The organism is Marinomonas pollencensis (assembly GCF_003387375.1).
In the GTDB taxonomy this organism is placed as follows: domain Bacteria; phylum Pseudomonadota; class Gammaproteobacteria; order Pseudomonadales; family Marinomonadaceae; genus Marinomonas; species Marinomonas pollencensis.
Genome location: NZ_QUNG01000007.1, coordinates 1 through 115343 on the forward strand (window position 1 = coordinate 1; position 115343 = coordinate 115343).

Annotated in this window: 106 protein-coding genes, 1 other RNA gene and 1 pseudogene (1 of these 108 running past the window's edge); 66 read left to right on the top strand and 42 right to left on the bottom strand. The window is 44.4% G+C overall.

What is annotated here, in order from left to right; translation table 11 throughout:
- Window positions 1-583: 583 nt before the first annotated feature.
- On the top strand, window positions 584-1048 hold the full coding sequence (locus tag DFP81_RS10985; protein WP_115897837.1) for a hypothetical protein: 465 nt from the start codon (window positions 584-586) through the stop codon (window positions 1046-1048).
- A 295-nt stretch (window positions 1049-1343) separates the two neighbouring features.
- Window positions 1344-2657, top strand: a complete 1314-nt coding sequence (locus tag DFP81_RS10990; protein ID WP_115897838.1) for an MFS transporter — start codon at window positions 1344-1346, stop codon at window positions 2655-2657.
- Window positions 2658-2754: 97 nt separating this feature from the next.
- Here the strand turns inward: DFP81_RS10990 and purK are convergent, their stop codons facing one another.
- The 5 genes from purK to gap form a co-directional block, all read right to left on the bottom strand.
- Window positions 2755-3819, bottom strand: a complete 1065-nt coding sequence (purK, locus tag DFP81_RS10995) for a 5-(carboxyamino)imidazole ribonucleotide synthase (RefSeq protein WP_115897839.1) — start codon at window positions 3817-3819, stop codon at window positions 2755-2757.
- Window positions 3820-4311, bottom strand: coding sequence for a 5-(carboxyamino)imidazole ribonucleotide mutase (purE, locus tag DFP81_RS11000; protein WP_115897840.1), 492 nt, complete (start codon window positions 4309-4311; stop codon window positions 3820-3822).
- Between the two features lie 203 nt (window positions 4312-4514).
- Window positions 4515-4985, bottom strand: a complete 471-nt coding sequence (locus tag DFP81_RS11005) for a methylglyoxal synthase (RefSeq protein WP_115897841.1) — start codon at window positions 4983-4985, stop codon at window positions 4515-4517.
- Window positions 4986-4991: 6 nt separating this feature from the next.
- Window positions 4992-6440 (bottom strand): pyruvate kinase, encoded by a 1449-nt coding sequence (pyk, locus tag DFP81_RS11010; protein ID WP_115897842.1) that lies wholly within the window; start codon window positions 6438-6440, stop codon window positions 4992-4994.
- An 82-nt stretch (window positions 6441-6522) separates the two neighbouring features.
- The gene (gap, locus tag DFP81_RS11015; RefSeq protein WP_115897843.1) at window positions 6523-7536 is read right to left on the bottom strand and encodes a type I glyceraldehyde-3-phosphate dehydrogenase; all 1014 of its coding nucleotides are present in this window, start codon (window positions 7534-7536) and stop codon (window positions 6523-6525) included.
- Between the two features lie 384 nt (window positions 7537-7920).
- Here gap and edd point away from each other — a divergent pair, with 384 nt between their 5' ends.
- On the top strand, window positions 7921-9735 hold the full coding sequence (gene edd / locus DFP81_RS11020; protein WP_115897844.1) for a phosphogluconate dehydratase: 1815 nt from the start codon (window positions 7921-7923) through the stop codon (window positions 9733-9735).
- Between the two features lie 300 nt (window positions 9736-10035).
- Here the strand turns inward: edd and DFP81_RS18130 are convergent.
- The 3 genes and pseudogenes from DFP81_RS18130 to hexR all read right to left on the bottom strand — a co-directional run.
- Window positions 10036-10192, bottom strand: a pseudogene (locus DFP81_RS18130) (IS3 family transposase); the annotation flags it as partial.
- A gap of 105 nt (window positions 10193-10297) precedes the next feature.
- Window positions 10298-11797 (bottom strand): sodium/proline symporter PutP, encoded by a 1500-nt coding sequence (gene putP / locus DFP81_RS11025; protein WP_115897845.1) that lies wholly within the window; start codon window positions 11795-11797, stop codon window positions 10298-10300.
- 400 nt (window positions 11798-12197) lie between these two features.
- Window positions 12198-13064 carry a transcriptional regulator HexR gene (gene hexR / locus DFP81_RS11030; protein WP_115897846.1) on the bottom strand — a complete coding sequence of 289 codons (867 nt, stop codon included), beginning with the start codon at window positions 13062-13064 and terminating at the stop codon, window positions 12198-12200.
- Window positions 13065-13153: 89 nt separating this feature from the next.
- Between hexR and DFP81_RS11035 the strand changes: the two genes are divergently transcribed.
- Entirely contained in the window at window positions 13154-14041 is an 888-nt protein-coding gene (locus tag DFP81_RS11035) for a phosphotransferase (protein WP_115897847.1), read from the top strand.
- Window positions 14042-14055: 14 nt separating this feature from the next.
- A complete protein-coding gene (ung, locus tag DFP81_RS11040) occupies window positions 14056-14727 on the top strand; it encodes a uracil-DNA glycosylase (protein WP_115897848.1) in 672 nt (223 codons plus the stop codon).
- 47 nt (window positions 14728-14774) lie between these two features.
- On the opposite strand, the gene ygfZ is transcribed toward ung, so the two are convergent.
- From ygfZ to DFP81_RS11055, 3 genes are all read right to left on the bottom strand, one after another.
- Complete coding sequence (gene ygfZ, locus DFP81_RS11045; protein WP_115897849.1) at window positions 14775-15695, bottom strand: CAF17-like 4Fe-4S cluster assembly/insertion protein YgfZ; 921 nt, start codon at window positions 15693-15695, stop codon at window positions 14775-14777.
- A 141-nt stretch (window positions 15696-15836) separates the two neighbouring features.
- Complete coding sequence (locus tag DFP81_RS11050) at window positions 15837-16844, bottom strand: response regulator (RefSeq protein WP_115897850.1); 1008 nt, start codon at window positions 16842-16844, stop codon at window positions 15837-15839.
- Window positions 16841-20221, bottom strand: coding sequence for a PAS domain S-box protein (locus tag DFP81_RS11055; protein WP_115897851.1), 3381 nt, complete (start codon window positions 20219-20221; stop codon window positions 16841-16843). Before DFP81_RS11055 ends, DFP81_RS11050 begins: the two co-directional genes overlap by 4 nt.
- Before the next feature lie 389 nt (window positions 20222-20610).
- On the opposite strand from DFP81_RS11055, the gene xylB reads away from it, so the two are divergent.
- Window positions 20611-22110 carry a xylulokinase gene (gene xylB, locus DFP81_RS11060; protein WP_115897852.1) on the top strand — a complete coding sequence of 500 codons (1500 nt, stop codon included), beginning with the start codon at window positions 20611-20613 and terminating at the stop codon, window positions 22108-22110.
- A 69-nt stretch (window positions 22111-22179) separates the two neighbouring features.
- On the opposite strand, the gene DFP81_RS11065 is transcribed toward xylB, so the two are convergent.
- From DFP81_RS11065 to DFP81_RS11090, 6 genes are all read right to left on the bottom strand, one after another.
- Window positions 22180-23082: a helix-turn-helix domain-containing protein gene (locus DFP81_RS11065; RefSeq protein ID WP_115897853.1), complete on the bottom strand. Its 903-nt coding sequence runs from the start codon at window positions 23080-23082 to the stop codon at window positions 22180-22182.
- 182 nt (window positions 23083-23264) lie between these two features.
- Window positions 23265-24695 carry a mannitol dehydrogenase family protein gene (locus DFP81_RS11070; RefSeq protein ID WP_115897854.1) on the bottom strand — a complete coding sequence of 477 codons (1431 nt, stop codon included), beginning with the start codon at window positions 24693-24695 and terminating at the stop codon, window positions 23265-23267.
- A complete protein-coding gene (locus DFP81_RS11075) occupies window positions 24688-25791 on the bottom strand; it encodes an ABC transporter ATP-binding protein (protein ID WP_115897855.1) in 1104 nt (367 codons plus the stop codon). Before DFP81_RS11075 ends, DFP81_RS11070 begins: the two co-directional genes overlap by 8 nt.
- A gap of 18 nt (window positions 25792-25809) precedes the next feature.
- On the bottom strand, window positions 25810-26640 hold the full coding sequence (locus DFP81_RS11080) for a carbohydrate ABC transporter permease (protein ID WP_115897856.1): 831 nt from the start codon (window positions 26638-26640) through the stop codon (window positions 25810-25812).
- Between the two features lie 10 nt (window positions 26641-26650).
- Window positions 26651-27511: a carbohydrate ABC transporter permease gene (locus DFP81_RS11085; RefSeq protein ID WP_115897857.1), complete on the bottom strand. Its 861-nt coding sequence runs from the start codon at window positions 27509-27511 to the stop codon at window positions 26651-26653.
- A gap of 97 nt (window positions 27512-27608) precedes the next feature.
- Window positions 27609-28925, bottom strand: a complete 1317-nt coding sequence (locus DFP81_RS11090; RefSeq protein ID WP_115897858.1) for an ABC transporter substrate-binding protein — start codon at window positions 28923-28925, stop codon at window positions 27609-27611.
- A gap of 316 nt (window positions 28926-29241) precedes the next feature.
- Here DFP81_RS11090 and DFP81_RS11095 point away from each other — a divergent pair, with 316 nt between their 5' ends.
- Complete coding sequence (locus DFP81_RS11095) at window positions 29242-29517, top strand: FAD assembly factor SdhE (RefSeq protein WP_115897859.1); 276 nt, start codon at window positions 29242-29244, stop codon at window positions 29515-29517.
- Window positions 29518-29632: 115 nt separating this feature from the next.
- Window positions 29633-29929, top strand: coding sequence for a hypothetical protein (locus DFP81_RS11100; RefSeq protein WP_147299448.1), 297 nt, complete (start codon window positions 29633-29635; stop codon window positions 29927-29929).
- 3 nt (window positions 29930-29932) lie between these two features.
- Here DFP81_RS11100 and nadB read toward each other — a convergent pair whose 3' ends face one another.
- The gene (gene nadB / locus DFP81_RS11105) at window positions 29933-31528 is read right to left on the bottom strand and encodes an L-aspartate oxidase (protein ID WP_115897861.1); all 1596 of its coding nucleotides are present in this window, start codon (window positions 31526-31528) and stop codon (window positions 29933-29935) included.
- A 215-nt stretch (window positions 31529-31743) separates the two neighbouring features.
- On the opposite strand from nadB, the gene rpoE reads away from it, so the two are divergent.
- From rpoE to DFP81_RS11130, 5 genes are read left to right on the top strand one after another with little or no spacing between them, the layout of a single operon-like run.
- Window positions 31744-32337 carry an RNA polymerase sigma factor RpoE gene (gene rpoE, locus DFP81_RS11110; RefSeq protein ID WP_115897862.1) on the top strand — a complete coding sequence of 198 codons (594 nt, stop codon included), beginning with the start codon at window positions 31744-31746 and terminating at the stop codon, window positions 32335-32337.
- Window positions 32334-32969 (top strand): sigma-E factor negative regulatory protein, encoded by a 636-nt coding sequence (locus DFP81_RS11115; RefSeq protein WP_115897863.1) that lies wholly within the window; start codon window positions 32334-32336, stop codon window positions 32967-32969. Before rpoE ends, DFP81_RS11115 begins: the two co-directional genes overlap by 4 nt.
- 4 nt (window positions 32970-32973) lie before the next feature.
- On the top strand, window positions 32974-33942 hold the full coding sequence (locus DFP81_RS11120) for a MucB/RseB C-terminal domain-containing protein (protein WP_115897864.1): 969 nt from the start codon (window positions 32974-32976) through the stop codon (window positions 33940-33942).
- Window positions 33939-34406, top strand: a complete 468-nt coding sequence (locus tag DFP81_RS11125; protein ID WP_115897865.1) for a SoxR reducing system RseC family protein — start codon at window positions 33939-33941, stop codon at window positions 34404-34406. The genes DFP81_RS11120 and DFP81_RS11125 overlap by 4 nt, the downstream gene beginning before the upstream one ends.
- Window positions 34407-34463: 57 nt before the next feature.
- Window positions 34464-35882 carry a DegQ family serine endoprotease gene (locus tag DFP81_RS11130; RefSeq protein WP_115897866.1) on the top strand — a complete coding sequence of 473 codons (1419 nt, stop codon included), beginning with the start codon at window positions 34464-34466 and terminating at the stop codon, window positions 35880-35882.
- 102 nt (window positions 35883-35984) lie between these two features.
- On the opposite strand, the gene argA is transcribed toward DFP81_RS11130, so the two are convergent.
- Together argA and argE are read right to left on the bottom strand one after the other, a co-directional pair.
- Window positions 35985-37295 carry an amino-acid N-acetyltransferase gene (gene argA, locus DFP81_RS11135; RefSeq protein ID WP_115897867.1) on the bottom strand — a complete coding sequence of 437 codons (1311 nt, stop codon included), beginning with the start codon at window positions 37293-37295 and terminating at the stop codon, window positions 35985-35987.
- Window positions 37288-38481, bottom strand: coding sequence for an acetylornithine deacetylase (gene argE / locus DFP81_RS11140; RefSeq protein WP_115897868.1), 1194 nt, complete (start codon window positions 38479-38481; stop codon window positions 37288-37290). Before argE ends, argA begins: the two co-directional genes overlap by 8 nt.
- Before the next feature lie 130 nt (window positions 38482-38611).
- Here argE and DFP81_RS11145 point away from each other — a divergent pair, with 130 nt between their 5' ends.
- The 3 genes from DFP81_RS11145 to DFP81_RS11155 all read left to right on the top strand — a co-directional run bounded on the left by DFP81_RS11145 (window position 38612) and on the right by DFP81_RS11155 (window position 42956).
- Window positions 38612-39571 (top strand): CYTH domain-containing protein, encoded by a 960-nt coding sequence (locus DFP81_RS11145; protein WP_115897869.1) that lies wholly within the window; start codon window positions 38612-38614, stop codon window positions 39569-39571.
- Window positions 39572-39631: 60 nt separating this feature from the next.
- The gene (gene glnE / locus DFP81_RS11150; RefSeq protein WP_115897870.1) at window positions 39632-42547 is read left to right on the top strand and encodes a bifunctional [glutamate--ammonia ligase]-adenylyl-L-tyrosine phosphorylase/[glutamate--ammonia-ligase] adenylyltransferase; all 2916 of its coding nucleotides are present in this window, start codon (window positions 39632-39634) and stop codon (window positions 42545-42547) included.
- Between the two features lie 196 nt (window positions 42548-42743).
- A complete protein-coding gene (locus DFP81_RS11155) occupies window positions 42744-42956 on the top strand; it encodes a hypothetical protein (RefSeq protein WP_115897871.1) in 213 nt (70 codons plus the stop codon).
- Between the two features lie 106 nt (window positions 42957-43062).
- Here DFP81_RS11155 and sbmA read toward each other — a convergent pair whose 3' ends face one another.
- The 3 genes from sbmA to DFP81_RS11170 form a co-directional block, all read right to left on the bottom strand.
- Entirely contained in the window at window positions 43063-44352 is a 1290-nt protein-coding gene (sbmA, locus tag DFP81_RS11160) for a peptide antibiotic transporter SbmA (RefSeq protein WP_115897872.1), read from the bottom strand.
- A gap of 310 nt (window positions 44353-44662) precedes the next feature.
- Complete coding sequence (locus DFP81_RS11165; protein ID WP_115897873.1) at window positions 44663-45886, bottom strand: aspartate aminotransferase family protein; 1224 nt, start codon at window positions 45884-45886, stop codon at window positions 44663-44665.
- Between the two features lie 51 nt (window positions 45887-45937).
- The gene (locus DFP81_RS11170) at window positions 45938-50761 is read right to left on the bottom strand and encodes an NAD-glutamate dehydrogenase (protein ID WP_115897874.1); all 4824 of its coding nucleotides are present in this window, start codon (window positions 50759-50761) and stop codon (window positions 45938-45940) included.
- Between the two features lie 293 nt (window positions 50762-51054).
- On the opposite strand from DFP81_RS11170, the gene DFP81_RS11175 reads away from it, so the two are divergent.
- From DFP81_RS11175 to DFP81_RS11195, 5 genes are all read left to right on the top strand, one after another.
- On the top strand, window positions 51055-52074 hold the full coding sequence (locus DFP81_RS11175) for a GlxA family transcriptional regulator (RefSeq protein ID WP_115897875.1): 1020 nt from the start codon (window positions 51055-51057) through the stop codon (window positions 52072-52074).
- A gap of 135 nt (window positions 52075-52209) precedes the next feature.
- Window positions 52210-52977 (top strand): ABC transporter ATP-binding protein, encoded by a 768-nt coding sequence (locus DFP81_RS11180; RefSeq protein WP_115897876.1) that lies wholly within the window; start codon window positions 52210-52212, stop codon window positions 52975-52977.
- Window positions 52978-53043: 66 nt separating this feature from the next.
- Complete coding sequence (locus tag DFP81_RS11185) at window positions 53044-53799, top strand: transporter substrate-binding domain-containing protein (RefSeq protein ID WP_115897877.1); 756 nt, start codon at window positions 53044-53046, stop codon at window positions 53797-53799.
- 79 nt (window positions 53800-53878) lie between these two features.
- Complete coding sequence (locus tag DFP81_RS11190) at window positions 53879-54568, top strand: ABC transporter permease (RefSeq protein WP_115897878.1); 690 nt, start codon at window positions 53879-53881, stop codon at window positions 54566-54568.
- A 3-nt stretch (window positions 54569-54571) separates the two neighbouring features.
- Window positions 54572-55282 carry an ABC transporter permease gene (locus DFP81_RS11195; RefSeq protein ID WP_115897879.1) on the top strand — a complete coding sequence of 237 codons (711 nt, stop codon included), beginning with the start codon at window positions 54572-54574 and terminating at the stop codon, window positions 55280-55282.
- Window positions 55283-55418: 136 nt separating this feature from the next.
- Here DFP81_RS11195 and DFP81_RS11200 read toward each other — a convergent pair whose 3' ends face one another.
- Entirely contained in the window at window positions 55419-55757 is a 339-nt protein-coding gene (locus DFP81_RS11200) for a P-II family nitrogen regulator (protein WP_115897880.1), read from the bottom strand.
- Between the two features lie 128 nt (window positions 55758-55885).
- Between DFP81_RS11200 and DFP81_RS11205 the strand changes: the two genes are divergently transcribed.
- The gene (locus DFP81_RS11205) at window positions 55886-56263 is read left to right on the top strand and encodes a hypothetical protein (RefSeq protein ID WP_115897881.1); all 378 of its coding nucleotides are present in this window, start codon (window positions 55886-55888) and stop codon (window positions 56261-56263) included.
- A gap of 81 nt (window positions 56264-56344) precedes the next feature.
- Here DFP81_RS11205 and hemE read toward each other — a convergent pair whose 3' ends face one another.
- The 3 genes from hemE to DFP81_RS11220 all read right to left on the bottom strand — a co-directional run bounded on the left by hemE (window position 56345) and on the right by DFP81_RS11220 (window position 58899).
- Window positions 56345-57448, bottom strand: a complete 1104-nt coding sequence (gene hemE, locus DFP81_RS11210; RefSeq protein WP_115897882.1) for a uroporphyrinogen decarboxylase — start codon at window positions 57446-57448, stop codon at window positions 56345-56347.
- 148 nt (window positions 57449-57596) lie between these two features.
- A complete protein-coding gene (locus DFP81_RS11215) occupies window positions 57597-58409 on the bottom strand; it encodes a DUF2927 domain-containing protein (RefSeq protein WP_115897883.1) in 813 nt (270 codons plus the stop codon).
- Entirely contained in the window at window positions 58366-58899 is a 534-nt protein-coding gene (locus tag DFP81_RS11220; protein WP_115897884.1) for an NUDIX hydrolase, read from the bottom strand. Before DFP81_RS11220 ends, DFP81_RS11215 begins: the two co-directional genes overlap by 44 nt.
- Before the next feature lie 288 nt (window positions 58900-59187).
- On the opposite strand from DFP81_RS11220, the gene astE reads away from it, so the two are divergent.
- From astE to traF, 7 genes are all read left to right on the top strand, one after another.
- Window positions 59188-60210: a succinylglutamate desuccinylase gene (gene astE, locus DFP81_RS11225; RefSeq protein WP_115897885.1), complete on the top strand. Its 1023-nt coding sequence runs from the start codon at window positions 59188-59190 to the stop codon at window positions 60208-60210.
- Window positions 60211-60347: 137 nt separating this feature from the next.
- A complete protein-coding gene (gene znuA, locus DFP81_RS11230) occupies window positions 60348-61445 on the top strand; it encodes a zinc ABC transporter substrate-binding protein ZnuA (protein ID WP_115897886.1) in 1098 nt (365 codons plus the stop codon).
- A gap of 116 nt (window positions 61446-61561) precedes the next feature.
- Window positions 61562-62572 (top strand): KpsF/GutQ family sugar-phosphate isomerase, encoded by a 1011-nt coding sequence (locus DFP81_RS11235; RefSeq protein ID WP_220342935.1) that lies wholly within the window; start codon window positions 61562-61564, stop codon window positions 62570-62572.
- A 69-nt stretch (window positions 62573-62641) separates the two neighbouring features.
- Window positions 62642-63499: a 3-deoxy-8-phosphooctulonate synthase gene (gene kdsA, locus DFP81_RS11240; RefSeq protein WP_115897887.1), complete on the top strand. Its 858-nt coding sequence runs from the start codon at window positions 62642-62644 to the stop codon at window positions 63497-63499.
- A 3-nt stretch (window positions 63500-63502) separates the two neighbouring features.
- The gene (locus DFP81_RS11245; protein WP_115897888.1) at window positions 63503-64087 is read left to right on the top strand and encodes a KdsC family phosphatase; all 585 of its coding nucleotides are present in this window, start codon (window positions 63503-63505) and stop codon (window positions 64085-64087) included.
- The gene (kdsB, locus tag DFP81_RS11250) at window positions 64084-64860 is read left to right on the top strand and encodes a 3-deoxy-manno-octulosonate cytidylyltransferase (RefSeq protein WP_115897889.1); all 777 of its coding nucleotides are present in this window, start codon (window positions 64084-64086) and stop codon (window positions 64858-64860) included. Before DFP81_RS11245 ends, kdsB begins: the two co-directional genes overlap by 4 nt.
- Window positions 64861-65077: 217 nt before the next feature.
- The gene (traF, locus tag DFP81_RS11255) at window positions 65078-66382 is read left to right on the top strand and encodes a conjugal transfer protein TraF (RefSeq protein WP_115897890.1); all 1305 of its coding nucleotides are present in this window, start codon (window positions 65078-65080) and stop codon (window positions 66380-66382) included.
- 86 nt (window positions 66383-66468) lie between these two features.
- Here traF and DFP81_RS11260 read toward each other — a convergent pair whose 3' ends face one another.
- From DFP81_RS11260 to DFP81_RS11270, 3 genes are all read right to left on the bottom strand, one after another.
- Window positions 66469-67056: a 5-formyltetrahydrofolate cyclo-ligase gene (locus tag DFP81_RS11260; RefSeq protein WP_115897891.1), complete on the bottom strand. Its 588-nt coding sequence runs from the start codon at window positions 67054-67056 to the stop codon at window positions 66469-66471.
- 5 nt (window positions 67057-67061) lie between these two features.
- A non-coding RNA gene (gene ssrS / locus DFP81_RS11265) (6S RNA) lies at window positions 67062-67239 on the bottom strand.
- A gap of 135 nt (window positions 67240-67374) precedes the next feature.
- Window positions 67375-67668 carry a cell division protein ZapA gene (locus DFP81_RS11270; RefSeq protein WP_115897892.1) on the bottom strand — a complete coding sequence of 98 codons (294 nt, stop codon included), beginning with the start codon at window positions 67666-67668 and terminating at the stop codon, window positions 67375-67377.
- A 145-nt stretch (window positions 67669-67813) separates the two neighbouring features.
- Between DFP81_RS11270 and prfB the strand changes: the two genes are divergently transcribed.
- From prfB to DFP81_RS11290, 4 genes are all read left to right on the top strand, one after another.
- Window positions 67814-68909, top strand: a protein-coding gene (prfB, locus tag DFP81_RS11275; protein WP_115897893.1) for a peptide chain release factor 2 whose coding sequence is annotated in 2 segments (ribosomal slippage) — window positions 67814-67885 and window positions 67887-68909 — 1095 coding nt in all. Because the reading frame shifts where the segments join, the coding sequence is not laid out codon by codon here.
- A gap of 37 nt (window positions 68910-68946) precedes the next feature.
- A complete protein-coding gene (gene lysS, locus DFP81_RS11280; RefSeq protein WP_115897894.1) occupies window positions 68947-70452 on the top strand; it encodes a lysine--tRNA ligase in 1506 nt (501 codons plus the stop codon).
- 140 nt (window positions 70453-70592) lie between these two features.
- Window positions 70593-71660 (top strand): histidinol-phosphate transaminase, encoded by a 1068-nt coding sequence (gene hisC, locus DFP81_RS11285; protein ID WP_115897895.1) that lies wholly within the window; start codon window positions 70593-70595, stop codon window positions 71658-71660.
- A gap of 248 nt (window positions 71661-71908) precedes the next feature.
- Window positions 71909-72874 (top strand): transposase, encoded by a 966-nt coding sequence (locus tag DFP81_RS11290; RefSeq protein ID WP_115897896.1) that lies wholly within the window; start codon window positions 71909-71911, stop codon window positions 72872-72874.
- A 340-nt stretch (window positions 72875-73214) separates the two neighbouring features.
- Here DFP81_RS11290 and DFP81_RS11295 read toward each other — a convergent pair whose 3' ends face one another.
- Complete coding sequence (locus DFP81_RS11295; protein WP_115897897.1) at window positions 73215-74102, bottom strand: spermidine synthase; 888 nt, start codon at window positions 74100-74102, stop codon at window positions 73215-73217.
- Complete coding sequence (locus DFP81_RS11300; protein WP_115897898.1) at window positions 74095-74718, bottom strand: fused MFS/spermidine synthase; 624 nt, start codon at window positions 74716-74718, stop codon at window positions 74095-74097. The genes DFP81_RS11295 and DFP81_RS11300 overlap by 8 nt, the downstream gene beginning before the upstream one ends.
- A 187-nt stretch (window positions 74719-74905) precedes the next feature.
- Here DFP81_RS11300 and DFP81_RS11305 point away from each other — a divergent pair, with 187 nt between their 5' ends.
- The gene (locus DFP81_RS11305) at window positions 74906-75154 is read left to right on the top strand and encodes a Rho-binding antiterminator (RefSeq protein WP_115897899.1); all 249 of its coding nucleotides are present in this window, start codon (window positions 74906-74908) and stop codon (window positions 75152-75154) included.
- Window positions 75155-75262: 108 nt separating this feature from the next.
- A complete protein-coding gene (locus DFP81_RS11310; protein ID WP_115897900.1) occupies window positions 75263-75580 on the top strand; it encodes an antibiotic biosynthesis monooxygenase family protein in 318 nt (105 codons plus the stop codon).
- Here DFP81_RS11310 and DFP81_RS11315 read toward each other — a convergent pair.
- On the bottom strand, window positions 75577-76767 hold the full coding sequence (locus tag DFP81_RS11315) for a putative manganese transporter (RefSeq protein WP_115897901.1): 1191 nt from the start codon (window positions 76765-76767) through the stop codon (window positions 75577-75579). The genes DFP81_RS11310 and DFP81_RS11315 overlap by 4 nt on opposite strands.
- A 236-nt stretch (window positions 76768-77003) precedes the next feature.
- Here DFP81_RS11315 and DFP81_RS11320 point away from each other — a divergent pair, with 236 nt between their 5' ends.
- Complete coding sequence (locus DFP81_RS11320; protein ID WP_115897902.1) at window positions 77004-78524, top strand: sensor domain-containing diguanylate cyclase; 1521 nt, start codon at window positions 77004-77006, stop codon at window positions 78522-78524.
- A gap of 82 nt (window positions 78525-78606) precedes the next feature.
- Here the strand turns inward: DFP81_RS11320 and DFP81_RS11325 are convergent, their stop codons facing one another.
- The gene (locus tag DFP81_RS11325; protein WP_115897903.1) at window positions 78607-78921 is read right to left on the bottom strand and encodes an ArsR/SmtB family transcription factor; all 315 of its coding nucleotides are present in this window, start codon (window positions 78919-78921) and stop codon (window positions 78607-78609) included.
- A gap of 108 nt (window positions 78922-79029) precedes the next feature.
- On the opposite strand from DFP81_RS11325, the gene DFP81_RS11330 reads away from it, so the two are divergent.
- The 4 genes from DFP81_RS11330 (at window position 79030) to DFP81_RS11345 (ending at window position 81444) form a co-directional block, all read left to right on the top strand.
- On the top strand, window positions 79030-79950 hold the full coding sequence (locus DFP81_RS11330) for a permease (RefSeq protein WP_115897904.1): 921 nt from the start codon (window positions 79030-79032) through the stop codon (window positions 79948-79950).
- A gap of 120 nt (window positions 79951-80070) precedes the next feature.
- Entirely contained in the window at window positions 80071-80361 is a 291-nt protein-coding gene (locus DFP81_RS11335; RefSeq protein ID WP_115897905.1) for a hypothetical protein, read from the top strand.
- 172 nt (window positions 80362-80533) lie between these two features.
- On the top strand, window positions 80534-80980 hold the full coding sequence (locus DFP81_RS11340; protein ID WP_220342937.1) for a methyltransferase family protein: 447 nt from the start codon (window positions 80534-80536) through the stop codon (window positions 80978-80980).
- Between the two features lie 179 nt (window positions 80981-81159).
- On the top strand, window positions 81160-81444 hold the full coding sequence (locus DFP81_RS11345; protein ID WP_115897907.1) for a DUF3861 domain-containing protein: 285 nt from the start codon (window positions 81160-81162) through the stop codon (window positions 81442-81444).
- 87 nt (window positions 81445-81531) lie between these two features.
- Here the strand turns inward: DFP81_RS11345 and DFP81_RS11350 are convergent, their stop codons facing one another.
- On the bottom strand, window positions 81532-81966 hold the full coding sequence (locus DFP81_RS11350) for a MarR family winged helix-turn-helix transcriptional regulator (protein ID WP_115897908.1): 435 nt from the start codon (window positions 81964-81966) through the stop codon (window positions 81532-81534).
- Between the two features lie 188 nt (window positions 81967-82154).
- Between DFP81_RS11350 and DFP81_RS11355 the strand changes: the two genes are divergently transcribed.
- The 3 genes from DFP81_RS11355 (at window position 82155) to DFP81_RS11365 (ending at window position 83564) form a co-directional block, all read left to right on the top strand.
- The gene (locus DFP81_RS11355; RefSeq protein ID WP_115897909.1) at window positions 82155-82625 is read left to right on the top strand and encodes a DUF4405 domain-containing protein; all 471 of its coding nucleotides are present in this window, start codon (window positions 82155-82157) and stop codon (window positions 82623-82625) included.
- Window positions 82622-82915, top strand: a complete 294-nt coding sequence (locus tag DFP81_RS11360) for a hypothetical protein (protein WP_115897910.1) — start codon at window positions 82622-82624, stop codon at window positions 82913-82915. Before DFP81_RS11355 ends, DFP81_RS11360 begins: the two co-directional genes overlap by 4 nt.
- A gap of 196 nt (window positions 82916-83111) precedes the next feature.
- Complete coding sequence (locus DFP81_RS11365) at window positions 83112-83564, top strand: DUF302 domain-containing protein (protein WP_115897911.1); 453 nt, start codon at window positions 83112-83114, stop codon at window positions 83562-83564.
- A gap of 150 nt (window positions 83565-83714) precedes the next feature.
- Here DFP81_RS11365 and DFP81_RS11370 read toward each other — a convergent pair whose 3' ends face one another.
- Window positions 83715-85547, bottom strand: a complete 1833-nt coding sequence (locus tag DFP81_RS11370) for an ABC transporter transmembrane domain-containing protein (RefSeq protein WP_245959143.1) — start codon at window positions 85545-85547, stop codon at window positions 83715-83717.
- Window positions 85548-85749: 202 nt separating this feature from the next.
- Between DFP81_RS11370 and DFP81_RS11375 the strand changes: the two genes are divergently transcribed.
- A complete protein-coding gene (locus DFP81_RS11375) occupies window positions 85750-86079 on the top strand; it encodes a YnfA family protein (protein WP_115897912.1) in 330 nt (109 codons plus the stop codon).
- 45 nt (window positions 86080-86124) lie between these two features.
- Here DFP81_RS11375 and DFP81_RS11380 read toward each other — a convergent pair whose 3' ends face one another.
- Window positions 86125-86391 carry a hypothetical protein gene (locus tag DFP81_RS11380; protein ID WP_115897913.1) on the bottom strand — a complete coding sequence of 89 codons (267 nt, stop codon included), beginning with the start codon at window positions 86389-86391 and terminating at the stop codon, window positions 86125-86127.
- A 318-nt stretch (window positions 86392-86709) separates the two neighbouring features.
- Here DFP81_RS11380 and DFP81_RS11385 point away from each other — a divergent pair, with 318 nt between their 5' ends.
- From DFP81_RS11385 to DFP81_RS11400, 4 genes are all read left to right on the top strand, one after another.
- A complete protein-coding gene (locus DFP81_RS11385) occupies window positions 86710-87702 on the top strand; it encodes an NADP-dependent oxidoreductase (protein ID WP_115897914.1) in 993 nt (330 codons plus the stop codon).
- A gap of 363 nt (window positions 87703-88065) precedes the next feature.
- A complete protein-coding gene (locus tag DFP81_RS11390) occupies window positions 88066-89397 on the top strand; it encodes an MFS transporter (protein WP_115897915.1) in 1332 nt (443 codons plus the stop codon).
- 152 nt (window positions 89398-89549) lie between these two features.
- Window positions 89550-90788 carry an N-acetylmuramoyl-L-alanine amidase gene (locus DFP81_RS11395; RefSeq protein WP_115897916.1) on the top strand — a complete coding sequence of 413 codons (1239 nt, stop codon included), beginning with the start codon at window positions 89550-89552 and terminating at the stop codon, window positions 90786-90788.
- A 145-nt stretch (window positions 90789-90933) separates the two neighbouring features.
- On the top strand, window positions 90934-91686 hold the full coding sequence (locus DFP81_RS11400; RefSeq protein ID WP_115897917.1) for a metalloregulator ArsR/SmtB family transcription factor: 753 nt from the start codon (window positions 90934-90936) through the stop codon (window positions 91684-91686).
- Between the two features lie 164 nt (window positions 91687-91850).
- On the opposite strand, the gene dxs is transcribed toward DFP81_RS11400, so the two are convergent.
- From dxs to xseB, 3 genes are read right to left on the bottom strand one after another with little or no spacing between them, the layout of a single operon-like run.
- Window positions 91851-93734 carry a 1-deoxy-D-xylulose-5-phosphate synthase gene (gene dxs, locus DFP81_RS11405; RefSeq protein ID WP_115897918.1) on the bottom strand — a complete coding sequence of 628 codons (1884 nt, stop codon included), beginning with the start codon at window positions 93732-93734 and terminating at the stop codon, window positions 91851-91853.
- Between the two features lie 53 nt (window positions 93735-93787).
- On the bottom strand, window positions 93788-94669 hold the full coding sequence (locus tag DFP81_RS11410) for a polyprenyl synthetase family protein (protein ID WP_115897919.1): 882 nt from the start codon (window positions 94667-94669) through the stop codon (window positions 93788-93790).
- On the bottom strand, window positions 94666-94908 hold the full coding sequence (xseB, locus tag DFP81_RS11415) for an exodeoxyribonuclease VII small subunit (protein WP_115897920.1): 243 nt from the start codon (window positions 94906-94908) through the stop codon (window positions 94666-94668). The genes DFP81_RS11410 and xseB overlap by 4 nt, the downstream gene beginning before the upstream one ends.
- 171 nt (window positions 94909-95079) lie before the next feature.
- On the opposite strand from xseB, the gene pomA reads away from it, so the two are divergent.
- Together pomA and DFP81_RS11425 are read left to right on the top strand one after the other, a co-directional pair.
- Entirely contained in the window at window positions 95080-95835 is a 756-nt protein-coding gene (gene pomA, locus DFP81_RS11420) for a flagellar motor protein PomA (protein ID WP_115897921.1), read from the top strand.
- Window positions 95836-95862: 27 nt separating this feature from the next.
- Window positions 95863-96858 carry a flagellar motor protein MotB gene (locus tag DFP81_RS11425; RefSeq protein WP_115897922.1) on the top strand — a complete coding sequence of 332 codons (996 nt, stop codon included), beginning with the start codon at window positions 95863-95865 and terminating at the stop codon, window positions 96856-96858.
- 71 nt (window positions 96859-96929) lie between these two features.
- Here the strand turns inward: DFP81_RS11425 and bioA are convergent, their stop codons facing one another.
- On the bottom strand, window positions 96930-98231 hold the full coding sequence (bioA, locus tag DFP81_RS11430; protein ID WP_115897923.1) for an adenosylmethionine--8-amino-7-oxononanoate transaminase: 1302 nt from the start codon (window positions 98229-98231) through the stop codon (window positions 96930-96932).
- 72 nt (window positions 98232-98303) lie between these two features.
- Window positions 98304-99056 (bottom strand): ComF family protein, encoded by a 753-nt coding sequence (locus tag DFP81_RS11435; protein WP_115897924.1) that lies wholly within the window; start codon window positions 99054-99056, stop codon window positions 98304-98306.
- 38 nt (window positions 99057-99094) lie between these two features.
- On the opposite strand from DFP81_RS11435, the gene bioB reads away from it, so the two are divergent.
- The 16 genes from bioB to DFP81_RS11515 all read left to right on the top strand — a co-directional run.
- Window positions 99095-100150, top strand: coding sequence for a biotin synthase BioB (bioB, locus tag DFP81_RS11440; protein ID WP_115897925.1), 1056 nt, complete (start codon window positions 99095-99097; stop codon window positions 100148-100150).
- On the top strand, window positions 100143-101318 hold the full coding sequence (gene bioF, locus DFP81_RS11445; RefSeq protein WP_115897926.1) for an 8-amino-7-oxononanoate synthase: 1176 nt from the start codon (window positions 100143-100145) through the stop codon (window positions 101316-101318). The genes bioB and bioF overlap by 8 nt, the downstream gene beginning before the upstream one ends.
- Window positions 101319-101326: 8 nt before the next feature.
- The gene (locus DFP81_RS11450) at window positions 101327-102124 is read left to right on the top strand and encodes an alpha/beta fold hydrolase (RefSeq protein ID WP_115897927.1); all 798 of its coding nucleotides are present in this window, start codon (window positions 101327-101329) and stop codon (window positions 102122-102124) included.
- Window positions 102111-102917: a malonyl-ACP O-methyltransferase BioC gene (bioC, locus tag DFP81_RS11455; RefSeq protein ID WP_115897928.1), complete on the top strand. Its 807-nt coding sequence runs from the start codon at window positions 102111-102113 to the stop codon at window positions 102915-102917. Before DFP81_RS11450 ends, bioC begins: the two co-directional genes overlap by 14 nt.
- Window positions 102918-102943: 26 nt before the next feature.
- The gene (gene bioD, locus DFP81_RS11460) at window positions 102944-103621 is read left to right on the top strand and encodes a dethiobiotin synthase (RefSeq protein ID WP_115897929.1); all 678 of its coding nucleotides are present in this window, start codon (window positions 102944-102946) and stop codon (window positions 103619-103621) included.
- Between the two features lie 144 nt (window positions 103622-103765).
- Window positions 103766-104248 (top strand): helix-turn-helix domain-containing protein, encoded by a 483-nt coding sequence (locus DFP81_RS11465; RefSeq protein ID WP_181903084.1) that lies wholly within the window; start codon window positions 103766-103768, stop codon window positions 104246-104248.
- A complete protein-coding gene (locus tag DFP81_RS11470) occupies window positions 104248-105402 on the top strand; it encodes a sensor histidine kinase (RefSeq protein WP_115897931.1) in 1155 nt (384 codons plus the stop codon). Before DFP81_RS11465 ends, DFP81_RS11470 begins: the two co-directional genes overlap by 1 nt.
- A 1-nt stretch (window position 105403) precedes the next feature.
- Window positions 105404-106750, top strand: coding sequence for a sigma-54-dependent transcriptional regulator (locus tag DFP81_RS11475; RefSeq protein WP_115897932.1), 1347 nt, complete (start codon window positions 105404-105406; stop codon window positions 106748-106750).
- 67 nt (window positions 106751-106817) lie between these two features.
- The gene (gene fliE / locus DFP81_RS11480; protein ID WP_115897933.1) at window positions 106818-107174 is read left to right on the top strand and encodes a flagellar hook-basal body complex protein FliE; all 357 of its coding nucleotides are present in this window, start codon (window positions 106818-106820) and stop codon (window positions 107172-107174) included.
- A gap of 27 nt (window positions 107175-107201) precedes the next feature.
- A complete protein-coding gene (fliF, locus tag DFP81_RS11485) occupies window positions 107202-108881 on the top strand; it encodes a flagellar basal-body MS-ring/collar protein FliF (protein WP_115897934.1) in 1680 nt (559 codons plus the stop codon).
- Window positions 108882-109892, top strand: a complete 1011-nt coding sequence (gene fliG / locus DFP81_RS11490) for a flagellar motor switch protein FliG (RefSeq protein WP_115897935.1) — start codon at window positions 108882-108884, stop codon at window positions 109890-109892.
- A 7-nt stretch (window positions 109893-109899) separates the two neighbouring features.
- Window positions 109900-110703, top strand: coding sequence for a FliH/SctL family protein (locus tag DFP81_RS11495; RefSeq protein WP_115897936.1), 804 nt, complete (start codon window positions 109900-109902; stop codon window positions 110701-110703).
- A 10-nt stretch (window positions 110704-110713) separates the two neighbouring features.
- The gene (fliI, locus tag DFP81_RS11500) at window positions 110714-112045 is read left to right on the top strand and encodes a flagellar protein export ATPase FliI (protein ID WP_115897937.1); all 1332 of its coding nucleotides are present in this window, start codon (window positions 110714-110716) and stop codon (window positions 112043-112045) included.
- A gap of 54 nt (window positions 112046-112099) precedes the next feature.
- The gene (gene fliJ / locus DFP81_RS11505; RefSeq protein ID WP_115897938.1) at window positions 112100-112534 is read left to right on the top strand and encodes a flagellar export protein FliJ; all 435 of its coding nucleotides are present in this window, start codon (window positions 112100-112102) and stop codon (window positions 112532-112534) included.
- Window positions 112535-112613: 79 nt separating this feature from the next.
- A complete protein-coding gene (locus DFP81_RS11510; protein ID WP_115897939.1) occupies window positions 112614-114488 on the top strand; it encodes a hypothetical protein in 1875 nt (624 codons plus the stop codon).
- A protein-coding gene (locus DFP81_RS11515) for a hypothetical protein (RefSeq protein ID WP_115897940.1) crosses the window boundary here: on the top strand, window positions 114481-115343 show its 5' end (the start). It continues 1048 nt past the right edge of the window; 863 of the gene's 1911 nt are visible here — the first part of the coding sequence; its start codon is at window positions 114481-114483; its stop codon lies off the right edge, out of view. Before DFP81_RS11510 ends, DFP81_RS11515 begins: the two co-directional genes overlap by 8 nt.

A 115343-nucleotide genomic window follows, 5' to 3' on the forward strand; every position in this document is an offset into this window, starting at 1 on the left:
ACGCTCACCAACGAAAGCGGTACAGCAAGCATAATCAGCGGCTCGGTTGAATCCAATAGCAATCTGAATGTCATCTATCGGCCTTAAGCTGAGGTATTCTCATGTGTAAAAACTACTTTTAGAGGAGCCAGAACCACAGACGGCTCACATTACGCTTTAAAACGCCCATATTTCGTTTTAATTTCCTGCTTAGTATCCTGAGAATGTCTGACTTTTATAGAAAAAGTTTTTAATTCTGTGCATTTATACTAGTTTAATGCCTGTCTTAATTATTCTGTTTAATTATTGAGATGCCTGTCTGAATTATTTTTGATTACTGGGGGAATCGTTAAAGCTTTAAGCAAGTATATTGATTGCAGTCTAAGCAGCTTAGTCTTCGTTGAGGCCGGTGAGTTGTGGTTACTGTATTTGTCGTTTACCGCGGGTTAAAAAGTTTATGTTTTATTTCATTTGAAAGTTATTTTGTAACATAACATTCTTAAATGACTTAGTTTTTAATACTAAGTTGATATGGCTTTGGTAAGCTTAATGTTAACGTGATAAGCCGATTAAACGATGTCCTTAATGAAGGGGTATGTGCTTTATGTTTACTAAAGAAATGGCGTATACGGCGCTGCAAACTTGGTGTGACAATGTAGTAAAAGTTGGAAAAGTGTACGCTGAAGGGGGTGATGCTCAAGCAGTTTCTTTACAGGTGCTGTCGGATAATTATGATTACGATAATGGCCATGTATTGTTTAAGCCTACGCAAACATTTGGTGAACAGACTTTTCGTCCAACAAAAGAGGGTGCTCTGTCTTATTTTGTCGGGGGCAATAGCGAGTTTCCTAATGATAAAGGCTTTAAGCTCAAGCCTTGGGTTAAGGTCTGGTACAGTAAGGAAGATTTGATTCTGCATAATGACTTAGCCATTGTGCAATGTAATGTACACTTTATAGGCAGTGATGATAGTCATATTTTTGTGAATAAAAGCTTTGTTTTTAGAGAGTGTGATGATGGTAAAGTTCGGATTATTCTTCATCAATCTTCATTACCCTATCAGCCTTAAATGTTTTTGTTTCAGTTGCTGTTAAAAATTAATCCGTTAAAGCGGCTCATAGCTAATTAGGTTTGTCGTTTACCGTTTTGCATTGATCTATGCTTCTCGTGCTAAGTTTTACTTCTCATGGATGAGAGTTCGTATTATCCCCCCGTTGAGCTGAAAATTAATATCGTTTTCTACCTCTAGATAAGGATACCTTATTTCTATTATATGCATGACGCCGCAATATTTTATCAGGGGTGGTAAAATTTCTTTGACGGGTTTCAAATGAATTGAACGAATTTCTTACTGTGGAGTGTGTATGTCGGATAAAGGTCTTCTTGGGTCTGTCTATGAAAAAATTGCCAATGAAGAAGATGCTCGAGCCTGTGAGCGAATTGATGAGTCGGCTTGTAAAGAAGTTCCAGGTAATTTTATTAAGCTGATTATCGCTCAGTTTTTTACCAATTTAGGTGACGCCATCATTAATCCAAAAGTCACTCTGCCGTGGATTCTTCAAAGCGTTGGTGCTCCAGCGTATTTAGTCGGCTGGTTGGTTCCGATTCGTGAATCTGGATCTTTGTTGCCGCAGTTGGCGATCGCGAGTGTAATTCGTAAGTTACCCATTCGAAAATGGGTATGGGTTGTTGGCAGTGTGATTCAATCGTTGAGCATCGTCGCTGTGGGGCTTGTGGCTCTGACATTTACAGGTACGTTGGCGGGTTGGTTAATCATGCTGTGCTTGGTCGTTTTCAGTTTGGCGCGAGGCTTGAGTTCTGTTGCATCAAAAGATGTATTGGGAAAAACTGTGCCGAAACGTCAACGTGGGCAGGTGACTGGTTGGTCTGCAAGCGTAGCAGGTTTGGTTACGGTGGGTATCGCCGTGGTAATGATGCTCAGTGTTTTCACTGAATTTGAAGCCAGTCCTGTGATATACGGCTCCTGTTTAGTAGCCGCGGCCATGGTATGGTTAATCGGTGCAGTAGTCTATTCGCGAGTGGTTGAATTTTCGGGTGAAGTTGATGGCGGTCGTAATGGCTTGATGGAGGCCCTAAAGCAGTTAAGCTTGTTGAAAACAGACCGAGCGTTTCGTTTGTTTGTGATTACGCGATCTTTGTTTCTTTGTACTGCTTTGAGTGCGCCGTTTTATGTGGTGTTGGCGCAGCAAAAATTAGGCAACGATGTCTGGGTATTGGCGATGTTTTTGTTTGCTAGTGGGCTTGCTTCACTTGTCTCTGCTCCTTTTTGGGGACGATTTTCGGATCGCTCGAGTAAAAAAGTAATGATGCTGGCTTGTTTATTAAGTTCAGTGGTTGGCTTTGTTTTGTTTGCAGTTTCCTATTTTCAACCGACCCTATTTCATCATGTTTTATTATTACCTGTTTTGTACTTCTTACTCACCATTGCCCATCAGGGCGTACGTGTAGGGCGCAAAACGTATTTGGTGGATTTAGCTGATGGCAACAAACGTACGAGTTATGTGGCAGTGAGTAATACTGTGATTGGTGTCATGCTGTTACTAATGAGTTTGATAGGCACGCTGACGCAAGTGATTTCCATAGAAGGTTTGATTGTCACATTTTCTGTGATGGCCATTGTTGGCGTACTGATGGCGATGCGTTTACCAGAAGCTTGATGGGTTTAGCTGAAACGCTAGGCATAAAAAAACCGCAGAGCCATCTTTAAGGTATGGCTAACTGCGTTTTTTTGAAGAAAATATCTTTTCGTAGCACTTAACCTGGTAAGTTTTCTTTTAACCAGCTAATTGCTTGAGGATAAGGTTCTGGCAAAGCAAGGGAGTCTAGTGCATTAACCAGTACAGTAGGGTTTCCACTGCAGAAGTTTAGGTGACCAACTTTGCGTCCTGGTCTGACTTCTTTTTTGTACCAATATAATTCTAAGCTTTTAATGTTCAGCCACTGGTAGTCTAGATTCACACCAATAAGATTGACCATCATGCTTTGATTTTTTATCTCTGCTTCGACAAGAGGCAAGCCAGATACCGCGCGGACATGGTTTTCGAATTGGCAGACATTGCTTCCTGCTTGTGTCCAATGGCCACTGTTATGCACACGAGGCGCCAGTTCGTTGATAAGCAGTTCATCCCCTACGCGGAAGCATTCCATAGCCATCACACCGACGTAATCTAAGGCGTCCATCAGTTTGCCGAGCATCGTTTCTGCGGTACTTTGATACTGATCAAGGCGCTTCAATGGTGAAATAGAAGCATACAGAATGCCATTGATATGAAGGTTAAGTGTCAATGGGTAAAAGTACTTCTTACCGTCTTTACCGCGAACCCCGACCAAGGATACTTCTTCATCAAAATTAATCGCTTGTTCAGCAATAGCTTGGCCTTTCCAATCTTCTGGGATCTCAGACTTCTCCGCTTGCTTAAGCCAATATTGGCCTTTGCCATCATAGCCGCCACGACGGCGTTTCATGAGTACACGCTCACCTAAGGTTTGATAGGCGTAATCAGCAGTTGAATCCTGTTCAACTGGAAACCAAGGCGCTGTTGCAAGGTCAAGGCGGTCTAGCCATTGTTTTTGCGTCAGGCGGTCTGCCAATTGCGGAAAGGTTGCCAAGTTAACAAAGTTGTTGTGCGTTGCAAGTTGCTCTGTGGCGACAGTGGTGGGCCACTCTTCTCGCTCAGCAGTGACAATATCATCCGCCTGCAATGGAAGTTCGTCATTTGACTCAATGTCGACAGGACGAACGTCTAGCCCCAGCGGAGTGCCCGCTTGTTTTAACATGGCGCCAAGCTGACCGGCACCTAATACCCATAAAGTTGACATTTAGGCCTCACGAGGATCTGGGTTAGCAAGAACAGTTTCAGTTTGTTGAGTACGAAACGCATCAATCTTTTTTGCCAGCTCTGGGTCCGAGTTCGCCAGAATTTGACAAGCCAATAGACCCGCATTAAAGGCTCCTGCTGTGCCTATGGCTAAGGTGCCAACCGCAACGCCTTTAGGCATTTGAGCGATCGACAATAAACTGTCCATGCCGTTTAAAGCTTTGCTCTGTACTGGCACACCCAGCACTGGTAGGCGAGTGTGCGCAGCAACCATGCCTGGTAAGTGAGCTGCACCGCCAGCGCCACCAATAATGACTTGAAAGCCTTTTTCAGCAGCTTGTTCAGCAAACTCAGTTAGCTTGACTGGTGTGCGGTGGGCAGAAACCACTTCAACGTGATAGTTCACGCCAAGTATGTCCATGATTTCAGCGGCACTTTCCATAGTAGCCCAGTCACTTTTAGATCCCATAATAAGGGCAACTTTTGCTTGCAAAACAATTCTCCTGATAGTGATTTTCAACGTGGTGTGCTGAGGGGCAGAGCGACGTTGATAGATTAAATAGAGTCGCTTGTTATTAGGTGGCCTAACACATAAATAAAGCGATATTAATTGGCCGATAATATAGCCGATTTTGAGGGAAACAGCGAGTAGAAGCAGGCGATAACAAGCGAACAGTGAGGTAAAAAAAGAGCGACTTAAAGTCGCTCTTTTAGGTATTGATCATAATCGGGTATTCTGCGCTCAAATTCGCTGTCGAACAGCGGAGAAGAAATCAAGAAATTGGCCGATGATACGCTGCAGGCGATCGGGATATTCCAGACCGCAGCAACGCGCAGTAACGCTTTTATATCTGGGTCATGTGGCATCGGCTCAAAGGGGTCCCAGAAAAAGATCAGGACATCAACTTTACCTTCTGCAATCATGCCGCCCAGTTGCTGATCACCACCAAGTGGGCCGCTGATAAGGGGTTGCACTGGTACTTTTAATTGCTTTTGCATTAAATTCCCAGTGGTCCCAGTGGCCATTAAGTTGTGCTTAATCAGCTTTTCTTTGTGCTTTTCCGCCCACTCAATCAGCTCTGGCTTCATGTTATCATGGGCCACCAAAGCAACGTTTTTACGTACTGGCGTGGTGATGGTTTTTTTCAGCAAGACTTTGCTCGTCACAGTAGATTATTCCTCTGTTTCGCCCACTTTCACAATTTTCATCATGTTAGTAGTGCCGTGGCTGACTAGGTGGTCACCTTTTGTCACGATAACCAAGTCGCCATCACTGATTAATCCCAATGATTTAACGTGATCAACAAGACCTTTTACTATGGTTTCAATGTTGAACTCTTTTGAAGAGAATGCCACTGGGGTAACACCGCGGTATAGGTTGACTTTATTTAGTGTCGCTTGATTTGGCGATAGCGCATAAATAGGCAAGCCAGAACTAATGCGAGACATTAGCAATGGAGTAGTGCCAGACTCAGTTAAACTGATGATCGCTTTTACGCCTTCAAGGTGATTGGCTGCGTACATGGCAGACATAGCAATCGTTTCATCAATGTTAGTAAAAGTAACGTCGATACGGTGCTTAGAACGATTGATAGCGGGCTGTTTTTCTGCGCCCAAACAAACGCGATTCATGGTTTGAATCACTTCTTCTGGGTATGCGCCAGCAGCCGTTTCCGCAGACAACATGACGGCATCGGTCCCATCGAGTACTGCGTTTGCAACATCGAATACTTCTGCGCGGGTTGGCATAGCACTAGTAATCATGGTTTCCATCATTTGTGTCGCCGTGATAACAGGGCGGTTCAATTGACGGCAGCGTTTGATCATGTGTTTTTGTACGCCGATAAGCTCGGCATCACCGATTTCTACACCAAGGTCACCACGAGCGACCATTACTGCGTCTGAAGCAAGAATAATGGAGTCTAGCGTTTCGTTATCAGCAACGGCTTCAGCGCGTTCTACTTTAGAAACGATGCCAGCTTTAAGACCCGCTGCTTCAGCCAGAGCGCGTGCTTCGTGAAGATCAGCGGCGCTACGTGGGAAAGAAACAGCAAGATAATCTGCTTTTAATGCCGCGGCTGTTTTGATGTCTTCTTTATCTTTTTCCGTCAACGCTGCAGCAGATAAGCCGCCACCTTGGCGGTTGATCCCTTTGTTATTAGAAAGTGCACCACCAACGATGACTTTGGTAATAACTTCTAAGCCTTTTACTTCAAGGACTTCAAGAACTACGCGACCATCGTCTAGTAATAAAATATTACCTGGCTGAGAGTCTTTTGCTAGCTGTGGGTAGTCAATTCCTACACGAGTTTCATCGCCACTGTTCTTATCAAAGCCCACATCTAAAATGAAGGTTGCACCGTCTGCTAATTCTATTTTCGTATCTTTAAAGCGAGCGATACGAATTTTAGGCCCCTGTAAGTCACCAAGAATAGCCACATGACGGCCATTTTTCTCCGCCATTGCACGAACCACATTCGCACGATCAATATGATCTTCTGGTTGGCCGTGGGAAAAATTAAGACGGAAAACATTGGCACCAGCTAGGATCAATTTCTCGATCATTTCTGGAGAGCTGGAAGCAGGACCAAGTGTTGCAACAATTTTTGTTCTACGAGTCATGATAGAGTACCAAACATTAAAAAGCGTGTGATGGAGTATAAGATAGGACAAAGGCCGCGTCAGCAGCCTTTGTTAATAATGATTATTTAGCGCTCATTAATGCGATAGTATTGTCTAACATGCGATTAGAAAAGCCCCATTCGTTGTCATACCATGCCATGACTTTTACCAACTTACCTTGAACGCGGGTTTGTGTCGCATCAAAGTTAGAAGTGTAATCGTTATGGTTAAAGTCGCTAGACACTAAAGGCTCATGGTTTACATGCAGCACTTGCGCTAAAACAGGGTCTGCTTTTACCGCATCTTCAATAATTTGGTTTACTTCTTCTACTGTGGTTTCGCGTGGCGCCAAAAAGGTTAAGTCCACCAGAGAAACGTTGATAGTAGGAACGCGAACCGCCATGCCGTCAAATTTACCCACTAGCTCAGGAACCACTAGGCCAACCGCTGCTGCTGCACCGGTTTTACTCGGAATCATGTTCATTGCCGCTGCGCGAGCACGGTATAGATCATCATGATATACGTCTGATAGGCGTTGATCATTTGTGTAAGCGTGGATGGTTGTCATTAAGCCGCTTTCAATACCCAATTTATCACTAAGTGGTTTCGCAATTGGTGCTAAGCAGTTAGTAGTACAAGAAGCATTAGAGATAACCGTCATGTCAGCCGTTAAAACGTCTTGGTTTACGCCGTAAACAACGGTCGCGTCTACTTCTTTACCTGGTGCAGAAATGATAACTTTTTTTGCACCAGCAGAGATGTGTGCGCTGGCTTTTTCTTTTGTTGTGAAGAAACCAGTACATTCGTAGACAACGTCTACACCTAACTCTGCCCAAGGAAGGTCCGCAGGGTTACGTTCAGAGAAAGTGCGGATTTTGTCCGAATTGACATACAAAGCATCGTTGTCAAAAGTGACTTCGCCATTGAAACGGCCATGAACTGTGTCATATTTAGTTAGGTGAGCATTGGTTTTTGAATCACCAAGATCATTAATAGCAACCACCTGAATTTGGTCGCGTTTGCCCGATTCGTATAGGGCTCTAAGAGTGTTGCGTCCAATACGTCCGTATCCGTTGATTGCTACTTTAATAGTCATACTCACCTCTAAATATCGTGAAACCCCATCTTGCTCTTGCTCATCTATAGGAGGAAGGCAAATGGATAAATGTATTCTTTGACGTAAAAATACTACATAACGTAATTTTCAAGCAAGGATAGCGGTTGAAATAGCTGTTTTTGATTAAAAAGTATGCGTTCGTAGTATGTTTTTAACATCATACAATAAAATATGTTACTGCTGGATGATATTTTAAAGGAAAAAAGAGGTTTTTGGCGACTATTTTGTAAATTAATTACATTATTTTATCTTTGATCGTATTTTTATGGTTTTTCTGGATGATTTTTTTTAAAAATGTAGTAATATTACAAAAAATGATTTCACGTCAGTCGGGCAGTGACTGCGACAGAAACGGAGCAAAGTATGAATCCTATCGTTACGAAAGTAACTGAAGCCATCATTGAGCGTAGCCAGTCTTTACGAGCTCAATACTTATCCGATATGAAAAAAGCACAAGAGCAAGGGCCACATCGTGGGAGCTTATCTTGCGGCAACTTAGCTCATGGATTTGCAGCCTGTCAGCCGACTGACAAGCAGAAGCTGACATTAATGGAAGAAGCGAACATTGGTATCATCTCTTCCTATAACGATATGCTTTCTGCCCATCAACCATATGAAAATTACCCTGACCAAATTCGTCAAGCCGTGGCTGAAATGGGTAGTGTTGCGCAATTTGCCGGTGGTGTACCAGCCATGTGTGATGGAGTAACTCAGGGTCAAGATGGCATGGAGTTGAGTCTCTTTAGTCGCGACAATATAGCCCAAGGGGCTGCGATTGCCTTGTCCCATAATATGTTTGATGCCGCTTTGTATTTAGGTATCTGTGACAAGATTGTTCCTGGCTTGTTGATTGCTGCATTGCGTTTTGGTCATTTGCCTGCCTTGTTTGTGCCAGCAGGGCCAATGCATTCTGGTATTTCTAATGCAGAAAAATCAGCAGTGCGTCAGCGTTATGCACAAGGCCAAGCAAACCGTGAAGAATTGCTAGAAGCGGAATCTGCGTCTTATCACAGTGCTGGTACTTGTACTTTTTACGGTACCGCGAACTCGAATCAATTGCTGGTTGAAATGATGGGACTGCAATTGCCTGGATCATCATTTGTGAACCCCAATGATGAGTTGCGTGGTGCGCTAACAAAACATACCGCACAATTGGCAACCAAGATTACTTCCTTGGGGCGTGATTTCCGTCCTTTGTATGAAATCGTTGATGAACGCAGCATTGTTAATGCCATCGTTGGTTTATTAGCCACAGGTGGTTCTACTAACCATACGATGCATATTGTCGCGTTTGCTCGTGCGGCGGGCATTATTATTACTTGGGATGACTTTGCGGCTTTGTCTAAAGTCGTTCCATTGCTTACACGCATTTATCCAAATGGCCAAGCGGATATTAACCACTTCCATGCGGCTGGTGGCATGGCTTATTTGGTTAAGCAGTTATTAAAAGGTGGGTTATTGCATGAAGATGTAATGACGATTGTAGGAAAAGGGCTAACACATTATACCAAAGAGCCTTTCTTGGACGGTGATAAAGTCGTCTGGCGCGATGGTACAGAGAGCAGTTTGGACCTTGATGTGGTTCGTCCAATTGAAAACCCCTTCAGTAAAGAAGGTGGCTTATCTCTACTAAAAGGTAATTTAGGCCGTGCTGTCATCAAAGTCTCTGCGGTAGCTGAAGAAAACCGCATAGTCGAAGCGCCTGCAGTGATATTTCATAGCCAAAATGATTTGGCCGATGCGATTTCTAAGGGTGAATTAGAGCGGGATTGCATTGCTGTGGTTCGCTTTCAAGGGCCAAAAGCGATAGGCATGCCTGAGTTGCATAAGCTCACACCTTATTTGGTTAATCTACAAGACAAAGGCTACAAAGTGGCGCTTGTAACAGATGGCCGTATGTCTGGCGCATCTGGCAAGGTGCCTGCCGCGATTCACTTAACACCTGAAGCTGTTGCTGGTGGCTTGATTGCTAAAATCCAAGAGGGTGATTTGATTCGTCTTGATGCCGTAGAAGGGACGATCTCAGTGCTCGTTTCTGATGAGGAGTTGGCATCCCGTAGTGCCGCTCAACAAGATTTAACTGCTTCTTACCAAGGTATGGGGCGAGAGCTATTTAGCGCTCAGCGGGCTCTAGTGAGCGGTGCTGAACAAGGTGCTTGTAGCTTGTTTAATGACTAATTAATAGTTTCCTCTGACTACTAACGTTTGTTAGTAATGGTGTTTAGGGCTTGCTTTGCAAGCCCTTTTTTTGTTTGCCACCCCGTCAGGTTGAAAGAAATCTGTCTCACCATGATTGGGGGAAGAGAGTCCGAATCAGACCAAGAGTAGGCGCTCTTAAGGTAGTGCGTTGCTGACCAACGCCAAGGCTTGAAGGGCGATAGAAGGTTTGTAGTAGGTTAGCAGTACACAATGCAAATCAAGCTGTTTTGGTAGCTTAGGTTTGGTAGACTAATCCATGTTGTCGTGTTTTCGACGTCAAGTCAGCACTCTTGATCGGCCATGAATTCCATAGGTTTTTCTCAGCTTGCTTATAAGGCATGTTGCTTTTTTCTACGGCCATCATTATCTGCAATTTAAAGCCCATTGTGTGATCACCTTGAGTGTGCAACTGCTTGGTATTACTTGATGTCTCCATAATAGGTCTTCTAGGTGTAAGCCTATTTCAGGACGGAATAGAAGGCATAAAAAAGCCCAGCTCAAAATATGAGCTGGGCTTTATTATGAATCAGAAGTGTCGTACTTAGTCTAGAGTGTCCAATGCTTCTGTGTATTCATCGAACTTATCAGTCACTGCTTTCTCTGGAGCTCCGCTAATCAGGCTAAAGATAACGATAGCAATAGTTGAGAAGATGAAGCCAGGTACAATTTCGTATAGATCGAAAATGCCACCGTGAAGCTGTTTCCAAACAACGATAGTTACGCCACCCACAATGATACCAGCAAGGGCGCCATTGCGGTTCATGTTACGCCAGAACAGGCTCAACAGGATGGCTGGGCCAAATGCTGCGCCGAAACCAGCCCATGCGTAAGATACTAAGCCAAGTACCGAGCTGTTCGGGTTTAGGGCAAGAATCAAAGCAACAATAGAGATGGCAACAACAGCAAAGCGTCCAACGTTAACGATTTCTTTTTGTGATGCATTCTTATTGATCAGCTGCTTGTAGAAGTCTTCAGCCAAAGCGGAAGAAGAAACCAATAATTGGGAATCCGCTGTACTCATGATCGCCGCTAGGATAGCAGCAAGTAGGATACCAGCAACCACTGGGTGGAAGACCGCGTTAACCATGATCATAAAGATTTTTTCTGGGTCTGCTAGGTTGCCGCCTAAGTGGTTATCAACGTAAACGATACCAGACAAGCCAATAGCAAGTGCACCAGCCATACATAAGATTGTCCAAATCACCGCGATACGACGAGCAGACGTGATGTCTTTGTTAGAGCGAGAGGCTTTAAAGCGCGCTAGAATATGAGGTTGACCGAAGTAACCTAGGCCCCAAGCGACTAGTGAGATAATGCCGATTGCAGACAGAGGCTCACCTTTAACGTTAGTCCAGATGTCTAATAGCTCTGGGTTTTTAGCTGCCAGTGTCGTAGACAATTCTGACCAGCTGCCATCAAGAGCAACGACAGGAACGATCATTAAAGCGGCAGCCATCATTAAACCTTGTACTAGGTCGGTCCATGCAACCGCTAGGAAACCACCGAATAAAGTGTAAGAAACCACACATACAGTACCGATGACAACGGCGTAGGTGTAATCAAGGTGGAAAACCGTTTCAAACAATTTACCGCCGGCTACTAGACCTGAACTTGTGTAAAACAAGAAAAATAGCAGGATGAAAGCCGCAGAAATGGTTTGAATAAGTTTGGATTTATCTTGAAAGCGCGTTGCTAGGAAGTGAGGAATCGTTAGCGAGTTATCTGCTTTAATACTGTATGTACGCAAACGTTTTGCACACAATAACCAGTTTAACCAGGTGCCGACTAACAAACCGCCGCCAAGCCAAATAGATTCCATACCAGAGGCAAATGCGTAACCAGGTAGACCAAGCAATAACCAGCCACTCATATCAGATGCGCCAGCGGAAATAGCAGTAGGCCAAGGTCCTAGTGATCGACCTCCAAGAAAATAGTCTTCTGCGTTGGATGTAAGTTTGTAGGCATAAAGCCCAATACCAAGCATGACAATAAGATAAGCTAAAAACGTAAAGCTTATCGCATAACCAGTGTTCTCAATCATTGTAGTTCCCTAGTCGTCGATAGAATCATCTTAATGCATGGCACTGACATCGAGTGCTTCAATACTGTTGAAAAGTATTTGTTTGATGGCAGGCCTAAATAGTATCTAGCAGGAAAAAACTGCATCTATTTGCACTGAATAATTATAATTTTTAATAGTTAAAGTCGCTGAAATATGACTAAAAAGCGAATGATCAATTATATTATATTTTGACCATTTTTAGCACAGTTCATGACTAGGTTGTGCATTCTAGGTAGGTATAGACGGATTATCTTTCAAAAAACTCTGGTAAAGTTACAAAATAATCCGGACCTGATGCGAAAAAGAAGAAATGTGAGTCAAAAAAGTGTCAAAAAGACAAAAGGCACCTAAGGTGCCTTTTGTGAGCGAATCAGTAAGTTTACTTTTTCTCTACTTTAGGAAGACGCGTATCTTGTACACTTAATTTTAGTTTACGAAGATGTGCGTTAAATTCTGGACCACGCTTTAAAAGCACGCCAGTGGCTAAAGCATCAATCAAGGTTAGGTAGACAATACGCGAGCTCATTGGCGTATAAATGTCGGTATCTTCTGTTTCTTCAATTGGCAGTACAATTGAGCAATGCTCAGTTAATGGAGAGTCAGGGTTAGTAATGCCAATTACGGTAGCGCCTGCTTCACGAGCGACGCGAGCAGTTTCTATGAGCGGTAATGTTCGTCCGGTATAAGAAATAATCACTACTGCATCGCCCGGATGTGTTCCGGCTGCAGCCATGCGTTGCACTAAAATATCTGTATAAGCGACAACCGGCATGTTTAAGCGAAAGAACTTATGGTGGGCGTCTTTCGCAACAGGACCTGATGCGCCTAAACCATAAAACTCAATACGGCGGGCTTGGGCAAGCACATCAACCGCTCGGCTGATTAGAGATTCAGGTAACATTTCTTGAGCGCGGGTTAGATTGTTCTTCGCTGCTTCAAAAATCTTACTGGTTACCGCTCCTGGAGCATCATCTGGTTCTACGTTTAAATTAACGTAAGGCGTACCGGTGGCTAAGCTTTGAGCTAAGGACACTTTAAAATCAGGGAAGCCACTTCCAATTAAGCTGCGGCAGAAACGGTTTACAGTGGGTTCACTGACTTCTGCGCGTGCTGCTAATTTAGCAATACTGGAATGGATGGTGGTTTTTGGGTCGGCAAGAATGGCCTCAGCTACTTTTCGCTCTGATTTGCTCAAAGTGCTTAGTCGTTCTTGTATCTTACGAATAATGTCTTCGTGTTTATTCATTGATCTGCTTCAAAATTGGCTATTGACTCGGATAGTTATGTTGCTCATTCTGACAGCGACTTACAACTCTGGCAATAAAATGATTAAAAATGGTTAATTTATCCGGTTATTTAGACAAAATTGTGGTGGCTTTACCCCAAAATAGCACAATTACCGCTATTCCTTTGGAAGAAGGTTTTTCAAATCATGTCTATCGATTGGACTGGGAGGGAAAAGCCCAATGGGTATTGCGTATTCCCGGTCTGGATGAATCTGCTTTTTGTATTGATCGCCAATCCGAGTTGCAAGTAATGAATATGGCCGCGCAAGCAGGCTTGTCTCCTAAACTAGTATGGCAGGATAAGATGGGCGCATTTGCCTGTCGTTTTGTTACTCCGCCTTCTTTTCCATGGACGGTTAGCCATTGCGATAAAAATATTATACGCATCAAAGAATTACTATTGAAAACGCATCAGCTGCCTGCGGTTGAACGAGTATTTTGTATTTATAAATTGATCGAACATTATTTAACCGGCATTGCCGATCGGTTGCTGGCGAAGCCTGAATTAAACCAAGAATACGATTACTTACATTCTCAGTTTGACGTCTTGCAAAGAGTGATTCCGAATCATGCCTTGGTGTTATGTCATAATGATCTAAACCCAAAAAACATACTAATGGACGATGAAGCCGCATGGCTTATCGATTGGGAATATGCCGGCATGGGAGATCCTTTATTTGATCTTGCTGTTGTGGCTCGGTCGCACAATTTAACCGCATCTCAGCGTCAGAGGCTTCTTGCTGCTTATCATCCTGAATTAGATTTGGCGGACAGTGAGTGGCGAATCCTGCAGTACGGTTTAGCCTATGCGCTGCGTGAAATGACTTGGCTGTTATTGAAGCATTTAACAACCCCTGAAGACCCCCAAGGACTGGCTCGCTACCAAGAATTTAAAGCGGCGCCTTGGTTGAATCCATTTTTCTCCCAGAACCCATAATATAGAGTAAGAAGATGAAGCTACCGATGAGTTGGCAGACCAGATTAGCCAATGAATTTGATAAAGACTATATGCAGTCTTTGATGCAATTTCTAGTGCGTGAGAGGGCGCAAAAATGCATTTATCCTGAGGCAAATGATTGCTTTAATGCGTTGCTTGAAACGCCTTTTGAACAAGTGAAAGTAGTGATATTAGGGCAAGACCCTTACCACGGAGCAGGTCAAGCCCATGGTTTATCATTTTCGGTGAAACCTGGGGTGAAAGTGCCGCCTTCATTAGTCAATATCTATAAGGAATTAGAGAGTGATTTAGGCATACTACCTGCCGCCCATGGTTTTTTGAATCAATGGGCAAAACAAGGGGTGTTATTGCTCAACAGTGTGTTAACAGTAGAAGTGGGAAAAGCTGGCTCCCATCAAAAAAAGGGCTGGGAAACTTTTACGGATAAAATCATTGAATTGATAAACCAAGAGCAAGAAGGTGTGGTGTTTTTACTATGGGGGGCATATGCCCAGAAAAAAGGCCGTTACATTGACCGCCAAAAACATTGTGTTTTAGAAAGCGTGCATCCATCTCCTCTGTCTGCTTATCGTGGTTTTTTGGGCTGTCGTCATTTTTCAAAAGCGAATGAGTACTTGCAAGCTAAAGGTAAAACGCCCATAAACTGGGCATTAGCACCAGTTTAACAGAGGAGTCGGTTTAAAAAGGAGCTGGTGAGCTCCTTTTTCATGTCCTACTTCAATGTATCTAACTGATAAGGTAGAGGCAGTAAGGTCACGGCTTGGTCTCCTAAAAAGAAGTGATCCACATCTGTAGGTTCTATATTGATGATGATTTGGGCAATATTCAGGCCATTAAAACACGCTTTTTTAAAGAGGCTGCCAATGTTTTTTCCATCACTGTCCAATAGTGTAGGAGCTACCTCACTATTGCCTTCCCAGCTGAAAAGCGCCAGCTGTTTTTTTGATTTGCCACGGTATTGCATGCGGGCAACGATTTCTTGTCCCGTGTAGCAACCTTTTGTAAAACTGATGCCTCCTGTGCGCTGCATATTGAGCCATTGCGGTAACACTTCTTCGCTGTGCTCAGCATTGATCAATGGTCGTGCTGTGAGCAAAGATAATAGTTCTGCCTGAGCTGGCGCCTTTGCCGTTTCGCTCTGAGCTTGGCTATTAGGCAGTAAGCGAATGCTTGCTTTGGAAGGAAACTCGCTAATCGTAAGCTGAATAGAACCTTGCTCCGTTTCAGTTGGCAGTTGTTCTATTAAAGCGTCTGGAACCTCAGTGCTCGTCGCAGCGCTAAATTCTGTCTGAACGGTATAGTCATCCGATGCTAAGTTGAGCTCTGCTTTAAAAAAAACGGCGTACTTTTTTAACTGGTTTAGCGTTGTTTCAAGTAACGCCTCGTTCATAATGAGTAAGATATCTTCTTCTACTTGAACGGCATAAAAGTTGCTGATGATGCGTCCTTTAATGCTACAGATTGCACCGTATAGAGCGTGATCAGCAGACAGTTTTGTCATGTCGCAAGAAGTTTGGCCTTGCAGTAGTTTTTTGGCATCGCTGCCTTGAATTCGCAGTATGCCCAGGTCAGGGGAATGAGAAACGACGTCTTGATCCAATAACGACGCTGCTAAATTCGATAAAATATTCATCAGTAAAGCCTATAGCCGAAAATAACACGGCATGATTGACAGTATGTTTGAAGGTGGGAAGCCATTACGATAAAGCATGACTGTGTCTTCCCTATACAAGGTTAAGTGGCGTTTATTTTAAGTTTTTCAATTGCCGGCCAGCTAATTGGCAGGCATTGCTTCAGAAAACTGCTCTTTTATCTGCAGAATCTTAGGCATTTCTTGGATCAACAGCATAACCAGATAAGGATCAAAATGCTTACCGCTCTGACCTTGAATAAAGTCGATCGCTTCTTCTACTGACCAAGCTCTCTTGTAAGGTCGTTCTGAGGTAAGCGCATCAAATACATCGACGAGGGCCACGATACGACCTTCAATTGGAATGTCTTCGCCAGATAAACCATATGGGTAGCCGCTGCCATCCCATTTTTCATGGTGGCTAATAGCGACTGAGCGGGCTAAGGCAATGAGGTGTGATTTCGGGTTGGATAATATTTCTGCACCGATATGAGTGTGGTTTTTCATGATTTCATATTCTTCTTCGGTCAGTTTTCCTGGCTTAAGAAGAATGCTATCAGCGATGCCTATTTTACCTAGGTCATGCATTGGTGCTGCCATCATTAATTCATCAGCAACAAACTCATTGTAACCACAAGCCATGGCGATAATCTTAGCAAAGTGACTAACTCGCTGAACATGCATGCCGGTTTCGTTATCTTTGTATTCAGCTGCCCGTCCTAGGCGTTGGATTAAATCAATGTGCGTGGCTTTAAGAACGTTTGCTTGAATTAAAGATAAGTGTGTTTTTACTCGAGCGAACACAATGGTGGGGGTGATGGGCTTGGTAATATAATCCACGGCGCCAATTTCAAAGCCTTTTGCCTCATCCACAGTATCGCGTAACGCAGTAACAAAGATCACAGGGATATGCTCTGTAGCCGGGTTTTTCTTGAGCCTTTCACACACCTCGAAGCCTGTCATTTCTGGCATCATGACATCCAGCAAGATGAGGTCTACTTTTTCTTTTTCGACAATTTTTAGCGCATCTTCACCGGAACGGGCGAACGAAAGGCGGTATTTGTCCTCTAGTACCTTTTTTAACACTCTAAGGTTGGTTGGCTCATCATCAACCAATAAAATTCTAGGAGAGTTAATGGCGCCAAGTATCATAGAGTTTCCTCTTCTGTATGAGATTGTTTGAGCCGTTCGAGCTCGATTATCCCTTGTTCAAAATCAAAATTAAACAAGTATTCAATGGCTTGGGTTACCTCTAGCTTTAATAGCGAAGGCGCACTGTTTATTAATTGTGTCATTTTATTGTCATCCAGCTCGCCACTTTTAGCGAGTGTGATGATCTCATTCATTAAGTTACGCATATTATTTAAACTAGCGGTTGGGCCCAGAGGGGTAGAGTCACTATGCGTTTCTATTTCTTGATCGGCTTCGTGATGGCTAAAGCGTGCTAGCTCTTCTAAAAAGCGAGTAAAAGAGAGTTCTAACTTGATGATATTATCATTGCAATCCTGCTGTGCTTGAGTGCGCGCGGCATTTTCTAGGCTGCTTGCTTGCTGAGATAAATTGACCAGAGCTAGGTTCGCTGCAACGCCTTTAAGAGCATGGGCTGACTTGCTTAGTTCTTGGTAGTTATCGGCCTCTAATAAACTCATAAAATGGTCGCTAATAGCCGTATTTTTGATCGAAAAATCATTGAGTTCTTTGAGATAGAGCTGACGCTCGCCCCACAAGTCTAATCCTTTCTCGAAGTGGATTTCTTTGCGTTTGAGTGGGGTAAGCTGGCTTTCATTGGCTTCTGATTGCAATGGTAGGTCGGTCATATCTAAGACACGAGCCATTTCATTGTTTAATGCCAAGCGATCGATGGGTTTGGTTGCAAAGCCATTCATACCTGCTTTTTTGGCATCCCGGCGGTCTTCCATTAAAACACTGGCGGTCAAAGCAATGACTGGCGTGTTTGGTATGTTGTGACTGGTTTCATAGGTTCGTATCACTTGTGTGGCAGTGACCCCGTCCATTTTAGGCATTTGCAAATCCATTAGCACCAAGTTTGGCCGTAGCGACTTATAAGCCTCTACCGCTTCTAAACCGTCCCGTGCGCTAAACACCGTATGTCCTTGACGAGAAAGCAGGTGCGACAAGAGTGTAATATTTTGCGGTATATCGTCTACCACCAAGATGTCTTGAGGGGGGATACACAGTAGCGCATTATTATCAGAAGCTTTAGGGGCTTCTACCTCATTTAGGGGGATGTCGAAATAGAAGGTGCTACCTACATTGACAGTACTTTTAGCATGAATAGTGCCGCCCATTAGTGCCACCAACTGTTTAGAAATACTAGTGCCTAACCCCGTTCCCCCAAAGCGGCGGCTCATTGAAGCATCCGCCTGAGTAAATGGGTCGAAAATCTTCTCCAGTCTGTCTGCTTCAATACCTATGCCTGTATCGGTTATTTCAAAGCGAATAAAGGGCGAAGTCACTGGGTAAACATTGAGTTCCACCTGGCCAGATTCTGTGAACTTAATGGCGTTACCTATTAAGTTGATCAGCACTTGACGGATGCGCTCGCCAGCACCCAAATAGGCAATAGACAAAGAGTCCGCCATATTAAACTGTAAGGAAATGCCTTTGTTTTTGGCTTGTAGCCATAGAGTAGAAATGGATGAGTCGACCAGCTCAGAAAGGATAAATGGCTGTAGGTCTAACTCTAATTTATTTTTTTCAAGCTTTGCGCTGTCTAAAATATCATTAAGTAAGTAGAGCAAAGAGCGAGCTGATTGATTAATGGTATCTAGGTGCTTTTGTTGTTCGGGGGCATTGCCCATTTCAAGTAATAGCTCTGAGAAACCAATAATGGAATTCATTGGGGTGCGTATTTCATGGCTCATGTTAGCCAGGAAGGCCGCTTTACTTTCGGCGGCAACTTCCGCTTCTTCTTTTGAGCGTCGCAGCTCTTTTTCCATTTTAACACGCTCGGTAATATCGAGCATGACGCCATCGATCCATTCAGGAATATCGTCTTCATTAAAGACGATGCTGCCATTTTCTAACACCCAGATAGTGTCACCGTTTTTATGTTTCAGACGGTATTCAAGAGAGTAAGACGTACGTTGGTTCATGGCGTTGGAAATAGCTTGGTTGACCCGCTCTATTTCATCCGGGTGAATGCATTGCTCCACCAATATATTACCTTGGTAGAAATCGTCGGCGTGCCATCCGATAAGTTTTTCTACAGCATCGCTGATAAAAATAGGAGGGATGTCGTGTGCAAATAAGGTCCGAAAAGACACCCCAGGGATGTTTTTAATCAGCGAGCGATATTGCTCTTCGCTTTTCTTAATCTTTTCTTCCATTTCTTTGCGGGCAGATATGTCTGTCACAAAACCAACGAACATAGGTTTTTGCCCAGCAACTTCAACCCGACCAATAGCTAAGCGAATAGGAACAATGTGCCCATTACAGTGAAGCGCTCTAATTTCATTATCAGACCCATCTTTTTGTTTTGCGGCGTTTTTAAGGTAGCTGATCAGCGCTTTACGACTATGAAGGTTATTTGATTTGGGCAGCAAAATAGAGATACGTCTACCAATAACCTCATCTTCACTCCAGCCAAAAATACGTTCGGCAGACTTGTTAAAAGCAACGATAGTGCCCTTAGCGTCGATGGAAATAATCCCATCTATAGCAGTGTCCAGTGTGGTTTGTAGGCGAAGCTCATTTTCTGCTTTTTCTTGAAATAGCTGACGGTAACGAATTTGAGAGGTGATGTTCGTTGCTAATATAGAAACCAAGATGGTGATGATGCCAATGATCAGAGAAAGCCCGTCGTGTGAGCTTTGCGACGAGCTTACCATATGGTTGGGGGTTGTTATAACAAAGCGAGCGCCTTCCATACCAGCATAATGCATGCCTGAAATCGCTGCACCCATAATAATCGCGCTGACCCCATTGATTACTTGTTGGTTTAACCTAGGCCAAGCTGTCGTAATGTAGTGGCGAATGGATAACGCGATAATAGCCAATACCACGGCAATCACGAGTGATGCAAAGAACCACAAAGGATCGTAGAGTAAGGTGGCATGCATATCCATGGCTGCCATACCCATATAGTGCATAGTCCCTATGCCTGCTCCTACGGCCGCGCCGCCCAGTACGAGTTTCCAAATGGTCAAATTCTGCTTATCGGCGAGAATATTAAGCGCTATATAAGAGGCGATAAGGCTGGGTATTATAGAAATGAGAGTTAGGACTAAGTCGTATTCCATTTTGCCATTCATTTGGAACGCAAGCATGCCAATGAAGTGCATGCTCCAAATTCCTCCAGCCATAATGAAAGAGCCAGATAGTAAAGCAATTTTTTTGTAGCGAGAGGAGGCAATATAGCCAGCAACAGTGGCGAAATGCAGGGTAAAAAAAGAAGCCGCAATCGCCACAATGATGGATATCATCACCAGCTTTAAATTATAGTGTCCGACCATAAGCAGGTTTTGTGGGATAACCTGTGTTACAAAAAAAGAGTCAAGTCCATTCATATGTCTATTCTTACCTATGGTTTAGAGGGGTTGTGTTCTCTATAGCCTGTAAAGGCACTATGTCCAAATAATAGGGTTTAATAAAAACGCTTAATACTAAAATCAATAAATCTAACAGCCTTGTTAATTTAAGATCGTAGTTGTGTAGCTGGTTCTAGTTGCTGAAAAGCTAGAATGATATAAGTTTTAATTAGAGTCAAAGCAAAGTGATATAACTATAACGTTTTTAGACTTGTTTTTGTGCGAAAACTTGATGAATTTTATGCATTAACAGTACGAAATAGTCCCGATGCAAAATTCTCTTTGACTTAGCCGCGAGCTGTTTTCAATATAAAGCTAACGACAATAATAAAAGCGCTTAGCAGCGACCAATATGAGAAAAATAAATTATGTATTTAGGCCTTGATCTTGGAACGTCTGGATTAAAAGGGGTTGTTATTGATGACCACGGTAGTCTTATTGCGCAAGAAAATGTGGCATTAAGCAGCAGTGCACCACACCCTTTATGGTCAGAGCAAGATCCTGAAACATGGTGGCAAGCTTGTTGTGAAGTGGTTGCCTTACTCCAGCAGAGGTTGGATTTAACTAAGCTAAAAGCCCTAGGCATAGCAGGGCAAATGCATGGTGCCACCTTACTAAATGCACAGGGTGAGGTGCTGCGTCCTTGTATCTTATGGAATGACGGACGTAGCCAACAACAATGCCAAACTCTGATGGCAAACTGCCCTCAGATGGTCGCACTTTCGGGCAACCTTATTATGCCTGGCTTTACTGCGCCTAAAGTTCAATGGGTGCGCGAAAATGAAGCGAGTATTTTTGCGCAAATAAGTCGCGTATTGTTACCAAAGGATTATTTGCTTTACCGGCTTACAGGGGTGTTCTCAACGGATTGCTCAGATGCGGCTGGCACATTATGGCTAAACCCACAGACTCGCCAATGGGATGATGAGTTACTGGCCGCAACTGGGCTAACGCAACAGCAGATGCCAAAGGTCTTTGAAGGCAGTGATGTTATCGGTTGCTTGTCTCAAGAGGTTGCTGAGCAGTTAAAACTGCCGTGTATTTCTGTGGTTGCTGGTGGCAGTGATAATGCGGCTGGGGCAGTTGGAATGGGAGTTACTCGACCAGGGCAAGGGTTATTGTCGTTGGGGACATCAGGGGTGTATTTCACTGTAAGTGAAGCGCATAGGGCGAACCCAGAAAACACCGTACATGCATTTTGTCATGCTTTGCCTAATCGCTGGCATCAAATGGGAGTTACGTTAAGCGCAGCTAACTCATTGTCATGGCTTTCAAAAACAACAAACTTGTCAGTACAGGCTTTATTAGAGGCGCTAGAACACTCTGCGAAGACAGAAACAAGTGTTCTTTTTCTCCCTTATTTAAGTGGTGAGCGGACACCATATAATGACCCTTATGCTCAAGGGCAATTTGTCGGAGTGAATAACTCGACTCGAGTTGAAGATATGACGCTTGCGGTATTGGAAGGAGTGGCCTTTTCATTATTAGACTGTCAAAACGCATTAGCCACCGCTGGAAGCGAAGTAACAGAGCTGTCCCTTATTGGAGGTGGCGCACGCTCTGCTGTTTGGCGACAAATATTATCCAATGTATTAACGAGGCGTTTGTTGTATCGCGATGGTGGAGAGGTAGGGCCTGGTTTAGGCGCTGCTCGCTTAGCCCTATTAGGCGATAAGCAGCAAGCAGGAGGCAATATAGACAGTCTAATTGAGCAGTATTGTTTGCTACCTGATGTGTTAGACAGACATGAACCAGAGACCAGCCAAACTGCTTATTATCAGAAAAAATATGAGTTGCATAAGGCTTTTTTTAACAGCACTCAGCATTTAAATAAGGCGTTGTCTGAGTTGCTAGCTGAAAAGGAGTGAGTTTAAAAAAGTAAAGGCAGTGGCTTTATTATAGTCACTGCCTTTCAGGTTCAGAGTGTCGTGCGAGGGCTAGTGGGTTGTAAGTGATTGACCTTCAAAGCGTTTATTGCTTTGTGATCGGAAGTCTCGTGGTGTGACACCTTTTAATTCATGGAAGCGTCGATTGAAGTTCGCGACGTTATTAAAGCCCACTTGAAAGCAAATATTAGCAATCTGTTGATCTGTTTCTGTTAACAAGTTGCAAGCTCTGCTAATACGCACACGATTCACAAACTCGATAAAGCGGTTCCCCGTCGCTTTCCTAAAAAAACGTGAGAAGTGGCTATCTGACATATTAATTAAGTTGGCTGCGTTCGATAAGCTAATGTCTTGATTATAGTTTTGAGAAACATAATCGACCACAGTATTAATTTTGCGCTGTAATGCTTCGTTCGATTTTAGATCAATTTGAACCGTCGACAGTAAACGATAGTTTTGACTTTGAGCCAGTTTTTTTAGCAGAGGCAGGGCTTGAATTACACGTTGTAGACCACTGCTATCTCGTACTGCTTCAAAGTTTTCTCTAAGTTCATCAAGGTCTAGGTCGAAAAACTCAATGCCTGATTTTGCTCTTAATAACATGGGCAGGATTTCGGCCAATTCAGGGATGATTTTCATACCATCAGAAAAGGCTTCATGGTCAAAGCGGATAACCATGTCTCTGACTTCTACCGGCTCTTGGTTGTGTTGGCTGATCCAGTTATGGGGGAGTCTTGGGCCGGTTAAGATGAGCTGGCCTGGGCTAAAGTTACCGATATAGTCACCTACAAACACTTTGCCTGATGTCGCCACAATAAAGTGCAACTCATAATCATCGTGAGCATGCCAGCGAATCAGGTCACTAGGATAGCCATGTTCTAAATAGCGAATGGTTTCAATGCCATTATCGACTAGTTCGTATTCTGGTGTATTGCGTTTTGTTGTTGTGGACATAATGTTTACCTAAAACAAAAATCAAAGTCTTGCTTTAATGATGTATAGAAAAGCTGCCTACAAGCATTCGTGAAGATGAGTGCATTTTTACTGAGGCTGACAGAGGCACTATTATGCCTCAGCAAAGTGTATTTAGCGAAAATTGAGCAAAGAGGTGAGGCTACTTTGCTCAATATTGTCGATTATGGGTACCTGAGTCGCGCTTGCTCGATAGCATGTGAGAGGTCTGTGACAAAACTTGGGTAATCTCTAGACACATTGCCCCATAGATAAGCGTCTGTTGCGAATGCTTGGATGCCAGCGTCATCATTGGTGAATGCCTTCATCGCGCTGGCGTTGGGCTCATGGTATTGGATGTTTAATTGGCCTGATGCCACTTTATGAATAAAAACAAACCAGTAGGCGATACCTTGTATGGTTTTTTGAGGCGTGTTACCCAGCTGATAGGATCTAACCAGTGATGGGTAGACAAAGATAGGGAATTTCGCATAGCCATCGGTGCATATCCGATCTACTGTGTCGCCAATATTGGCATTACTGAAGCGTGCTGCAATGATCTCAAAATAAGCCTGTAAATCGACAATAGACTCACCAATTGCAGGGATGGCATCTTGTTTAATAAAGTCTGTGAAATACTGTTTTAATTCATCATCACGCATGGCTTCATCAAAATAGGTGAGGCCTTTCAGTGCGGCTTGATAGGTAACACAGGTATGACCTGCATTGAGAATGCGGATTTTGGCTTCTTCGTAAGGATCAACTTTCTCAACAAACTGGACCCCGACAAGATCCAATGCGGGTTTCTCACCGGCAAAATTGTCTTCGATAACCCATTGTACAAAGTCTTCTCCCATGACCGTCATTTCATCGTCAATGCCAAACCGCTGTTGTACATCCTGAACGTGAATCGGGCTAGGTTTTGGTGTAATGCGATCCACCATGGCACAAGGAAAAGACACGTTTTCTGTTACCCAGTCAGCAAGCTGGTGGTCATGTTTCGCGGCCAAGAATTGCATCAGGCCGGTTTCTAATAATTCACCGTTATGACGTAAATTATCACAGCAAAGCAGGGTGACTTTGGCTTTTGAGGTTTCGCTACGCAGCTTTAAACCCGCGTACAAAAAAGCGTATAAGGTGTTTCTTGCACCTTCTATGTCTGCTTTTATGGCAGGGTGTGTCAACATAAGGGTACGGTTTTCATCGAGATAATAACCCCCTTCAGTGACGGTCGAGGTGACTAGCTGTGTGTTTGCATCAGCGATGGCTTCATCGACTAATTGCGGTGTTTTGGCACCATCGATTTGGCGCACAATTGAACGAATATGTACGTATTCAGCGGCGCCATCTGGCGCCATTGTTTTAAGTACATATTCACCGTTTTGCTGACTAAAACGAGCAAACATTTCGCTGTCTTGTGGGCGAATGTTAACCCCGGTTAAGCCCCATTTTTTGCCTTCAGGAAGTGCCAGTAGACGATCAAAATACATGGCTTGATGGGCGCGGTGAAAGGCTCCAACACCAAGGTGAACAACACCTGGCTGAATGTCTTCTCTTGCATAGTTCTGAGCGCAGAGCTGCTCAGAATTATGTTTAGCATTAAGATAGTTAGTCATTACCAGCCTCCTCGGCGATCACAGAAATAACGCGATCGCTTTCGTTAAACAGAATGACTTCACTGCTATCGACTTTAATATGAACTAAGTCGCCATCTTGTAGAGTGCTGCGTGCAGAGGCTTTTAAGATAATAGTCTGATTGTTACCCAATTGAATGTGAGCATAAGCCTCTGAACCTAGGTGTTCTACTAGCTCGACACGGCCAGTAAAGTCACCATTTTCTTCAACTAATGATAAATGCTCTGGACGAATACCCATCACGATTGCTTTCGGCAGTGGGCCAGCTAAGCGATTAGCAGGGAAAGACAAGCTGCTGTCGAGCAGGTTCAAGCTCAGTTGATCTCCTTGAACGGCAAAGTTATCGACGGGGATTAAGTTCATTTTTGGTGTGCCGATAAACTCAGCCACAAAGCGACTATTAGGCTGGCGGTACAATTCTAACGGTGTACCCACTTGTTCAATTTGCCCAGCATTCAAGATGACCACTCGATCCGCTAATGTCATCGCTTCAATCTGATCGTGGGTAACGTATACCATGGTAGTGCCCAGTTTCTTGTGTAAGCGAGCCAGTTCCAAACGCATTTGTACACGTAGTGCTGCATCTAGATTCGATAAAGGCTCATCGAACAAGAATACTTTTGGCTGGCGTACGATAGCGCGACCAATTGCTACCCGCTGACGTTGGCCACCAGACAATTCTTTTGGTTTACGATCCAGCAATGGATCAAGCTGCAATGATGCAGAGACAGAGCGAACTTTTTCTTGGATTTCAGCATCAGGCACTTTGGCAAGACGCAGTGCAAACGATAGATTGTCTGCGACCGTCATGTGAGGGTACAAAGCGTAAGACTGAAACACCATGGCCAAATCACGTTTCGATGAAGCCACTTCGGTAATGTCTTTACCGTCGAGCTCAATGGTACCGCCAGAGCTTGATTCTAAGCCGGCAATGGTACGTAGCAATGTGGATTTACCACAGCCAGAGGGGCCAACGAAGACAATAAATTCGCCTTCCTTGATGTTTAGGTTGATGCCACGTAATGCATGGTAGCTATCGTAATGTTTTTGTAATTCTGAAATAACTAAGTAACTCATGGCTAAGATTCCTAATAATTATTTTACGGCACCAAATGTAAGGCCTTGGACAAGTTGTTTTTGGCAGAACCAACCGAATACTATGATTGGTGCGCATGCCAATGTAGATGCAGCGGACAGTTTGGCCCAGAACAAGCCTTCAGGGCTTGAGTAAGAGGCTATCATGGCCGTCAAAGGCGCTGCATTGGAGGCGGTTAAGTTAAGAGACCAAAATGCTTCATTCCAACATAGAATGATGGATAGCAAGCCTGTTGATGCAATACCGCCTACGGACAAAGGAAGTACCACTTTAACCACTTCTCCCCATGGGCTGGCACCGTCCATTCGAGCTGCTTCCAGAATTTCTTTTGGTAAGTCTTTAAAGTAAGAGAACAGCATCCAAATAATGATAGGCAAGTTCATTAGCGTGAAGATAATGATCAAGCCAATGCGGCTATCTAATAAACCGTTGTTACGGAAAAGAATGTAGATAGGCACCAATACACCTACTGCTGGTAGCATCTTAGTAGACAACATCCACAACAAGATGTCCTTGGTGCGCTTGCCTGGAAAAAACGCCATTGAGTAGGCTGCTGGTACCGCAATGATCAAGGCGATAATCGTAGAACCAAATGAAGTGATCACTGAGTTCATTGCATGCAATAAGTAGTCGCTGCGGTCTTGAACCACTTTAAAGTTGTCTAAAGTCGGTTCAAAAAACAAAGATGGCGGTACTGAGATTGCTTGTAACTCCGTTTTAAAAGATGTGATAAACATCCAAAAAATAGGGAAGAAGAGCAAAAGGGCAACAAGCCAAGCAAATAGGCCTGTTATAAGTGTTTTTAATTTACGTTGCTGATTAAGAGTCATCTTATTTACCTCACACCGTTAGGTTTTTGCCGACGGCACGAATTAGGAAGAATGCAACGATATTGGCAAGTAATACGGCGAATAAACCACCCGCAGAAGCCACGCCTACATCGTATTGAAGAAGAGCTTGGTTGTAGATCAAGTAAGCTAGGTTGGTACTTGCGTAGCCTGGGCCACCACCGGTACTAACAAAGATCTCAGCAAATACAGCCAACAAGAAGATAGTTTCTATCATCACAACCACGGCAATTGGACGGGCTAGATGAGGAATTGTTAGGTAGCGGAAAATATGCCAGCCTGTTGCGCCATCCATTTGTGCCGCTTCTTTCTGCTCTGTGTCTTGAGATTGTAGTGCGGTAACAAAGACCAGAATGGCAAATGGAAGCCACTGCCAGCTAACCATAATGATGACGGACATCAAGGGGTAAGTGCCGAGCCAATCTATCGGTTGCAGCCCAAGAGACTGTGATATCCAGGCAAAGATGCCGTACACCGGGTTCATCATCATGTTCTTCCAGATTAAGGCGTTAACCGTCGGCATGATGAAGAAAGGTGAAATCAATAAAACGCGAACTATGCCACGCCCGAAAAAAGGTTTGTCGATTAAGGCTGATAACATCACACCTAGGACGACGGTAATAATTAAGGCTGATAGCAAGAGTATCAGGGTATTTGCAACGGCAGTAATAAAACCAGGATCCGTGATGAAAAACTCAAAGTTCATTAGACCAACAAAGTTGTTTTGGCCTGGGTACAGAAGGTTGTAACGAATCGTTGAAAAATAGATAGTCATTGATAACGGCACTATCATCCACACTAAAAGCATGATGACGGATGGCGCCATTAATAAGCGAGTGATTGAGCGCTTCATGGTAGGTATCTCTTATTATAATGAATAGGGCGTCGTGCGACGGTTCAAAATAAGAAACCAAGGTCGCTTAATTCGCCACCTTGGTTTCAGATCTAGACTAGTAGCCCGCTTGACGCATCTGACGCTCTGCCGCTTTTTGCGCATTATTTAATGCTTGCTCAACTGTCATTGCACCAGCAAGTGCTCCAGAAATCATTTGCCCTGTCGTTGTACCAATCGCTTGGAACTCAGGAATAGAGGCAAATTGAACACCCACATATGGGGAAGGTTTTAAAGTGCTGTCTTGAGGATCAGCCGATTTAATGGCTTTAAGCTCTGCTTTCGCAAATACCGCAGCTTCTAAGAAGTTAGGGTTTTGGTAAGTACTTTCACGAGTACCCGTTGGTACAGCTGCCCAGCCGGCATCTTTCGCGACTAATTTAACGTAGTCTTTAGAGGTCGCCCAGCGGACAAATTTCTGTGCAGCTTCTTCATGTTTGGTTGCAACAGGAACCGCTAGAGCCCAAGCCCATAGCCAGTTTGCACCCTTTTTAGTCACTTCTTGTGGAGATTGAGCAAAGGCGACTTGATCAGCAACTTTACTCTGAGAAGGGTCGGTTACGAATGAAGCTGCAATGGTCGCATCAATCCACATACCGCATTTGCCTTCGTTGAAAAGAGCTAGGTTCTCATTAAAGCTGTTTGAACTGGCACCAGGAGGTCCGTACTTGCCAAGTAAATCAACGTAGAAGTTAACTGCTTTAGTCCACTCAGGGGAGTTGATTTCTGGTTTCCAGTTCTCGTCAAACCAACGACCACCGAATGAGTTCGCAATAGTGGTAACAAGCGCCATGTTGTCGCCCCAGCCAGCTTTACCGCGTAAGCAAATACCATAAACACCATTGTCAGGATCATTAACGGCTTTTGCTACATCACGAATATGGTCCCAGCTGTCATTGTCATGGATTTCCATGCCAGCGGCTTTCACTAAGTCTTTACGGTACATAACCATTGAACTTTCGCCGTAAAATGGCGAAGCATATAAGGTGCCGTCGTATGAAAGGCCACTGCGGATCGAAGGTAAGATGTCTTTTTTATCGTAATCGCCGCTTGCGTCGATTGGTTCTAACCAACCACGTTGACCCCAAATAGGTGCTTCGTACATACCAATGGTCATCACGTCATACAGACCGCTTTTGTTAGCAATGTCTTGGGTGACATTTTGACGTAGTACGCTTTCTTCTAGCGTTACCCATTTGACTTTAATGCCAGGGTTAGCTTTTTCAAACTCAGGAGTCAGCTTTTGCATCTCAATCATGTGACCGTTATTCACGGTTGCCACAGTAATTTGGGTATCAGCAAAGGCGTTTGCAGTGGTAATCGCAGTCGCTAGCGAGATGGCGCAAGCAACCGTGTTTTTTGAAAGGCTTTTCATTAGGTTCTCCCTATTTGGAGGCTTTTGTTTTTATAGTCATACCTAGTCTTGATAATTGATTACCAAGTAATCATCAATATAGAGCTATCTCAATTGACTCGCTAGTACGTAAATTGCTAATACATGTACTATTTTGTTTCTTTTTTACCGATAAAAAGGAAAAACAATCAAAAAAATATGTATAAATAGAGATCTTTTCTTTCAAGATCCTGACATTTCAGTGGTTTAGTGATTATTGTCATGGAATCTGATGTAGCGGTTTTCCGCGTGCAGGCAAATCGATATAATGAGAGCATTCTATATTGAGGGTAATTTCATGAGTTTGACTGCGGATTCTATCGCCTATAGGCGCCTTAAAATGCAATGCCGTCGAGGTATGCTGGAATTAGATGTGCTTCTTGAGCCATTTTTGGATGAGGTGTTTTTAACACTAGATGAGGAAGATCAGCAGCGCTTTAGTACTTTGTTAGCCTGTGAAGATCAAGCTTTGTTCGAGTGGTTTATGCAAAGAGAAGTGCCAGAAGACCCGGATTTTGCTCGTATTGTCGAGATTATTCTGACTCGTGTTCAGCCTGAAAACTACCGCGCTTAAGCCTTCCGCTTTAGGCACAGCATTCTGGCTTTTGTTGGCAGGCTGCTGTGCGCTACTCCTACGTTTATTTTGGCCACCGATAGAAACCTGGCTGGCTCTATTTTGCTGTGTTTTTGTGATCCTTTCTTATCGCCTAGTGAGATACTTGATCGGCGGTGCTTTAGCCATTGGGATTGATGAAGATGGCGCTTTTTTAAAGCAGGGTTCGGCTTTTTATCGACTGGATTTCATACGCGTGAACGGTGTGCAATTGATTGCAAAGCAAGTCAGGAAAGACACGTGGTGGCAGCGCTTTTGGCCTACTTATTGTGTGATTTACCGTGACAGTTTGCCTTATTATGAGTACCGAGTGATGCGCTCCTATGCTGCGCAACAAAAAATGTTAAAGCGCAGCAAGGCGACATCAAAGTAATACTCAGTTAGTCGTGTCAGGGTGCAGTATAGTTGGTTTGCTGTTGGTTAATTTGTCAGGGTAATCCAAGGTGAAATGAAGGCCACGGCTTTCTTTTCGAGACATGGCTGAACGAATAATTAGATCCGCGACCACCGCGAGGTTGCGCAGTTCTAGTAAATCACTAGACACCTTATAGTTGGTGTAAAACTCTTGGATTTCAGAGCGTAATAAATCCACCCTATGTTTAGCTCGCAATAAACGTTTATCCGTTCTTACTATGCCCACATAGTCCCACATAAAGCGGCGTAATTCTTGCCAGTTATGGGTAATGACAACATCTTCGTCTGAGTCTGTTACCTTGGTTTCATCCCAATCTGGTATCTTAATATCAGCCGATTCGGTTCGATTGTTCATAATATGTTGCGCCGCAGATCGGGCAAATACGATGCATTCTAACAGCGAGTTGCTGGCCAAACGGTTGGCACCGTGAAGCCCTGTGTAGGCGGTTTCTCCAATGGCATAAAGGTTGCGAATATCGGTAGAGCCATGTTGGTCTACTACTACGCCACCACAAGTGTAATGGGCGGCTGGAACCACAGGAATTGGTTGTTTGGTCATGTCATGACCGTATTCTAAACAGCGTTTATAAATCGTCGGAAAATGTTCTTTTATGAAGCTTTCGTCTTTGTGAGAAATATCCAATAGAACATGGTTTATGCCCAAGCGTTTCATTTCATGGTCAATCGCTCGCGCCACAATATCTCGTGGTGCTAGCTCTGCGCGTTCATCAAATTGAGGCATAAAACGCGAGCCGTCAGGAAGGCGAAGTTTTCCTCCTTCACCGCGAACCGCTTCAGAAATCAAAAAGGTTTTGGCTTTAGCGTCATACAAACAAGTCGGGTGAAATTGATTAAACTCCATGTTGCCGACGCGACAGCCTGCACGCCATGCCATAGCAATGCCATCACCTGAGGCAGTATCTGGGTTGCTGGTGTAGAGATAGACTTTACTGCTGCCGCCACAAGCCAGAGAAACTGACTGGCCATGGAATACTTCTATGACATCGTCATCAAGGTTTAATGCATAAACACCGACGACCTTATTCTCGCCTGCTAGCCCCAGTTTTTCTGTGGTTACTAGGTCTATGGCGACACGATCAGGGAAGAAGGAAATATTCGGGTGGTTAGCAGCATTTTTAATCAAGGTTTTAGAGATCGCTAAGCCGGTAGCGTCCGCGCTGTGAATAATCCGGCGGTGGCTGTGGCCACCTTCTTTGGTTAGATGGTAGCTCTCAGTTTCACCATAACGTGTGAATGGCACGCCTTGATCGATAAGCCAATCAATACTCTCTTTTGAATGCTCAACAGTAAAACGGATAGCGTCGGCATCGCCCAGTTCAACACCGGCATCAATAGTGTCATTAATATGAGATTCGATGGTGTCTTCGTCCGATAGTACTGCTGCTACACCACCTTGTGCATAAAGAGTTGAGCCTTCGCGGATATCGGCTTTGGTTAGAATAGCGACGCTGTGGGTGTTAGCCAGTTCTAGTGCTAACGTTAGGCCGGCTGCGCCTGCGCCAATGATGACGATATCGTGTTTAAAATGTCGGCTCATAATATTGATCTGATTCATGTCTAAAGTATTAATGTTACTATTGTTATTGCGTAATAGTGAACTATTTCTGACGGTGTGTTTTATTTCTCCACAATGTGTACTCTGTGCAAATATAAAAGTCTCTATAGATTATATGGGAACTCGCTTTGTGTCTTGTTGTCTTCTCTTAAAATAAGCAGCACTGGCGCGCTAATGAGGTTTAACAAGAGGTGCCTATGCAGCACGAAACGTCTTCAGATCAGGCGTTAGTTCAAAAAGTCCAGCAAGGTGATAGCAAGGCTTTTGATCTTTTAGTTCTAAAGTACCAATACAAGGTGATCGGGCTGATTGGCCGTTATGTTCAAGACAAACATGAAGTACTAGATGTGGCGCAAGAGAGTTTTATTAAAGCTTATCGCGCTATAGATTCCTTTCGAGGAGAAAGTGCTTTTTATACCTGGCTTTATCGTATTGCGGTTAATACGGCTAAAAATTATCTAGTGAGCCGCTCACGCCGACCACCTGGCTCTGATGTAGAACTGGATAACGACGAGTCATTCAGTGTTTATGATGCGCTACTCGATTCAAGTACACCAGATGCAATTTTAAATAGAAATCGCTTAGAAAAAGCGATTCACGAAGCCATTAAAGGCCTTCCAGAAGAACTGCGTGGCGCATTGAGCTTGAGGGAGTTTGATGGCTTAAGTTATGAAGAGATTGCCCAGATAATGGACTGTCCAGTTGGGACGGTGCGATCAAGAATTTTCCGCGCTCGAGAAGCAGTGGAAAAACATATACGTCCATTTATGGATGGAGGAGATGATTTATGACAGCGTCTGATGATAGCCAACAAGCTGTATTAGAAAGCTTGTCTGCAATGTTTGATGATGAAGCAAATCAACAGGATCTTCATGATTTAATGGCGCAGGACTCAGCCGATCTAAATGATAAAATGGCGGCGTTCCATCTTATCCAACATACTTTAAGAAAAGAAACGGATGTTGATTTAAATATCCAATCTGGCTTTAATCTGGCGGCTCGAGTTAGCGCTCAGATAGAGCAAGAAACGGGTGAAAAAAACGCGTCTAATGTTGTTGCCTTGGCGCCTTTGTTGCCTTCATTAACACCTGATATGGTCTCTGATATAGCGCCCCAAAAGCGTTATTTTTGGAGCGGCTTTGCCGTCGCAGCCAGTGTGGCGTTTGCCATAGTGGTCGGTGGTAATTTGCTACTCAACCCAGAGCCAAACAAAGCGCCAACCGTTGCAGCACATACCGCCAGCGATATTGATACCTTAACCGTGCCTGTTACTTCCCTTGCTGAGTTAAAAAAACAGCCTATGGATATTGATAATTTACGTTTACAAAATTATCTACGCCAGCATGCTGAGCAAGCAACAATGACCGTTGGTCGAGGTATGATTCCGATGGCTCGTATTGCGAGCTACCCAATAAAAGAGTGACAGCATGACTTTGTCTGGATTACTACGGGTTAGTTTAATGATGCTTTGTGCGTCACTTTCTAGTTTAGGGTATTCGGCGTCTAACACGCCTGATGCCGCTCATTTATTAGAGCAGATGTCCAACTCCTTTTCGACCTTAGACTACGATGGGATTTTTATTCATTCGGAAAATACTCGAATGAATAGTATGCGTGTGCAGCACCAGCAGCGAAAAGGCAAAGAATACGAAAGTCTGGTCGATCTTGATGGTAATAAAATACAAGTTATTCGTATTGATGATACGGTGATTTGTGTTTATCCCAATGAAGCGGTTGCGGATAAGCAAGTTATGTCGAGTACGCCATTTAAGCGTTTTATTGGGTTAGATAGTGAGCATTTAAAGCTTGGTTATAATTTAGTGGTCAGCAATAAAGTGGCTCGTATCGCAGGGCGTGAAGCATATCAATTGCGTCTAGAACCGAAAGATCAATATCGTTATGCCCATGAGGTTTGGCTAGATAAGGGTAACTATTTTTTGCTGAAACACGATATGCTGGATCAAAATGACGCTTTGCTCGACCGGATTCAATTTACTTCAGTGACGTTTGACCCAGACTTGAAAGTCGCAGATTTCACCCCCAACAAAGAGTCCTATTCGAAGCAATTAGTTGAGCCTAAAGCTCGGCGTGTTAAAAGCTTGTGGAAATTTGACTGGCTGCCTGAAGGTTTTTCTTTAGTGTGGCCTGAAGCGCGAGCTTTAAATCATGGTACCAGCATGTTGCTGCTATCTGATGGTATGGCAACCATTTCGGTTTTCGTTGAACCCGTAATGAAAACAAAAGCAACGTCATATCTGTTAATTGGAGCAACTGTCGCTGGAGAAAAAACGTTAAAAGTGGGTAAACAATTGTATTTAGTGACCATGGTTGGAGAAGTCCCTAAAGTAACAATTGAAAAGCTTATGTCGGTGTTTATGCCAAAGGCAAGATTATGATTGAAGAGTCCGGTACGGTACTTTCCACTGAGAAAGGGTTTGCCGAAGTAGAAACGATTCGAACCAGTAGTTGTACTGCGTGTCGAGCTAGGCATGGTTGTGGCCATCATGCGATTGCCCAAGTATCTGCTAGTAATCGTATGCGCATGAAAGCCATTGATAGTTTTGATGTGCGTGTGGGCCAAAGAGTCACTGTAGGTATCCCAGAAGATACCTTATTACAAGCCTCAGTATGGATGTATTTTATTCCATTATTAGGCTTGGTAGCTGGCGCGACACTGCCTTCATTATGGCATGCCAGTAGCGGCGTTTCGGTTGTTTTGTCCATCTTAGGGTTTCTTTCAGGGCTTTGGTTAGCCAAGAAGAAATCACAGAAAGAAGAGAATAACCCCGATTTTTATCCAAGAATTTTACGTATTGAAACCACTCAGGGTAGTGAAATTCCTTTAATCTTTACGCCTTGAATCAAAAAATCTTCACCTGGCACAGTAAAACTTGATACGTCTTAAGGAGACAAATCAATGAACAGATTGCTTAAGCAAATTAATATAGGAGCCATCAGTGTTTTCATGATGTTCTCCATGTTCGCCCATGCTGCTGAATTGCCTGATTTTACCAAGTTGGTGGAAAAAGCCTCTCCGGCCGTGGTTAACATTAGTACTGAACAAATGGTAATGACAAAAACAGCGGCGGAAGGCAACGGTCCTCAAATGGGGCCAAATAGCCAAGAGTTGAACGAATTTTTCCGTCACTTCTTTGGTCAGCAACCCTTTAATGGTGGTGAATCTCAAGCACCACAAGAGAGGGAAAGAAGTTCATTAGGTTCAGGTTTTATTATTTCAGCGGACGGTTACATTCTTACCAATAACCATGTTATTGATGGCGCAGATGTTATTCATGTCCGTCTGAATGATCGTCGTGAATACACTGCAAAAGTGATCGGTACTGATAGCCGTACCGATCTGGCCTTATTAAAAATTGATGCCAAAGATCTGCCAACCGTGAAGATGGGTGACTCTGATAAATTAAAAGCAGGTCAGTGGGTGTTAGCGATTGGTTCGCCGTTTGGGTTTGATTACACGGTCACTGCCGGTGTGGTAAGTGCTACCGGTCGTAATCTGCCTTCTGATAACTACGTACCTTTTATTCAAACGGATGTGGCGATTAATCCAGGTAATTCTGGCGGTCCTTTGTTCGATCTAGATGGTGAAGTAGTGGGTATTAACTCACAAATTTATACCCGCTCTGGTGGCTTTATGGGCGTGTCGTTTGCGATTCCTTCCAAGGTCGCCATGTCGGTTGTTGATCAGCTTAAAGCAAATGGTAAAGTGTCTCGTGCTTGGCTAGGTGTGTTGATTCAGGATGTAAACAATGACCTGGCTGAATCCTTCGGCCTAAAACGCCCACATGGGGCCCTAATTAGTCGTGTTATGCCTGATTCCCCAGCACAAAAAGCTGGCCTTAAATCCGGGGATATTATTTTAGCCTTTGATGGCAATAATATTAATCACTCTGGTGAGTTGCCTTACATTGTCGGCCAAATGAAGTCTGGCGACAGTGTGGATGTAGACATTTTCCGTGATGGCAAAGATAAAACCATCACCTTGTCACTGGAGTCACGTCCAGACAATCAGCAAACGCAAGCTCAGAAGAAGCAAGATGAAAATCGTTTGGGTATGGTTGTGGCGGATGTGCCAGTAGAATTAGCCAAGCGTTTAGACATTGAAGGCGGGGTGATTGTGAAGAAAGTGATTGGTGGCACAGCGTCTCGTAATGGTTTAGCCCAAGGTGATGTTATTACCATGCTTAACGGCCAAGCGATTAAAGACGCAGATGATTTCTCAGCCATTGCCAAACAAGTTCCAGATAATCGCTCCGTTCCAATGCGAGTGATTCGTGATGGTTACCCAATGTTTATCCCATTTAAAATTACTAAATAAGCTGTTTAAGTAGGTTGCAATAAAAAGCTCTGTTGGCATTCGCAAACAGAGCTTTATTTTTGCTTAAGGCAGGTTGCTTAGATGGTACGAGCGAAGTTAGGTTTAGAGCGATTTAGCAAAGATTTTTGAGTTACGTTGGTAATTGTAAAGCGCTTGTTTTTTAGCAGGCAAGGAAGCTAAAGAGGTTTCACTAAAACCGCGCTCGATAAACCAATGGGCGGTACGAGTCGTCAATAAAAAAACCCTTGTTAAATTGAGACTCTTAGCCGCTTGTTCAATGCCCTTTAACAGGCGATCTCCACGATTGGCGCCTCGATAGTCGGGGGATACGGCTAAACAAGCTAGCTCGCCAGCATTTTCTTGCTCAAACGGGTAAATAGCCGCACAAGCGACAATAGCGCCATCGCGTTCAATTACGATAAAACGATCAATCTCATTTTCTAGGAGCTCTCTAGAGCGACGAACCAGCACGCCTTTTTCTTCTAAAGGTGCCAGTAGGGCCATCATGCCCCCAACATCGTCTATGTGCGCCGGTCGAAGTTGCTCATAACTGTCTTCATCAATCATAGTACCAGCCCCCTCACGAGTGAAAAGTTCCCGTAATAGACCGCCATTCTCATTAAAAGAAATGATATGAGCTCGTGGTACATGCTGGCGAACCGCGGCGACACAGGCTTCTAATGCCGCTTGTGTAATGCTGTTGAGCCGTTTGCTACTGAGAATGGTTTGCGCATCATGTATGAGCAACTCTGAATGCAGCTTGTCTTGGTTGTCAAAGATGCCTTCTTCTTCGGTTAAGATAATCAGTTTGTCGGCTTTTAGCTGAATCGCGGCTTGAATGGCGACTTCTTCACCTTTGAGGTTGAACACTTCCCCTGTTGGGGAAAAACCTAAATGGGGGAGCAGCACCATGTTGTCATCTTCTAGTAATCGGAAAATGGCCTCAGAGTCGATACGACGAACTTCACCTGAGTGACCGTAGTCGATGCCATTTACGACCCCAAGAGGACGGGCAATCACGTAATTACCACTGCACACTTTCAGGCTTGCTCCAGCCATAGGAGTGTTGGACAGGCCCATCGATAATTGCGCTTCAAGTTGAACGCGCACCGCGGCCGACGCTTGAATAATGTCCATAAGCTGGTCTTGTGGGGTAATACGGTAGCCTTCCTCAAACACACTGTTATGTTGTCGTGTTGAGAGGATTTTATCTATTTGAGGGCGTGCCCCTTGCACTAACACAAGTCGGATACCGAGAGAGTCTAGCAAGGTTAAATCGTGAATAATGCCAGAGAAGTGAGGGCTTTCCAGCGCTTCCCCAGGAATTAAAATGACAAAGGTTTTTCCTCGGTGGGCATTGATATACGGAGAGGAGTGGCGAAACCAGTCCACATAATTTAGCTCGTCAGACACGCTTTTTCTCGTCTTTTTGTAAGTTAAAAGGGGTGTTTTGCATACAGTATCGCTCAATTAATTCGCGTAAAACACCTTGCATGGGTTTGATTTGTTCTAAGGCCATAAATTCGTTTGGCTGGTGGGCTTGATCAATGGATCCTGGCCCTAAGATTAACGTTTCGATACCTAGTTGATTTAAAAAGGGACCTTCCGTTGCAAAGGATACGCTGCTTGCTGTCTTTTTGGTGAGTTTTTCACAGGTCTTAATTATGTCTGATTCTATGGAGGTGAAGAAAGACGGGACGTCAGGAAAAAGGCTATTTATTTCTATTTGAGTGCCGGTTTTTGATTCTATTCCAGGCAGTATTTTGGTGATTTCTTCAACCAGAGATTGGTTGCTCATACCAGGTAAGGCACGTAAATCAAAATCTATTTCACATTGACCACAAATTCGGTTCGCGCTATCTCCGCCATGGATGCAGCCAAAGTTCATGGTTGGGTAATCTACCACAAAGGAAGAATCTTGGTAGCGGTCTTTTAATTGGTGGCGAAATAGCATTAGCTCAGACATCACAGAATGCATGGCTTCCATTGCATTATTACCCAGCGCTGGGTTTGAAGAATGGCCAGATTGCCCCGTCACTCTAATCCGCTCCATCAAGATGCCTTTATGGGCATGGATAGGGGTCAGTGAGGTAGGCTCGCCAATTAAAGCATAGCGTGCCTTAATTTTATTTTGTGACACCAGAGCTCTAGCCCCCGCCATTGACGTTTCTTCGTCTGCAGTGGCTAGCACAATTAAAGGCTGCTTAAGGTCTTTTAATGCCATTTCTTGAACTGTATCAAGTACAATGGCAAAAAAACCTTTCATGTCGCAGGAGCCAAGACCATACAGCTTGCTGTCCCTTTCTTTTAATTGAAATGGGTCTGACTGCCAACGACCTGGGTCGTAAGGAACGGTATCGGTATGGCCTGACAGCACTAACCCGCCTTCGCCAGCTCCTAAAGTGGCAATCAAATTGAGCTTGTTCGGCAGCCCTGGAATGGGCATCACTTCGCATTGGAAGCCAAGAGAAGAGAGCCAGCCTTCCAGTAACTCAATCACGCCTTTATTTGACTGATCCCAGTTTGATTGACTAGAACTGATAGATGGCGATGCAATAAGCTGCGACATCATACTGATAAGCGACGGTAATGCAGCCATGGTGGCTCCTCAGGCAGAGTAGAGTGATGATCTATATTACTATTGTCGGTTAGGCATCTGATACAATTATAATGATTAAGTGGTCTCTGAGGCTAATTTAGCATCAGAAGTAAAAGAGGTTCGTATATTTATGGCTACCGAGCTAGAACTAAAGTTAATGGTTCAGTCCGAGTATCTCAAGTCTGCCAGTGAATTTTTAGATGAATTTTGTCTGCTTTCACAGACTAAGACAGCAACTCGTCAAGCAACACAATCTTTGATGAATGGGTATTTTGATACTGAAGAAGCGACCTTGATGCAGGCAGGAATTGCACTGCGGATTCGAGCGGTCAATCAGCAATTTATTCAAACAGTAAAAACTCGAGGTAGCAATCGAGTCGGCATGCATGCGCGTGGCGAATGGGAGTGGTCGATCCCTAGTGATCAGTTGAATCTGTCTTTACTTAATGAGGTTCCGTTACCTGATTCCTTAGCGGATATGGCTTGGAGTCGTCACTTATTGGAAGTATTTCGTACCGATTTTGAACGCCAGATTTGGTTAATCGAAGAACATGGTACTGCAATGGAAGTGGTATGTGATTGCGGAAAAGTAACCTCGCCCTTTGGTGAAGATAAGATTAGTGAATTAGAGCTTGAGCTGAAGTCGGGTGATGAAAGCGGCTTGTATCGCTTTGCTCTGCAGCTTGCTAAGCAGCTTCCGGTACAGGTTAGTACGGTTTCAAAAGCGCAAAAAGGCGTACGTTTGAAACAAGGAACAATTGAATTTCCAGAGAAGCCGAATGTGGGCGCATCAAAATTAGCGCTGGCTGCATATTGGTATGAAGTATGGCTGGTCTACTGGGAAGCGATGTTGTTTATGAAGGACGACATCTTGATCCAGCCTGTGCGTCATTCAATGGCACAATTAGCTCGCTGTTTACCGCAAGAGCTGGCGAGTCGCCTCGATCGCCTTGACGAAATATATCAGACAATATTACAAACCGAGGATGCCAAATTATTGTCAGCCTTTGCCTCAAATAAAGAGACGGGCATTATTATGTTAGAAATTGCTCAATGGTTAAATCGAACCTCTTATGGCGCGTCTCAATAAGCATGCATCAGACATTCACAAGACACGGCGAATAAGAACAATATAGAGAAGGAAAACGTCTTGACCCCACCGGCTTTAAATCCAGTATACACGACCTTTTGCCAGCAAATTAATAACCGTGACTTGCTTCTAGAAGCCATTCAAGAAGCGCGTCAACGTCATACTTTAAGTGTGTTAGATGAGTCGCAAATTGCAGTGCTAGAGCCGCTTTGGCTGTTAAGTGAATACTTACATCAGCAATGTGTGCGATTTCCTCATTGGTTAGATGAATTGCTTGTTTTAGAGCGTCTGTCCGAGCTGCCATCGTTAGCAGATTTGTCCTGTTCAACAAGGCCTTTGTTTAATGGCGAATCTGCCATTATTGAGCTGGATGAAAGTGCCATGATGTCACGCTTAAGGCTGTATCGGCAGTGGTGGATGGTGCGTTTAATCGCCTTGGATATACAGCAGAAAATTAGCTTAACAGAGCTTACATTGAGGCTTAGTCGGCTAGCGGATGTCTGTGTTAATGCCAGTATAACCTGGACTCGCCATCACTATAGTGGCTTATACGGCGATGCGTTAGACAGCGCTGGGCAGCCGCAATCGTTAATTGTCATTGGAATGGGAAAGCTGGGCGGTAATGAGCTTAATTTGTCGTCTGATATCGACTTAATTTTTGCTTTTCGTGAACATGGCGACACGCAAGGTGGGAAGAAAAGCCTATCCCACCAAGAGTATTTTACCAAACTTGGTCAAAAGCTAATCCAGCATTTGGATAAAATAACGGCGGAGGGTTTTGTATTCCGTGTCGACATGCGCTTACGTCCTTTTGGTCAATCTGGGGCTCTGGTGCTGAATATGGATTCATTGGAAAACTATTACCAAGATCAAGGTCGAGATTGGGAACGTTATGCGATGATTAAAGCCCGTGTGATGGCAGGTAATGGTCAAGACAGAGCTGAGTTTGAAATGCTCAGAAAGCCTTTTGTTTATCGTAAGTACCTCGATTTTGGTGCGATTGGTGCTTTGCGAGATCTGAAGAAAATGATTGCCAAAGAAGTGCGTCGCAAAGACATAGAGCACAATATCAAACTCGGTGAAGGAGGTATCCGAGAAGTTGAGTTTATCGTTCAAGCGTTGCAAATTCTTCATGGTGGGCGTGACAGTGGCTTACAGTGTCCTGCGCTATTAAAAGTCTTACCTTACCTTTCTGAGCAAGAGTATCTAACGGCCACAGAAGTAGAACAGTTGCATGATGCGTATCAGCTGCTCAGACGAACAGAGCATGCATTACAGGCGGTGAAAGATGAACAAACTCAGCTGTTACCAGATGATGAGTTAGAGCGTACTCGTATTGCTTTAATGGTTGGTTTTGATTCTTGGCAAAATTTGGATTCTGCCCTTTGGGAGGTTCGCCGTAATGTGCATGCTTTATTTTTGGAGCTAATCGATGATGGTGAAGAGACCAGTGAGGAGATAAAGGATCAAGATGTATGGCGTTTATTGTTGAAAAATGCCGAGGATAAAGAAGCCATTGGTGATGCACTTGAAGGTGTTGAGTGGCAAGAAAAAGAAGCGACAGTACAGGCGATTTCGGTTTTTTTAGCATCAAAAAATATTGTCTTTATGCAGCCGATTGGCCAAGAGCGTCTGGCGATTTTTTTTGCTATGTTTGTCGCTCAGTTAAAGCATGAAAGCTCGCCGGATTTAGTCGTAAACCGGGTATTGCCTATTTTAGAAGCCGTATTGCGCCGTACTGCTTATCTTGTTCTGTTGTGTGAAAACCCAACGGCGATTACGCACCTTATTCGTCTGTGCCGCGAGAGTGCTTGGTTTAGTGACGCGATTTCAGCGACGCCATCCTTGCTGGACGAATTGCTCGACGCTACGACGTTATTTTCGCCGCCGACGAAAAAAATGTTAGAAGATGAGCTTCAGCAAATCTTATTTCGCTTACCTGAAGACGATGAAGAAGCTCAAATGGATGCGATGCGTCGTTTTAGGTTATCCATTATTTTACGTATTGCTGCCTGTGATATCACAAATATACTGCCTATTATGAAAGTGAGTGATCACTTAACATGGTTGGCTGAAGTGTTGCTAGAGCAAGTTTTGCATCAATCTTGGCGCTATCTGACCGCAAAGCATGGTTTTCCAGTTAGCCATGGTGACGCTGCGATAAGACCTCAGTTAGCCATTATTGGCTATGGTAAATCGGGAGGTTGGGAGTTGGGTTATGACTCTGACCTTGATTTAGTCTTTATTCATGATGCCCAAGCAAATGGTTACACCAACGGTGATAGAAGTATTGATAACCTGACTTTTTATACTCGTTTGGGGCAGCGTTTGATTCATATTATTACCAGCTTTACTGCAGCTGGAAGATTATATGAAGTGGATATGCGGTTGCGACCTTCTGGCAACTCCGGATTGCTGGTGACACGATTAGAAGCGTTTCATGAGTATCAGCAAAAAGAGGCCTGGACATGGGAGCATCAGGCATTGACTCGAGCGCGTGCATTAGCGGGAGAGAGCAGCTTAAAAGCGAAGTTTGAAGCTTGCCGTCGAGCGGTGATTGGCGCTCAGCGAAACCGACAAGAATTAAAAGCCGAGGTGGTTAAAATGCGTGAAAAAATGCGCGCGCATTTGGATACTGGAGGAAAAGAAAAAGGCTTTGACCTTAAACAAGGGGCTGGTGGCATCATAGACATTGAATTTATGGTGCAATATTTGGTGTTGGCTTGGTCATCTCGATACCCTGAATTAATGGCGTACTCGGATAACGTGAGGCAATTAGAGGCTGCTGCGAAGGTTGGCTTATTGTCAGCAGAAAAAGCAGAAAAGATGATAGATACTTATACTTTATATCGATCTTATAGCCATCGCCTGACTTTGCAGAAACAAGGGCGTGTGGTGTTGGGTGATGCATTGATTACGAACCAATCGTTAGTTAATCGATATTGGGATGAATTTATCAATTCGCCAAGCCTATAGAGATGATCAAAAAACAGACGCTTAGCTGTCTGTTTTTTATTCAGGATTATTCTTTTTTGAGTGTTTTTTGACCTTTTTTCCCTGTTTTTGATCGTAAAATGATCAGTTTGTCGCTATAGTTAAATAATTGGTTGATTATTGAACTGTTCGGTGGCGCCCAACTGCGTCATTTTAGAATGGCTGAGGGAGGGGAGTTATGTCAGAAATTAATGGCGTGGGTGCAGCCTCAATGTCTTATGCTAAAGAAGCATATAGCGCAAATTTGAATAAAGATGTGATTGCGCACAGAGGTCAACAAGCGTTGGATTTACTAGAAAGTGCAAGTGCGGTTAGCTCCACACCAAGTGCCAGCAGTGGTAACCACATGACCACAGATAACTTAGGACAGAGTGTTAATATTCGAGTTTAGCGCTGTTCCCCCTAATGTGTTCTCCAAGGGGCTAGGTTAGTCAAAGAAAAAGCCTTCAATAACTCATTATTGAAGGCTTTTGTCGTTTTATAGTGAGCCTTTATGGTTAAGAGTTCTCTTCTTGTTTAGCTAGAAACTCTTGATCAACACTTGGCAATGGTTGGTCATTAATCGCAGCCTCGAACGCTTTCAAGCGTTTATGGATCGACAACAGCTCTACTATGGTAGTCCAGGAATTCACCAGGAATTGAAATGAGCTTTCTACTTGACCGAAGGCATTAGAAATACGTTGCATGATCCCCAGAGTAAAGGCACCTGCAACTATCGATGGGCCTAATGCAATCAGTGGTACTAATACACCGGCTTGCAAATAACCGTAACGCACTACGTTGAAGTACAAATAGTTGAAGTAGAGGCGGAAGTAGTTTTTACGCACATTCGCAAATAGCTCGGCTAATTTTGCTGGCTCAGCGCGGTCTTCAAAATCTTCACCATAGACCAATTCTTTTCGATAGGCGGCTTCTACTCGTTGATTTTTAAACTCAAGACCAGGTAAACGAATCCCTGCTACCGCTAACAATGTCGTGCCTATTATTGCCCATAAAATAGCGACAAACACTAAAGCCTGAGGAACTTCGCCAATAAATGGCAGCGTGGTAACGTAAGAAGACAGCCCCCAAAGCACGGGTAAAAATGCCAGTAGCGTCATAATCGAGTCTAAAAAGCGAACCCCAAGGCTTTCTACAATATTGGCAAAGCGCATGGTGTCTTCTTGAATACGTTGTGATGCCCCTTCAATTTGTCGAACTTGTTGCCATTTAGACGTGTAGTAATCATTCATTGCGGTACGCCAGCGAAACACATAGTGGCTAACGAAAAAGTTATTTAATACCGACACGGTAATCGCAACCAGAGCGATAATCGCAAAGGTCGATAATTGAGAGTAAAACTGAGTGAGTGTAATGCTATTAGGGGCGCTTAAGGCCTTTTGAATAAGATCATAGAAGCTACCGTACCATTCGTTAATCATTACGCTTACTTGGACTTGAAACCAAGTAATAAAGACGATTAACCCAGAGCCGATGACAGACCACTTCGCCCATTTTTGGCCGCCGTAAGCCACCCAAGCGCCGATAAAGAGGGCATAACATACCAGCATATATTGGTATAGCCAGACGTCCACGGCAAATTCTTGAGCGCTCGCAAATGCCATTTTGGCGGCCTGATCTGCATCTTGAGCTAAGGCGTCAGGAAAATGTACGCCAAATAAACTGCCGAGACTCAGCGTGCTGCCTAAATCTTGTACGGCAAGATACCAGCCTAATACACAGACAAGTGCCCATAAGGCAAAACTCAAAAAGAATAACTTAGGCTTCGGAAAAAAGGATAAAAACACGTTTTGTTCTCTCTTTGGCTAAAGGGGTTAACCTCGGGATAAGTAGTTGATCTACTAAAACTTGTCTAATAAGACTAGTTTGAAGCTTAAACTAGTCCCGAACGAAGAACAATCAAACTCCTATTCAAGAAGCTGTAAACAAAGAATAAAGTTGCGTAAAACTATTCACTTAATAGGCGTAGGGACAAAAAAGTGCATTGAGAATGTAGCAGGGAGGGAAAGTTGTGGACTAATAAAAAATCGGGCACTCCACAAAAGCGCAGCCCCGATTTTAGATATAAATAATTAACCCGTTGTTCGGGTTGATAATTTAAGCTGTTTTGTTGTCTGCAACGACTTTAGCAACGGCTCTTTCTAAGCGTACAAAGCCTTCCGCAATGTCTTCTTCAGGGATGATCAGAGAAGGAGCAAAACGAACAACATCGGCCCCTGCAACTAATACAAACAAGCCTTCTTTAGTCGCTTCAGTTAAAAACGCTTTTGCATTGCCTTTGAAGCTATCAGTGACTTCAGCACCAACCAATAAGCCCATACCACGAATGTCTTTAAAGACATGGTATTTTTCATTGATTGCCGTTAAACCAGCAACAAAAAGATCATGGCGCTTATTAACACCATTCAATACTTCTGGAGTGTCTATGATATCAACCACGGCTTCAGCAATTGCACAGGCCATTGGGTTGCCGCCATAGGTGCTACCATGAGTGCCGATTGCTAGGCTGGCAGCCACATCTTTAGTCGCTAGCATAGCGCCAACAGGGAAACCATTACCCAGGGCTTTAGCACTGGTCAGCACATCCGGTGTTACGCCTAATTGCTCATAGGCAAACAAAGTACCAGTACGGCCAACACCTGACTGAACTTCATCAAATACCAATAGCGCTTTGTGTTGATCACATAATTCGCGAACTTGTTTAGCAAACTCAAGATCTGCAGGAATAATGCCGCCTTCTCCTTGAATAGGCTCCATCACAACGGCACATGTCTTATCAGAGATTAGTGCTTTTAGCTGTTCAATGTTGTTGTAATCACAATGGCCGATGCCGCCAGGAGTCGGTTCAAAACCTTCTTTGTACTTAGGTTGCCCACCAACAGATACGGTAAACAAAGTACGTCCATGGAAAGACTTATTGAAAGCAACAATTTCGTTTTTTTCAGGACCGAAGTGATCGAATGCGTAACGACGAGCGAGCTTAAACGCTGCTTCGTTAGCTTCACCGCCGCTGTTACAGAAGAAGACGCGATCAGCAAACGTTTTTTCGGTCAGTTTTTTCGCTAGGCGTAGCGCTGGTTCATTGGTCATAACATTGGCTAAATGCCAAAGTTGACCCGCTTGCTCGCGCACTACATTGACTAGAGTTGGGTGAGAATGACCTAATGCTGTGACCGCGATGCCACCGGCAAAATCAATATATTCTTTACCTTCTTTGTCCCATACGCGAGAGCCTTCACCACGCACTGGAATCACTGCAGAAGGCGCGTAGTTTGGAACCATTACTTCGTCAAATGTTGCTCTCGTTACTTGTTCAGTCACTTTTATATACCTCTTAAAAATGGGCGGCTGCAGAACCAGCCGCCCTTTGGTTTATATCAGGTTTCTCAACTCGCGAATAGCGACAGTTACCATAGCAAGTGTGAGTTCGCTTTCTGTTTTGATTTCACTGAAAGTCGTTCTGTAATGCTTGATATTATCGTTATTTTGCTCGCGCCAGTAAGTCAGTCTCTCATCCAGTTCTTTGATCTCTGGGCTTGATTGAATCACTTCCTGAGTGAGGGTTCTGAGGCTGTTGTCTACTTCATCGCCAAGGCCTGCCTTAGCGCGACGTTGCCACATATCTTCTGCGGACAGCTCGAACACACTATGGCGTAGCCAATGCAGTTCTAAGTCCATCTCTAAAGCAAAGTAGGTTTGTGCGACATCCAATACTTCTTTCTCGGTATTGCTGGCAACACGAATGATGTCCAGACCGTAGAACAAGTAATGCAATGCAGACAGTTTTTCTGCCACTTCTGCTGGAATACCTTGCTCAGCCAATTCTGCGTTGATCTCAGCGAGATGGGCTTGACTTGGCTCTGTTAGGATCGCCTGCATGTTCGCTCGAATGATCTCAACACCTGGCTTATACGTATCTTTTAGGCGCTGAATAGACAAGCTTTCACGGGTGTTGCGAAGCAACCAAAGTGTCGTACGTTCAAGTAAAGCTTGAATGCGGATCAATAGGTTGTTTAGTACCTCATTGGACACCTGGAAGTCTAGATCGTTGATGGCATCCCATAGTGAAGGAATATCAAAAATGTCTTCCGCTGCCATGTAAGCACGAACCAGGTTAAGTGCAGACGCGCTGGTTTCTTCCTGTACATAGGTACTGAAAGTAGGCCCCATGCGGTTACCAAGGTTGTTAGTAACGTGGCCTGCAATGATTTCTTGCGCCAATGGGTGAGAAGCCATTTGATCGCCAAAGCGCTTGGTTAGCTCTTTCGGGAAGTACTGATGGATTTGAGTAATCAAATCAGGGTCTTCGCCAATGCCGTCTTCCACAAGCTGTTCAGAAAGCTTGATCTTAGAGTACGCCAAGAGTACAGAAATCTCTGGACGAGTCAGTCCTTGATTTTTGTTCAAGCGTTTTTTGATTTGTGAATCGCTTGGTAAAAACTCGATTTCACGATTCAGTCGACCTTCGCGTACCAAGGAAAGGATCAAACGCCAGTGATCGGTCAAACGCTCAGCAGACTGCGCGTTCGCCAATGATAAAACATGGCTTTGTCCTAGGTTATGGCGTAGTACAAGGTGGCCTACTTCGTCCGTCATTTGAGCCAGCAAAGTATTACGCTGCTTCTCAGTCATGTCGCCATTTTCAACCACACGGTTAAGCAGGATCTTAATGTTTACTTCGTGGTCTGAGCTGTCCACACCGGCCGAGTTGTCGATGGCATCAGTACTAATTAAACCGCCATTTTGAGCAAACTCAATACGACCACGTTGTGTTAGACCAAGGTTACCGCCTTCGCCGACAATTTTACAGCGCAGCTCTTTGCCGTTAACACGTAAGGTGTTGTTGCCGCTATCGCCGACATCGGCGTGTGTTTCACTCTCGGCTTTAACATAAGTACCGATACCGCCATTCCAAAGCAAATCAACCGGCGCTTTTAGAATCGCATTGATTAGATCGGTTGGCGCCATGGATTTCATATTGCCTTCGATACCCAGAGCTTTACGAATGTCCGCATTGATAGGGATGGATTTCGCAGAGCGATTAAAGATACCACCACCTTTTGAAATCAACTCTTTGTTGTAATCTTCCCATGATGAGCGAGGTAGATTAAACATACGTTGACGTTCTGCGAAGGAGCTAGCGACTTCTGGTGTCGGGTCAATAAAGATGTGCATGTGGTTAAATGCAGCGATCAAGCGAGTGTGCTCAGACAGCAGCATGCCGTTACCAAATACATCCCCTGCCATATCACCAACGCCCACGGCAGTAAAATCAGTGGTTTGGCAATCGATGCCGATTTCTTTAAATTGACGTTTTACGGATTCCCATGCACCACGTGCAGTGATACCCATTTTCTTATGGTCGTAACCATTGGAACCACCAGAGGCAAAAGCATCGCCTAACCAGAAGCCGTATTTTTCAGAAATGCTGTTGGCAAGGTCAGAGAAAGTGGCGGTGCCTTTGTCAGCCGCGACAACTAGGTATGGGTCATCTTCGTCGTAGCGTTCAACAGAAAGTGGGGCAACCACTTCGTTTTGCACTAGGTTGTCGGTAATGTCTAGCAAGCCGCTGATAAAGGTGGTGTAACAACGTACCACTTCTGCTTGAACTTCTTCACGAGAAGCGTTTTTCTTCAGTTGTTTGGCAACAAAACCGCCTTTCGCACCAGAAGGTACAATCACGGCATTTTTTACCATTTGAGCTTTTACTAGGCCAAGTACCTCAGTACGGAAGTCTTCCATACGGTCTGACCAACGAAGACCACCACGGGCAACTTTACCGCCACGCATGTGTACACCTTCAACCCAAGGTGCGTAAACGAATATCTCAAATTTCGGACGCGGTAGTGGTACCGCAGGGATCAATGAAGGGTCCAGTTTGAAAGAGACGTAGTCTTTGATCTCGTTATTTTCATCAGGCTGATAGAAGTTGGTACGAATCATTGCCTGAATCACAGAAAGGTAGTGCTTCAGGATTCGATCTTCGTCCAAGTTCGCTACTTGATCCAATTCAAGATCAATTTTTTCAAGTAACTTTTGGATTTTATCTTCGCGCTTAGCCGTCAGGCTAGGATCAAAACGTTGCTCGAATAATTGCACTAATAAACGGGCAATATTGGCGTTTTTCTCTAGGGTTTGCTGCATGTATTGCACAGAAAACGGTACTTGGAGTTGCATCAAGTATTTGGTTAATGCGCGCAGCATAGTGACTTGGCGCCAAGTCAAAGAAGCATTCAATACCAGGGCATTAAAACGGTCGTTTTCGATGCGGCGGCTAAAGACTTGATTAAATGCGTCTTGGAAAGCCACACGTTGTGCGTTCTTCTCAAGATTTACATCAGCATCAACACTGATAGCGAATTCTACAATCCAAGTGTTTTTGATGTCTTCTTCGTGATTGTCTAGTTCGTAAGGACGTGCTTCAAGTACACGCAAGCCCATGCATTCAAGAATAGGCAATACATCAGACAGTACCAAAGAGGTGCCTGAACCATAAACCTTGAAGAAGTAATTGTGCTTACTTTGGCCTACTTGGCGGTATAGATGGGTACTGATATCCCCTTCACCTGCCAATGAACTAAGACGTTCAATGTCTAATACGGCTGAGTTTGGAGAGAAGTCTTCACGGTAAGCCGCAGGTAGGTATGGTGCGTACTGTGAAAACAGAGTATTTCCAGCTTCTTCACCATTGCTTTTATGTAGAGCGGATAAAAGCTTGTCTTCCCATGAGCTCATCGCTTCTTGCATCTTACGTTGAATGTCTTCTTCGTCGATGGATGGGCTATTTTGTGGGTCTGCGATTTGAATCGTGAAGTTTACGCGAGCCAATACTAGCTGTGAGAACTGCACGTTGAATTCAGAGCTGGTGCCGTTGCAAGCAGTCATCAGAATGTCTTGCATATGCATACGCAATTCTGTGTTGTAGCGATCGCGAGGCACATACACCAAGGCATTTAAGAAGCGGCCATAAATGTCTTTACGCAAGAAAACTCGTAATTGGCGACGTTCTTGAATCGCTAAAATGCTTTCGATGGTATCGTAAAGCTCAGCAACTGGCGCTTGCAACATCTCATCACGAGGGTAGCTGTTTAGAATGTGCTTAAGGTTTTTGCCTTTGTGGCTGTTCGGGTCAACATTTGCTTGTTCAACAATATGGTTTAATTTCTTACGCAATAGAGGAATGTCTTGTAAACGCGCCACATAAGTTGCAGAAGAATATAAGCCGAAGAAACGCCATTCACCGATCACATTGCCTTTTTTATCAAAGCGCTTAACACCCAAGTAATCTAGGTGAACAGGGCGGTGAACCGTGGAAATAGCGGTCGACTTAGTAAGAATCAGCGCGTTGTTGTTGTCTACTGCTAGCTCAGCTAGTCGGTTATTAAGGACAATGTCACGCTTTACTTTTTTATCATTGATGTCGCGGAAGGTACCTAAACCAGAGCCATCGACCAGTTTTAGGTGGGCTTCGTCTTTTTCTGCGACTAGGTCATAAGCGCGGAAACCAATGAAGGTGAAATGGTCATTGGCGATCCAGCGAAGAAAATCAAGATTCTCTTGATGTTCTGCGTTATCTTTTAGGTGAGCAATGTTTTCAGATTCAGCGATAATCTCGCTCAATTTGCTCTTCATTGTAGGCCAGTCGCCCACAGCTTTTTTAACATCGATTAGACTGGTCAGTAATTCGTCTTTGATTTCGTCTAGTAAATTGATGTCAGATAGACGGTCGATTTCAAAGCGCATTAGTGCTTCGTTTTGCTCAATTGGGGCGTCTAAATTAATGTTTTGCAGCTCGCCTTTCTTATTGCGAATCGCAGGTACAACTGGGTGAGCCGTTAAATGGATAGTGTGGCCTAGGCGAACAAGAGCCATGTTAAAAGAAGACACTAAGAATGGCATATCTTCCGTTAAGATCTCGATCACGGTGTGTGTCGAATGCCAGCTGTGTTCTTCGTAGTTAGGGTTGTAAACGCGAACTTTTGGTTGAGAATTTGAGCGTTGTTGGATGAAATCCCAAAGGCAGACAATAGTGCCGTATAGGTTTTCAATTGACTCATTCACCAAGTCTTCCGTTAATGAGTCCTGGAAGTATAGGTGGGCAAGGTGAACAAGATTTTGAGCTTCACTGCTGCTGAAGTTGTCTCGTATCTCAGCTTCAATACGCTCGATTAATTCGGTTTTTTTGTTATCAGTCATTAGAACTCATCCTCATGAGTGGTGTTCTTTATAAAACTAGTTGTCATTGTTAGATCACGAAAGTGCTACTTCAGGACTGCCAAACGATTATTATGAAAACTTGCCTCCTTTGATAGGCTTGAAATTACGCAATTGCGACATTTAGTTCTCTTATTTAAAGGTTTTTCCGAAAAAGAGCTTGATTCAAACAGGAAAACCCTTTGTTATCCATTTTAAACGAAATAAACTTCTTTTTTACTCATTGATCGCAGGATAATAATTTGTACAAGAGTGAATTTGCATCGAGAGAAATCATGCAGGCGAGTAAAAAACCTCAAAAATACGGATTTTTGCTTCTCCCACACTATTCAATGCTCGGATTTTCATCAGCCATCGAAACCTTGCATATGGCGAACTGGGTGACAGGAAAAGAGTTATATCGTTTTTGCACCATAGGGCATGGTGTGAGTGAGATTGCCTCAAATACAGGGGTTACAACCCATACCGACTACACTACAGTCGATGCTCCGAAGGATTTAGACGCCATCTTTGTCTGTGGGGCCTCCCCAGTGACACAAAACGAAAGTCAGACTTTAGAAAATTGGCTAAAAAAGCAGGCTCAAAAGCAGGTTCACCTAGGTGGTTTATGCACAGGAAGCTATTTATTAGCCAAAGCAGGGCTGTTAAATGGCTATCGAGCGACCATTCATTGGTGGAATATAGCGAATTTGCGCGATGAGTTTCCCGATACCATAGTGTCGAGTCACTTATTTGAAGTAGATAGGGATAGGTTCACCTGTAGTGGCGGTACTGCGGCGATGGACATGATGTTGTTTTTGATTGGTAAGCAGCATGGCATGACGCTTGCTAGCACTATTTCAGAACAATTTGTCTGTGAGCGCATTCGTACCCACGATGATCCGCAAAGGATACCTTTGCAAGCGCGCATCGGCACCGGACAACCGAAATTGGTCGAGGCAGTGCAACTAATGGAGGCGAATATTCGTGAGCCTCTATCATCTGATGATATTGCTTACCACGTTGGGGTGTCTCGCCGACATCTAGAGCGCTTGTTTAAGCAGAATTTGAGCTCAGTACCTTCGCGCTATTACTTAGAGTTACGCCTACAGCATGCAAAGCAGATGCTGTTACAAACAGATAAGTCGATTACTGAGGTAGGTTTAGAGTGTGGTTTCACTACGGCCCCTCACTTTAGTACGACTTATAAGGGCTTTTTTGGACTATCGCCAAGGGCAGAACGAAAAAATCTGCAAATTAAAGTGGATCAACCTGATCATACGGACAGGAAAAAAAGACAATTATGGAAAAAATAATTTAAAATACAGGTTACGAGCTATTTTGATCTATGAGCACATTGCTTTTCCCTGCTCTGATAGCGGTAGGGTGTGCTTTCTCAGGTGCTATTTTCGTACTCGAAGATAAAAACGAAATATAAAAAGGTAATAAACATGTCGAAAGTCCCGGCTCTAGAGCTAATAGACATTCATAAAACGTTTGGGAATGTGGAGGTGCTTAAGGGAATCTCCTTAAAAGCCTATGACGGGGATGTTATTTCAATTCTTGGATCAAGTGGCTCAGGAAAAAGCACATTTTTACGTTGTATCAATATGCTAGAAAATCCCACTAAGGGCGAAATCATTTTTAATGGTGAGTCTTTAAACTTGGTGCCTAGTGGTAGTGATTTGGTTTCCGGCAACATGAAGCAGCTGACAAAAATGCGTCAGCAGATTGGCTTTGTTTTTCAAAGCTTTAATTTATGGCCTCACATGACTATCTTACAAAATGTGATGGAAGGTCCTGCTCATGTTCTTAAGCGCCCTAAACATGAAGTGATGGCTTACGCTGAACATCTTCTTGATAAAGTAGGGATAGCAGATAAGAAACATATGTACCCGAACCAATTGTCTGGCGGACAGCAGCAGCGTGTTGCTATTGCGAGAACGCTAGCGATGGATCCACAAGTCATATTATTTGATGAACCTACTTCAGCGCTTGACCCTGAGTTAGTGGGTGAAGTATTAGGTGTAATGCGTAATTTGGCTGATGAAGGCAGAACTATGCTGATTGTTACCCACGAGATGAATTTTGCTCGTGAAGTATCCAGTGATGTGGTGTTTCTTCATCAGGGAGTGGTTGAAGAACAAGGCGCTCCAAGTAAAGTGTTTGGATCTCCAGAGTCTGAGCGTTGTAAAGCATTCTTATCTAGTGTGTTTTAGCGCATTGTGCAGGCGATGTTGGATTTAAATAAAGTAAAAAAATAACGGTTCACTAAGGAATTTTTCATGAAATTAAAAACTATTATTATGGGCTCTGCCCTTTTTGTTGGTGCTGCACTGACCGGTGCCTCCGCGCACGCGGCTGATAAAATTCGTTTCGCAACAGAAGGAGCTTGGGCTCCGTTTAACTACATCGATTCTACTGGTACGCCACAAGGTTTTGATGTGGATATTGCGCACGCGTTATGTGCACAAATGAAAGCGGATTGTGAGATTGTGACCCAAGATTGGGATGGTCTTATTCCAGGCCTAAAAGTGCGTAAATTCGATGCGATTATTGCGTCTATGTCTATTACTCCAGAGCGTGAGAAAGTAGTAGATTTCACTAACAAATACTACTCAGGTGGATTGCGTTTCTTAGGTCGTACTGGTGAGACAGTTGATCTGAAAAATCTAGATGGTAAAACCATTGGTGCACAGCGTGCTACCTTAGGTGCACAATACCTAGAAGATAACTACTCTGGCAAAGCCAAGCTTAAATTTTACGATAACCAAGACAATGTTTACTTGGACTTAGTGTCTGGTCGTCTTGATGTTGTATTGTCTGATGAATTGCCGACTTATAACTGGTTAAAAACATCTGGTAACGGCGATAAGTTTGAGTTTAAAGGTGATGCCTTTATGAAGAATGATAATATCGGTATTGCGGTTCGCAAAGGCGATAAGTTGAAAGATAAGCTAAACGAAGCGCTAAAAGCAATTTTAGCGAACGGCACTTATCAGAAAATTAACGCTAAATACTTCCCATTTTCTATCTATTAATCGATAGAAAATCGACATACCCTTTAGCTCAATTACTGAGCTAAAGGGGTTGTTTCCTGTTTAATTCTGAGAAAAAAATATGATTGATCTTCATGGATTCGGTCATCAGCTGTTACAAGGCGCATTGGTCACCGTAGAGCTTGCTCTTGCCTCTTTAGTTGTTGGTCTTGTGCTCGGTTTATTGGGCGCCGCCGCTAAGTTATCGTCAATAAAACCCCTGCAATGGATTGCGAATATCTATACCACCTTAATTCGGGGTCTTCCTGAATTATTGACGGTATTGATTATTTATTTTGGAGCGACCACCGTCTTAATGTCGATTGCGGGTCTATTCGGGTATGATGAATACATTGAAATTGGTGCGTTTGCAGCAGGTGTGACAGCGTTGGGATTGACTTTTGGTGCGTACGCAACTGAAGTATTTCGAGGTGCATTGCAATCTATTCCTAAGGGGCAGCATGAATCCGCTGTGGCGTTAGGAATGGGCACATTTCACAAATTCTATCGAATTATTTTGCCACAGGTTTGGCGTATCGCTTTACCCGGTTTAGGCAACTTATTTTTGGTGCTGCTAAAAGACACCGCATTGGTTTCTGTGGTGGGTTTAGAAGATATTATGCGCAAAGCAAATATCGCTGTGAGTAGCACAAAAGAAGCATTCTTGTTTTATCTTGTGGCAGCGATTATGTATTTGGTTTTAACCATTGTCTCTATGGGGGTGGTTTCTTATCTAGAAAAGCGCGCTCGTCGTGGCTTAACAAGAGGGTAAACGATGGATTTTTCAGTAGTTGTAGAATACTTCCCTCGTTTATTAGAAGGGACCTGGGTTAGCATACAATTGGTTCTCTTATCAATTGTATTGGGTGGTTTGTTTGCTTTGCCAATTGCACTTGCGCGGATATCGCCAGTGCTTTGGATTCGCTCGCTGCCTTTTGCTTACATCTTCTTTTTTCGTGGTACACCTCTGCTGGTGCAGATTTTCTTGGTTTACTATGGTGCTTCACAATTTGATGTTGTGCGGGAGAGTGTCTTGTGGCCGATTCTGCGTGAGCCATTTTGGTGTGCGATTATTGCTTTCACCTTGAATACCTCAGCTTATACCGCTGAGATCTTTCGTGGTGCTATCCAGGCAATTCCACCAGGTGAAGTGGAAGCCTGTAAAGTAGTCGGCATGTCAAAAACACAAATGTATCGTCGAGTATTATTGCCACGGGCATTTGGTATCGTACTGCCAGCTTACGGAAATGAAATTATTTTGATGCTCAAAGGCAGTGCCTTAGCCAGTACCATTACGATTTTAGATCTTACTGGAATGGCGCGAACTATCATTGCGAGAACTTATACGCCGATTGAGATTTTTCTGGCGGCCGGTGCAATTTATTTGCTAATCAGTATGGTGATTATTGCTATCTTCCGTCAGGTTGAAAAGCATCAGAACCGTTATTTGGGGTCTGTTTCAATTAAGGTCCCAGATAAGGGGTAGGGTTAGAACTTCGCATTGGGTTATGTCATAGCAAAATAAAAAAGAGGCCTAGGCCTCTTTTTTGTGTTTTTGATGGGGAAACAGGGGAGTAAGTGTGTTCGCTGCTTATAATGCCCCTGCCAATTTAACTCAGTGGTTAAATGGCATCAGCGCCCGTTTCACCGGTACGAATGCGGATGATCTGCTCGATTTCAGTAACAAAAATCTTACCGTCACCAATCTTGCCTGAGTTGGCACTGTGCTGGATTGCTTCAATAGCTCTATCTACTTGATCAGTGTCTACAGCAAGCTCCAATTTTACTTTTGGCAAGAAATCGACAACATATTCGGCGCCTCGATACAGTTCGGTGTGGCCACGCTGGCGGCCAAAACCTTTAACTTCCGTGACTGTGATGCCACTAATACCTATCTCAGACAGTGCCTCGCGGACTTCATCCAGTTTAAAAGGTTTGATAATGGCGGTGATTAACTTCATTGTTTTTCTCCATACAAATAAATATGCATTGTTTCCGTAAAAATAACACTCTCTTGTGAAACTCGCTACTCAGGAATAGGTTATGGTCTATATTTGTTACTCTGAAGAGGGATGTTTCGAGGTGTGCTATGCAAGACAGCGACTGCTTTTTGGTCTTTGAAGCCAACATAGACCGTTTTATGAAAGGATTGAAGAAAGGGCTTTGGCGAGCTGCTGGCTTGCATTTTCGCCAGTTATCAACACCACAGAACTTGGTCAGCTTTTCTGTTTGGGATGGCGACATAGCAGTGCAGCTGCGTTTTGTTGTGATTGCCTTGGGTCATAATCAGGCATTGGGGCGTTTGTCATGGCTTGATAAAAAAGGACTGGATCACGTTTGTTGTTTCGTCAACGATGACTTCCAATGCGTCGCACCGGTTGCAAATGGGGTATGGCGAGCACAAAAGCAGCGTGTGGGAGAGGTGTGTCTGCGGCGCTTACAAGAACTGAAAGCGGGCTTGTTGTGAACTGGCTTGCGATTTAAGTTTGGTTAGCCGTGCTCTAAAAGCCACCTGAGTCGGTGGCTTTTTCGCAATTATCAATTGGCGTTAATCTAGACCATTCAAAGTGTCGAGGTCATCATAGCTTTGTTCATGGTATTTGGCGCCCAATTCATGCACCGCATCGATCAGGTATTTAGGCTGCTCTGGATTGACGAATTGATGGATGCCGTGGCCTAGGTTGAACACATGTCCTGTGCCATGGCCAAACCCTGCTAAGGTGTTTTCTACTTCGCGTTCGATCACCGCTTTGTCTGCATACAAGACACAAGGGTCAAGGTTTCCTTGCAGTGCGACTTTATCGCCCACTCGAGCTCGAGCTTCAGCCATGTCTGTTGTCCAGTCCAATCCTAGGGCGTCAGGTCCTGTTGCAGCCATGTTTTCTAGCCATTGGCCGCCATTTTTGGTGAACATGATGACGGGGACTTTTTGGCCTTCATGGGTACGAATTAGACCATCCATGATTTGTTTCATGTACATTAAAGAGAACTGCTGATACATAGGGCCACTCAAAACACCGCCCCAAGTATCAAAAATTTGTACTGCTTGGGCCCCTGCTTTTATTTGGCCGTTAAGGTAGTCGATAACCGACTTTGCCAGTTTATCCAGCAGTGCATGAAGCACTTCAGGTGTTTGATACATCATGGCTTTAATATGGCGAAAGTCTTTACTTGAGCCGCCTTCAACCATGTAGGTAGCCAATGTCCATGGACTGCCAGAGAAGCCAATTAAGGGAACGCGTCCATTCAGGGCGTGACGAATCGTCGTGACTGCTTTCATCACGTAATCTAGGTCGTTAGCTGTGGCAATGGGGAGGGCATCCACATCAGCTTTGGAGCGAACTGTGTGCTTGAATTTTGGGCCTTCCCCCGTCTCAAAGTACAGACCCAAGCCCATTGCATCTGGAATGGTTAAGATATCTGAAAAGAGAATGGCCGCATCCAGCTCATAACGCTCTAAAGGTTGTAGTGTGACCTCACAGGCAAAGGCGTCATTTTTGCACAGACTCAAAAAGTCACCAGCAGTGGCACGGCTCGCACGGTACTCAGGTAGATAGCGGCCAGCTTGGCGCATCATCCATACTGGTGTTGTATCAACAGGCTGCTTGAGTAGGGCGCGCAAGAAGCGATCATTTTTGAGCTCAGGAAACATTCAGACTCTCCGATTAGTTCTTTGTTGGGTACAGTTTACCTAACTTGTTTAGTAAAAGTAGATCCAATAAATACAATTTATGACAACTTGCCTTGAAAATGACAAAGACATTGATTTATCTCATTCTTTTTAATGGCTTCAGTGATTTTTAGTCGCCCACATAGCGCCTCAAGCTGTGTACTTGAACCCGCTGTAGTGCCTGTTCAATTTCTCCAGAGGCGTGCAAGTCACTCAGTACTTTAGGGAAGGCGGCTTTGGTTTGAGAGACACTCATACCTGGTTTAAGGTGTGGCGAATACAATGCTTTTAGTAGGATGTAGTCAAGTGGGCTGAGGTAGGTATCAACACTGACGTCATTAAAGATAGAAGGAAATACATCATTGGAGTCGTTTGGTAGACCGAGTGTTTGAGTTATCTCCTCGACTACGCAGTCCAATAGACGGGCTTTTTCTCTAGCGTAATCCACCGGAATAATAATCACAGCTCGCGTGATTTCTGAGCGCTTATTGAGGCGGAAATTACCAAGGCAAACGGCTTCATTGATGGCTTTACGAATTTTATCTGGATTGCCAATATAACGGCGTACTTTATCTTCAAGTTTTTGGTAGGCGGTAAAAATGACTAAGATGCCGGCATCTTTTGCTTTAGGAGTAAAAAAAATAGGGTGATCAGTAATGTAAGCTAGGTGTTTTATCTGCACATCTAATAGCTCATGCTGTAAATCTGCATCCCCATAATCGCTTTCAAAATACACTTTTATGGGGTTCTCCCAGCGAATCAGTTTAGGGTGTTTGATTTCTCTGTATTCGCGCTTTAAAGCAATTTTGATAAAGCTTTGTTCGATATAAGCATCTGTCTGCCAACGTTCTAGAGCAATGGCTTGGCGACTAAAAAGCACAAGCAGCAAAAGAATAAGGCTAAATAGGGTCGCTTGGCTGTGGCGCAGTAAGTTTATTAGCATAATGGCGTAATGCGTCCAAAGAATCAGGAGTAAAAAGCAAGTTGTCGGTGTTTTCTAATATGTAATTTATGCTCATTTCATGGATCGATGCCACTTCTTTTGCTTGCAAAGTCAATGGTCCATCTATTTCTTCATCATAGCAGCAGGTATAAATTTTTCCCCAAATTTTAAAGCCTTCACCTTGCGTGAAAAAAACGCCTTGCGAGGTAAGTGTTAAGTCGATCCCTAGCTCTTCTTGAAGTTCACGATGAGCGGAGTCCAGATAGGACTCACCACTGTCCACCACTCCGCCAGTTGAGATGCCATAGTAACCTGGGCAGAAGGCTTTATTATCGGTGCGCTTTTGGACGATTAGGTTGCCCTTATTGTTGAAGACTAGAATGTAGGTTACACGATGGTAATCTTTACCGAAGTCCATCAAACGGCGAGGCGTTTCACCAATAACTGTGTTGTCTTTGTCCACTAGGATGATGATTTCTTCGGCGGGCATAAAATTCTCAAAAGGTTTAAAGGGGCTATAGGTAAGCGATTTATGTAAAGGGTATCGGCATTTATCTTGAAAGAAAAGAGTTGCTATTAGTTCGGTTGTCTCAAAGGCGACCTGAACTTTTGTATATCGTGCAATCAGTGGCTGAGAAAAGCCAGGGAGTATAAAAAGCAGGTATCATGTTAACGCCCACTGTTCTGTTAATTCTCGTCTAGATGGGGCGTTAAAGAATCTCGCCTAGATCGACGAAGCGGACCGCTGTTATTTTTATAATTTGCTGTAATGGAAACTATGATGATCCCAAATAATGACTTTCTCGCACTGACATTAAATAACCCAGAAACGCTCGCCCCTTTTCAACTGGAATTTAATGGTGGTCAAGGCTTTGTAGAAGAGACTGGGATACTAAGATTAGAACCACAGCAAGCAACAGACATTAATCTAGTGCTGTCAGTGGGAATTCATGGCAATGAAACGGGCCCTATTGAGTTAGTCAATCAGCTACTCAAAGCCATTTTAGAAGGCCGTTTTGCATTAACCGTGCGCCTTTTGGTGATTATTGGGAATCCAATTGCAGCAAATCGGGCAGAGCGCTTTTGTGACGTAAACTTGAATCGCTTATTTAGCGGAGCATGGCGTCATTATGAAGGTTTAGAAGTACCTAGAGCACAATCTTTAGAGCAAGCCGTGACGCGTTTCTTTGCCGGCAGCGCAACCGGTTCGGTACGTTTACATTACGACCTGCACACGGCGATTCGAGGCTCAGAGTACGAAAAATTTGTCGTGCATCCGTTTATTGGAGATGCCCCCTATGATTTACAGCAACTGGGCTTGTTAGCCGCTTCAGGCATTGATGCTGTGTTGTTATCACAGCAGCCCACCACAACCTTTTCTTATTATTCATCCGCTGAACATGGCGCTCATGCTTTTACTGTAGAACTGGGTAAGGTTTACCCTTTTGGGGAAAATGATTTGTCTCGATTTGAGGCGATTAGACAGACCTTAATAACCCTGATTAGTGATGCCAGCTTTCCAAAATTGGAGCGGGACGCAATAGATTCTAAGCTTAAATTTTTTGCGGTGCAGGATGCCTTAGTAAAAGACCACGAAGATTATCAGTTAACAATTTCTGAGGATGTAAAAAACTTTACAGGATTTGAGAAGGGCTACGAGTTAGCGCACTCTTCACAGAGTCAATACCTTATCAAAGCCAGCGGAGATGCGATCATTTTTCCGAACGCTAATGTACCGATAGGGCAGCGTGCAGGGCTGGTCGTTCGGCCAATGAGATTAGCGGATTTAGCGCTTAGATAAAGCTGGTCTGTCAGCCCTTAATGGGCTGGCTGGTTAGCCAGAGTTTTTTCCTAAGTTAGAGAATATGAGCTTGAAATTTAGAGGGTAATTTTATATTGTTACGTTATAACATTTATTGAGAGAGTGGTTTAACGATAATGAATAAGTTGTTAGTTGCCCTAGGTACGTCTGTTTTGTCGCCTGTTTTGTTGGCTAAGCCAATCATTGTTACCAGTATTAAGCCTGTATCTATGGTAGTAGCCGCCGTTGCAGGCGATCACGCTAAGATTGAGCAAATAGTTTCTAGTACGGCTTCACCTCATGATTTTGCTTTGCGTCCTTCGGATCTTGCTAAAATTAGTCAAGCTGACACGGTTGTTTGGGTTGGTGAATCGCTCGAGCGCTTTTTAGAAAAACCACTAGAGAATGCAGGTAAAGAAGACTCGGCAATTGAATGGCTCGCGTTAACAGGCATGACGCTGCAAAATTTTGATGAAGGTCATCACGATGACCATGCAGATCATGACGAACATCACGATGACCATGCAGATCATGACGAACATCACGATGAGCATGCAGATCATGACGAACATCACGATGACCATGCAGATCATGACGAACACCACGATGACCATGCAGATCATGACGAACATCACGATGACCATGCAGATCATGACGAACATCACGATGACCATGCAGATCATAACGAACAGGCTTCCGGCCATGAAGGGCATCACCACGAAGGGGTGAACCCACATGTTTGGCTGTATCCAGAGAACGCCAAAGTATTAGCAGAAGCGGTTGCCAAGCGTTTATCAAAGATAGACCCTGAAAATGCAGCAAGCTACCAAGCTAACTTGGCCGATTTCGAAAAAGGATTGGCGCTAAAAGATGCTGAATTGAAAGCGTCACTAGCGACAGTAAAAGACGTCCCTTATATCGTTTTCCACGATGGTTATGGTTATTTTGAGGATCACTATGGTTTGGATCATGTTGGCGAGGTGACTGTTAGCCCAGAACGTAAGCCGGGTGCGAAGAAGATCGCCGAGATTCGCGAAATGATTAACCATAACAAAGTGCAATGTGTCTTCAGCGAACCACAGTTTAGCCCAGCAATTGTGAGAACCTTGCTTGATGGTACGGATGTGAATTCAGTGCCTTTGGACCCATTAGGAACAGACATTGCAATGAATCGCGGCGCCTATTTGGCTTTCTTGTCTGAAATTGGTGGCCAATTTATGAGCTGTTTACGCTAGATAATTCATTGTTTGATATATCGCCGCTGCGGAGTGAGTAGGAAAATTCGCTCCGTAGTAGGCGACTTGCTATGTCCTCTGTATAATCATTCAACTAAATTATCCAGGGATGTCTTATGAACGATTCGTCTACCACTAATTTATCTTCTCTTGATGCCCCTTTAGATACAAACAATGTTGCTGTTGACGCAATGATTGAGAGTGCCCGTAATACTTTATCTATACAAGCAAAAGCACTCGCCAGCTTAGCCAATCAAGTGACGGCTGAGTTTCCAAAAGCCGTTCGTATGATTCTGTCGAGCGAAGGCCGAACGATTATTTGTGGCATGGGGAAATCTGGATTAATCGGCAAAAAAATTGCCGCGACGCTTGCTTCCACTGGCACACCGAGTTTTTTTCTTCATCCTGGCGAAGCCTTTCACGGCGATCTAGGTATGATTCAGCCTCAAGATATTCTTATCTTAATTAGCTATTCAGGCGAAACTGAAGAGCTGATGCGCTTATTACCGTCACTGAAAAGCTTTGGCAACCCAAGTATCGCTATCGTTGGTAACATGAACTCCTCATTGGCGAAGCACTGTGACTGTGCTTTGGATATTTCCATTGATCGGGAAGTTTGTCCGAATAATTTAGCGCCAACCACATCGACTACCATGACCACTGCTATGGGCGATGCATTGGCGGTAGCCTTGATGGAGTGTCGACATTTTCAACCGCAAGACTTTGCGCGCTTCCATCCTGGTGGTAGTTTAGGGCGCAAATTACTTACCCGCGTTAAAGACCTAATGCACAGTAAAAACTTGCCTGTTTGTACGCCTGATACCTCATTAAAAGAAGCCATCACTGTGATGACTCAAGGGCGTATGGGGGTGGTCTTGATTCAAGAGCAAGATCAATTACAGGGTATTTTTACCGATGGTGATTTACGACGCGCTATGCTCAAAGACAGCGTTGGCATGATAGATAAGACAATGTCGGAATTGATGACGCCAAATCCAAAAACCATTAATGAGAATGTCATGATAGTGGAGGCTGAAGAGCAAATGCTACGTGATAAAATTACCTTGTTGGTGGTGACCAATGACGACGATAAATTAGCCGGTATTTTAGAAATTTACGATCGATAAGCGAATGGCTTAGTTAGTGCGCCTCAAAATCCAGGCGTGAATAATCTACATATTTAACTGGAGTGACGAATGTCTCACGGTAACAAAATTATTAAAATTGGCGATCATATTGAGGTCGCTAACCACCTTCCTTTCGTGCTTTTTAGTGGCGTCAATGTCTTGGAATCTCGCGACCTAGCGATGAAGGTGGCAGAAGAACACGTGAAAGTAACGCAAGAATTAGATATTCCTTATGTGTTCAAAGGCTCTTTTGATAAAGCCAACCGTTCTTCTATTAATTCATTCCGTGGACCTGGCATGGAAGAAGGTCTGAAAATTCTACAAGAAATTAAAGACACGTTCGGTGTGCCTGTCATTACTGATGTTCACGAAGAATACCAGTGTGCGCCTGTTGCCGAAGTAGCGGATGTGATCCAGCTGCCAGCGTTCCTTTCTCGTCAAACGGACCTTGTAGTGGCCATGGCACAAACCGGTGCTGTGATTAACATCAAAAAAGCGCAATTCTTAGCGCCCCATGAAATGAAACACATTTTGACCAAGTGCGAAGAAGCCGGCAACAGCAACCTAATGTTGTGTGAGCGTGGCACCATGATGGGTTACAACAACCTAGTGGTAGACATGCTGGGCTTCGGCGAAATGAAGAAATTTGAATACCCAGTGATGTTTGATGTGACGCACTCTTTACAACGTCCTGGCGGGCGTGCTGATTCGGCAGACGGTCGTCGAGCGCAAGTGACTGAGTTAGCCCGTGCAGGTATGTCTTTGGGCTTGTCTAGCTTATTCTTAGAAACTCACCCAGATCCAAATAATGCAAAATGCGATGGCCCTTGTGCTTTACCTTTGGGCAAGCTGGCGCCATTTTTGAAACAGATGAAGCAGCTTGATGAGCTGGTGAAAACCTTCGAAACATTAGACACGAGCGCCTAGTTCATGGATGTGGATTTTCTCGCCTCTTATCCCTCGCTAATGGCTGCCGACGCGCTTAAAAGCAAGCTGGCTGAACTGCAGCTGGTGGTGTTTGATGTAGATGGTGTATTAACCGATAGCGGCTTACTTTATTCTGCCAGTGGTGAAGAAGTGAAGCGCTTTAACGTCAAGGATGGGGTAGCGATGAAGCTGCTGCCCAAATGGGGCGTAACCGTGGCGGTAATTACCGCTAAAGACTCTGCGCCATTGCGTCGTCGTATGGAAGACTTAGGCGTTAAACACTTTTACCCAGGGTGCCATGATAAAGCGGCGGCGTTTGATGAGCTGGTGGATAAACTGGCAGTAAACCCTTTACACAGCGCCTATGTAGGGGACGATGTTATCGATTTGCAAGTGATGCCCAAAGTAGGGGTGTCTTTTTGCCCGAGCGACGCTCATATTTTAGTACAGCGCCACTGCCATTTTGTCTTGAATCAAGCTGCAGGACAGGGCGTTGCACGGGAAGTTGCTGATGTGATTTTAGCCTCACGTATGACATTAGAAGACGCTTATGCGTTGGCTCAAAAACCGGAGTTTGAGAAAAAATGAGTGTATCCCTTCCTGATTTTCATATCGTTATTCCTGCGCGCTATGCCTCGCAACGTTTTCCGCAAAAGTTGATGGCGGACCTAGGTGGCAAGCCTGTTTTACAGTGGGTATACGAGCTTGCACTTAACGCCGGGGCTAAATCGGTCACTATTGCGACCGATCATCAGGTAATAGAAAGCGCTGCCAAAGACTTTGGTGCATCTGTGGTGATGACTCGTGATGACCATGAAAATGGCACCGAGCGATTAGCAGAGGTCGCGTCTATCATGGGCTGGCAACAGGATGAGATCATCGTCAATGTACAAGGCGATGAACCCTTGTTACCGGTTGCGCTAATTCATGCCACCGTCAAAGCGTTGGCTGAAGATACGGAATCTGAGATGGCAACCATAGCGTGTGGCATTGATAACACAGACGAACTATTTAACCCGAATGTGGTTAAAGTGGTGTGTGATGGAAAACAGCGAGCGCTGTATTTTAGTCGTGCCCCTATGCCATGGGATCGTAATGGTTTTATGACTCAAGCTGAGCATCAGCCGTTGCCTACGGACTTTCCGGCACTGCGTCATATTGGTCTTTATGTTTACCGTGCTAGCTTGTTAGCTAAGTACGCAAGCTTGCCGATGTCGCCATTAGAGCAATGGGAAAAGCTAGAGCAGCTGCGCTTCTTGCATCAAGGTATTAAGGTTCAAGTGGCTAAAGCTGATGGCTTACCACCTCATGGGGTTGATACAGAAGAGGATCTGGAGGCATTACGCCGCCTAGTATTATAGAAGCGAGAGCGTCTTTGATATCTAGCTAAAGCCGTTTAATGTTGCATTACATTAAGCGGCTTTTTTATGCCAACAGGAAGCGTAGTCGGAAGGAGGGGATTAAGCTCAGCGCTATTACTGTCAAATAATCGTCAGTTGATGTTCATTGTTTCTTCTATATTATGGGTTTGTGTGGTGGGATTTTGCACATTTTCTTATTGGAAGGCTTGGTGACACTATGAAGATACCTTTAACTTTGTCTGCGCTGTGTTTGTTGAGTGGTTATACCATGGCTGCAATGCCAGTGTATTTGCCAGTTGGTTCAAGTTACACATTAGGAGGCGTGGTAAACCCCCGAGCTTTATCGACCTCGTTGGCTAATCCTGCGGCACCTTATGCGATGGCGAGTACGTCGGCGGGAAAGTCTTGGCGTGCAGGGTTTTTGGGGCCTGTGGGAGTGGCTTATGAAGTGGGTAAGGTGGATGACTTTACTGATCGGGTAGACGACCTTGAAGACATCTTGGGGAAAACGGATTATGCCTCAATAGCGGAAGCCAACGCTGCGCTGGACGATGCCAACTCGATTCTTAATGATTTATCTGAAAGTGCTTATGTGAAATTGTCTGGCAGTACGCAAGTGCCATTTATGCCGATTATTTATAAAACCCGAACACGGGGCGCATTTATGTTGGACGCCAGTGCGTCTTTTGTCGGTAAAGCGAATATTTTATCGGATGACATTAGTGTCACGGGCTCAGGTTCAAATTATCAGCTCGATTCAAACAGCTCTCTTTATCTTGCATCAGCAACGGATGTACGAGTGGGGTTAGGTTATAGCCAAATGCTGGCAAGAACCCCAGTTGGTGAATTGATTGGTGGGGTTAAGGCCAATTTTCATCGGATCTCGTTAGGTCGATCTTTAGCTGTGTTGAGTGATGAAAGCGATGATACGGAAGAAGTTTTTATCGACTCTATAAGTGATGACAAAAAAGCCTCTTCTGGTGTAGGAATAGACCTTGGGGCGATTTGGGTGAGTCACCAGTATCAGCTTGGAGTGACGCTGGCAAATATTAATCAGCCGACTTTTGAATTTGATGATCTTGGGGATTGTTCTGGATTATCAGGCTCTTCTTTAGCCAGTTGTGACGCCGCCAATGAGTTAGCAAGCGACGGTAAATTGTCTTTGTCTGAACGTTATAAAATGGAAGCCCAGACGACAGTAGATGGTGCGATTACGTCTCGTAACCGACAGTGGATTTTAGCGGCGTCGTACGATGTAAATGCGGTTAAAGATCCTGTCGGTGATGACTATCAGTGGGGTGTTGTCTCGCTTGCTTACTTTAGTGATTCGGTATTAGCTCCGGGAGTGAGAGTAGGTTACCGAGAGAATTTTGCCGGCAGTAAGCTCAGTTATGTGACGGCTGGCTTAACGTTTTTTCGACGCTTAAATGTGGATCTTGCTTACGGCTTAGAGAAAATTGAAGGTGACAGTGTGCTGCCAAGAAGTATGGCTTTGTCTGTGGGCTATGATATGGCGTTTTAATCGCGGTGAAATGCGTCAGTAAGTAGAGAAGCCAATATGACGAGGTCGTATTGGCTTGGTGTGCTTTTGGCTAATGGCAAGTGTGATTAGTCTAGTTGGATAAAAGTCGATGGTGTTAGTATCGAATCCAGTGGCACATCCCAGCTTTCGATCGGCAGTTTAGCCACTTCTTGGCAATCATGGGCCAGTCCAATTAGGATAGGGGGATGATTGGCTTGTTTGTTCTCGAAAGTACGATCATAAAAACCGCCGCCCATGCCTAGGCGTCCACCTTCGGTATCAAAGCCGACGAGGGGTAAAAAGGCCGCATCCAGTTCCTGTCCATCGATGATCTCTGCGGCAATAGGCTCTTTAATACCAAAGCGATTTTCAAGCCATTTGGAGTCTGCTGTATAGCGGGCAAATTTAAGTGCCTTATCATCGAGAATAGGAAGATAAACCGCTATGTTTTGTTGCCACAAGTGCTGACAAAGAGCGTCTGCTGAAATTTCTCCATCATTACTTAAGTAAAGAGCAATGCGAGATTGTTGAGTCAGCTTAGAGGCTAATGGACTTGCAATGAATTGGGTGAGTAATTGTTCTGCGGCAAGACTTTGTTGGTGAGCAGATAGGTGTCGTCTTGCTTGACGAAGTTGACGTCTGAGTATTTCTCTAGAACTGGATGGAGAAGGCATAAAAAGAGTTTCCCAAGTTGCCGTTTCGACTATTGGCCTTGAACCCAGTGGTTCAAGGTGGAGGGATCTGAAGCTCTTTAGGCTTTCCGACGCACGGACATGCACACCAAACTCACAGTCTCCTTCCGGGGTATTACTCATAGGCTCAAGGGCGTTAAGCCGCTTCGTACAACCCAGGAAACAAGCGCAGTATAGAGTAACTTCTTTAAGAAATCACCCTCACTCCCCTGATGTTTTCTGGGTTGTATGAAGAAAATTCGTGTTGCGAGCCTAGATTAACAAAAAACAGGTTAAAGAATAAACCGCTTAGGTTATTGTTTAACCTGCTTTTGTTTGATGCGTTAATGCCGCATCCAGCTGTGAGGTCAGTTCTCGCAGCTGTTGCTCGTTGGCACGGGCGTATTTTTGCCCAGAAAGCATATCGTGAGTAATATTCAACGCCGCTAATACGGCAATTTTCTCAAGGCCAATAATTTTGCCACCGGCTTTGATTTCCCGCATTTGCTTGTTGAGGTATTCGGCAGCTTCTTTCAAATCCGCCTCGTGCCCTTTAGGGCAATTTATCTTAAATGTCTGTCCCAGTATGTTGACTGAAACGGTTGGCTTATCCATATAGACTCCAGTTGATAGCAAGGCCCACAAAAAAATGGTCTGTTTTTCCATCATTAGGTAGCGAATGGCATTTTATGCTGCGGGTAAATTCGTTACAATTCCGGATTAACTTTATCCACACTGTTTATAGCAAATTGACGCCAATATGGAAATCAACCCGATACTTTCTAAGATAAAAGACCTGTCTGAACGCGCTTTAACCCTTCGGGGGTATCTTTGACTATGAGTCAAAGAAAGAACGCTTAGAAGAGGTAAACCGAGAACTTGAAGATCCTGAAGTCTGGAATGACCCAGAATATGCTCAAAAACTAGGTAAAGAACGCTCAGCTTTAGAAGCCGTCGTCGATACACTAGAGAGCATGGAAAGCGGCTTGGAAGATGCCAAAGAGCTATTGGAGCTTGCCGTAGAAGAAGACGATGAAGACTCCGTAGAAGCGGTGAAGCTGGAATTAGCAGATCTTGAAGAACTGTTGGCCAAGCTTGAGTTTCGTCGTATGTTTTCCAAGGAAATGGATGAAAGCAGCGCTTTCCTTGATATTCAATCTGGCTCTGGTGGTACCGAAGCTCAAGATTGGGCCAATATCCTATTGCGTATGTACTTACGCTGGGGTGAAGACAAGGGCTTTAAAGTCGAGTTGATGGAAGTGTCTGCCGGTGATGTAGCAGGTATTAAATCGGCAACGATTCGCTTTGAGGGCGAATACGCCTTTGGCTGGTTACGCACCGAAACCGGTGTACACCGCTTGGTTCGTAAATCGCCGTTTGACTCAGGTAACCGCCGCCATACCTCTTTTGCTTCTGTATTTGTGTCACCTGAAGTAGACGACAATGTCGACATTGAGATCAATCCAGCAGATCTGCGTACGGATACCTACCGTTCATCCGGTGCCGGTGGTCAGCACGTAAACACCACAGATTCTGCGGTACGTATTACCCATGTGCCAACAGGCATAGTGGTGCAATGTCAGAACCAGCGCTCGCAGCACGCTAACCGTGACTTTGCGATGAAGCAACTGCGTGCCAAATTGTACGAGTTTGAAATGTTAAAACGTACCGAAGCGGCGCAAGCGGTGGAAGACAGTAAATCCGATATTGGTTGGGGCAGCCAGATACGCTCCTACGTTCTAGATGCGTCACGTATTAAAGACTTACGTACCGGTGTGGAATCATCGAACACGGGCGCGGTGTTGGATGGCAATCTAGACCAATTTATCGTCGCAAGCTTAAAACAAGGCCTGTAAAGCGCCAGAACCCATATTAAAGAGTAGATAGCAAATCATGGCTAACGAAGAAAACAGCATAGAATCCACAGCACAAACCGAAGACAACCGTTTAGTGGCAGAACGTCGTGGTAAATTAGCGGCGATCCGTGAGCAGCGTAACGCGTTTCCTAATGCATTCCGTCGTGACGCTTACGCCGCTGATCTGCAAGAAGAATTTGGCGAGATTGAAAAGCCAGCATTGGAAGAAAAAAACCACGTTGTTAGTATCGCTGGCCGTATCGTGCGTAACCGTGGTGCTTTTATGTTGCTACAAGACATGTCTGGTCAGATCCAAGCTTATATCAACCGTAAAGTGTTGAGCCCTGAGTTGCTTGCTGAGCAAAAAACTTGGGACCTAGGCGACATCATTGGGATCACAGGTCCAGTACACAAGTCTGGTAAAGGCGACTTGTACATCGACATGCACGAAGCGCAATTGTTGACTAAATCCCTTCGTCCATTGCCTGATAAGCACCATGGTTTGTCTGACATGGAAATGCGTTACCGTCAGCGTTATGTTGACCTAATCGTAAACGAAGAGTCTCGTGATACGTTCCAAATGCGTTCTAAAATCATTTCTACGATTCGCCGCTTCCTAGAAGACCGTCGTTTCATGGAAGTAGAAACGCCAATGCTACAAACCATCCCTGGTGGCGCGACGGCACGACCTTTTGTAACGCATCACAATGCCATGGACATGAGTATGTACCTGCGTATCGCTCCAGAGCTTTACTTGAAGCGTTTGGTTGTAGGTGGTTTTGAGCGTGTCTTCGAGATCAACCGTAACTTCCGTAACGAAGGTACTTCGACTCGCCATAACCCAGAATTCACCATGATCGAATTCTACCAAGCGTACGCAGACTACAAAGATCTTATGGATCTAACTGAAGACATGTTGCGCACTGTGGCCGAAAAAGTGTTGAACACCACGAAAGTGACCTACCAAGGGTCTGAATACGACTTCGGCGCGCCGTTTGTTCGTATGACCATGCTTGAGTCTATCTTGCACTACAACCCAAGTTTGAGTGCAGACGACCTAAGTACTTTGGAAAAAGCGACTGAAGTGGCTAAATCTCTGAAAATCGATGTGAAACCGATTTGGGGTCTTGGCAAGCTATGGACAGAAATCTTTGAAGAAACCGCTGAGCACAAATTAGATCAGCCGACTTTCATCACAGAATACCCAGCGGAAGTATCGCCACTTGCACGTCGTAACGACGACAATGACTTCATCACAGACCGTTTTGAATTCTTCGTGGGTGGCCGTGAAATCGCCAATGGCTTCTCCGAGCTTAACGACCCTGAAGACCAAGCTGAGCGCTTCAAGCGTCAAGTTGCAGAGAAAGACGCGGGTGATGATGAAGCCATGCATTACGATGCAGACTACATCAACGCCCTAGAATACGGCCTACCACCAACCGCTGGTGAAGGTATTGGTATCGACCGTTTAGTGATGTTGTTCACCGATGCACCGTCTATCCGTGATGTATTGTTGTTCCCTCATATGAAGCCTCAGGACTGATCCTAGGCCGGACAGTGACTGACAATTTGTAATCTATCTATAAGGCCTCAATTGAGGCCTTATTTTATGGGTACCTAGCAACAAGCAAAAAGGGGTCAGACCCCTTTAGCAAGCCTTTTAGAAAAGTAACGGAGCATTCCATGAGTCGTTTTTGGACAGATAAAATAGCTTCTCTTGACCCTTATGTGCCAGGTGAGCAACCGCAAGACAAAAAGTACATCAAGCTAAATACCAACGAAAGCCCTTACGCCCCATCCCCTAAAGCCTTAGCAGCCATGCAAGAGCAAGTAAGTGAGCGTTTACGTCTTTATCCTGATCCAAACTGTGTGACACTAAAAACAGCATTGGCTAAAAGCTACCAACTAAACACAGATCAAGTGTTTGTGGGTAATGGTTCCGATGAAGTATTGGCCTTGGCATTCATGGGCTACTTTGCCGGTGGCAAGCCATTGGCGTTCGCCGACATCACCTACAGTTTCTATAAAGTGTACGCCGGCTTATACGGCATCGAACCTAAACTGATTCCATTAGACGATGATTTCAATATTGTACCGACGGATTACGAGAACCTAGATGTATCCGGTGTTGTTGTAACCAACCCGAATGCGCCTACAGGTAAAGCCTTGCCGCTATCGGACATTGAATCCATTTTAAATGCTAACCCAGATGTGGTGGTGCTGGTGGACGAAGCCTACGTCGACTTTGGCGCACAAAGTGCTGCCGCTTTGGTCAATCAATACCCGAACCTATTAGTGGTACAGACGTTATCGAAATCCCGTGCCTTGGCCGGAATTCGAGTCGGCTATGCATTGGGTCACCCCGACTTGATCGAAGGGCTAGAGCGCTTGAAGAACTCCTTCAACTCCTACCCAATCGACCGTATTGCCTTGGCAGGCGCAACCGCAGCGGTAGCAGACGAAACCTACCTAAAAGAAATCTGCGATAAAACCATCGCCACTCGCGAGCAGTCCGTGAAAGACCTAGAAGCATTGGGATTCAGCATCATTCCATCAGCAACGAATTTTGTCTTCGCAACACACCCAGAGAAAAATGCTGAAACCATCTACCAGGCGCTAAAAGAACAAGGCATCCTAGTGCGCTTCTTTGGTAGCAACAAACCACGCATCGGCAACTATCTACGTATCACCATAGGCACAGACGCTGAAATGGCCGCCTTAACCACAGCATTGAAAGCCCTGCTTTCCTAAGCGCTTGAGCTGTGAACAAAGACAAACCGCTGACCTCAGCGGTTTTTTTGTTTACGGCTTCCATCAACCGCCCGGCCGATTCAAGGCTCAAACCGCTTTTGTCCTACTAGTCTCTTGTAGCCAGAAACAGTAACCAAGACAGGCATAGTTAAAAGCCAGTAACTACGGTACTTCCAGCTCTTTTCGGTTTATTCCCCGTATCTCTTCTATACTTAATCTTTGTTTTCTCAAGGAAGAGGAACGGTATTATGCCAATGCCTAGAAGTCAGCAAGTATGCTTAGACGATACTCCCTATTATCATTGTGTGGCTCGATGTGTGCGTCGTGCTTTTTTATGCGGTGAGGATTCATCCACTGGAATCAGTTATGAGCATCGACGAAGTTGGGTGGAGCATCGTTTGCTGTTCCTTGCCAGTATCTTTTCTATCGATGTGTGTGCTTATGCAGTGATGAGTAATCATCTTCATCTGGTGCTTCAGATTGATTCAGAGAGAGTGAAAAATTGGTCTGTCGTTGAGGTGTTGGAACGTTGGCATAAGCTCCATAAAGGCACAACTTTTACTCAACAATACCTCCTTGGGGGCGCACTGCCTGCGTATGTGATTGCGCTAGCGGAAGCCGCTGCAGAAACCTATCGTGAACGTTTAATGGACTTAAGCTGGTTTATGAAAGAGCTTAATGAGCCCATAGCCCGTAGAGCCAATTTAGAAGACGAATGCACTGGGCATTTTTGGGAAGGACGTTTTAAGTCCCAAGCTTTATTAGATGAAGCGGCGCTTATCGCTTGTATGGCCTATGTGGATTTAAATCCAGTCAGGTCGGGTATCAGTGACACTCCAGAAAGCTCCGACTTCACCAGCATTAAGAAGCGAGTAGCAGCATTCAAAGAAAACAGCCAACCTAAAATTCTGTATCCTTTTGTCGGTAATCCAAGGCAAGACATGCCCAACGGACTGCCTTTTCCGCTCGTGGATTATTTAGAGCTGGTCGACCTGACAGGGCGCATCGTAAGAGAAAGTAAGAAAGGCTCGATTGATGCTTCTTTGCTCCCTATCTTACAGCGACTGAATATATCTTCTGAAAACTGGCTGTGTATTGCCACTGAATTTGAAGCGAGAACAGGTCGAGTCGTCGGCCAAGAGTTATCTATTGATCAGTACTGTGAATCCCACCAACGAAAGCGGCATCGTAAAAGTACTCAGCTGCTCATTTAAGTAAAGTCGTCAATTAGACTGACATTTATCAGCTTCTGGCTGAGTCGTCTCTATGGTCAAAAACACCCAAACAGCCTCTTTATTGGGGAGTGTTGAGTCATCTGGTTCCAAATCTCTCATTTCATAATTGATACCTTTCTTACGTTACTCATGGGTTAGTAGCAATCAATCTAGATTTTTATTTTATAATTTTGGGTGTTTGTTTTTATTGGGTTTTATATGTGCCTGGCTGGTTTTGATATTTTATAATTTTGGGTGTTTGTTTTTATTGGGTTTTATATGTGCCTGGCTGGTTTTGATAGAGAGAGCATGCCTGTCTAATAGAGAGGGCATTGATAAATTAGTTGTTTAATAAATTCGCGGGGGAGTATTGGTCTGTTAAGACTTTCGTGTTTTCAGGCCAGTCATGGTTGTCTTTTGTGGTGTTGATAAGCTGTCGAATGTCTTTTAGGTCAATGTTATAGCGTGACAAGCGAGGCGCGAGTTGGTTTGCTCTGGTGTCGATATCTGTTGCGCTAGGCATGGTATTTAGGCCGGCTAAGATAATCCGGTTGCTACGATTATGGCGACTCACATTGAGGAAGTCACCAAATACTGAATAGTAAGTGGCGGATTCATGGTCATACAATTTACTGGAAGAAAATGTATTAGCGGCAATGATACCGCCTGGGGCGAGTACGCTGTTCGCTTCTTCAAAAAATTCTTTAGTAAGTAGGTGCTCAGGAATATAGTCACCGTTGAAGGCGTCTAGAATGATCCAATCATATGTTTGTTTCTTTAATGCGGCACGTTTGATAAAGATTCGCCCGTCTTGCACTGTAGAAACGACGCGATCAGTCTCAATGAAGTGAAAGTAATCACGTGCCACCTTGACTACCGCTGGGTCGATTTCGACATTGTTAATGTGAGCGTCTGGGAATAACTGATGGATCACGTTAGACAGTGTGCCACCGCCTAAGCCAATGATAAGTACGTTGCTGGGGTTATCAATAAACAATAAGCTGGCAAAAATCATTTTTGTATAGTTGAAAAAGAGCTTATCTGGGTTGCTTTTGTAGATACAGCTTTGATTGAGTTTGGTGATTCTAGTGTTGAACTGAAGACAGAGCGTATCGCCTTTTTCGTCAACGATTATATTACGGTATAAAGAGCGTTCTTGGTGGATTTCTTTGCTGAATATCAGTGACGAGAAAACGCACATAGCAACAATGAAAAGTGGCTTAAGCATGGATTGGAGCCTCTCTACGTACATTTGACCCTATCATAATGGCAATAAGACCCAGTAGACCTAATGTAATCGCAAAGGTGGTGATAATGCTATTTACATCAAAGGCAAGTACGAAATAAAACGACGTTATTATGGTGCCAAGAGCACTACCTAGCGTACTCACAAAATAAAGGATACCGGCAATTTGGCCGCTTTTATCGCTTTCGGTAACCAGCAGGCGTACCGAGTAGGGGGATATCATGCCTAAGATTACCGTAGGGATGAAAAATAAAGCCATTGAAGCAAGTAGGGAGCCGTAACGGCTATCTTCAATATGAGTAAAGATATACGCCATAATAGGTTGTGAAAACAGCGCAATAGGCGTAACACAGATACAGGCAATTAAAAAGATGAAGCCATATTTGGCGAGAGAAGCATTATGGGTACTAAGCTTACCACCGAGCAAATAACCCAAAGAAAGGCTCAACATAAAGACGGTAATAATGCTGCCCCATATATGGACGCTACTGCCAAAAAAAGGGGCTAAGATGCGACCACCAAGCAGTTCAATTCCCATAATACAAAAGCCACTACAGAAGGCTAAGAAGTAAACTAGTCCATTTTTTGTAAAAGTCATATTAACATCATTATCCAGCTGATTAGGTGATCATCATAGCGTGATCATGATGCCTAGTGTAGTCATTTTGAGTGTATTGCAACTCATTGTTGGCCAATGATTTAGTCGTAAAACTAGAAAAGCTTTTGAGCATTTTTCTGATAAAGCATTATTATTTTACGGACTAGAATTTTATTAGAGATCTCTTATGATTACTTGCCATGAATACGATTACGTTGAGATCGTTTGTTTGTTCCATTATCCGATTAGACTGACTATGGTCACAGGCGAGTTGATAGAAGGGATTGCATTGGATACGGCGCACAATGAAAATCGTACAGAGTGCATTAAGATACAGACGGCTGATGGCGCTCAGTTAGTGGTGCTGTCAGAGGTGACTAAGCTTGCGATCACCATAGACAATCCGCATTTCACGGAAGTGCATTTTCAGTCGTAATCTTAGGACACTCTAATAGGTGTGATACGAATTGACTGCAATGGGATGGCTTTGCCGAACACTTAGTCATATCGTATTTGTCTGTTTTTAATTCAACAAGAGAAATATATGACTTTCATAGCGAATACCCCTAAGCCACCTTATTACGCGGTGATTTTCACTTCGATACGAACCGAAGGGGAAAATGGTTATGGTGATATGGCTATGAAAATGGTCGAACTTGCGCAGCAGCAGCCGGGTTTTTTAGGGGTTGAATCAGCGCGGGAAGAAGTAGGAATAACCGTCTCTTACTGGGCAGATTTAGCGTCTATTAAGCGCTGGAAAGCGAATGCAGAGCATTTGGCTGCGCAGAAGATGGGTCGTGAATCTTGGTATGCGTCGTTTAAAGTGCGCATCTCAAAGGTAGATCGGGATTACGGTTTCTAAGGCATGCTTTCAATCAACCAGTAGTATCCGTAGCCTGCAATAAGCGCCGGAACGGTTGAGTAAATCGTAGCAAGCAATGCCGCTTTAGGAGCCAAGGCGATGGCAGGGAAAAGCGCATCACCGTCGTTGCTAATGGCATTAGCCAGTTGCGCGGAGAGCGGAACCGCTCCTTGTAAATACAAGCTGGTTACCATGATTTGAGGGCCGCACCCAGGCAATAAACCAATAAGAGTAGCGAGCATAATTGAGCCACTTCCCCACTCTTGTAATGAAAGCAGTATGCCATCACCAAAATACATCAATACCAACTCAAAAAGAACAAAGGCAACGACTACCCAGCTGGTAACAAATTGCGTGTCTTGAGCGACTTTTCTGATCCAGTGTTTGGGCAGTGGATTGTCATTTTCTTTAGCGAGCTCTGAGTAGCGGTCAGTTTTTGCGCTTAATGCCCAAAGCAAAAGGCAGGTAAAGCCAGCCACACTACCAAACCATTCAATGGATTGTTTTGGTAGGCGAAACAAAGTATTAACATCATATTGCATGGCGAGAAGCAGAGCTATGCCGCTTGCAGGAAGGATCAAAAGGCACCAAAAGGCAAGACTAAAACGACTCACCCAAAGCTCGAAAGGATTAGGTTCAGGGGGGGCTTCTGCAATGCTTTTCTGTTTTGCTTTGCGCTCTAGCGCTGGGGCAGGCAGCCAGTATTGAGTAATAAAGCCAGAGATAATGCCAATAGTAACGCTAATTGGCAAAACGATGGCTGCGTCTTCTGGGCGTTGGCTAATCAGCAAAAAAGCAGCATCTCCCATGGTGCTAGTGAGAACCGCAACCACTGCTCCAAAGCCGATTTTACCTTGGGTATATTGAGTAATAATAACAATAGCGCCACCACATCCAGGTAGCACTCCCATTAGGCCAGCGAAAAATACCTCACGATAAGGTTTTCGCTGCATCCAGCCTTGCAGTACAGATGAGTTAATATGCTGGCTGAACCCGTAATAAAGAGCCAAGGTAAAAGCAACAAAAGCCGAAACTTGTAAGAAAGCGTCGGATAATACCTGAGTGATCATGGTATGAGTATCAGGTATCAGCCAGAGTATAATTACGGATATAGGAAGCAACATCCGCTTATTGGCAAACGCTGTGTGCACAAAGTAATAATGTTTTGTTAAGACGGCGGCGGTCATAAGGCGGCAAATCTGCTATTTTAGTTGTGATAATGATTATCATAACTAATTGTGTGTGACGTAGAAAGAAATAGATTATGGTGTGGTACAGGGTTTGCTTTTGCCTTTAGTAAATAACTTGATAGTGTAAAGAGCTATGTCATTGACGGCAGAGGGAAGAAAGTTAAAATAGTATATTAAGAGAGTATGAAATATGATCAATATTGGCCTTGTTATAAAGAAGAAGTGAAGCAAATATGCCAGTAAAAATGGAGCATCGTACTTTAGAGGATAAAATTTTACTCACCATTACTGCCACCGCGACCTTGGTGCTATCGCCTTTTCTTATCATGAGCGTAATGGCTGGAGATATAGCTCATATTGCGGTTGACTCTACCGCTGTAGGAGGCTTTTTTGCTGTTTTTCTAGGCGTATGGTTCACCAGTAATGTGCATTTATTTAGTGGCATTTTTGCTCTGTTAGCACAAGTAACGATCCTGATCGGTATTCATATCAAGGGTATGGCGCTAATTTATTGGCTGTTTCCGATCATTATTGCCAGCTTTTACTTATTACCTACGGCTCTAGCCTGTATTTTTAATTTTATATTAATCTCGGTGGGCTGCTTTTTGATCAGCGATCAATTTGATACCTTCACCTTCCCTCGTCTGCTTGCCGCTTTTATTGTCACCAACATATTTGCCTTAATATTCTCGGTCTTTATGCAAAATAAAAATCGACAATTACTGGAAAAAGATAAGACGAATCAACACCATAATACCATTTTGGAATTAATAGCCAGCTCCAGTAACTTGGCCAATATTTTTTCTGCCATTGTGGATGCCATTGAAGATGAATTCCCAAATGTTAGGTGCAGCATTTTATTGGTGGACAAAAGTCGTCAAGGTTTGGAACTTGGCGCTGCACCCAATTTACCAGAGGCTTATCATAGAGCTATAGAAGCGTTAGAGGTTACGCCAAATGCGGGTTACGCTGTTGCTACAGGAACTCGGGTTATTATCGATGACCTTGCCGCTCATTCCGATTGGCCAGAACTGCAAAATGTGGCTAAATCTGCGCAGTTAGTCTCTTGTTGGTCTGAGCCTATTTTAGGTAACCAAGGTAATATATTGGGAAGCTTTGATATCTTTTATCGCAAACGGGTTTCCCCTAAACCCACAGAATTTAAGTTGATTGAACAATTTGTCAACCTGGCTCGTATTGCTATCGAGCGAGACAAAACCGATCGACTTATTTGGCAACAAGCCAATTATGATCATTTAACTGGCTTGCCAAATCGAAACTTACTTCATGAGCATTTGGCCCACGCTGTGCAAGCCGCTAAGCGCGACGAAAAACAACTTGCGATTGCGATGCTAGACCTAGATAAATTTAAGTATGTGAATGATACTTTTGGTCATAATGCAGGTGATAAGGTGCTGATAGAGTGCTCCCAGCGTATTCAAGAAACGGTTCGAGAAACGGACATTGCTGCACGTTTAGGAGGGGATGAGTTTATTATCGTATTATTAGGCACTCAATCGGCAGAAATCGACTCAGTTGCGAATAAGCTGCTAAATGCACTTGCTCAGCCTTATGCTATCCAAGGTGAAAGTGCCTATTGCACAGCGAGTATTGGGATTGCATTTTACCCTAGTGATGCAGCCACCATTGATTCTCTATTAAAATGTGCTGACCAAGCTATGTATCAGGCAAAGCTTGAAGGCCGCAATAGTGCCTACTACTTTGCGGATCAACCTCAGGCACAAGCAACTTAAAACCAAACTCATGAGCGACGTGAGTTTTTAAGTTCGCGTTTTGCTCAGTTATATTGTGCGATTAAGCATCAACTCTTGTTGTTTACTTGAGCAGCGTATTTTTTCCAATGCCGTCATCGGCACAGCATTCATCTTGTAAAAAGCGGATCACAGATTGCAGCTGTTGATATTCTGCAATGCAGAAGAGTGTTCTGCTTTCACGGCGTTGAGAAATTAGCCCCGCCGCCACTAAACTAGAGATATGATGAGATAAGGTAGAGCCAGGAATGTTGAGTTTCTCTTGAAGGCCTCCCACCGCAATACCTTGGAAACCTGCCCGTACGACACTTCTATAAATCGTTAACCTAGTAGGGTGTCCCAGTTCTTTTAGCGCTTTAGCGATAACGTCGATGTCCATCAGATTCTCTCGGGTAAATATTATATTTCCATATTACTAGAAATATATTGACGGTGCTAATTTTAATCTCTATATTTCGATATATCCAGAAATATAGAGATTAAAGAAATGTTCTCCATTGATATAGATATGCTTAACAACACCCTTAATATGTTTGTCTTTCTTGCTGTCGAGTTGACGCTACTTTTCCTATTAATTAGCTACCTGGTAGGCGTACTGCAAACGTTCATTCCACCCTCAAAAATACAAAGTATTTTGAGTGGAAAAAAAGGCCAAGGATACATTATTGCCGCCTTGTTAGGAGCAATAACGCCGTTCTGTTCCTGTTCAACAATACCGTTTTTAAAAGGGTTACTGAGAGCGCGAGCAGGGTTTGGTACCATGTTGGTTTTTCTCTTCGCGAGTCCTTTATTGAACCCAATTATCATCGGCTTATTTGTAGTCACATTTGGCTGGAATGTTGCTGTGTTTTATTTCGTGATTGCCATGGGGGTATCTGTTGTCGCAGGCTTTATTTTGGAAAAACTGGGGTTTGAGCGTTACGTTAAAGCCAGCGCTTATTCTGAACCTAAGCCAAAAAGCTGTATGGCTGGATGTGGAAATGCTTCTGTAGATAAGGTGAGTAAATGGACAAAAATTTGGCAGACGACTTGGAAAGATTTTAAAAAAGTCTTGCCTTATTTGATTGGTGGCATTGCTTTGGGCTCATTGATTTATGGTTTTATGCCAGCAGAATTTGTTGCAAAGATAGCCAATAAAGACAACCCTTTGGCGATTCCGTTTGCGGCAATTATTGGTATTCCTTTATATATACGTGCTGAAGCTGTGATTCCATTAAGTGCGGCATTAGCGGCGAAGGGGATGGGGTTAGGCGCGGTGATGGCGCTTATTATCGGCAGTGCTGGTGCCAGTCTAACAGAAGTCATTCTACTCAAGTCTATCTTCAAGAATCCTATGATTGGGGCATTTTTAGTGGTGATTATGACGATGGCGATTAGCGCGGGATATTTATATTCGTTACTTTTTTAGCTGCTCTTGTTTGGCTCTCTTTTGATTTTTAGGTGAGTGAAAAGTAGCTTTTTGTATCCACGCGTACTTCCTGTGATTTGTTCTCTATAATCAAGCCAAGATTATTGTTAAGGAAGTAGCATGGCTAAGCCTGAAGTAGTGTATGTAACAGCGAATAACGCGGGCAACAGTGCAGGCATTTTTGCTTGTGTGTTGGCTGCGCTAGGTATATTTACCCTCAGTGTCGTGTTTGTTCCACTTGCTGCCATTGTGGCGATCTGTGGCCTAGTAAGTGCTATCTTGCAGGTCAATGTGTCTGGTATAGGTCTTAACCTCTTCGCTTGGTTACTTATTGTGGTTGGCATCGTCACATCACCAGTACTGATTGCTTTTATGTTGATGCTAGGAGGCATCTTGCATCTGACGCCTTAATGACGCTAGCCTGTTGCTTGCTTCACGAGGGTATTAGCCAGTTAAAGTGGAAATGCTGCTTGGCTTTTCTTCTAGTCAGGACTAAAGTGTTGATCTAGCTTGAAATAAAGGATCGATCTTCTGCAGCCTTTATTTCCTTTTTCTGTAACAAACAGATCGTAAAGGAATGACCATGCTTGATTTAAAAATCCCCCCTCTTGTTGTTTTTGCCATTGCTGTTGTCAGCATGTTGGCCTTGTCTGGTTTCCATTTTTCCGCCGCGGGTTGGTCATTGGCGTTAAGCTATGCCATCTGGTTGCCAGCCGCTTTGATCGCAGTTTCCGCAGTATTCTCTTTTAGCCAATTAAAGACGACGGTAAACCCTCATAAACCAGGTAAAGCCAGTAGTTTAGTGGTGTCAGGTGTTTTTAAATACACACGTAATCCTATGTACTTAGCGCTCACTATGATTCTTATTGGCAGCCTCTTTTGGTTGGATACATTTTTGGCAGTGTTGCCTATTGTCTGTTTTGTTTGCTACTTATCGCAGTTTCAAATTAAGCCAGAAGAAGCGATATTAAGGAAAAAATTTGGTGAGGAATATCTCGCTTATTGCGCTCGAGTACGGCGTTGGTTGTAAATGATCCTGCGCTGTTTAGTTAGTGCTCTTGGTAACATGTCAGAGCTTATTAGGGGGCTTATTCCCTGTGCATGATAGCTATGAGTAGGTTATTGGAATTCGTACTGTGGTGTCTTTAATCACACTCAATACGTTATTTTTTTTATGTTTGTTTTTTTAAGTTTATTTCTGGAGGTACAATGAAAGGTCATTTATACAAGTTTACGCTTGAGCACCTTGAAGATCCTAAAGGCAATGCTATTACGGCTGAGCCAGTGACATTTGAGGCGCGTAACCACGACGATATTTTCAAAATACTTGAGTCAATGAAGGGTAAAATGGCCTTGTCTGATAGTGATGCAAGGGAAATGGCTATAGGCATCAAATTGTTTGGCGAAGTCATGCTAAGAAACCCTGAAAATGAGTTGTTTCAACAATTACGACCACATTTTATGGTGTTTATGAAGGGCTTGAAAAAGTCCTAAATACACTCCTTGCACCTCGTTTTATCGGCCGTTTAAGCGAGGTGCTGTTTGCGGATTGAATGAATTCGCTCTAGAGCAAGGAAAGTACTAATTTTTGTTTTTGAAAGTGGTGTCTAAGTTTGATTTAAATTTCTGAGTCATTTCAATAAACTCTTCAAGCTTATCCCCTGCTAGTTCCGCTGACATTGCTTCAAATACGTCTTTCTCTACCCGGTTAAACTGCTTAATTAACGTTTCACCGCTGCTTGCTAAAATTAGCAGTTGGCTGCGTTTGTCTTGTTCATTGCTGGTTTTAACTACAAGGTCTTGGTTGACCAATTCTTTAATAAGTCGATTGATTTGTGCTTTATCTCTGCCCATAAAATCAGCCAATTTCTGCCCTGTGCATTGATCAATTTTAGACACAGCTTTCAGTGCTTTCAAATGCATGGGAGATAGGTTTATATCCAATGATTTTAGTTGCTGGATCATAGTGTTACGAACGGTGTGTATCAGGCTGAAAAGCGCTTCATCTAAGTTCACAAAAGCTCCAAAGTTATTTAGTTGACTTTATCATCTATATGAGTAGTATATGTGATGTTATCAACTTTATTTTATCGCTCTCAATCATGCAAGATAAATGGCAGTGTGGAACCCTAAAGAAGGTTTTAGTCATTAATTAAACGACTGGAGCGTTTAATAATGACTCTTTTAAAAGGCTCGGATAAGTCATGTCAGATTGGAAACAAAATTTGCAGAAAACCCGTTATGTTATGGATGTTCTGCTTATTATTAGCTTTATGTTGATATCAGCCCCTCAGTCTACAGGCATTCCTTTGCATGAATGGGGAAGCTTGCTATTTATCGTGCCTTTTATGATTCATTTGTTATTACATTGGGAATGGATTAAAAAAAGTGCGAAACGGTTTGTGCGTAAAATGACCTTTAAAGAGCGTTTTAGCAGCGCACTAAATTACCTCCTATATATGATGATGTTATTGATTTTTGTTAGTGGTTTCTTAGTGTCTGTATCATTACTGCCTACGCTGCATATCACGATTCCAGTGCAGGACTTTTGGTCTAAGATTCATAATGAGTTTGCGTCATTTATTATGCCAGTTATAGGTATTCACCTCGCATTACATTGGCGCTGGATTGTGAATATGGTGAAGAAAATGTCGATGAAAGGCGCGAGAGCATGAAATACTTAGCCGTCAATTGGAAGTTACGAGTTACGATTATTTTTCTGGTGTCCATCTGCATCAGTAGCTTATTGATTGCCCTTGATCAGACAGGGTGGGCGGCCCAAATAAACCAACAGGGCTTCTCTCATGGGGAAGAGGGCGGAAAGCCAAACTTTCCAGTTATTTTGATCTATATATTACCCTTTATAAAAGAAATTGTTTTGATGGGCGTCCCCATGCTGCTTGCTTTGCTTGTGATGAAGGTAAGTTCAAGCATAACAGCTAAATTACGTAACATGACTAGGTAACGCGCTGACTATTATTTTCTGCCTCTTTCGTCGTCATTAAGCACTTAATATGGCTGCTGACTATTTATTCATTTTCACTCTTGAAGTTTACTGTGCTGAGTATGCTATGGTTCATAAGGTATTAGGCTTGGCCTATTAAACAGTAGACTAAGAGGCGCTTGTCACGGCCTTTATTGTTAATCAGCAGGGAGTGTTTATGATTAAATCTATTTCGTTAGGTGCTATGGTGCTGTTGTCTTCATTTAGCGTGAATGCAACAGAGAATTTGATAACCTATGAAAGCCCTTATTCGGTTCAGCAAACAGCAGACCGTTTCGCCTCGATCGCTCAGAGCAAGGGGCTGAATGTATTTGCACGAATTGATCATCAAAAAAACGCAGAAGGGGTAGGCTTGTCACTTCGTCCGACACAAGTCATCTTGTTTGGTAACCCAAAAGTTGGCACTCCACTGATGAACTGCGCTCAGAATATGGCCATTGATCTACCGCAAAAAGCATTGATTAGCGAAGATGCAGAGCAAAGGGTCTGGCTATCTTTTAACCACCCTGAATACCTCAAAGTGCGTCATAATATTAAAGGCTGTGATGCGCTAATTAATAAGGTGACCAATGTGCTTAACATGTTGGGTAAAACAACGGTTGAGCACTAGCGTTAGAGAAGGTGTGAATACGCCGCCTCAGCCGCGCATGGTCTAAAAGCTTGTGTTCTTTGTTAAGCATCTGGTCAATAGCTCCACTATTTAGATTCGATGCTCGCCTCGAGTAACAAGCTTTGATCCAGGCCTGAGGCAAGCGTATGACTAGTGAGTAAATTGCAGCTCGGCTAAGCCTTGGTACAAGGCACAGGTTTCGAGTAATTCACTGTGAGTGCCTTGGGCGATAATCTCACCATGATCTAATACTAGGATCCGGTCTGCATTGAGTACAGTCGCTAAACGATGGGCAATCACTAAGCTTGTGCGTCCCTCCATTAGTGTTTCAAGTGCGTCTTGTACTTTGCGTTCACTTTGTGCGTCCAGCGCGCTGGTGGCCTCGTCGAGAAGAAGAATAGGGGCATCTTTCAAAATAGCACGAGCGATGGCAATTCGTTGTCTTTGACCACCAGATAAACGTACCCCATTTTCTCCCAGCTGTGTGTCATACCCTTGTTGTAACTGTAAAATAAACTCGTGAGCATTAGACAGTTTTGCCGCGTGCTGGATCTCTTCTTTGTTGGCGTCACGATTCGCATAAGCTAGATTGTCTGCCACGCTTAGGTCAAAAAGTGCTGTTTCTTGTGGCACGAAAGCAAGCTGCTGGCGCCAATCACTTAATGATAATGTTTGAATATTTTGGTTGGCGAAGCGGATTTCTCCTTGTTGAGGTTCGTAGAATCTTAATAGCAATTCGAAGAGGGTAGATTTGCCCGCACCGGAGGGACCAACTAGAGCGACTTTTTCCCCTTTTTTAATGGAAAGGTTAAGTTTTTTTAGTGCCGCTGTGGTTGGCCTTGTTGGGTAGCTAAAAGAGACATTAGAGAGGGTCAAAAGCGGCTTGTTCTCTGCTCTATTTGGCGCTGTGGATACCTTTGGCAATGGCTGTTGTCCACTAATTATGGTGCTAGGCTCACGAAGTAGCTCCATAATACGTTCAGTCGCTCCGGCCGCTCGTTGTAATTCTCCCATCACTTCAGAGAGTGCTGTGACAGCACCAGCGACCACAATAGAATAAAATAAAAAACTGGCCAGATCTCCCGCACTAATAGCCCCAGATATAACATCTTTACCGCCAAACCAAAGCATGATGCCGATGCCGCCCATCGACAGTAGAATCGCCATGAGAGCTAACCAAGAACGCTGTAATATGCGCTTCACGCTGACGCGAAAGGCTTGCTCAACAGCCTTGTCAAAGCGTTGTTCATCGTGATGCTCATGAGTAAATGCTTGGATGACTTTAATGTGGCGTAAAGCTTGTGATAAGTATTGTCCTACATTGGCAATTTCATCTTGGCTATGGCGAGATAAGCGTCGCACCCGGCGGCCAAAGTACAATACAGGAACGACCACAAATGGCACGCAAAGTATTAAGATAAGCGTTAATTTAAAATGCATAACCAGCAGAAAAAGCACTCCGCCGATTAGCATTAAGCTACTGCGCAAAGCAATGGATAGAGAAGAGCCGATGACACTTTGCAACAGAGTGGTGTCCGAAGTAATACGCGATTGTATTTCACTTGGCGAATTGTTTTCAAAGAAGGCAGGGGGCAGCGTTAATAGGTGAGCAAACAGCGCTTTTCTGATGTCTGCAACGACCCGTTCTCCCAGCCAAGAGACGAGGTAAAATCGACAGAAGCTGCCGATGCCAAAAACAACCACCAAGCCCATAAAGAGTAACAAAGCGTTCGTTAAATCTGTTTCTGAGCCAGTAGCCAGTCCTTGATCTATCAAAAACTGTACGCCCTTACCTAGGCTCAACATGGCCATAGCGGTTATTACTAATGCGCTTAATGCGTATATCACCTGACGACGATAAGGTCGTAAAAAAGGCCAAAAGGCGAGCAAGCCTTGTGCTGAAGAGGTGCGCTCATTATGAAGGGGACTTTGCTTTGCAGCAGTCGCTTTTTGTTTTTTCTGGTCAGGATTGAGTGTAGTCAAGCGTTAGATCCATTCGGTGAAGCAAATATTGTCACCTACTATAGCGGATATGAGGGCGTTAAATGGATAAATAATCCGCTATCTGATGTTGTGGGTAACACATTAAACGTGGCTTTTGAGGGTCTTGCTTTGTTATTTAGTGCCAGCTTAATTAGACTGGCAGCTCTTTAGGGTGGGTACTGAGAGCAAAGGGAGGAATAGGATGCCAGAGTTAAAAACGCTCGGTCTTTTTATGATCACGGCGTTGGCTGAAATAGTTGGCTGTTATTTGCCTTATTTATGGTTGCGAGAAGGTAAAACGGTGTGGTTGTTGCTACCCGCAGCGTTGAGCTTGATGCTTTTTGCTTGGTTATTAACTTTGCACCCAGCAGCCGCGGGACGTGTTTATGCTGCGTATGGTGGTGTGTATATTTTTAGCGCTATTTTATGGTTATGGGCAGTGGAAGGTATTCGTCCTACCCCATGGGATCTAGTGGGTTCGAGTGTTGCCTTAGTAGGTATGGGAATTATTATGTTTGCTCCAAGAGGATAATTAACATGGCGGGCGTTATTCCATTGCCCGCCATGTTACACGACACTATAAATTGGCTGCTTTTTCAAAACACATGGTGAGTTCTGTCGTGGCTTTATTATCTGTGGTGTATTCAGATGCATAAACCATAGTCCAGCCATCGTAGGCTTGTAATTCTTCATTGGTATCAGAATCACCTGTTTCTACCGTCACACAACGCATCATTTTTTCTGGTGTTGTAGCATCGAAATCACGAACTTGACTGGTAACATTTGCACCGGAGCAGGCGGTTAATAAAATCGCAGCAGACGTCACTAATAGGGCTTTATACATTTTTATCTCCTTGAAAAAGTTAAGCTTTTTGAATTTAAAGGAGTGCTGCAGAAGAGGCAAGAGGGATTTATCAAAAAATGCAATTAAGGTTATGAAAGCATTTTGTAAGAGAGCAAAATGGATTGTGATCTTTGTTTAATGGAAGGTGGGATAATAAAGACCACGAAGAAAAATACAAATCAGTGTTTTAGCCTAGCTTTAGATTACCAGCGAGACGTCAAAATAGGTAAAAGCGAGGTATCTTATTACTGACGGCTTAATCTTTTCTGGTTCTCGCTCTATGCTTTTCCACACATTCGATATATGGGTAGTAAGGTTATGACATATCGCGCAATAAAACTGGTAAAACGTCCTGTTACTGACATCAATAATGAGCATTTTGAGCTCGTTACTCTTAATAAACCAGAACTGAAAAGCGGAGAAGTTTTGATAAAACTCTCACACTTGTCTTTAGACCCTGCAATGCGCGGTTGGATGAGTGCAGACGAAGAAAGCTATATTCCACCCGTTAGTCTTGACTCTGTTATGCGCGCCAGCGGTATTGGCCATGTGGTTGAATCCCAGAATGAGGATTTTCCACAAGGTACTCGGGTAATGGGTTTGTTAGGACTTGCCGAATACGCTGTCAGCAATGGTAAAGGCCTCAATAAAATTCCTGATAGCTTGTCGGCAGAAGCTATTATGTGTGTGATCGCGCTGCCAGGCATCACCGCTTATCATGGGTTGTTTGAAGTGCTAAAACCTGAGGCAGGGCAGACGATAGCAATTACTGCTGCGGCGGGCTCTGTTGGCTCCTTAGTTGGGCAGATGGCCAAGCACCAAGGTTTAACTGTGATTGGCGTCGCGGGCAGTGAGCAAAAGTGTGATTGGCTGAAAGATACCCTTAATTTTGATCACGGGCTGAATTACAAAGATGCAAACTTCGCAGAGCAACTCAAAAGCGCGGCCCCTCAGGGCATTGATTTATTCTTTGAAAACACTGGTGGTTTAGCGCAATCGATTATTTTTGACATGATGAACGCCCATGGGCGTATTGCGGTTTGTGGCATGATTGCGGAATACAATAAAGTAGCACCAGCGCCTGGTCCAAGCTGGATTGGCATTATTAAAAAGCGTTTGCAGATCCAGGGTTTCACAATGCCAGATCATTTCCATCGGATTGGTGAATATGGTCAAGCGTTAGCAGCGATGCTAGCAAAAGGTGAGTTGGCGTATCGGGCACACACGCTGAACGGTTTAGAAAGTGCTCCAGATGGCATTCAATTGTTATTTAGTGGGGAAAATCAGGGAAAAATGATCGTCGCCCTATAACACCTGCCTCTCCGTTTTGTTATTCCGCCTGCCAAGGTAGTAAAAAGCACTTTATTGAGTCATCTCATGTTGTTATCTCAGTAAGGTGCTTTTGGGTCTTGGTCAATGTCTGTGGCCGTTGTGACACTCTCTAGTTTTGCTGCACATCGCTCTGTTTCTTGAGGCTTTAACGTTAATTTAATGCTCTGGTAATAAAATTTATAATACGTCTTTCTTTTATTGAAAAGCCTCAGTAGTATTCATTCCCCCTGCTATAAAATAAAACACGTCACTGACATGAATTAAACAATAATGGTGCGGTTTTTTAGCAGACTCTCTTAAACAAAAAGTCTTAAACATAAAGTAGCTGTTAATAAAACAATCATGACCTCAGAATCTAATAATACTCATCCTAATGGCGATGCCGAAGCGCATCGTAAATTGAATAAAAATGATGCCAAAACATTAAGTTTGTCGGCGCTTGGTGGCGCACTGGAATTTTATGACTTTGTTATCTTCGTCTATTTTGCCAATGTGGTGGGGAGTTTGTTCTTCCCTGCTGACATGCCAGAGTGGTTACGCCAGGTACAAACCTACGGAATTTTTGCGGCGGGTTACTTAGCGCGTCCTTTAGGCGGCATTATCATGGCGCATTTTGGCGATATTCTTGGTCGTAAACGTATGTTTATGATGAGCATCTTGCTAATGGCTATTCCCACTTTCGCCATTGGTTTAATGCCAACTTATGAAACGATTGGTATTGCAGCGCCTCTGTTATTGCTTTTCTTTCGTGTCTTGCAAGGTGCGGCGATCGGTGGTGAAGCGCCTGGTGCTTGGGTGTTTGTTACTGAACATGTCTCGAAGCGCCACGTTGGCTTGGCGTGCGGCATTTTGTCAGCTGGCTTAGTGGCAGGCATCTTGATCGGTTCTTTGATCGCGACTGCTATGCATAGTCTATACAGTGCAGAAGAAATGTCTGCTTACGCATGGCGTTTTCCTTTCTTGTTGGGCGGTATTTTCGGTTTTATTGCCATGTATTTGCGTCGTTGGTTACAAGAAACGCCGATCTTTAAAGAGATGCAAGAAAGCCAAGAGTTGGCAGAAGAAATGCCAATTAAGTCAGTATTAAAAGACCACGCACCATCGGTTGTTGTGTCTATGGCAGTAACTTGGGTGTTGACGGCAGCGGTTGTGGTAACCGTGTTGATGACGCCATCCTTACTGCAAAAATTGGTGATGCTAGATCCTAAACTGTCTCTTGAAGCAAATAGCTTGGCGATTGTTTGTGTGGTTATTGGCTCTATCACTTGTGGTGCATTAGCCGACCGTTTTGGTAATGGTCCAATGATGGTTATTTTCAGCATTGGCTTGGCGATCAGTTACTGGGTCTTTTACAGCACCATGTTACATGACACCACATACTTGTTCCCACTGTATGCGTTAGTAGGCTTCTTTACTGGTTTGGTGGGTGTCGTACCTGCTATTGCTGTTAAAAGCTTCCCTGCCGCGATTCGCTTTTCCGGTCTGTCGTTCTCATATAATGTGGCTTACGCGATTTTCGGCGGCACAACCCCAATGGTGGTTAGTCTAATGTTACGCGAAGATCCACTGTCACCTGCCTATTATGTGGCTTTTGTTTGTGGTGTGGGTGTCCTAGCTGGGTTGGCGGTAATGCGTTTCCGTAAACGTCTAGATTTGATCACTGTACCTGCTTAATTAATATTAAGATCAATGAATTAACAAAGCCTCGCTTCTGATGAAGTGGGGCTTTTTTTTGAGCTTGAATAAGAAAAGTGATGCGTTTTGTTTGCAAGCTTTAAAGCTCGTTTGAGTTTTGTGTAAAAGTCGTTTGTCGATTTTGATATCCAATGACGCATTTGTTACTTTGTAACATCTCAGGTGGCGCTGCCACTTATTCGTCTTTCTTAATTAATCGCGTATTACCTATGACCGACAGCACTAGGCGTACCTTTATTCGGCGCTTTTTACTGGCATCTTGTGCCACCTTATTACCAGTTTCTGGGGTTGCAGAACAAGTGAGCGCCCTTAAAGACATTCGCACTTATCGTCATGGAAAAATGGCTCAAATCAAGCTAAAGCTTGCCAATACTCCCCATTATAAAGTGTTTACCTTAAGCAAGCCTGAGCGACTAGTGGTGGATTTAGAGCACACAAAAAACGCTTATCACTCTAAAGGGCTACATAAATTAGGTTTATTTAATGATGTACGTTGGGCACTTCGTCAAGGAAATACGTTGCGCTTGGTGTTCGACTTAGAAAAGCACATAGGCTTTAATTCGGCTTCGATAGAACAAAGAAACGGTCATAGTAAGCTGACAATAAATCTCACCGACTCTGTTGTGGTGCAACATAAAGTCGCTACACGACAAGCTGAGAAGCGAAATATTGTGGTCGTTGTTGACCCAGGACATGGTGGCAAAGACCCAGGGGCAACAGGTAAGCACGGCACCTATGAAAAAGACGTAGTCTTGGCGATTAGCCGGATGTTACGACAGAAACTAAATCGCACCCAAGGCTTTAAAGTGATCATGACGCGGGATAAAGACGTGTTTATTCCATTGCGAGAAAGGGTCAATATCGCCCATAGACATAAGGCAGATATCTTTGTCTCAGTGCATGCGGACGCTTGTGAGGATCGTTCTGTGCGTGGTTCATCTGTGTATATTTTATCGAACAAAGGTGCCACAAGCGTGATGGCTCGCCGCTTGGCGCATCGAGAAAATAATTCCGACCTTATTGGCGGCGTGTCATTAAATACCAAGGATAATATGCTTGCCAAAGTGTTGTTGGATTTGTCCCAAACGGGCACCTTACAGGCCAGCACAGACTTGGCGACGACTGTGATCCGTCACCTTGGGAAAGTAGAAAAAGTCTTGCATAAGCGGGTAGAAAGGGCAGCCTTTGCGGTTTTAAAATCACCAGATATTCCATCTGCTCTCGTAGAAACCGCATTTATTTCGAACCCTCATGAAGAGAAAAAGCTGCGCACCAAAGCCTTTCAAAATAAAATTGCCGATGCCTTACATCAAGGTATTAAACACTATTGCTTAACGAATATTCCCGAGCGTAACCTCATTATTGGTTGATACCTGTTGGCAAATAGGAAGGTATGACTTTAAGAGATATTGAGTAGCAATCGTCCTGCCCTCTTTGTATCATTTGAGCGGGGGCGTGCTACAATTCGCCCTGTATTTACTAACCCAACCCTCAAATTCTGCTAGATTTTCATTCATGACGAAGTTATTACTCTTTCTATGTACAGGTAATTCTGCTCGTTCCCAGCTTGCTGAAGCCATTTTTAATCACCTTTCTAAAGGGAATATTCGTGCGATTAGCGCGGGTGTGAGTCCCACTGAAATAGATGAAAGAGTATACGACGCTTTGCAGGAACAAGGGGTGAATGGTGAAGGGCTGTATGCGAAATCTTATCAGTCAATTGCTAATCAGAAATTTGATTATGTGGTGACCTTATGCGATGCGGCAAAAGACGAGTGTGTTTTCTTTGAAGAGGACATAGCTCAATTGCACTGGGATTTTGTTGACCCTAAACCTTTGCAAGGGATTGAGCCTTTTCATAAAGCCGTCGCTGGATTAATTGAGCGTATTACACTTTTCTTAATGCTTAACAATGGCTTGGATGAGCAGTCAGTTGACCCTAGTTTATTGTTCAAATTGATGAGTGATCCAACCCGCTTGAAAATGCTGATGCTGCTAGAGGATGAGTCAATGTTGACGGTGTCAGATCTGGTTATTGCTTTGGCTGAAAGTCAGCCTAAGGTGTCTCGACACTTGGCTGTATTACGGGATAGCAGTTTTCTAAAAGCGACGAAAAATGGTTTGTGGGTGCGTTATCAGGTGTCAAACGATTTACCTATTTGGATTCGTCATCTTCTACAAACGGTGCGTACCGGTAATCCGTCGATTATCAATGCGGAGAAAGCGCGTTTAAAAGCAGCCATTTCTTCTGATGGCGAAGACGATTAACGAAAAAGCGCTGTGTTTTTTGTGCTCAAGCCAAAAAAACGGCGTACTCTTTAGTTAACGCAAAGCGAGTAGTTTTTAAACTTGTGGATTATGTTTTAAAAAGCGGGTTAAGCGGCACAAAAAAGCCGGCAAATAGCCGGCTTTAAAAACCTTAACACAACATACTAAGCCTTGATTTGTGCCAGCTTTTGTTGAATCTGGCGCTCTATGCCATCTGCATCCAAACCAACATTTTTTAGCATCGCACTGTGGCTTGCATGTTCTTCATATTGATCTGGTAAGCCAATATGAAGGGTCGGGATGTTTATGTTCTGCGATAAGTAGAACTCACTAACCGCAGAGCCTGCACCGCCCATAATGGCATTTTCTTCAACGGTTACCATCAGTGTAGCGTCCGCTTGAGCGAGTAGCGCTTGCTGATCGATCGGTTTCACAAAACGCATATCCAGCAAGGTTGCATCTAGCTTCTGCGCCGCTTGCAGAGCATCGTAAGTAGGTCGACCAAAACCGCAAATGACGATCCCTGATTGCCCTTGATGTAGCGTGCGCGCCTTGCCTATCTCTATGGTCGTTAGGGTTGGTTCTATGGTTACGCCGCGGCCAGTACCTCGAGGGTAGCGAACGGCAGCGGGACCCTGGTAGTGATAGCCAGTTTGTAGCATTTTACGGCACTCATCTTCATCTGAAGGGGCCATCACAACCATGTTGGGAATACAGCGCAAGTAACTCAGGTCATAGACACCAGCATGGGTTGGACCGTCTTCACCTACCAAGCCTGCGCGATCGATCGCAAATAACACGTCTAAGTTTTGCAGCGCCACATCGTGAATGAGTTGATCATAAGCGCGTTGTAAAAATGTTGAGTAAATGGCAACCACAGGTTTGACCCCATCGCAGGCCATGCCGGCCGCAAGGGTTACCGCATGTTGTTCAGCAATAGCCACATCAAAATAACGTTCAGGAAAACGCTCAGCAAACTCAATAAGATCAGAGCCTTCTTTCATGGCCGGCGTGATCGCAACCAGTTTATTGTCTTGTTCGGCGGCATCGCACACCCAGCGACCAAACACATTACAGTACTTAGGTAGTTTGGCTTGAGGGGTGGTGCTTTTAGCATCAGGCTCTGTTTTATTGATCGCGTGGTAACCGATAGGGTCCCCTTCTGCCGGCTCAAAACCTTTGCCTTTTTTAGTAATAACATGAAGGAATTGAGGGCCAGAGCGATCTTTTAGATTAGCGATGGTGGTTAATAAATGGTCCATATCATGACCATCAATTGGGCCTATATAGTTAAAGCCGAGCTCTTCAAATAAAGTGCCTGGTGAAACCAGACCTTTCATATGCTCTTCTGCCTTGCGAGCCAGTTCTAATGCAGAAGGTAAACCAGAAAAAACTTTGCGGCCACCTTCTCGCAGATTTTCGTAGGTTTTACTGGCCCACATACGAGCAAAATAGCTGGATAAAGCGCCAACGGGTTTTGAAATAGACATTTCATTATCGTTCAAAATCACCAGCATATCGGCCTTTACGTCACCGGCGTGGTTTAGCGCTTCGAACGCCATACCAGCAGACATAGCGCCATCGCCAATAATAGCCACCGCTTTACGACCCGTTTTTAATTGGCGAGCAGCTAGCGACATACCCAATGCAGCACCAATAGAAGTACTGGAGTGGCCGACCCCAAAGGTATCGTATTCACTTTCTTCGCGCTTGGGAAAACCAGAAATACCGTTTTCTTGGCGAATACTCAAAAGTGCATCGCGGCGCCCAGTAAGGATTTTGTGCGGGTAAGCTTGATGGCCCACATCCCAAACGATACGATCTTCTGGCGTGTTAAATAAGTAGTGTAAAGCGACCGTTAATTCGACAACGCCTAGGCCTGCACCAAAATGTCCGCCAGTTTGACCAACACTGAAAAGCATGTATTCGCGCAGTTCGCGTACTAGGGTAGGCAGTTGTTCTTTTTTTAATGCACGTAAGTCTGACGGTGCATTCACCTTATCTAATAGTGGCGTATTGGGACGCGAGGTTGGGATTTCTTCGAACATGGGCACCAGTAAGGTCTCATAAATTAAAGCGAAATAATTAACGCGCTAGTATATCAGTGGTTGCGACCAATAATATAGTTTGCCAGCTCAACTAATGGCCTTGCTGCCTCCCCAAATGGGGAAATATCCTTAATTGCTTGGTCATGAAGCTGTTTTGCTAATGCTTGTGCGCCTTCTAGACCGAGTAATTTGGGGTAGGTTGGCTTGTTCGCTTCTTCATCCGAGAACTGGGTTTTGCCCAGTGTTTGGGTGTCACTGGTAATATCAATAATGTCATCTTGTACTTGGAAAGCTAGGCCAATCGCTGCTGCGTAAGCGTCTAAGGCGGTAAGTTGTTGCGCAGTTGCTCGCTCGGTACTGAGTGCTCCCATGCGCACACTTGCTCGAATTAAAGCGCCTGTTTTATGGGCGTGCATTTGCTCCAGGGTTTCAATAGAAATGTTTTGATCAACATTAGCAAGATCAATCATTTGGCCTGTTATCATGCCGTGTCGACCTGCAGCAAGAGAGAGCTCTCGAATCAATTGAAGTTGCGTCTTATCATTGTTCAAGGTGGCAGCGCTGAGCATCTCAAAGGCAAAGGTCTGCAGCGCATCTCCTGCCAAGATAGCCGTAGCTTCATCAAATTGAATATGGTTGGTTGGTTTTCCACGGCGTAAATCATCGTCGTCCATGGCCGGTAGGTCATCATGAATTAATGAATAAGCATGAATCGCTTCAATTGCTGCAGCACTTGCGTCGGTCAAGGGGTTAGGGTCTGCAAATAATGACGCGGTAGCGTAGGTCAACATGGGCCTGACACGTTTGCCGCCATTAAATAAGCTATAGGCCATTGCTTCTTGCAAATTTACCGCGGGCGGGTAAAGATCTAATTGCTGTTTAAGAAAGGCATCCACGCGTTGGCAGGCGTATTGAGAGAATTGGTCTAAATTCACGAAGCAGATTCCGGGTCAAAGGGTTCTAGGTGTTCGCCGTCTTGTTTGTCGAGCAGTATTTGCACTTTTTGCTCGGCTTGAGTCAGTACTGACTGGCAATCTTGGCTAATTTTAACCCCTTTTTCGAAGGCTTTTAAGGCTTCTTCGAGTGGTAACTGATTAGATTCTAATTGAGTCACAATAGTGTCTAATTCGGTTAGGTTTTCTTCAAAATGTCGGACGCTGTTTTTACGAGGCATGATTAATTCTCTTAGGTATCACGATAATTTTTAACAGAAAATGATAAATTCTTCGAGTATCAGTGTGATAGAAATTACAAAAATACTGATCAAACAACTGATCCTGTTATATTCTTTCGTTTAGAATTAGTTAAACTGTGTTTATTATAGCTTTTTTGGTAGGAGACGTGTGTGGATATCGCAACGTTAATTGGGTTAGTCGGCTCTTTTGTCATTGTTTTAATGGCTATTCTGTTAGGCGGCTCAGCAGGGATGTTTTTAGACCCCGCCTCGGTGTTAATTGTATTGATTGGTTCCACTTTTGTTGTACTTATTCAATATCCACTAGGCCAGTTTCTGGGCGCGGGTAAGGTTGCCGCAAAAGCGTTTATGTTTAAAAGTACCCCATTAGACACGCTAATTGATGAGATTTATGGTTTAGCAGATGAAGCGCGTAAAGGTGGGCTACTTTCTTTAGAAGGTAAAGAAGTAAGCCATCCCTTTTTGTCCAAAGGCATCCAAATGCTGGTCGATGGTCATGATGGCTCGGTGGTAAAGAGTCAGCTTTCAAATGATATGAATATGGCGTTTGCCCGTCACGATGCTGGTGCGAAAGTATTTAAGGCATTTGGCGATGTTGGGCCAGCCATGGGCATGATCGGTACTTTGGTCGGTCTGGTGCAAATGTTGGCAAATATGGATGACCCTAAAGCCATTGGGCCAGCGATGGCGGTGGCTTTGTTAACGACCTTGTACGGAGCCGCATTAGCCAATATGGTGTGCTTACCTATTCAAGCCAAGTTACAGAACCGTGCTAACGAAGAGTTGATGTGTCAAAAATTGATTCTAGAAGCATTGCTTGCGATCCAATCTGGGCAAAATCCAAGGGTGGTGGATGGGGTGTTGAAAACCTACATCGCGGAAGGCAAACGGGTTGAGCGTGAATAACTTTTTTAGTTGTAGTCAGGTTATTGAATGAGTGATGAAGACGAACAAGATTGTCCTGAATGTATAGAGGGTTTGCCCGCTTACATGGGGACCTTTGCCGACTTAATGTCGCTGCTGATGTGTTTCTTTGTGCTGTTGCTGTCGTTCGCTGAAATGGATGTGTTGAAATTTAAGCAATTGGCTGGGTCTATGCGCGAAGCCTTTGGTGTGCAAAAAGAGATCGAAGCAGAAAGTATTCCCATGGGAACCTCGATTATTGCTCAGGAGTTTAGTCCAGGGCGGCCGGAACCGACACCGATTAACGAAGTTCGTCAAAAAGCGGATGATACCCCTGATCATACGTTAGAAGTATTGTGTAAACCGGGCACGGCGGAAATGAACGAGCAAGATGGCGCAGGGCAGCCTTCGCAAGAAGTGTTTGTGGATAAATCTAAGGCAGATTTAGAGCGCGAAAAGAAAATACAGCAAACGGAAGACGATGCACGACAAATTGCTTCTGTGATGAGTGAAGAAATCTCAAAGGGGACGGTTGAGGTCGAAACGCAAGAACAAACCATTACCATTCGGCTAAAAGACAAAGGGACTTTTGAGTCTGGCTCGGCTGAATTGAATTATGACTTTATCCCTGTCATCGATATGATCCGCGGCTTGTTAGTGGGAGTGAAAGGGTCTATCTCGGTGGAAGGGCATACTGATAATGTGCCGATTGATAGCCGTCGTTTTCGATCTAACTGGCAGTTGTCTTCAGCACGGGCAATCTCTGTAGCGGAAGAGTTATTTGCATCTGGTCAGTTGGATCAAAATCGCTTTGCGGTGACTGGTTTTGCCGATACGCGCCCTTTGGTGCCAAATGACAGTGCCGCCAACCGAGCGACAAACCGTCGAGTGGAAATTGTCATCAAGCAAAATGATTTGTCTCGTACTCCCGCGCAACCAACAAGTGCGAAAAGTAGCACTTTTGAAGTGGATAAATCGACTTTAGACGATAGCCAATTTAACTTGGCTCCTGGGGAAATTTTTTAACCAGATTAAGTTTACTGATGGCATAAAAAAGAGCGTCAATGTGACGCTCTTTTTTTTATCTGTGCTAAGTACTAGTTGATAGGGATTTCGTTGCGGATGACCTGATAAATGGCTCTGCCTAATGTTTCAATTTGCGACTCGGAAATAATGTAGGGTGGCATTAAATAAATCAGCTTTCCAAACGGGCGAACCCAAACGCCTTGCTCAACAAATTTAGGTTGGATTTCATGCTGGTTGACCGCTGAGGTGAGCTCCACCACCCCAATCGCGCCAAAGCATCGTACATCGGCAACTTGTTCAAGCTCGATGCAGTCGGCGAGGGCCTTGGTCATCCATTGTTCAATCTGGCCGATGCGCTTTTCAAGGTCGTAGTTGGCAAGCAGAGACAGGCTGGCGTTAGCAGCGGCACAAGCAAGAGGGTTTCCCATAAAAGTTGGCCCGTGCATAAAAACACCACCTTTGTCGCTTATGCCCAGCGCAACTTTATCTGTGGTTAATGTGGCAGCCAGGGTGATATAGCCCCCCGTTAATGCTTTTCCAACACACATAATATCGGGGCAAATTGCGCTATGGTTCGTGGCAAATAGTTTACCGGTACGGCCGAACCCTGTGGCGATTTCATCAAAAATCAGCAGGATATTAAACTCATCACAAAGTGCGCGAATACGATTTAAATAGTCGGGGTTGTAGAAGCGCATACCGCCCGCATTTTGGACGACAGGCTCAATAATAAAACCGGCGATAGTCTGGCCTTTTTCGATAAAAAGCTGGCGAATTTCGTCGATATACTCTTCTTTTACTGGTTTTTCTATCCCTGTCGGTGGTGGGGATACAAAGTATTGCTCGGTAACCGCGCCATTGAACAGATTATGCATACCGTTTTCAGGATCACACACCGACATTGCGGCAAAAGTGTCGCCATGATAACCGCTTTTTGGCGTGGCAAAAAATTGCTTATTGGGTTGGCCTTGAGAATGCCAATATTGGATGGCCATTTTCAGAGCCACTTCCACTGAGACTGAGCCTGAGTCTGAAAAAAACACTCTTTGCAATGGTTCAGGCGTCATACTGACTAACTTGTTGGCTAGATCAATGGCGGGTTTGTGAGTAAAACCGCCAAACATAACATGGGAAAAATCGTCAATTTGAGACTTGAGGGCGGCGTTGATGGTCGGGTGATTGTAGCCATGAATAACACTCCACCATGAAGACATGCCATCTATGAGTGTTTGCCCATTGGCCAGGGTGATTTCGCACTCTGACGCATGCTCCACCAAGTAATGTGGGGTCGGAGCACTCATCGAAGTGTAGGGGTGCCAAAGGCGCTGTTTATCGAGTTCGATGTACTCTAGTTGCGTTAGTGTGTCTTGCATAGTGAAAGCCATTTTGTTGTTTAAGCTCGCGCATACTAAACAATGGTGCGGCAGCTTTCTAGTGTCGTTTGGCTAGTTGCTTTTATCCGGTGTTCTGGCAATAACCCAAATATCGACCTGCTTAGCACCGGCTTTTTTCAGTAATTTGGTGCAGCTTTCTAGGGTGCTACCACTGGTCATTACATCGTCAAAAAGCGCTACGTGGGCAGCTATTCCTCCTTCCACGCAATAGACACCTTTTTGATTTTCAATGCGTTTTTTCTTGCTTAGGGTGTGCTGTGCAGGTGTGTTTGACGTTTTCTTAATAGGACTTTGTTTGCTGTAGTGCGGCGCTTGCTGCCCTAGCTGCAATAAAAGAGTTTGATAAAGCTCGGATGCCATTTTTTGTGTTTGGCAGAAGCCACGTTCTTTGATTCGTGTAGGGTGGCTTGGCACAAAAATAATCTGTGTTGGCCAAGCGTGAGTAGCACCATAATGCTCGTTTAAGGCTTCACAAAGTAATTGTATGAGCGGGCGAATAAACTGGGCTTGCTGTTGGAATTTGATGGCGTGAATTAAGTGTTGTGTGAGTCCCTCGAAGCACAATGGCGCAAGGCATACATCGTAGGGCGGCGCTGAGACTTGGCATTGGCCACAAATAGCATCGTCAAATTGTTTGATTGGGCGCTGACAAAGAGGACAAGCTAAGCGGTTGTAATGAAAGCCAGAGCTGCAAAAAGAACAGAGTGTTTTGCTGCTAGGTGCATGGCATAAATAGCATTGATCTATAAGTAGCCAGTTGTAAACCTTTAGTATATTTGTGGTTGACAGTTTTTTGTAGTTCATTAGTATTGCCATCCTTGACACTATTTTTTGAGGGCGCTATGTCTGCTACTAATAATAATGAGCCGCGTTTCGATTGGACGCATGCTGAAATACAGGCACTGTTTGATATGCCTTTTATGGACTTGGTATTTCGTGCTCAGACAGTACATCGCGAGAATTTTACGCCGAATGAAGTGCAAGTCAGTACCTTGCTTTCCATTAAAACTGGCGCTTGTCCTGAAGACTGTAAATATTGTCCTCAAAGTGGACATTACAACACTGAGCTGGAAAAAGAAAAGCTCATGGAAGTACAAAAAGTGTTGGAAGAGGCAGCGTTAGCAAAAGAACAAGGCGCGAGCCGTTTTTGTATGGGCGCGGCGTGGAAGCATCCTTCAGAAAAAGATTTCCCTTATGTGTTGGAAATGATCAAGGGAGTAAAGTCTCTTGGTCTGGAATCTTGTGTCACCCTTGGCACGTTGAATGATGAGCAAGCCAAGCGTTTGTCAGACGCAGGTTTAGATTATTATAATCATAACCTAGATACCTCGGCTGAATTCTATGACAGCATTATCACTACTCGTACCTATCAGGATCGCCTTGACACTTTGTCTCGAGTACGAAATTCGGGTATCAAATTATGCTGTGGTGGCATCATGGGCATGGGGGAAGAGCAAAAAGACCGTGTTGGTTTAATTCGCCAATTAGCCTTGATGACACCACATCCTGAGAGCGTGCCAATTAATATGTTGGTGAAAGTCGCGGGCACACCACTGGAAAACGTTGATGATCTTGATGAGTTCGATTTTATTCGTACGATTGCCGTAGCTCGTATTGTGATGCCTAAGTCTCATGTGCGTTTGTCGGCTGGTCGTCAAGGCATGAGTGAGCAAACACAAGCCTTATGTTTCTTGGCTGGGGCGAACTCCATTTTCTATGGCGAGAAATTGCTAACAACCGGCAACCCTGAAGCGGATAAAGACAGAATGCTGTTTGCTAAGTTAGGGATTAACCCAGAGCAGCGTGAAGAGCACTCTGATGCGGCGGTCGCAGAAGCGATTGCAGCGCAAGTTGTTCAGCAAGAAGAATCAAAGCTCTTCTACGAAGCCAATGCCTAGCACTCCGGCTTGGGTGGAGGCGGCGCTGAACGAGCGCCGCCAACAATCCTTACTACGCCAGACAGTAACGTTAGCAGGGCCGCAAGCGCCCAGTGCGACCTTCGGAAACCGTCAATACAAAGCCTTTTGCTCCAATGACTACCTTGGTCTAGCCAATCATCCTGTGCTTATTAAAGGCTTGAATGATGCCGCTGAACAATACGGTGTTGGGGGCGGTTCCTCGCATCTTGTGTGTGGTCATCTGGCTCCCCATCAAGCCTTGGAAGAAGCGCTTGCTGAGTGGCTGGGGTATGAGCGCGTGATGCTTTTTAGTACCGGCTATATGGCAAATTTAGGGGTGATCTCGGCGTTAGCGGCAAAAGATCGACCTGTGGCCCAAGATAAGCTAAATCATGCCTCTTTACTGGATGGTGCGGTTTTAGCGCAAGCGCCACTGCGCCGTTATTTGCACTGTGATGTGGCGAGTGCGGACAAACTATTGGCTAAGCTGGGTAGCTCAGGATTGCTAGTGACAGATGGTGTTTTTAGCATGGATGGCGATTTGGCACCCTTAGCGGCTTTATCCAGTGTCGCGGCAAAGCGTGATTGGCTGTTTATGGTGGATGATGCTCATGGGCTAGGTTGTGTTGGTACGCAAGGACGGGGAAGCCTGGCTTTGGAAGGTTTAAATGCGGATTCCTTACCTATTTTGGTAGGTACTTTTGGTAAAGCGTTTGGTACCTCTGGGGCGTTTGTTGCCACCAGTCATAGCATCGCGGATTACCTTACTCAATTTGCTCGCCCTTATGTCTATACGACAGCCATGTCACCAGCCATCGCCGGAGCAACGCTTACGGCGTTGAATTTGATTCAATCTTCTGAAGGCCAAGCTCGTCGAGAGAAATTAGCTCGGCATATCGCTTATTTCCGTCAGCGTGTCGGCCAACTTCCTGTTAAGCTAATGGCGTCAAATACCGCGATTCAGCCGATTGTTATTGGGGAAAGTCATACTGCCATCAAGGTCAGCGATGCGTTAAAATCTCTTGGTATATGGTGTACGGCTATTCGTCCACCCACAGTACCAGTCGGCAGCGCGCGTTTGCGTATCACTCTAAGTGCGTCTCATACAGACGACGATTTGGTTTTTCTGTGTGACTCATTAGAGTGTGTTTTAACGTCATTGCAGTAGAGGGAAGTATGCGCATTAAAATCGAAACAGAAGCGTTTGGTGAGCCAAGTCGAGCGGCTATTTTTATGGTGCCTGGTTGGGGGATGCCAAAAGAGGTTATGAAGCCTTTGGCGATGCGTCTCAGTCAGCGCTTCTACGTGGTGATGGCGAATCTGCCGGGTATTTCTCTGGATGAAGAGCGCATAGAACGCACTCGCATTGAGCCGAACTATGATATTGATGCCTTGTCGGAGCAATTGATCTCTGTTGCGCCAAAAAATTGCTGGTGGATAGGCTGGTCATTGGGCGGCATGGTGTCGACTTATGTGGCAGCGCGTCGCTCCAGCTGCGTGAAAGGTCTTATTACCTTATCTGCTTCACCAAGCTTTTTACAGCGCGAAGGTTGGCCGGACGGTATGTCACCTAGGTTGTTTGATGAATTTTCTCAATTGATCACTGAATCTCCAGAACAAGGTATGAAGCGCTTTTTGATGTTGCAAGTTAAAGGTGCTAAGCAAGAACGCCCCTTGTTGAAGCAATTGCAAGCATTGCTCCCTAAACAGTTGAATAAAACGGCGTTAGTGGGTGGGTTGCGTTTATTAAGGGCGCTAGATGTTCGCCGTGAGAGTGCGCTTCTAGACTTACCGAATTTACATGTGTTGGGGCAAAATGACACTCTGGTTGCTCCAACGACTTTAACAACGCAAACAGAGACCAACCCTTTACAAGAAGTGATAGTGTTAGCCGATTGTGCGCATCAGCCCTTCTTAGAAGATGAGGCGGTTTGCGTACAGCATATTGAAACCTTTATCGATGCAAACACCTAATGATAGTGAAAAACTTTTTCACTATAAGCGACAAGTTGCCCAGCGATTTGATCGTGCTGCGTTAACCTATGATGCCTATGCCGATTTTCAGCGACTGGTGTTGGATCGGCTGTTTAGTCACCTGCCTTCCTCTTATTGTGCTGATACTGTGCTTGATGTTGGTACTGGCACAGGTCAAGCCTTACCAACCTTGTTGGAAACTCATTCTCCCTCCTTGTTAGTCGCGTTTGACTTGTCATTGCAAATGCTTGAACAAGCGGGCGAGTCTGCTCAGCCTGTTGCCCTGGTTTGTGGTGATGCTGAGGCATTGCCATTTGCTGAGGCTGGTTTTGATTTGCTTTTTTCCAGTTTGGCTATGCAATGGTGCTTGCAGCCTGAGGCTTTGTTTGCAGAGCTTTATCGGGTCACAAAGCCCGGTGGTTATTTGGTGTTTTCTACCTTGTGTGAAGGCTCAATGCCGGAGATCAGCAAAGCTTGGCAAGGCATTGATCATGCCCCTCATGTGAATCATTACCCAAGCTTTAACGATTTGCTTAAGCAGCTGGGAACGTCTCCTTGGCAGACGGTAAATGCTGAATTAGAAACGGTTCCTATGTGGTTTGAGTCTCCTGAAGAAGCTATTTATTCGTTGAAAAAAGTGGGGGCGAGCTTGGTTGTTAGTAATCAAAAAAACGCCATATCTCCTTCTAAATGGAAAGCTTTTATCCAACAATATGAGCAACTTAGAGAAAATTCGGGAATACCTTTGCGTTATCAAGTGGCTTTTGTGGTACTACAAAAGCCCTGTTTTTAATAGAGTGTCATAGTGGAGAGTTATCTGTGAAAAAGACGTTTTTTGTAACCGCGACGGACACCGATGCCGGTAAAACATATGTCACTGTTGGGCTGTTGAAAGCAGCTCAACGTGCCGGATTTCGTTCACTTGGTTTAAAGCCTATCGCAGCAGGCGCAGAGAGAATGGACAGCGCGTTACGAAATGACGATGCCTTGTTGATTCAGGCCGCGAGCAGTGTCAAATTGCCTTATGAACAAGTTAACCCTGTCGTGCTTGAGCCTGCAATAGCGCCGCATATTGCGGCGGCACAAGAAGGCCGCTTGATTACGGCGTCGCGCCTTGAGGGTTTCCTAAAAGGTGCATTATTAACGCCTCATGATTTTGCTATTGTAGAAGGTGCTGGTGGTTGGCGGGTGCCACTTAATGATCGTGAATTGCTCTCTGATTTGGCGAAGAGTTTGGCTTTCCCTGTTGTGCTTGTCATCAATATGAAGTTGGGTTGTTTGAATCATGCGCTGTTAAGCGCTGAAGCGATTTTGCGTGATGGCCTTAATATCGCAGGCTGGGTGGCGAATGGCGGGCAAGATAGCATGCCATGTTATGAAGAAAATCTACAAAGTTTGGTGAGTTTATTGCCTGCACCTTTATTAGGAACTTTAAGTTGGCATGAAACGCCGACCGATGCAGACCTTGAATTTGATCAAATCTTGGCAAGGCTTTAAGGTTAGGTTATTAGTTTAGGGTGAAAGGGTTGAAACCCTGAATTCAATTCGCATTATTAAAGCAGGAAGAGCGACTTACTTCCTGCTTGGCGCTATCCTTAATGAGTGCGTTGTTTTTGTGTATTGCGTAGAGGGTGAATTAGAGTGAGAGCTTGGTTATGTGGATTAGATGATGAAGAGATACTTAGTGTATCCAGTGTCTTAACCTTTATTGGGGTTGAGCACAGTACGTCGTTCACTGCGTTCCAATTACCAGATTTTGTTGTCATTGGTCATGCCGTAGAAAGTGTGCAACTTGATGAAATCATTCCTGTTATTTCCTTGAATTCTTCCCTTAGTGTGATCAATGGTGAGCGACATGAAGAGAATTTGTGGTATTGTCCTTTGCCGTGGCGCTCTCAAGATTTTTGGAGCGTGCTGAAAGAGATACAGCAACGGCGTTTACTGCCACAGCCTTCCGGGGTGAATCTAAATTTGCATGTTCGTCATTTGGAAGCCTTGCTAATTAGGCAGGCTCTGGTGTCAGCGCAAGGCGTGGTATCTCGTGCTGCGCAAAATTTACAGATACAAAGAACCACGCTGATCGAAAAAATGCGTCGCTATAATATAGATAAGTCGGAGTTTTAGTGACAAAGGATGAAGAAATTGCCGAGTTAAAGGCGGCCTTTCAAGTATTTTCAGAGTCTTCAGATGCGCTTGCTAAATCTTATTTGGATTTGCAGGAGCAGGTAGCCCAACTTTCCGCTCAATTAGAACAATCTGAACAAAACCGTCGTGAAGAACAAGATAAAAACCGCATTTTAGTTCAACAATTCCAGCAGCTTTTCGAGTCGATGCCTGTGGGTGTCTTGCTGCTAAATGCAGAAGGGGTCGTTGTGATGGCGAACCCAGTGGCAGACCGTTTGTTTGAATTGCCATTGATTGGCCGTGCATGGGGAGAGATTGTTCCTTTGAGTTTTCGTCCGCAAAAAGACGATGGTCATGAAATTAGTATGGCTTCTGGTCGTCGTGTACGGGTGGAAACGGCTTCATTAGGTGATGTGCCTGGGCAGCTGTTGATCTTTGTGGATCTAACGGAAGCCTATTTACTGCAAAAAAAACTATCGCATCATGAGCGCTTGTCGAATATGGGCAAGATGGTCGCAGCATTAGCGCATCAAATCCGAACGCCGTTATCTTCTGCTACCCTGTATGCTGGCCATTTGCAAAAAAGCGATCTGTCACCTGTGATGCGTCAACGCTTTGCTGATAAATTGGCCAGTCGACTGGAAAACATTGAACGACAAATTCGTGACATGCTGATCTTTTCGCGTAGTGATATTAAGCTGGATGAAAAGCTGGATGCGAGCGAGTTTATTGACTGCTTGGTGTCTGATTGCCGTGAAATCTGTGAGCAAAAAAATACCCTATTAGAAATTGATGGTGAGGCGCAATGCGATTCGCTATTTGTTCAATGTAATAAAGAAGCCTTGCTTGGTGCATTATTAAACTTACTCAATAATGCCATTGATGCACAAGCTGAAGGGCAACAAGTTACCTTGCAATGGCGTTGTGATGACAATGCATTAAAGGTGTCTTTTAAAGATCAGGGTGAAGGTATGTCACCCTCTCAATTAGAGCATGTGCAGGAAGGTTTTGTGACCACCAAGCAACATGGAACAGGATTAGGTCTGATGGTTGTGAAAGCGATAGCAAGAGCGCATCATGGCGTGTTTGAAATAGACAGTATCGAGGGTGTTGGCACGACAGCAAGTCTGCAGCTTCCTCTTGTAAGGGTGTAATATGTCTGATGTGAAGTTACTCATCGTTGAAGATGATAAAGGATTGGCTGAAGCGTTAGAAGACACACTAATGCTGGCGAATTATCAGTGTAAAGTGGTGTTTAATGCCGAAGATGCCGTATTAGCGCTGAAAACAAACCGTTTTGATATGGTGGTGTCTGACGTTAATTTGCCCGGTATGGACGGTTACGGCTTATTACATCATGTGGTCGAGAGTTACCCAGAATTACCGATTATGCTGATGACCGCCTATGGGGACATTGCACATGCCGTTGAAGCCATGCGAGATGGTGCGGTTGATTATTTGCTCAAGCCATTTCAAGAAAAAGAGCTGCTAGAAGCGATTGAAAAGTACACGGTGAAAAAGTCAACCTCGCAAAATCACCAGCCCATAGCCAAAGACCCTTCAAGTATTGCTATGCTGGAACTTGCAAAGCGAGTTGCTGTGACGGATTCAACTGTGTTGATCTGTGGCGAGAGTGGCACAGGTAAAGAAGTATTGGCGAATTATATCCACCAAGAATCGGCTCGCCATAATGCGCCTTTTGTGGCCATTAACTGTGCGGCAATTCCAGAAAATATGTTAGAAGCCATCTTGTTTGGTTATGAAAAAGGCGCCTATACCGGCGCAGTTTCTGCCCAGGCGGGTAAATTTGAGCAAGCTAATGGTGGTACCTTATTACTTGATGAAATTACCGAAATAGACATTGGCTTACAGGCGAAGTTACTGCGAGTTCTACAAGAGCAAGAAGTTGAGCGACTAGGGGGCAAGAAAACCATTCAGCTTGATGTGCGAGTAATCGCGACGACTAACCGAGATTTGGCTGAATACGTAAGAGACGGCGGCTTTCGAGAAGATTTATATTATCGGCTCAATGTTTTTCCTTTACGCTGGTTGCCAATACGTGAACGTAAAGGCGATATTATCCCGATAGCGCAGCGCTTTTTAGACAAGCACGCGGAGAAAATGCGCATTGCAGGCGCTGTACTCAAGCCTTCTGCTTTAAGCAAATTAGAGGCACATCCTTGGCCTGGTAATGTGCGAGAGCTGGATAATGTGATTCAGCGCGCCTTGATTCTTAGCCCTAATGGTCAGATTCATGAAGAGCATGTGGCGTTTGATATGATGAGTGCGCCGGCGATAAATGAGGCTCAAGAAGAGGAAGAAGACAGCGCGGCTTCTATTCTTGGTAAGGGCGTTCAGCAGCATGAATTCCGGATTATTGCTCAAGCACTTATCGAAGCAAACGGTAAGCGTAAGCTTGTGGCGGACAAATTAGGCATCAGCCCACGAACATTACGCTATAAAATTGCTAAAATGCGCGAAAGTGGCTTAGATGTAGATTGATTTTTGTATCTTGTTTTAATTACCTTTATGCTAAGCTGTATCAATGTGTTTTTTGTAGGTGAGTAGCATGGTCACTGATAGACCGGATATTAATCAAGTGCTTTCCCAAATGAGGGAGATGAAGGCGCAGGTGCACGCGCCAAGCTCGTCTATGCCTAATGTTCCTAAAATAGGCGGGGAAGATGGGGAGGCAGTCGGCCGCGCTGATTTTGCTGACATGCTCAAAAATGCCGTTGATAATGTGAATTCCTTGCAGCAGGATGCAAAAAACTTGGCGCAGTCATACGAACGTGGTGACGACGGCGTCGATTTGCCCCAAGTCATGATAGGTCTGCAAAAATCGAGTGTTTCATTTGAAGCTATGACGCAGGTACGTAATAAACTTGTAGATGCGTATGAAAAAATCATGAATATGCCAATTTAGGCATGATATATCGCTTGGCGCTTTTTAATGGATAATGTCCCAGCTGAACAATCAGAGCAAAAGCTCTACCTAGACCTTGTGACTGGCTTTAATAAGCTGACTGTTATTAGACAGTTGGCTTTAATGGTCGGCCTTGCTGCCTCTATTGCTATCGCTCTTGCGGCAGTATTATGGACCAGTGGTCCAGATTACAAACCTGTGTTGAGTAGTATTACCAATTACAATGCAGATCAAATTGTAGAAGTCCTCAATACCAATAACATCCCTTTTAAGATTGACCAGAATTCGGGCGCCTTGTTGGTGGAAGCCGACTATTATCAGCAGGCTCGGCTAAAATTAGCTGGCTCTGGTATTGTCTCGGATCAAACCGTTGGCATGGAAATTCTAGATCAAGATCAGGGCTTGGGAACCTCTCAATTTGTTGAAAGTGCCCGATATCGGCGTGGTTTGGAAGGGGAGCTAAGCAAAACCATTTCCAGTTTACAAAGTGTCAAATCTGCGCGGGTTCACTTGGCGATTCCAAAAGAATCTGTATTTGTGCGAGACACGCGAAAACCTTCTGCTTCTGTCTTTCTAGAGTTGTATCCGGGACGTCGTTTGGATCGTAGTCAGGTAGATGCAATCGTCAATCTGGTGGCCTCAAGTATTTCCCAGTTAAGCGAAAAAAGTGTCACAGTGGTCGACCAACGTGGCACCTTATTAACAGAAAAAGACCCTTCATCCCAGCTGTCTGTTGCGGGTAAGCAATTTGATTACACGCGACGTGTAGAAGATGTCTTGCTGCAACGGGTGAACAGTATTTTAGGGCCTGTGGTGGGTGATGGACGATTTAAGGCTGAAGTGTCAGCGGATGTGGATTTTACGGCCGTTGAAAAGACCGCAGAGCAATACAATCCAGATTTATTGGCGTTGCGTAGTGAGCAAACACTCAGAGAGAAAAAAGGGGCGGGTGCAACCAATGGAGGCATTCCCGGCGCATTGAGTAATCAGCCGCCAGGGGCTGTGACTGCGCCAGAAGCGGTGGACGAAAACGGCGCTCAGATTGGCTCCTCTACAACAAACAATAATGCTAACGGTCAGTCACGAGAAGAAACTACTCGTAATTTTGAGTTAGACAGAAGCATCAGTTATACGAAAAACCAACAAGGTACGATACATAGATTATCGGTAGCCGTTGTGGTGGATGATTTGGTCAGTATTAACCCTGATACCAGTGCGGTTGAACGTACCCCTTGGAGCGATGAAGAATTAGGTCGTTTGACCTTGTTGGTAAGAGACGCCGTGGGCTATAACCCTTCACGAGGTGACAGTGTCAGTGTGATTAACTCACCGTTTGCTTTGCCTGAGCCAGAAGCTCCGGTGGAAGAGGTACCCTTTTACAAACAAGATTGGTTCTTTAATTTGTTGAAACCAAGCTTGGTTGGCTTATTTGTATTGATTCTGCTGTTGATCGTCGTAAGACCGATTCTTAAAACACTTAGCGAGCAGAATAAAATTGCCGTGGCAGAAGACACAGAAGCCGCTATTTTTTCCGATGAAACAGATGAAATTTCAGATGATCAAGTGTCTTTGGTGAGTGCTGAAGATGTAATGGTTCCTGGCTCACCAGAAAAAATTGAACGTCAAATTAATGCTATTCGAGGCTTGATTGCCGAAGAGCCTGAGCGTGTTGCTCAAGTTGTGAAGCAATGGGTGATGGAAGGTTAAATGAGCGATATTGGTCAAAATGATTTAAGTTCACTTGAGAAGGCGGCCGTTCTGCTGATGTCCCTTGGTGAATCCGATGCGGCACAGATTCTTAAGCATATGGGGCCAAAAGAAGTGCAGCGTATTGGTCAAACTATGGCTCAGCTGTCTAATGTTCAGCGTCATCAGGTAGAAAAAGTATTAGACGATTTTTTGGTCTTGGTCGGTGATCAGACTGGTTTGGGGTTAGGGGCTGATGGCTATATTCGAAACATGCTCAAAGAGGCATTGGGCGATGAAAAGGCCAGCAGCTTAATCGACCGCATTCTTTTAGGTGGTAATACAACAGGTTTGGATACCCTAAAATGGATGGAGCCAAGAGCGGTTGCTGATGTTATCCGCTATGAGCATCCTCAAATCCAAGCCATCGTCATTTCTTATCTGGATCCAGATCAGGCCGCCGATATTTTGGCGAATTTTGATGAGCGGGTGCGACTAGATATTGTTTTGCGCGTGGCTTCATTGGATACCGTACAGCCGGCCGCGCTGCAAGAGCTTAATGATATCTTAGAAAGACAGTTCTCTGGTAATCAATCGACTCAATCTACTTCGATTGGCGGTATTCGAACCGCGGCCAACATTATGAACTTTATCGACAGTACGGTGGAGTCCGATCTCATGGATTCGATTCGAGATGTTGATGAGGATCTAGCCAATACCATTCAGGATCTTATGTTTGTGTTTGATAACCTAATGGATGTGGACGATCGTGGCATTCAGGTGATCTTGCGTGAAGTGGAATCTGAAACCTTGATTCTTGCTTTGAAAGGCGCAGACCCAGACATGCAAGAAAAGGTCTTTAAAAATATGTCTTCGCGGGCTGCAGATATGCTAAAAGACGATTTAGAAGCGAAAGGTCCAGTGCGTGTAAGTGAAGTTGAAGTCGCTCAAAAAGAAATTCTGGCGGTTGCCAGACGCCTAGCTGATAACGGAGAAATCGTTCTCGGCGGTGGCGGTGAGCAAATGGTTTAAATAAAGAATGTCAGACGAAGACAAACAAAAAAGTACTGGAAAATTAACAGCCTATGAGCGCTGGGAGTTGCCTAACCTTGAGAATAACAAGGTAACAGAAGACACAGGCCCTGCCATCCTTATCCAAAAAGACACCTCGATAACAACGGAAGAAGTTGATCAAGATAGCTTGGTGTATGAGCCATTAACGGCGTCGCAGCTTGAAGAAATCCGCAGTGCAGCTTATGACGAAGGCTTTATTCAGGGTGAAGCTGATGGGCACGAAAAAGGCTATCAAGACGGTTTCTCTAAGGGAGAGCCAGAAGGTTTTGAAAAAGGCCATGCAGAAGGCTTAGCGCAAGGTAGGGAAGAAGGTGAGGCGGCGGCAAAAGAAGTCGCACAGGGTCAGCTTGAAAGTCTAGAGAAGTTATTAACGGATGTGGTTAACGAAATCACACACCCCTTGGAAGAAAGCCGAGCGGCAGCAGAAACGATACTTTATCAAACCATGACTCGCTTAATTGAGAATGTCTGTCTATCGCAAATGAAAGAAGATGCCCATCATGTTTTGAAAACGCAGCTTACGCGGGTTTTTGATGAAATTGGTGAGTATGAAGGGCGTATTCGTCTGCGCTTACACCCCAATGATGTCTCAGTGTTAGAGGCATTGGCCGTTGCTGACCGATTAGCCTTACAGATTGATGAAGACGAGAGTTTAATGGAAGGCGGCTTCTTGCTTGATTCAAAAGCTTTCCATGTCGATGGCCGTGTTGAGCAGCGCTTAGCGTCGGTTTGTGACGAATTGCGCCATTTATCTAGTCCAGAAGAATAAGGTCGCACCAGTGTCCACATTAGTCGAACGCTTACAGAAATTAAACAATGTTTCTGCCCTAGCATTTCCTCCTCAGTTAGAAGGCAAGGTCACACGCATGGTGGGTCTAACCATGGAAGCCGTTGGCTGTGTAGTGGCATTGGGGGACCGTTGCCTAGTCCAGGTGCGCCAAGACCGTTGGGTTGAATCAGAAGTAGTTGGCTTTACAGGTAACCTCACTTATTTAATGCCAACTGAAGCGATTGATGGTATCTCACCAGGTGCTCGTGTACGGCCACTTGTTGAAGACAGTAAAATGCCGGTCGGTGATGAGTTATTAGGTCGCGTCGTGAATGGCTTAGGTAAGCCGTTAGATGGCAAAGGCCCAATACGCAGTAAAGACTCTGTTAATCTACAATGTGACACCATAAATCCCCTCCAACGCAAGCCGATAGATGAACCTCTTGATGTCGGTATTAAATCGATCAACAGCTTATTGACCGTGGGTAAAGGGCAGCGGATTGGTCTGTTTGCCGGCAGTGGTGTTGGTAAAAGTATGCTGCTTGGTATGATGACGCGCTTCACTAATGCTGATGTCACCATCGTTGGTTTGATTGGCGAGCGTGGTCGCGAGGTAAAAGAGTTTATTGAGCAGATCCTTGGTGAAGAAGGTTTGTCACGCTCAGTAGTCGTTGCTTCTCCTGCGGATGATTCGGCCTTAATGCGTTTGCGGGCTGCTATGCTTGCTACACGTATTGCTGAGTATTATCGAGACCAAGGGAAAAGCGTACTTTTGCTGATGGATTCTTTAACTCGCTATGCCCAAGCGCAGCGTGAAATTGCCTTGTCAGTGGGGGAGCCGCCTGCCACCAAAGGGTATCCACCATCTGTGTTTTCCAAGCTGCCACAGTTAGTAGAGCGCGCCGGTAATGGTCGTGATGGAAGTGGCTCTATTACAGCATTTTATACGGTTTTAACGGAAGGTGATGATCAGCAAGATCCGATTGCGGATGCTTCTCGTGCTATTTTAGATGGCCATATTGTGTTGTCTCGTCGGTTGGCTGAAGAAGGGCATTATCCTGCGATTGATATTGAAGCCTCTATTTCACGGGCGATGCCAAATATTGTCAGTGAGGCACATTTGCAAGGTGCTATGCGAGTGAAGCAGCTGTACTCTAAATTTCAGCAAAATCAAGACCTTGTAGCGATTGGCGCGTATGCGCGAGGCAGCGATCCAGATTTAGATCAAGCTATTGTGCGGATGCCAGATATTCGTGAATTTCTGCAACAGGGGCTCAGCGAAAGTTTCTCTATTGATGCAAGCTTAGAGGCTCTGGTGCAAGCAATGACAAAAGGGGAGTAGACCTTAAGGCGGAAAAGCGTCTAATATTTGATAAGTCTGGATTAGAGAGTCGCTATGAAAAAATCTCAACGAGCCCAGTTATTGGTGGATATTGCGAAGCGTAAAGAGGACACTATCGCTCGTCAATTAGCCGCCGATAAAGCTAAAGTGCAGCAAGATCAAGATAAATTAGAAGAGTTAAAAGAGTACGCCGGTCAGTATGAATCGGAACGTAATTTATTAGGGTTAAGCGCTTATCTAACCACTAATTATCAGCATTTTGTTGATCGAGTGCAGCAAGCGATTAGACAGCAAGAGGCGGCGGTGGGTCGTTCTCAACAACAAGCAAACATGACAATGCGTGGCTGGATGGAAGCCAAGACCAAAACCAAAAGCATGGATTGGTTAAAGGAAAAACATCATAAGCAAGAGCAGTTGTTAGAAGATAAAAAAGAGCAGCGTCAGAGTGATGAGTTCGCGATGCGCCGTTTTATGGATAATCTACGCTAGCCATCCTTTTTATTATTTTTCGCTTTGGCTGGGTCCACTCATCAAAATGAGGTGCTATTGGGTGTCAAAGGATATTGTTGTGAGCCCTGACTCTTCTGCTATTCAGACATTGGCTGAGGCGCTTGATCGTTATCCTATTGCCCCTGAGCTTGGCTTATTGAACGTTAAGCAAGCTTTGTTTACCTTGTCCCAAGTGTTTTCAGATAATCACACTCCTCCTTGTGTTCAGCAGCGTACGCAAGGGGCGATTTTATCGTTAGACCATATCATTCGCACACAGCCTATTTATGACCCGCTGTTGTTTGTTGCATTGCACGAAATGTTGGATGGGTTTGAACAGTATGTTCTGGCTTATGGGCTTGGTGAGGCTTACCTTCATATTGCCTTGCCGAGGTTTGAGCAGACGGGCTTTTGTTGGCGTTTGTTAGAACAGAAAAAAGAACAGGCTGTTAAGCGACCGATACACGCCTATGAGGCACACCTTAATGCTGTGACGGCATCCGCTATGATCCCACAAATGTCTCAGTTGGCGGGATTAGGTGAGGTGTCTTTTCATCTAAATATGGAGTCTCAGCCGTCGCAGAAAGGCTATTTTAAGTTATTGACTGTGCAGCCATTTGACTGGTTGCAGAAGTCTTTTCCTATGTTCAGTTGGCGACACTCACGGTGCCGCAATTTGGAATACGAGATGGTGTGGTTGGCATCGAGTTACGCCTTGGCGTTTTTATCTGCTCAACTACCAAGAGGCGAGCGTCAGCGATTACTAGATTCAATGTCAGAGTGGATTCGCGTAGAGCATTATCGAGCGTTTTCAATGCTTTTTACTAGGCTTCATCAGGAGGTGGTGATTGAACAGGGAGACAGTCTAGTGCCTGGTGCTTTGCAGTCTGCAAAAACCACCTTGATAGCTGGGCAGCTAGCTCGACCTGAGCGCATTGCGGGTTGCTACTTTAAAGCGCTTCTGCCACACGCTAGCCTAACCCAGACTAGCTCCCCCCTTTTAGCTAGCGCAACGCAATACACATTGTTAGGGCGCGATGTATTGTCTTCATGGCTCTGTGTTATTGATCTTGGTCGGCAGCGTTTAGCGTTTGCTCAAAGTGATTTTATGGGCTGCTTTTCCTTGCAAAATATGCAGTTACAATCCCTAGGATCGAATCGCTGGATGTGTCACTTTGATTGTGGTTTGAGTGCTGAGTTGGAAATAGATTCTGAGCTGTTCTCTGTATTAGATGGCAGGTTAGAGAGTCATTCTGGAGAAGGTTTTGAACTTTTTGTGACTCAACAGTGTAGTCGTAATATTGCTATTGCGATTAAAGGGGTTGTTCAGTTAGAAGGTATTTGTGCTTTTTCTCTTCGTCCTAGCGGATCTACAAAAAATATTTGGTTAACCGCACAAGGAGAATGTTTTGTTGAGCCTTGGTTAACCGGAAGCAGGACGCCAGCGCCTATTTTGACCGAGCTGCAATCGCTGCCGACAAGAGTCAATGATGTTAAGCGAACAGGCTATTATCAACTAATGTTTACCGGTGGCGTGCTGTGGGTGGCAGCTAACTTAGTGGCCGATCTTATATCTATTGCCTCAGGGGCTTCCTTTTATCTTTTTTCAAGAGAGCAAAAGGTGTGTGAAAGAGGGCTGCTTCATGGCATGGAATATTACAGTCAAATTGTGTCTTTGGACGTTGGGCAAGAGGGGCGTTTTGCTCTTTTATTGGCCGGACATCGCTGTGCCTTCTTATCCAGTTCAGTCGCTTGGTGCGATAAGCTCCCAGATCAATTAAGCGTAACTAAAATTAATCAACTAAACCTAGTAAAGCATGAACATGCTGTGTGGCAGCTTGCAAGTAGGGCGCATCATGAGCATGATTTTGTTATAAATACCGATAATATATCGAATTTCATTCACTACCTTTGGCCGCAACACTCAGTAGAAAGTGCGAGTAATTATGACTAAACAAGAGACTGCTTTTAATTTGCCTCGAAAAGATTTAATCGGCACTGTGCAGAAAGGTGCATTTGCGCTTTTGTTGTTGCTGTTGATTGCTGCGGTTGGGCTTTATAAGTTCTTGGATCTAGAGTTTGAAGCGCGTACAGCGAAGCAGTCGGGGCTAACGAGTTTAATGGTTCATACCAGTAATGCGGAGCGTTATTGGTATGAATGGCTTGTCAATGATTATGCGGCGGGGGTGAATGTTTCTGCCGCCAAAAGAAAAGAAAATGCTCTTTTACCCCTCAAGTTGCTGGAAGTTTATACTCATATTGACCTTTTATTATCGCGTTATCAGCAGGCAAATCCTCACCACCATTTTCAAAACGTAAAGCCTGAGCTGGCTTTTCTCGAAAAAATGACAGGGCAAAACAGCGCTATAAAAGTGCTGAAAACCAGACGCTTGTTTGTACGAGAGAAACAACAAATCCGAGGCTATATTCAGCGTGCAGAAGAGCAAGGAAGGGAGCTTGCTGAGCAGCAGCTGGCCTTGAATGCGCGTGATAAGGCCTTGTTAAATGACGGTGAATGGGGATTTTTGATTATTTTTGGCGGCGTCGCTGTGGCGCTTTTGGCGCTTTCTGTTTTCTTAGTAAAGCGCTTAGGGCGAGGTTTTCAGCATTTGCATGTGGTTTTGGAAAAGCATCAGCAAGGAAGCTTTACTTCGGACCAGCACTATAAAATCACGGATGAATTCACCGATCTTGGGCATTTATTTGATAGTGAGCTTTCTTCGCGAGAATTTACTTTGTCAGAATCAGAGGCTGATAAGGCCCTCATTACACAAGGTTTATCCCGAATTACATCTGCTTTTTTGATTGC

What these genes read in the sequence shown, in the direction of transcription:
- fliF (WP_115897934.1), top strand. Translation starts at nt 107,202, where the DNA reads ATGGATAATGTCCCAGCTGAACAATCAGAGCAAAAGCTCTACCTAGAC.
- purK (WP_115897839.1), bottom strand. Translation starts at nt 3,819, where the DNA reads ATGTCAACTTTATGGGTATTAGGTGCCGGTCAGCTTGGCGCCATGTTA.
- DFP81_RS11185 (WP_115897877.1), top strand. Translation starts at nt 53,044, where the DNA reads ATGAAATTAAAAACTATTATTATGGGCTCTGCCCTTTTTGTTGGTGCT.
- znuA (WP_115897886.1), top strand. Translation starts at nt 60,348, where the DNA reads ATGAATAAGTTGTTAGTTGCCCTAGGTACGTCTGTTTTGTCGCCTGTT.
- edd (WP_115897844.1), top strand. Translation starts at nt 7,921, where the DNA reads ATGAATCCTATCGTTACGAAAGTAACTGAAGCCATCATTGAGCGTAGC.
- gap (WP_115897843.1), bottom strand. Translation starts at nt 7,536, where the DNA reads ATGACTATTAAAGTAGCAATCAACGGATACGGACGTATTGGACGCAAC.
- DFP81_RS11375 (WP_115897912.1), top strand. Translation starts at nt 85,750, where the DNA reads ATGCCAGAGTTAAAAACGCTCGGTCTTTTTATGATCACGGCGTTGGCT.
- DFP81_RS11360 (WP_115897910.1), top strand. Translation starts at nt 82,622, where the DNA reads ATGAAATACTTAGCCGTCAATTGGAAGTTACGAGTTACGATTATTTTT.
- bioF (WP_115897926.1), top strand. Translation starts at nt 100,143, where the DNA reads ATGCCTAGCACTCCGGCTTGGGTGGAGGCGGCGCTGAACGAGCGCCGC.
- DFP81_RS11365 (WP_115897911.1), top strand. Translation starts at nt 83,112, where the DNA reads ATGATTAAATCTATTTCGTTAGGTGCTATGGTGCTGTTGTCTTCATTT.
- DFP81_RS11345 (WP_115897907.1), top strand. Translation starts at nt 81,160, where the DNA reads ATGAAAGGTCATTTATACAAGTTTACGCTTGAGCACCTTGAAGATCCT.
- DFP81_RS11050 (WP_115897850.1), bottom strand. Translation starts at nt 16,844, where the DNA reads ATGATACTTGGCGCCATTAACTCTCCTAGAATTTTATTGGTTGATGAT.
- DFP81_RS11035 (WP_115897847.1), top strand. Translation starts at nt 13,154, where the DNA reads ATGGTTAATTTATCCGGTTATTTAGACAAAATTGTGGTGGCTTTACCC.
- DFP81_RS11310 (WP_115897900.1), top strand. Translation starts at nt 75,263, where the DNA reads ATGACTTTCATAGCGAATACCCCTAAGCCACCTTATTACGCGGTGATT.
- DFP81_RS11385 (WP_115897914.1), top strand. Translation starts at nt 86,710, where the DNA reads ATGACATATCGCGCAATAAAACTGGTAAAACGTCCTGTTACTGACATC.
- DFP81_RS11065 (WP_115897853.1), bottom strand. Translation starts at nt 23,082, where the DNA reads ATGTCCACAACAACAAAACGCAATACACCAGAATACGAACTAGTCGAT.
- DFP81_RS11130 (WP_115897866.1), top strand. Translation starts at nt 34,464, where the DNA reads ATGAACAGATTGCTTAAGCAAATTAATATAGGAGCCATCAGTGTTTTC.
- DFP81_RS11315 (WP_115897901.1), bottom strand. Translation starts at nt 76,767, where the DNA reads ATGACCGCCGCCGTCTTAACAAAACATTATTACTTTGTGCACACAGCG.
- xseB (WP_115897920.1), bottom strand. Translation starts at nt 94,908, where the DNA reads ATGCCTCGTAAAAACAGCGTCCGACATTTTGAAGAAAACCTAACCGAA.
- hisC (WP_115897895.1), top strand. Translation starts at nt 70,593, where the DNA reads ATGAGTCGTTTTTGGACAGATAAAATAGCTTCTCTTGACCCTTATGTG.
- astE (WP_115897885.1), top strand. Translation starts at nt 59,188, where the DNA reads ATGATGATCCCAAATAATGACTTTCTCGCACTGACATTAAATAACCCA.
- DFP81_RS11450 (WP_115897927.1), top strand. Translation starts at nt 101,327, where the DNA reads ATGCGCATTAAAATCGAAACAGAAGCGTTTGGTGAGCCAAGTCGAGCG.
- DFP81_RS11340 (WP_220342937.1), top strand. Translation starts at nt 80,534, where the DNA reads ATGCTTGATTTAAAAATCCCCCCTCTTGTTGTTTTTGCCATTGCTGTT.
- DFP81_RS10985 (WP_115897837.1), top strand. Translation starts at nt 584, where the DNA reads ATGTTTACTAAAGAAATGGCGTATACGGCGCTGCAAACTTGGTGTGAC.
- DFP81_RS11145 (WP_115897869.1), top strand. Translation starts at nt 38,612, where the DNA reads ATGGCTACCGAGCTAGAACTAAAGTTAATGGTTCAGTCCGAGTATCTC.
- DFP81_RS11195 (WP_115897879.1), top strand. Translation starts at nt 54,572, where the DNA reads ATGGATTTTTCAGTAGTTGTAGAATACTTCCCTCGTTTATTAGAAGGG.
- pyk (WP_115897842.1), bottom strand. Translation starts at nt 6,440, where the DNA reads ATGACTCGTAGAACAAAAATTGTTGCAACACTTGGTCCTGCTTCCAGC.
- DFP81_RS11080 (WP_115897856.1), bottom strand. Translation starts at nt 26,640, where the DNA reads ATGACTCTTAATCAGCAACGTAAATTAAAAACACTTATAACAGGCCTA.
- rpoE (WP_115897862.1), top strand. Translation starts at nt 31,744, where the DNA reads ATGCAGCACGAAACGTCTTCAGATCAGGCGTTAGTTCAAAAAGTCCAG.
- DFP81_RS11300 (WP_115897898.1), bottom strand. Translation starts at nt 74,718, where the DNA reads ATGACTTTTACAAAAAATGGACTAGTTTACTTCTTAGCCTTCTGTAGT.
- DFP81_RS11245 (WP_115897888.1), top strand. Translation starts at nt 63,503, where the DNA reads ATGGATGTGGATTTTCTCGCCTCTTATCCCTCGCTAATGGCTGCCGAC.
- hexR (WP_115897846.1), bottom strand. Translation starts at nt 13,064, where the DNA reads ATGAATAAACACGAAGACATTATTCGTAAGATACAAGAACGACTAAGC.
- bioB (WP_115897925.1), top strand. Translation starts at nt 99,095, where the DNA reads ATGTCTGCTACTAATAATAATGAGCCGCGTTTCGATTGGACGCATGCT.
- DFP81_RS11400 (WP_115897917.1), top strand. Translation starts at nt 90,934, where the DNA reads ATGACGAAGTTATTACTCTTTCTATGTACAGGTAATTCTGCTCGTTCC.
- DFP81_RS11320 (WP_115897902.1), top strand. Translation starts at nt 77,004, where the DNA reads ATGCCAGTAAAAATGGAGCATCGTACTTTAGAGGATAAAATTTTACTC.
- DFP81_RS11180 (WP_115897876.1), top strand. Translation starts at nt 52,210, where the DNA reads ATGTCGAAAGTCCCGGCTCTAGAGCTAATAGACATTCATAAAACGTTT.
- DFP81_RS11055 (WP_115897851.1), bottom strand. Translation starts at nt 20,221, where the DNA reads ATGAATGGACTTGACTCTTTTTTTGTAACACAGGTTATCCCACAAAAC.
- DFP81_RS11190 (WP_115897878.1), top strand. Translation starts at nt 53,879, where the DNA reads ATGATTGATCTTCATGGATTCGGTCATCAGCTGTTACAAGGCGCATTG.
- DFP81_RS11355 (WP_115897909.1), top strand. Translation starts at nt 82,155, where the DNA reads ATGTCAGATTGGAAACAAAATTTGCAGAAAACCCGTTATGTTATGGAT.
- DFP81_RS11335 (WP_115897905.1), top strand. Translation starts at nt 80,071, where the DNA reads ATGGCTAAGCCTGAAGTAGTGTATGTAACAGCGAATAACGCGGGCAAC.
- nadB (WP_115897861.1), bottom strand. Translation starts at nt 31,528, where the DNA reads ATGAGCCGACATTTTAAACACGATATCGTCATCATTGGCGCAGGCGCA.
- DFP81_RS11175 (WP_115897875.1), top strand. Translation starts at nt 51,055, where the DNA reads ATGCAGGCGAGTAAAAAACCTCAAAAATACGGATTTTTGCTTCTCCCA.
- kdsA (WP_115897887.1), top strand. Translation starts at nt 62,642, where the DNA reads ATGTCTCACGGTAACAAAATTATTAAAATTGGCGATCATATTGAGGTC.
- DFP81_RS11120 (WP_115897864.1), top strand. Translation starts at nt 32,974, where the DNA reads ATGACTTTGTCTGGATTACTACGGGTTAGTTTAATGATGCTTTGTGCG.
- putP (WP_115897845.1), bottom strand. Translation starts at nt 11,797, where the DNA reads ATGATTGAGAACACTGGTTATGCGATAAGCTTTACGTTTTTAGCTTAT.
- DFP81_RS11095 (WP_115897859.1), top strand. Translation starts at nt 29,242, where the DNA reads ATGAGTTTGACTGCGGATTCTATCGCCTATAGGCGCCTTAAAATGCAA.
- DFP81_RS11325 (WP_115897903.1), bottom strand. Translation starts at nt 78,921, where the DNA reads ATGGACATCGACGTTATCGCTAAAGCGCTAAAAGAACTGGGACACCCT.
- dxs (WP_115897918.1), bottom strand. Translation starts at nt 93,734, where the DNA reads ATGTTCGAAGAAATCCCAACCTCGCGTCCCAATACGCCACTATTAGAT.
- DFP81_RS11305 (WP_115897899.1), top strand. Translation starts at nt 74,906, where the DNA reads ATGATTACTTGCCATGAATACGATTACGTTGAGATCGTTTGTTTGTTC.
- DFP81_RS11390 (WP_115897915.1), top strand. Translation starts at nt 88,066, where the DNA reads ATGACCTCAGAATCTAATAATACTCATCCTAATGGCGATGCCGAAGCG.
- bioC (WP_115897928.1), top strand. Translation starts at nt 102,111, where the DNA reads ATGCAAACACCTAATGATAGTGAAAAACTTTTTCACTATAAGCGACAA.
- DFP81_RS11200 (WP_115897880.1), bottom strand. Translation starts at nt 55,757, where the DNA reads ATGAAGTTAATCACCGCCATTATCAAACCTTTTAAACTGGATGAAGTC.
- DFP81_RS11260 (WP_115897891.1), bottom strand. Translation starts at nt 67,056, where the DNA reads ATGCCTTCTCCATCCAGTTCTAGAGAAATACTCAGACGTCAACTTCGT.
- DFP81_RS11070 (WP_115897854.1), bottom strand. Translation starts at nt 24,695, where the DNA reads ATGACTAACTATCTTAATGCTAAACATAATTCTGAGCAGCTCTGCGCT.
- fliE (WP_115897933.1), top strand. Translation starts at nt 106,818, where the DNA reads ATGGTCACTGATAGACCGGATATTAATCAAGTGCTTTCCCAAATGAGG.
- DFP81_RS11125 (WP_115897865.1), top strand. Translation starts at nt 33,939, where the DNA reads ATGATTGAAGAGTCCGGTACGGTACTTTCCACTGAGAAAGGGTTTGCC.
- DFP81_RS11395 (WP_115897916.1), top strand. Translation starts at nt 89,550, where the DNA reads ATGACGCATTTGTTACTTTGTAACATCTCAGGTGGCGCTGCCACTTAT.
- DFP81_RS11155 (WP_115897871.1), top strand. Translation starts at nt 42,744, where the DNA reads ATGTCAGAAATTAATGGCGTGGGTGCAGCCTCAATGTCTTATGCTAAA.
- fliJ (WP_115897938.1), top strand. Translation starts at nt 112,100, where the DNA reads ATGAAAAAATCTCAACGAGCCCAGTTATTGGTGGATATTGCGAAGCGT.
- DFP81_RS11270 (WP_115897892.1), bottom strand. Translation starts at nt 67,668, where the DNA reads ATGGATAAGCCAACCGTTTCAGTCAACATACTGGGACAGACATTTAAG.
- DFP81_RS11075 (WP_115897855.1), bottom strand. Translation starts at nt 25,791, where the DNA reads ATGAGTTACTTAGTTATTTCAGAATTACAAAAACATTACGATAGCTAC.
- DFP81_RS11330 (WP_115897904.1), top strand. Translation starts at nt 79,030, where the DNA reads ATGTTCTCCATTGATATAGATATGCTTAACAACACCCTTAATATGTTT.
- DFP81_RS11475 (WP_115897932.1), top strand. Translation starts at nt 105,404, where the DNA reads ATGTCTGATGTGAAGTTACTCATCGTTGAAGATGATAAAGGATTGGCT.
- bioA (WP_115897923.1), bottom strand. Translation starts at nt 98,231, where the DNA reads ATGCAAGACACACTAACGCAACTAGAGTACATCGAACTCGATAAACAG.
- fliG (WP_115897935.1), top strand. Translation starts at nt 108,882, where the DNA reads ATGAGCGATATTGGTCAAAATGATTTAAGTTCACTTGAGAAGGCGGCC.
- DFP81_RS11290 (WP_115897896.1), top strand. Translation starts at nt 71,909, where the DNA reads ATGCCAATGCCTAGAAGTCAGCAAGTATGCTTAGACGATACTCCCTAT.
- DFP81_RS11170 (WP_115897874.1), bottom strand. Translation starts at nt 50,761, where the DNA reads ATGACTGATAACAAAAAAACCGAATTAATCGAGCGTATTGAAGCTGAG.
- ung (WP_115897848.1), top strand. Translation starts at nt 14,056, where the DNA reads ATGAAGCTACCGATGAGTTGGCAGACCAGATTAGCCAATGAATTTGAT.
- DFP81_RS11435 (WP_115897924.1), bottom strand. Translation starts at nt 99,056, where the DNA reads ATGAACTACAAAAAACTGTCAACCACAAATATACTAAAGGTTTACAAC.
- lysS (WP_115897894.1), top strand. Translation starts at nt 68,947, where the DNA reads ATGGCTAACGAAGAAAACAGCATAGAATCCACAGCACAAACCGAAGAC.
- ygfZ (WP_115897849.1), bottom strand. Translation starts at nt 15,695, where the DNA reads ATGAATATTTTATCGAATTTAGCAGCGTCGTTATTGGATCAAGACGTC.
- DFP81_RS11235 (WP_220342935.1), top strand. Translation starts at nt 61,562, where the DNA reads ATGAACGATTCGTCTACCACTAATTTATCTTCTCTTGATGCCCCTTTA.
- hemE (WP_115897882.1), bottom strand. Translation starts at nt 57,448, where the DNA reads ATGTTTCCTGAGCTCAAAAATGATCGCTTCTTGCGCGCCCTACTCAAG.
- DFP81_RS11215 (WP_115897883.1), bottom strand. Translation starts at nt 58,409, where the DNA reads ATGCTAATAAACTTACTGCGCCACAGCCAAGCGACCCTATTTAGCCTT.
- DFP81_RS11220 (WP_115897884.1), bottom strand. Translation starts at nt 58,899, where the DNA reads ATGCCCGCCGAAGAAATCATCATCCTAGTGGACAAAGACAACACAGTT.
- xylB (WP_115897852.1), top strand. Translation starts at nt 20,611, where the DNA reads ATGTATTTAGGCCTTGATCTTGGAACGTCTGGATTAAAAGGGGTTGTT.
- DFP81_RS10990 (WP_115897838.1), top strand. Translation starts at nt 1,344, where the DNA reads ATGTCGGATAAAGGTCTTCTTGGGTCTGTCTATGAAAAAATTGCCAAT.
- DFP81_RS11425 (WP_115897922.1), top strand. Translation starts at nt 95,863, where the DNA reads ATGAGTGATGAAGACGAACAAGATTGTCCTGAATGTATAGAGGGTTTG.
- DFP81_RS11115 (WP_115897863.1), top strand. Translation starts at nt 32,334, where the DNA reads ATGACAGCGTCTGATGATAGCCAACAAGCTGTATTAGAAAGCTTGTCT.
- traF (WP_115897890.1), top strand. Translation starts at nt 65,078, where the DNA reads ATGAAGATACCTTTAACTTTGTCTGCGCTGTGTTTGTTGAGTGGTTAT.
- DFP81_RS11205 (WP_115897881.1), top strand. Translation starts at nt 55,886, where the DNA reads ATGCAAGACAGCGACTGCTTTTTGGTCTTTGAAGCCAACATAGACCGT.
- argE (WP_115897868.1), bottom strand. Translation starts at nt 38,481, where the DNA reads ATGGCTGCATTACCGTCGCTTATCAGTATGATGTCGCAGCTTATTGCA.
- DFP81_RS11085 (WP_115897857.1), bottom strand. Translation starts at nt 27,511, where the DNA reads ATGAAGCGCTCAATCACTCGCTTATTAATGGCGCCATCCGTCATCATG.
- DFP81_RS11495 (WP_115897936.1), top strand. Translation starts at nt 109,900, where the DNA reads ATGTCAGACGAAGACAAACAAAAAAGTACTGGAAAATTAACAGCCTAT.
- kdsB (WP_115897889.1), top strand. Translation starts at nt 64,084, where the DNA reads ATGAGTGTATCCCTTCCTGATTTTCATATCGTTATTCCTGCGCGCTAT.
- DFP81_RS11380 (WP_115897913.1), bottom strand. Translation starts at nt 86,391, where the DNA reads ATGTATAAAGCCCTATTAGTGACGTCTGCTGCGATTTTATTAACCGCC.
- DFP81_RS11090 (WP_115897858.1), bottom strand. Translation starts at nt 28,925, where the DNA reads ATGAAAAGCCTTTCAAAAAACACGGTTGCTTGCGCCATCTCGCTAGCG.
- DFP81_RS11295 (WP_115897897.1), bottom strand. Translation starts at nt 74,102, where the DNA reads ATGCTTAAGCCACTTTTCATTGTTGCTATGTGCGTTTTCTCGTCACTG.